This window comes from Nereida sp. MMG025 (assembly GCF_021654165.1).
Taxonomy (GTDB): domain Bacteria; phylum Pseudomonadota; class Alphaproteobacteria; order Rhodobacterales; family Rhodobacteraceae; genus Nereida.
The window spans coordinates 1,079,727-1,188,390 of the sequence record NZ_JAKFZN010000001.1 but is presented as its reverse complement, the minus strand read 5'-3'; the positions used below and the strand labels follow the sequence as shown (position 1 = coordinate 1,188,390).

The following is a 108,664-nucleotide window of genomic DNA, read 5'->3' as shown; positions in this document are numbered from 1 at the left end:
TCGCAACAAGCGATATTGAACCAGTGCGCGGCAGATGCTTTTGTGTGCAAAAGCGTCGAGAGCGGCACCCGTTTAACCCCGATTAGGCCAAACCGTAAATCAACCCCTAATCCAGCGCGCGCCATACGGGGAGCCATACGTCTGGCCATACGGCCAGCCATGTCTTAACTACAGCTTTATTCTTTAAGAAAACATAGGGGGGTTGCGTGAAAAGCAGAACCCTCCTATACGGCGCACTTCGAACCCACTCCACCAGAATCAGGGTGACCTGACGGGGCCCTCTGGTGATGTTGAAAAGGAGACGTCCGATGGACGCCAAAGAACTGCGTGAAAAGACGCCGGATCAGCTGCGTGAAGAGCTGGCCAACCTGAAAAAAGAAGGCTTCAACCTGCGCTTCCAGCAGGCCACTGGCCAACTTGAAAACACTGCACGTATGCGCGCGGTCAAACGTGACGCAGCCCGTGTGAAAACAATTCTGAACGAAAAAGCAGCAGCCGCTGCGTCGGAGGCTTAATCCTATGCCCAAACGCATCCTCCAAGGGACCGTCACAAGCAACCAAAACGAACAGACTGTCACAGTCTCTGTTGAACGTCGCTTCACACACCCCGTTCTGAAAAAGACCATCCGTAAGTCCAAAAAATACCGGGCCCACGATGATAAGAACGCTTTCAACGTAGGTGATAAAGTTCGCATCATCGAATGCGCACCTAAGTCGAAAACGAAACGTTGGGAGGTGTTGGCTGACTAAGCCAACGCCTTTTGGCATTAATCGAAACCCTGGGGATAAGGCACGCATCGCCCCCCAAAGGTCGGGAGAAACCAAATGATCCAGATGCAAACCAACCTGGATGTTGCTGACAACAGCGGCGCTCGCCGTGTTCAGTGCATCAAGGTCCTGGGTGGGTCCAAGCGGAAATACGCGTCGGTGGGTGACATCATCGTAGTATCCGTGAAGGAAGCCATTCCACGTGGCCGTGTTAAGAAGGGTGATGTCCGCAAGGCCGTCGTCGTTCGCACAGCAAAAGAAGTTCGTCGCGAAGATGGCACAGCCATCCGCTTTGACCGCAATGCAGCAGTTATCCTGAACAACAACGGCGAGCCAATTGGCACACGTATCTTCGGGCCAGTTGTTCGCGAATTGCGCGCCAAGAACTTCATGAAAATCATCTCGCTCGCGCCGGAGGTGCTGTAAGATGGCTGCTAAGTTGAAAAAAGGTGACAAGGTCATCGTTCTGGCTGGCAAGGACAAAGGCAAGTCTGGCACGATCCAGTCGGTCGACCCCAAAGCCGGTAAAGCCATCGTGGAAGGCGTGAACATCGCGATCCGCCACACACGTCAATCGCAGACAAGCCAGGGTGGCCGCATCCCGCAAGCGATGCCCATCGAATTGTCGAACCTTGCGTTTGAAGACAAGAACGGCAAACCAACCCGCGTTGGTTTCAAAATGGACGGCGACAAGAAAGTCCGCTTTGCCAAAACAACGGGAGACGTGATCGATGCTTGATACGAGCAACTACACACCCCGCCTGAAAGCTCTTTACAAAGACAGCATCCGCGCTGCTTTGAAAGAAGAATTCAGCTACAAGAACGACATGCAGATCCCGCGTCTGGACAAAATCGTCCTGAACATCGGCGCAGGCGCTGAAAGCGTGAAAGACAGCAAAAAGGTGAAGGCAGCTCAGGAAGATCTGACAGCCATCGCCGGTCAAAAAGCTGTTGTCACCAAGGCCAAGAAATCCATCGCTGGCTTCCGCGTCCGCGAAGAGATGCCACTTGGTACCAAAGTGACACTGCGCGGCGACCGCATGTATGAATTCCTTGATCGTTTCGTCACGATTGCAATGCCCCGTATCCGCGACTTCCGCGGTATCTCGGGCAAATCTTTCGACGGTCGTGGCAACTACGCCATGGGCATGAAAGAGCACATCGTGTTCCCCGAAATCGACTTCGACAAAGTTGACGAAGTTTGGGGGATGGACATCATCATCTGCACCACCGCGCCAACGGATGCGGAAGCAAAGGCACTGTTGAAAGCCTTCAACATGCCCTTCAATTCGTGATCGCGCGGAGAGGATAAAGATATGGCTAAAAAATCTATGGTAGAGCGCGAGAAAAAGCGTCAGCGTCTGGTGGAAAAATATGCCGCCAAACGTGCTGCTTTGAAAGAAATCGCGCGCGACGAAAGCAAACCAATGGAAGAGCGCTTCAAGGCGCAATTGCAACTGGCAAAACTGCCACGCAACTCTTCCGCAACACGTCTTCACAACCGTTGCCAGCTGACCGGTCGTCCTCATGCTTACTATCGTAAGCTGAAGATCAGCCGGATCGCGCTTCGGGACCTCGGCTCGCAAGGCCAGATCCCAGGCATGGTTAAGTCGAGCTGGTAAGGGAGCGATATTATGAACGATCCTATCGGTGATATGTTGACCCGCATCCGCAATGGTCAGATGCGCGGCAAATCGACGGTTGAAACCCCTGCATCCAAGCTGCGCGCTTGGGTTCTGGATGTGCTGGCCGACGAAGGCTACATCCGCGGGTACGAAAGCAGCACTGGCAAAGATGGCCACCCTGCTTTTGAGATCAGCCTGAAATACTACGAAGGCACACCAGTCATTCGCGAGTTGAAGCGGGTCTCCAAACCCGGTCGCCGCGTTTACATGGGTGTCAATGATGTTCCAACAGTCCGTCAGGGCCTTGGTGTATCGATTGTCAGCACGTCGCACGGCGTGATGTCGGATGCAAACGCTCGCGCCAAAAATGTTGGTGGCGAAGTGCTCTGCACAATCTTCTAAGGGGAAGCAGATGTCTCGTATTGGTAAAAGACCAGTTGCTCTGCCTTCCGGTGTTGAAGCAAAGATTGACGGCCAGACCGTTGAAGTGAAAGGCCCCAAGGGTGTCCGTTCCTTCACCGCGACCGACGATGTGACTTTGGCCGTTGAAGATGGCGCAGTGTCCGTCACACCACGTGGTAAATCCAAGCGCGCACGCCAGCAGTGGGGCATGTCCCGCACGATGGTTGCAAACTTGGTCACAGGTGTAACTGACGGCTTCAAGAAAGAGCTGGAAATCAACGGTGTTGGGTATCGTGCCACCATGGAAGGCAAAAACCTCAAACTCGCTCTGGGCCTGTCCCACGATGTTGTGTTTGAAGTGCCTGATGGGGTTACGGTCACAGCACCCAAGAACACCCAGTTGATTGTGGAAGGTATCGACGAACAGCAGGTTGGTCAGGTCGCGGCAAACATCCGCGCGTGGCGTAAACCTGAGCCTTACAAAGGTAAGGGCATCAAATACGTCGATGAATATATCTTCCGCAAAGAAGGTAAGAAGAAGTAAGGAACCGCAGATATGGCTAATACAAAGAGAACTCTGTTCCTTAAGCGTCGCCTGCGCGTTCGGAACAAACTTCGCAAAGTGAACGCAGGGCGCCCTCGGCTGTCCGTGCATCGCTCCAACAAAAACATCAGCGTGCAACTGATTGATGATGTGAACGGCGTAACTGTCGCTTCGGCTTCCTCGATGGAGAAAGCCTTGGGCGTGGTTGGCAAGAACAACATCGAAGCGGCCACCAAAGTCGGTGCCGCCATCGCAGAACGCGCGAAGAAAGCTGGCTTCGAAGAAGCATACTTCGATCGTGGCGGCTTCCTTTTTCATGGTAAAGTGAAGGCCTTGGCCGACGCTGCCCGTGAAAATGGTCTGAAGATCTAAGGAGACGGATTATGGCAGAACGTGAAAACCGTCGGGGCAAAGGTCGCGATCGCGATGAAACCCCCGAATTCGCCGACCGTCTGGTGGCGATCAACCGTGTATCGAAAACCGTAAAAGGTGGTAAGCGCTTCGGCTTTGCTGCTTTGGTGGTAGTCGGTGACCAAAAGGGCCGTGTTGGCTTTGGCAAGGGTAAAGCGAAAGAGGTCCCAGAGGCCATTCGCAAAGCCACTGAGCAAGCCAAACGCCAGATGATCCGCGTGCCGCTGCGCGAAGGTCGCACATTGCATCACGATATGGCTGGCCGTCACGGCGCAGGCAAAGTGGTGATGCGTACGGCACCAACGGGTACGGGCATCATCGCTGGTGGTCCAATGCGTGCGGTATTTGAAATGTTGGGTGTTCAAGACGTCGTCGCTAAGTCGATCGGCTCGCAAAACCCCTACAACATGATCCGCGCGACATTGAACGGCCTTACCAAGGAAAGCAGCCCCCGTCAGGTGGCACAGCGCCGTGGTAAGAAAGTGGCTGATATCCTTCCAAAAACCGACGCTCCGGCACCTGCCGAAGCCGATGCGTAAGGAGATCTGACCAATGGCTAAAACAATTGTTGTAAAGCAGATTGGCTCGCCAATCCGCCGCCCCGCCAAACAGCGCCAAACGCTGATCGGTCTGGGCCTGAACAAGATGCACAAGACCCGTGAGCTTGAAGACACCCCTTCCGTGCGCGGTATGGTGAATTCAATCTCGCACATGGTCGAGATCATCGAAGAAAAAGGCTAACTGCCTGTCAGGTAAGGTGGATCATGATCCACCTTACGGTTGAAATTCAAAACGCCCTGCCAGTTGGTGGGGCGTTTTTCATTCGGCTGCGTAGACGGTCGTGATCTTGCGCGCACTGCTCAAGTGCATCGCCAAAAGAATACCGCTGTTGAGTGCCAAAAGATAAAGCGGATAGGCGAGCAAAATCCAATCAAGTGCTCCCACTGAAACGATCGCAAAAAGAGATGCCACCAAAGACATGCTCCACGTGGCTTTCGTTTCGCTTTTTGGCGCAGCATAGGCTTTTCGGATTGTAATCAGCCCGCCCAACGAGCTGACGGTGATTGAGATCAGCAATGCATAAACTGCGCTATCGGTTACAAACCAAAGCGCAATCCCTGTCGCAGCTGCAATTAGAACGCCAACATCTTGCAAAGTGAGGTAGGTTCCATAGCCTTTCTTAACGGAAAGGACAAAAACCGCGAGCGTTCCAGCCCATTGCGCCCCTGCAAACCCAAGCGACACTTCTGCCCCTTCCTGGATTTGGGAAGCTAATGAAATCGACGCCAAAACGGTCCAGATCAGCCATGACGCTTTGTGAGGACGTGTGCAGTTGTAAAGTGTGTTCTTAATATAAGGGACAAACGCACAAACGCTAAGCCCCGCGGCGATCAGGCCGCAAAAAAGAGTTGGGTCAAAACCCATTAAACCGTCATTCATCGAACTATCCTTTGGTTGGGGAAAACCCCCCAAAAAAAATGCGGCCAAAAACACTGGCCATTCTTCAAAAAAACTGTCCGCTCAAAATACGTCTGGACGCGCTTACGTTTGCAGAAACACACAAATTGGAAAAGTATGGGAAACCTGACCCGCGGCAGCCACCCTTTGGCAGTTGATCGCCCCAAGGCACTTGCCCCATCCCCCACCGTCGTCTATACGCCGCCAGTGGCCGGCCTTTGGCCGCGTAGAATCAAACCTGTAATGCCGTGTTCGCCCAATTCGCTTCGGGGGCGCTTCCGGCAAAGGAGAAGCGATATGAAACTCAATGAATTGCACGACAACCCAGGTGCCACCAAAAAGCGCAAGCGCATTGGTCGCGGTCCAGGGTCTGGCATGGGTAAAACCGGTGGCCGCGGTATCAAAGGTCAAAAGTCACGCTCGGGTGTGGCGATCAAAGGGTATGAAGGCGGCCAGATGCCCCTCTACCAACGTCTTCCTAAGCGCGGCTTCAACAAGCCGAACCGCAAGGAATTCGCGGTTATCAACCTGATGATCATCCAGAAGTATATCGACGCAGGCAAATTGGACGCAGGTTCGATCACCGAAGACAGCCTTGTGGCGTCGGGTGCTGTGCGCCGCAAATTGGATGGTGTCCGCATCCTTGCCAAAGGCGAGATCACAAGCAAAATCACCGCTGAAGTCACTGGCGCATCCGCAGGCGCGATTGCAGCCGTTGAGAAAGCAGGCGGTAAATTGACCGTGACAGCACCAGCAAAGTCCAAGGCGGACGCTGAATAAGAGGTTGTGAGGGCGCCTTGGCGCCCCTACATTCCCTATAGTTTTCCAAGCGCCGCCAATCGGGAAGACCGATCTGGCGGCGCACGCATAAAAGAGACCAGATCACATGGCATCAGCAGCAGAACAAATGGCATCGAACATGAGTTGGGGTGCGCTTGGCAAAGCGACCGAGCTGCGCCAACGGATTTTCTTCACCATCGGTCTGCTGATCGTTTACCGCATCGGGACATATATCCCTGTTCCCGGGATTGATGCAGACAGCCTGCGCACGTTTATGGATCAAGCGGCCAGCGGCATCGCAGGCGTTTTGGGGATGTTTACGGGTGGCGCGCTAAGCCGCATGGGCATCTTCGCGCTTGGCATCATGCCCTATATCTCGGCATCGATCATTGTGCAGCTTCTGACTGCTATGGTGCCGCATTTTGAGCAGCTGAAGAAAGAAGGTGAGCAAGGACGAAAAAAGATCAACCAATACACCCGTTACGGCACTGTGGTGCTGGCGACGTTCCAAGCCTACGGTCTTGCTGTATCGCTGGAAGCGGGGGATTTGGTAACAGATCCAGGTTGGTTCTTCCGCGCAAGCTGCGTCATCACTTTGGTCGGCGGCACGATGTTCCTGATGTGGCTTGGTGAGCAGATCACCGCACGTGGCATCGGCAACGGTATTTCGCTGATCATCTTCGTGGGCATTATCGCAGAGCTTCCATTGGCCTTTGCGCAGTTCTTTAGCCAAGGTCGGTCGGGCGCGCTGACACCTGCCGTGATCGTCGGTGTGCTGTTTATGATAACGGCGACCCTGACCTTTGTGGTCTTTATGGAACGGGCGCTTCGAAAGATCACCATCCAGTATCCGCGTCGACAGGTGGGGATGAAGGTCTATGATGGCGGCTCCAGCCACCTGCCTGTTAAGGTTAACCCCGCGGGCGTTATTCCCGCAATCTTTGCGTCGTCACTGTTGTTGCTGCCAACCACATTGGCCACGTTCAGCGGCAATCAGACCAGCCCGATCATGTCGACTGTTCTTGCCTACTTTGGCCCCGGTCAGCCGCTCTATCTGATCTTCTTTGCGGCGATGATTATCTTCTTTACGTTCTTTTACACTTTCAACGTGGCGTTCAAGACCGAGGACGTGGCGGACAATCTGAAAAACCAAAATGGCTTTGTCCCCGGTATTCGCCCCGGCAAGAAAACGGCTGAGTATCTGGACTACGTCGTGACGCGGCTGTTGGTTCTGGGGGCGGGGTATCTGGCATTGGTGTGTTTGTTGCCAGAGATGATCCGATCCAACCTGCAGATCACCGCCTATTTCGGTGGCACATCGATCCTGATTATCGTGAGCGTCGGGATGGACACAGTCCAACAAATCCAGTCCCATTTGCTGGCGCACCAATACGAAGGGCTGATCGAAAAATCGCAGCTCAGTGGCAAAGGCGGTAAGGGCAAACGCAAACGCCGCAGTCCGGTTCGCAAATAACAAAAAAGATAAACGCTCCTGCGACCAAAAGGGCAGGGGCGTTTTTGTGTCCGATTCAATAGGACCGATGCCATATCTGGGAGGACTTCGCATCATGACCAACATCATTCTTCTTGGGCCTCCGGGTGCCGGCAAAGGAACACAGGCCCAAAGGCTTGTTGATGAACGCGACATGATCCAGTTGTCGACAGGTGACATGCTGCGCGAGGCCAAGACCTCTGGCACAGAAATGGGAAAGAAAGTCGCCGCGATCATGGATGCGGGTGAACTTGTGACCGATGAAATCGTAATTGGTCTGATCTCGGAAAAGCTGGATGGCGCGCAGGGTGGTGGTTTCATCTTTGATGGGTTCCCACGCACGCTTCCGCAGGCCGATGCCTTGGGTCAGCTACTGGCGTCGAAGGGACTGACGCTGGATTACGTGATTGAGTTGAAAGTGAACGACGAGGTGCTTGTAGACCGTATCGTTGGTCGCGCGGCCGAAGCTGTCGCCGCTGGCGGAACAGCACGTGCCGATGACAATGCCGAAAGCCTCAAGGTTCGCCTGATGGAATACTATAAAAAGACCTCGCCGCTGATCGGGTATTACTACGCCAAAGGCGCGCTTTCCTCGGTTGATGGACTTGGCGCAATTGAGGACGTCGCAGCGGATATTTCTGCGGTTATGGGCAAAGCCTGAAACCCCTCTTGACGCTTGCCTTAAATCCACCTAGCTAACGCCATCTCTGCCCAACACTGAGTCGGGCCGAGTCGCTGTGCGTTTGCATAGTATCACCTCGAATATGACATAAGACGCCCCTCTATTGGTTCTGTCTGATGTTGTGAAAAAAGGGTCTGGAACTACGGACCCGCAACGTAAAAGGAAGACAAACATTGGCACGTATTGCCGGCGTTAACATCCCGACGAACAAGCGCGTCGTGATCGCCCTTACCTACGTTACCGGCATCGGTAACACATCCGCTCAAGAAATCTGTGAAGCCAACAACATCGAAGCCGCACGTCGCGTCAACGAGTTGTCGGACGCCGAAGTTCTGGCCCTGCGTGAATACGTTGACGCCAACTACACCGTTGAAGGTGACCTGCGTCGTGAGCGTCAGATGAACATCAAGCGCCTGATGGACCTTGGTTGCTACCGTGGCCTGCGCCACCGTCGTAACCTGCCCGTCCGCGGTCAGCGCACCCACACAAATGCTCGCACTCGCAAAGGCCCTGCGAAGGCCATTGCTGGTAAGAAGAAATAAGGGGGGTCTGATCAATGGCACGTGATAAGACACGCACTAAGAAAAAAGAGCGCAAGAATATTGCAGCGGGCGTTGCCCACGTAAATTCCTCGTTCAACAACACAAAAATCCTGATCTCGGACGTTCAAGGCAATGCAATTGCATGGTCGTCGGCAGGCACCATGGGCTTTAAAGGGTCGCGTAAATCGACACCTTACGCGGCTCAGATGGCTGCAGAAGATGCTGGCAAAAAAGCACAAGAACACGGCGTGAAAACGCTTGAGGTTGAAGTGCAGGGACCAGGGTCGGGGCGTGAAAGCGCATTGCGCGCATTGGCTGCTGTTGGTTTCAACATCACATCGATCCGTGACGTGACACCAATGGCGCACAACGGCTGCCGCCCACCAAAGCGCCGCCGCGTTTAACAAATCGTTTTCTCGGTGGGGCCGTTCGTTTGGGCGGCCCTGCCTTTCGTCATTTTAATCCTCGAGAGCGCGCTCTTTTTCGGAACATGGAGAGCACGCAAGAATGGAGGGACGCATGATCCATAAAAATTGGCAAGAGCTGATCAAACCCACACAGCTGGACGTAAAGCCCGGCAACGATCCGTCGCGTCAGGCGACTGTTGTTGCGGAACCGCTTGAGCGTGGTTTCGGCCTGACACTTGGCAACGCGCTGCGCCGCGTTCTGATGTCGTCGTTGCAAGGTGCTGCAATCACAGCCGTTCAGATTGATAACGTGCTGCATGAGTTTTCGAGTGTGGCTGGTGTGCGTGAAGACGTCACTGACATCATTCTGAACCTCAAAGGCGTTGCGATCCGCATGGACGTCGAAGGGCCCAAGCGCGTTTCGATCCAGGCCAAAGGCCCCGGTGTTGTCAAAGCTGGCGACATTTCGGAAAGCGCCGGCATCGAAGTTCTGAACAAAGACCACATCATCTGTCACCTCGACGATGGTGCTGATGTGTTCATGGAATTGACCGTGAACACTGGCAAAGGCTACGTGTCTGCTGACAAGAACAAGCCAGAAGATGCACCTATCGGCATGATGGCGATTGATGCGATCTACTCGCCTGTCAAGAAAGTCAGCTATGACGTCCAGCCGACCCGCGAAGGTCAGGTTCTGGATTATGACAAGCTGACCTTGAAGCTGGAAACAGACGGTTCGATCACACCAGACGACGCGGTCGCTTTTGCAGCCCGTATTCTGCAGGATCAACTGTCGATCTTCGTGAACTTCGATGAGCCTGAAAGCGCATCGGCGGCACAAGAAGATGACGGTCTTGAGTTCAACCCGCTGCTTCTCAAGAAAGTGGACGAGTTGGAATTGTCGGTTCGTTCGGCAAACTGCCTGAAGAACGACAACATCGTCTACATCGGTGATCTGATCCAGAAAACCGAAGCAGAAATGCTGCGCACGCCAAACTTTGGCCGCAAGTCTTTGAACGAGATCAAAGAAGTGTTGTCGGGCATGGGGCTGCACCTCGGCATGGACGTCGAGGACTGGCCACCAGACAACATCGAAGATCTGGCCAAGAAGTTCGAAGATAACTTCTAAATCAAACAGGTAAGGTGGATCATGATCCACCTTACTTTAACCCCCTGGGCAATCCCGCCCCAATTTGAAGGGCTGACACGCATCAGACCCTCGCTACAAAGCATAATTAGGAGATACGAAAATGCGTCACGCTAAAGGTTACCGCCGCCTCAATCGCACACACGAGCACCGCAAGGCGCTGTTCGCGAACATGGCAGGCTCGCTCATCGAACATGAGCAAATCAAAACAACATTGCCAAAGGCCAAAGAATTGCGCCGCACCATCGAAAAGCTGGTGACACTTGGCAAAAAAGGCGATCTGCACAGCCGCCGTTTGGCGGCCAGCCGTCTCAAGCAAGACCAATACGTCGCAAAACTCTTTGACGTTCTGGGTCCACGCTACAAAGACCGCCAAGGTGGGTATGTGCGCGTGCTGAAGGCAGGCTTCCGTTACGGTGACATGGCGCCAATGGCGATCATCGAATTCGTTGATCGTGACCGCGACGCCAAAGGTGCGGCAGACCGTGCACGTCTCGAAGCAGAAGAAGCTGCTGCTGAATAAGCAAGGCGTCTTGTCGAATTTGAAAACCCCGTCTGTTGCAGGCGGGGTTTTCGCGTCTCAAGGGGCAGGGTAGGGTGTGGCATGGCTGATCTTTTTGATACATCTGACAGCGCTGTGGATACTGCGCCGCGCCCCTTGGCAGATCGCTTGCGGCCACAAAAGTTGTCTGATGTGATCGGTCAGGACCAGGTCCTGGGCCCCGATGCGCCGCTTTCAACTATGTTGGCCTCTGGCAGCTTATCGTCGATCATTTTCTGGGGGCCGCCCGGTGTTGGAAAAACGACAATCGCGCGCCTTCTTGCTGATGAAACCGATCTGCATTTTGTTCAGATCAGTGCGATTTTTACCGGTGTGCCTGACCTGCGCAAGGTGTTTGAGGCCGCAAAGCTGCGTCGTCAAAACGGCAAAGGCACGTTGCTGTTTGTTGATGAAATCCACCGTTTCAACAAAGCACAGCAAGACGGGTTCCTGCCGCATATGGAAGACGGGACCATTTTGTTGGTGGGGGCAGCCACGGAAAACCCGTCTTTCGAGTTGAATGCAGCGGTTATGAGCCGCGCGCAAGTTTTGGTGCTGGAGCGCCTGTCGCTGGCCGATCTGGAATTGCTGACACAACGCGCAGAAGCCGAACTTGGCAAACAGCTGCCCCTGACCGCCGAAGCGCGTGAAGCGATGCTGGAAATGGCGGATGGTGATGGGCGCGCAGCCCTGAACCTGATTGAGCAGGTGGCCGCTTGGCAAACCGAAACCAAGCTGACGCCAGAGCAACTTGGCAAACGCTTGATGCGCCGTGCGGCCCAATACGACAAGTCGGGTGATGCGCATTATAATTTGATAAGCGCCTTGCATAAATCTGTGCGCGGGTCTGATCCCGATGCGGCGCTGTATTGGTTTGCGCGTATGCTCGAAGGGGGCGAGGACCCCCGCTTTTTGGCCCGTCGCCTGACGCGTATGGCTGTGGAAGATATAGGGTTGGCAGACCCTCAGGCACAGGCCGTTTGCTTGCAGTCATGGGACACGTTTGAACGCCTTGGCAGTCCCGAAGGTGAATTGGCGCTGGCACAGGCGGTGATCTACATTGCCTTGGCCCCTAAATCGAACGCGAATTACGTGGCATATAAAGCGGCCCGCAAAAGCGCCAAACAAACAGGGTCCAATCTACCACCCAAACACATCCTGAATGCGCCAACGTCTTTGATGAAAGATCAGGGATATGGGGATGGTTACGCCTACGACCATGATGCGCCAGACGGCTTTTCAGGCCAGAATTATTTTCCCGATGAGATGAAACGTCCGGTCTTTTACCAGCCTGTCGAACGTGGGTTTGAACGCGAACTCAAAAAGCGCGTGGATTATTTTGTAAAGCTGCGGACCAAGCGTGACAGTTGACAACGACAGGCAACAGCCGCATGACGCAGCGATGTTTCAAACGACTCTTCTTGTTGCGCTTGGCGGCGCGATTGGCGCAGCCCTCCGCTTTGTCATATCGGCACAGCTTGTGCGGGCGGGTGATGCCTTTCCGGTCGCAATTCTGGCGGTGAATGTCATTGGATCGTTTCTTATGGGCCTGTTTGTCGTGTGGTCGTTTCATAAGGGATTTGAGCATATCAATCCCTTTGTGATGACAGGGATCTTAGGGGGGTTCACCACCTTTTCGGCCTTTTCGCTGGAAGCGTTCACACTGTTTGAACGCGGCCAGACAGGCGCAGCAATCACCTATGTTGGCGCCTCGGTTATTCTGTCGATTGCGGGTCTTGCAGGTGGGGTATTTTTAGCACGAGGGCTTTGGGCATGAGTGGCGTTCAGAAGATTACAGTTGGACCGGATGAGGGTGATCAGCGTGTGGATCGCTGGCTGCGCAAGCGCTTCCCGTATCTTGCACAGGGGCGCATTGAGAAGATGTGTCGCAAGGGTGAGTTGCGTGTGGATGGTGGCCGCGTGAAATCATCAAGCCGCGTGATGAGCGGCCAAGAGGTGCGTATCCCGCCGCTTCCCGATAGCGACAGCCAGCCTGTCGTCAACGTGCCCAAACCGAAGGTCAGTGCAGATGATGAGAAGCTGATCCAGTCCTGCGTGATCTACCGCGATGATCATATCATCGCTTTGAACAAACCTGCGGGCCTTGCCACCCAAGGTGGTAGTAAACAGACACGTCACGTGGACGGGCTTTCAGAAGCGCTCAAATTCGGTTTTCTTGAAAAGCCCCGTTTGATCCACCGACTGGACAAAGACACTTCTGGCATATTGCTATTGGCACGCAGCCGTGATGCCGCGCAGGCCTTCACAAGCGCTTTTAGAAGCCGGGAAACCCGCAAGATTTATTGGGCGATTGTCGCGGGCGTGCCTTATCCTTCGATGGGTTCGATCAAATACGGTTTGAAAAAGGCTGGTGGTCACGGGCGCAGCGGTGAAGGTGAGAAGATGATCTGTCTGCACCCCGATGACGTGCAGCATGATACAGATGCCAAACGCGCGCATACTGATTATGCGGTTTTAACCCGTTTGGGTGGCCGTGCCGCGTGGTGTGCTTTGGTCCCGATTACAGGGCGCACCCACCAGTTGCGGGCGCATATGGCAGAGTTGGGCCACCCCATTGTGGGCGATGGCAAATACGGCGGCAGCGGGCAGGAAAACCTAGGCGATGGGTGGGGCGCGCAGCTTGGTGGTGAGATCAGCAAAAAGCTGCACTTGCACGCACGCTCGCTGACCTTGACCCATCCGATGACCGGCGCACGTCTGAACCTGACCGCACCGTTGCCAGATCATATGGCCCGCACATGGGATACATTTGGTTGGGATGCCCGCGATGTCCCTGCCGACCCTTTTGAGGATCAGTGATGAGTGAATGGGCACAAAAACGGTTCTGGACGGAAACCCAAGTTGTAAAAGCCGATGGTGGCTACAGCGTAGCGCTGGACGGTCGTGCGATTAAGACGCCATGGAAGTCGGCCCTTGTCATGCCGTCCAAAGACTTGGCAACAGCGGTTGCGCAGGAGTGGGATGCGCAAGACGGGGTTATTGACCCTCTGACAATGCCCGCGACGCGCTATGCGAATTCGGCCATCGATAAAGTGGCAAGCCAGCACAAAGACGTCGCCGATATGCTTTGTGCATATGGTGAAACTGACTTGCTGTGCTACCGTGCTGAACAGCCCACTGGCCTTATTGCACGCCAGAAAGATGCTTGGGACCCGTTGCTCGACTGGGCGCATTCCACCTTTGGGGCGCGGTTGGCGACGGGGCAGGGCGTTATGTATGTCGCTCAAGAGGCTGAAGCGTTGACGCGACTTGCGCACCCCGTGCATAAAATGACGGCGTTTGAGTTGGCAGCGTTTCATGACCTTGTCACGCTATCGGGCTCGCTTGTGATTGGATTGGCCGCGTCGCACCAACATAGACCGATTGAGGATCTGTGGCACATTTCGAGAATCGATGAAGATTGGCAAATAGAACAATGGGGCGCAGATGAAGAAGCGGCCGAATTTGCGGAAACAAAGCGAATTGCCTTTGAGAATGCGCATCGGTTCTACCATTGGGTGAAAAAAACAGACGCTTAGCCTAAATCCTGTGCATGCCCCTAGGTAAACTTTGGTTTTCCTTTGCAAATTTGATCTGCCCTGCGACCGATTGCCCTTGACGTTCCCCACGGATTTTGGCCACCTTACCCCACTGCGGGGGGAACTCACCTTCCCAGACATTTACCAAGCTCTAAATTGACTTGGACTAAGCTGCCTTTCGGGGCGGAAAATCAGGAAGAGGTAAAAATGAAAAAAACCGTATTTCTTGGCGCGCTGACAATTGCGGGTCTGGCTGCTGGCGCTGCCGCAGCTGCAACCCTTGACGATGTCAAAGCACGCGGCAAGCTGAACTGCGGCGTAACCACCGGTCTGGTCGGTTTCGCAGCACCAAACGCAAATGGCGAATGGGAAGGCTTTGACGTTGCGGTTTGCCGCGCTGTTGCAGCTGCCACACTTGGTGACCCAACAGCCGTAGAATTCGTTCCAACAACAGGCAAGACACGCTTCACAGCACTTGCTTCGGGCGAAATCGACATGCTGGCACGTAACACCACGTGGACATTCTCGCGCGACAACGATCTGAAGTTCGAATTTGTTGGCGTGAACTACTACGACGGCCAAGGCTTCATGGTTCCAAAAGAACTGGGCGTTTCGTCGGCAAAAGAGCTGGATGGCGCAACAGTCTGCATCCAGACGGGTACAACAACCGAGCTGAACCTGGCGGACTTCTTCCGCAGCAACAACATCAGCTACGAGCCTGTGCCAATCGAAACCAACGCCGAAGCACAACAGCAGTATCTTGCTGGCGCATGTGACGTCTACACAACAGACGCCTCGGGCCTTGCTGCGACACGTGCAACATTCGAAGATCCATCGGCACACGCGTTGCTGCCAGAGATCATTTCGAAAGAGCCACTTGGTCCACTGGTCCGTCATGGCGACAACGAGTGGGGCGACATCGTGCGCTGGACTCTGAACGCTATGATCACGGCTGAAGAGTTGGGTGTCACATCGGCAAACGTTGCTGACATGGCTGCAAACGGCACAGACAACCCAGAAATCAACCGTCTGCTCGGTACCGAAGGTACACTGGGCGAGATGATTGGTCTGGAAGCTGACTGGGCGAAAAACGCAATCATGGCTGTCGGTAACTACGGCGAAGTCTTTGAAGGCAACATTGGTGAAAGCACACCAATCGGTCTGGCGCGCGGCCTGAACGCGCAGTGGACTGAAGGCGGCCTCATGTACTCGCCACCTTTCCGCTAAACACTTCGGAAAAGGGCGCAGGTTCTCTGCGCCCTTTTTCTTTTTGCTTATTCACCTGATTTAGAGAGCCGCAAATGGCTCCGATATGAATATCAGGGCAAGCGCAGGGAACATCTTATGACCACAATGACTGATCCTCCGCGGCAGTCGTTCCGGCTTTCCATGCTGTTGAACGATACGCGCTATCGATCCTATACTTTTCAATTCATCGCGTTGGTTGTGCTCGCGGGTATTGTCGCAGTTCTGGCCAATAATCTTGTCGTAAACCTTGCCGCGGCTGGTTTGAATATCAGCTACGAGTTCCTGGCAAACCCCGCAGGATACGACATCAACCAAACGCTTATTCCGTATACCAGTCAGTCGTCGAACCTTCAGGCGGCTTGGGTTGGTATCCTCAATACGCTTTTGGTCGCTTTCCTCGGGTGCTTGTTTGCCACCATTTTGGGGGTGATTGCAGGGGTTTTGCGCCTGTCAAAGAACTGGCTGGTCGCGAAACTGATGTCGCTTTACGTCGAAGCCTTTCGCAACGTGCCGGTCCTGATCTGGATCCTGATCATCAATACGATCGTGGTGACCATGCCAAGTCCGCGAGCCTATCGCGGTGATGCCGCGACCCACGAGATGCTGTTTGGTGTGATTGCCTATACGAACCGTGGTGTCTATATCCCCGCGCCGACCTTCGGGCCGGGAAGCATGATTGTGGTTGCGACGTTCATCGCGTCGATTATCGGTATTTTTGCCTATCGTCGTTATGCCAAAAACCTGCTGTTTAACACAGGCAAGCTGCTTCCCACCCTTTGGCCATCGATTGCGCTTTTCTTCGTCCCGACCCTATTGATGTATTTTATCATGGGTATGCCAATCGGCGCAGATATCCCTGCACTCACCGGCTTTAACTTCCAAGGTGGTATCCAAATCCAACGCCCCTTGATTGCGCTTTGGCTGGCACTGTCGATCTATACTGGTGCCTTCATCGCCGAAAACGTGCGCGCCGGTATTCTGGCGATCAATAAGGGCCAGACCGAAGCTGCCGCCTCGCTTGGGTTGCGTCCCGGTCGGATTATGAACCTTGTGGTGCTACCACAAGCGTTGCGCGTGATCATTCCGCCGCTGATTTCGAACTATCTCAACATCACCAAGAACTCGTCGCTGGCCATTGCTGTTGGGTATGCTGACATCACGGCGACACTTGGTGGCATCACCCTTAATCAAACAGGCCGCGCGATCGAGTGTGTGCTGTTGCTGATGCTGTTTTACCTGATCATCTCGCTGCTGATTTCGTTCTTTATGAACATCTATAACCGCAGCGTTAGCCTGAAGGAGCGTTAAGATGTCTGACACACATTCAGAATCCATCGCCTTCGTGCGCGATACGGAAATCCCACCTGCTCCGCCGCCCATGGCCGAAGCAGGTGCCGTAAAGTGGTTGCGCGAAAACCTTTTCGCGGGGGTCTTCAATTCAATCCTGACCGTTTTGGCATTCATTGCGTTGTTCTACCTTATGTCGGGCTTTCTGCCTTGGTTGTTCGGCGGCGCTTGGAACACGGCCAATATCCGTGAATGTCGTGAAGTGATCCAAGGATCGGGCGGCTGCTTTTCGGTCCTAACAGACCGTTGGAACCAACTGCTGTTTGGCATCGCCTATCCGTCAGAGGCCTATTGGCGTCCGACGCTGGCCTTTGTCATGCTGTTCGTCGCCATCGCGCCGGTGTTGTTTAACAATCTGCCGCGTCAGATGCTGATCTTCACGGGACTTTATCCGTTTATCGCGTTCTGGCTTATCTGGGGCGGCACGATCCTTATTCCGCTGGTTGCACTTGCTGGTTTTGTTGTTGGGTATTTCATCTTCAGCGCCCTGACCAAGCAAAGCTTCGCAATGGCCCTTGGCGGCGCCGTTGTTGGTGCACTTGTGACGTGGTGGCTTGGCGGGTTTGTGTCGCAGGCCATGGCGGATGTTCTTGCGTTAGAGCAGGTTCCATCGCGCAACATGGGCGGCTTTATGTTGAACATGATCCTCGGTGTGGTCTGCGTTTCGCTTTCGCTGCCGATCGGGATTGTATTGGCGCTTGGGCGTCAGTCCTCGATGCCGATCATCAAATGGATCTGTGTGGTGTTCATCGAGTTCGTGCGCGGCGTGCCGCTGATCACGTTGCTCTTCGTGGCAAACGTGGTTTTGGCCTACTTCCTGCCGCCTGGCACAAACTTTGACCTGATCTTGCGGGTGATTATCATGATCACGCTTTTTGCATCGGCCTATATCGCCGAGGTGATCCGTGGCGGTCTGGCCGCACTTCCGCGCGGGCAATACGAGGCGGCCGATAGTCTGGGTCTGGACTATGCCCAAGCGATGCAGCTGATCATTTTGCCGCAAGCGTTGAAAATCTCGATCCCTGGTATCGTGAACGTGGCCGTTGGCCTGTTCAAAGATACGACGCTGGTGTCGATCATTTCGATGTTCGATCTGGTTGGTATGATCCGCGGTCCGATCTTGTCGTCCACCGATTGGAACGGCGTCTACTGGGAGCTTTGGGGCTTTGCAGCCCTGCTGTTCTTCGTGGTCTGCTACGCAATCTCGCAATACTCACAATGGCTGGAGCGCAAGCTTCAAACCGGCCACCGTTAAGAAAGGGCACTGACAATGGCTCAACAACAAATGCAAGTGTCGGACGAAGTCGCAATTTCGATCCAGAACATGAACAAATGGTACGGCTCGTTTCACGTGCTGCGTGATATTGACCTGACCGTAAATCGCGGCGAACGGATCGTGATTTGCGGGCCTTCGGGTTCGGGAAAATCAACGCTGATCCGCTGTATCAATGCGCTGGAAGAACATCAGCAAGGCTCGATCACGGTGGATGGCACATTGCTGTCCTCGGACCTCAAGAACATTGATACGATCCGCTCTGAGGTCGGCATGTGCTTTCAGCACTTCAACCTGTTCCCGCATCTCACAATCCTTGAAAACTGCACCTTGGCCCCGATCTGGGTGCGCAAGACACCCAAAAAGGAAGCCGAAGCAACTGCGATGCACTTCCTTGAAAAGGTGAAAATCCCCGATCAGGCAAACAAATATCCAGGTCAGCTTTCGGGCGGTCAGCAGCAGCGTGTTGCTATTGCAAGATCGCTTTGCATGAAGCCACGGATCATGTTGTTCGATGAACCGACCTCAGCACTTGACCCCGAGATGATCGCAGAGGTTTTGGACACAATGATCGAACTTGCCGAAGAAGGTATGACGATGCTGTGTGTGACCCACGAGATGGGCTTTGCGCGCAAGGTTGCAAACCGCGTGATCTTTATGGACGCGGGCCAGATCGTCGAACAGAACGAGCCTGAGGCCTTCTTCGACAATCCGCAATCGGACCGAACCAAATTGTTCCTGAGCCAGATCCTCGGGCACTAAGTCCTAGCGGGCAAGCAATTCACGGGGGATCGCGAAATCAATCGCGGTCCCCTTTTTCGTGCCAAGCGCAGACCAGTCATCAACATCAAAATCAATGACAGTGGTTGCACCCGTGGGGTAGTCCCCAAATCGGCTATGTGCGGGGGCCGTTTTTACGGCCTGCCATGCGAAATGGCCGATGCCGGGGTTGTGTCCCGCCATCAAGACCACCTCGCCTTGTGCACCTGCCAGCGTCATTGACAGTGTTTGGGCATCAGCAAGATAAAGCTCGGGATACAGATCGATCTGCGGGGATAGGCCAAGTGCGTGGCATGTCTCATACGTTCTGGTCGACGAACTGCACATGATCTCGTCAGGCAGGTGGCTGTGAATGCGCAACCAATCCCCAAGGGCGCGCGCAGATTTACGGCCCCGTCCATTCAGGGGCCGCTCTATATCAGGCAGGTTGTGCGCCCAATCCGACTTGCAATGACGCATCAAAATCAACCGCTTCATCCGACAAACGCTTTCATATGAAACGCGGATTGCGCCATGGATCGATCAAACTTCTGGCTAACGGGACAGGCGCGGCGCACCTTGCATCCCGCGCTTAGACAGTCGTCTGTGCCGGTGATGTAGCTTTTGCAATTTGGGACATCATAGCCATCTGCAGAAAGCGCGCCGATGGGACAAGCCGACAAACAAGGTTGATCACAGCTGTCGCACGGGCGGCTGTTTGTTTGTCCGATCTCTAGCCGATCTCTGAGCCCCAATGCCCCGCGATAGGACACAAACAGCCCGCTTGTATCGTGCACCAACAGGCCAACGGGGCTTTGCCATGTGCGCCCCGTCCGTTGTGCCCATGCGATAAACGGCTGGAAGGGCGGTCCACCAAAAGGAAAATAAGCCTTGCCCCCAAGATCACAGGCCAATGTGCCGATGACACGGCGCGACCAGCGGTCCATCGGATCGGCTATGCCATCACGGTATTCATCGCTTTGTTTGAAAACTGCCCAAAAACCCGTTGTAGGGCCGATCATCACAAGGGTCTGTATGTCAGATGGAAGGGTATCACCGCGCGCGGGGTGGAACGCCCCGAGCGCTGCCATCCCAAAGGATCCCAACCTGTCATCAATGCTGGCGAGAGTCATTTGCGCATGAAGGGCAAAGCCAAGGACCATCCAAGGCGGGACGGGCGGTCATCTTGCCATTCCAGTCCGATATCCATGTTATCATGGCCATCTTTGGGTTGCGCGACATATGTGCCAAACATGCGGTCCCAAATCGACAGCGCAAAGCCGTAATTGCTATCGTGTTCTGCGCGGTCCACGGAATGGTGAACGCGGTGCATATCAGGGGTGACCAGAACACGGCGCACGATTGCATCTAACCACAGCGGCAGCTTGATATTGGCGTGGTTGAACATCGCTGTCCCGTTCAGGATGATTTCGAACGCGATCATGGCGATGGCCGCAGGCCCAAGCAAATACACCAGCCCGATCTTCAGGATCATGGACAGGGCAATCTCTACAGGGTGAAACCGGATCGCGGTTGTCACGTCGATATCGACATCCGCGTGATGGACACGGTGGATACGCCATAAGAACGGCACTTTATGTGTGATTAAATGCTGCGCCCAAATCGCTAGATCGAATATCAAGATGACCACGATCAGCTCAAGCGCGAAGGGCAACTCAAAGATATTGAACAGCCCCCACCCAAGGCGTTCCGCGTCTATGGCGGCGCCCACCGCCAACAAGGGCAGGATAACCGATAGCAGCCGAAGGGTGATGGTATCGAGCACAACAACAGCCCAATTCGTCATCCAGCGTTTGCTTTGTGATTGCCGCCGCGCACGGCGGGGCATTAACGCTTCAAGCGCTGCAAACAAAAGGAACAGTCCTGCAAAAAAAGCAAGGCGGATAAGGGCTTCGTTTTCCATGCTCTAGATGTGGGGCAAAACCCACGGTCAGGCAAGGCACAGAGCTGTGAAGTCATCGACGAATGATAGAGCCTGCGCCGTGATCGGTGAAAAGCTCAAGCAAACAGGCATTTGGCGCGCGCCCATCCAAAATGACCACAGCCCGCACACCACCATCAATAGCATCGAGGGCTGTTTCTGTTTTCGGAATCATGCCGCCAGCAATGACGCCCGATGCCGTCAGTTCGCGAATTTGATCGGCCCGCAGGTCCGTGACAACTTCACCAGTGGCATCTTTCACGCCTGCGACGTCCGTCAAAAGCAACAAGCGATCCGCCTTAAGCGCAGCCGCGATTGCACCCGCAGCCGTATCGCCATTGATGTTGAATGTTTCGCCGTTTTCGCCCGCACCCAAAGGCGCGATAACGGGAATAGTGTCTGAGGCGGCAAGCGTATGGAGAACCGTCGGATCAATGTGATCTGGCGTTCCCACAAACCCAAGGGCGGGATCGGTCTGTGTGCAGGTGATAAGACCTGCGTCCTTGCCAGACAGGCCAACAGCCTTGCCGCCCTGTGCGTTGATCGCTTGCACGATTTTTTTGTTCACAAGCCCTGACAACACCATTTCAACAACGCGCACGGTCTCAGCATCGGTGACGCGTTTGCCGTTCACGAATTCGGACTGCACGCCAAGACGATCTAGCATCTCGTTGATCATGGGGCCGCCGCCGTGGACGATTACGGGGTTCACCCCCACTTGGCGCAGCAAAACAACGTCACGCGCAAAGCTTTCCATGGCCTCATCTGTGCTCATGGCGTGGCCGCCGAATTTGATGACGACAATCGCATCATCGTAGCGTTGCAGATAGGGCAACGCTTGGCTGAGGGTGCGGGCGGTGGCGATCCAATCGCTTTTCATGGCAGTTTGCTTTTTCATTGTGACGGTTCCTCTTGGGGCGCTGGCTTACGCTGATCTGTCAGGACTGCCAAGGGGCGCGTTGCGTTGGCGTTTGTGCGTGATACGGTAAGTCCAACAGCGCAAAGGGTGAATGGCGATGACAAAGCGGCAAAAAACAATGGTGTTGACTGGGGCAAGCCGTGGTATCGGACACGCAACTGTCCAGCGGTTTAATGCTGCAGGCTGGCGGGTCATTACCTGTTCACGCCATCCGTTTCCTGCCGAATGTCCGTGGGGTGGGGGAGAGGAAAACCACATTCAGATTGATCTGGCCGATCCCAAGGCGACCATTGCTGCCATTGAGGTGATCCGCGAAAGACTGGGCGGCCAGTTGGAAGCCTTGGTGAACAACGCGGGTATTTCGCCCAAAGGCCCCGACGGTGAGCGCCTGAACACCCTGGACACCGATTTACGCACGTGGGGTCACGTTTTCCATGTAAACTTCTTTGCCTCTATCGTATTGGCCCGCGGCCTGAAGGAGGAATTGGCGGCGTCCAAAGGGTCCGTCGTCAATGTCACATCGATTGCCGGAACGCGTGTGCACCCGTTCGCGGGGGCGGCCTATGCGACATCAAAAGCCGCGCTTGGCGCTTTGACCCGCGAGATGGCGCACGATTTCGGCCCGCTTGGTGTGCGCGTCAATGCCATCGCGCCGGGTGAAGTGGAAACCTCGATCCTGTCACCGGGCACCGAGAAAATCGTCGAGACCTTGCCGTTACGCCGTTTGGGGCAACCAGAGGAGGTCGCGGATGTTATCCATTTTCTTTGTACGGATGCATCAAGCTATGTCACGGGCACCGAGATCGAAGTGAACGCAGGCCAACACGTTTAACGTTATTCCAACGTATGGATGATGTGGCGCAGCGTGGCGATACCGTCGCCTTTTTCCGAACTGGTCATGATAATCTCAGGATAAGCGGCGGGGTGTTTGGCCAGCGCGCTTTTTACCTGTTCAAGCATTTTGTCTTTGGCGCCGCCTTTGACCTTGTCAGTTTTGGTCAGAACGCACTGGAACGTCACGGCCGAGCGATCAAGCAATTTCATAATGTCTTGGTCCACCTCTTTCACGCCATGACGCGCATCAATCAGTACAAACGCCCGCCGCAGGCTGGCGCGGCCAGACAGATACGCCTTGAGCAACCGTTGCCATTTTGCAACCACGGGGAGCGGTGCATTTGCAAAGCCGTAGCCCGGAACATCGACAAGGTAGTGGCTCTCGTTCAGCGTGAAAAAGTTGATCTCTTGCGTGCGCCCGGGTGTGTTTGAGGTGCGGGCGAGACCCTTGCGACCCGTCAGTGCATTGATCAAGCTGGACTTGCCCACGTTTGACCGGCCGGCAAAACATACCTCCATACGATCAGCAGCTGGCATGCCATCCATCGCCACCACGCCTTTCAGGAAATCCGTTGGTCCTGCGAAAAACTTGCGGGCGGCCTCTGCGCTTGCCGCGTCAGGTGTTTCAGCAAGGGTGAATTGTAAGTCCATCAGAGCACCTTAATTTTGTCGCCACAGGCAATCTGGCCCGTTTTTGTTACGATGGCATAGACCCCGAAATCGCGGTGCCCCCAACCATCTTCCAATGCGCCAAGCGTATCTACGTCGCGCGCGCCCGTGGCCGGATTTGCTGTTGTGGCCATGCAGCGTTCGATGCGCTCGGTCACTTCCACTTCGGCCGATCCAATCGCAAGTCGCTTGCCGATCCATTCAAACTCTTCCCAAGGGCCTAAACCCTCCATCACAATGTTGGTGCGAAAGCGCGTGGCTTGCAGTGGGGCACCAGCTTTTTGGCTCAGCGCACGAAGGGACGATACATTCAAAAGACTGATGGATGGATAGTCGGTGTCTGTCATGCCGCGATCTGGCACACGAACCAGACGTGTGGATTGCGCACGATTGCTTGGCATCAGCGGGCGGACCCACTGAAGAAAATCATCTGCACTTTGGTCAGGATCAAATGCCAAGTCAGGCCGTTTTGGATGGCTGAGCGTTACAAGTCCCGAATCCACATCGGTCTGCGCATGAATTGCCATGAGTTCGGCTGCTTTTGATCCCCGAGAGAAATTTGCACAAGACGCCCACGAGGCACCATCGGTTCGCGCGCCTTCATGGGCCACAGCCCAACGTCTGTCCCAAGGCATTGTTTTGCCTTCGGTCAGTGTGACACGGTCCAATTCTTCCCGTCCGTGCGATTTGATAGGGTGTCGCCAGAGTGTCTGGACAACGCCCGCCATCAGGAATCGCCAGACTTGGCGCTACGTTTGAAGCTGCTTTTGATATTGCCAAACACGTCTGGTTTGATGCCCTGGCTGCGCATGATCAAATATTGCTGCGTGAATGTGATCAGGTTGTTCGCGATCCAGTACAGCACAAGCCCACTGGCAAAGCTGCCCAACATGAACATAAAGACCCATGGCATCCAAGCAAAAATCATCGCCTGAGTTTTGTCCGTTGGCGCGGGATTGAGCTTTTGTTGAAGCCACATCGAAATGCCCAGAATGATCGGAAGAACACCCAAGCTGAAGATAAAGAAGAGCGAGGTGGGTTCTGGCGTGCCCCAGGGCAACAAGCCAAACAGGTTCAAAATAGACGAGGGATCAGGGGCAGAAAGATCGCGGATCCAACCAAGCCACTCTGCGTGGCGCAGTTCGATCGTAACGAAGATCACCTTGTAAAGCGAGAAGAAGATCGGGATTTGCATCAAGATCGGAAGGCAACCAGATGCAGGGTTTACCTTGTTCTTTTTGTAGAGCTCGATCATGCCCTTTTGCATTTTTTCCTTGTCGTCGCCAGCCGCTTCTTTGAGCTTTTCCATCTCGGGCTGCAGCTCTTTCATCTTCGCCATCGAAACGTAGGATTTGTAAGCAAGTGGCAGCAAAAGCGCCTTGATCAGTAGGGTCAGTGCGATGATAGACCAGCCCATATTGCCGATGAAAAGGTTGAGCCAGTGCAGCGCCGCGAAGATTGGTTTTGTCAGGAAAAAGAACCAACCCCAGTCAATACTATCGATAAAGTTATAGATGCCGCCGTCATTTTCATAGTTGCGGATCGTTTCCCATTCCTTCGCGCCGGCAAAAAGCTGCATTTCGACAGTTGCTGTTTCGCCAGCTGCGACATCCAGCGTGGGCAGGCGTGCCTCGGACCGGTAGGTGTCACGTTGCGGGTTGTACTGAAGGACCGATGTGAAGGGCTGCGTCCCTTGGGGAACCAGCATGGCCATCCAATAGTGGTCGGTAAACCCAAGCCATCCGTTTTCTGTGACCTCGGTGACACTTGCATTCGCGCCCCAACGCGGATCGGCGTTGAAGTCTTGCAGGTCGTCGTAATCGTATTCGTTCAACTCTTCACCCGTCTGACGCATTGCGCCTTCGTGGATGATGAAGAAGTTTTTCAGCGTTGTCGGCTCGCCGTGACGCATCAGAGCACTGTAGGGGGCTAGACGCGCGGTGCTATCGGCTGTGTTGGTGACGGATTGGGCAACCGTGAACATGAAGTTTTCATCAATCGAGATCACACGATTGAAAACCAAGCCGTTCCCATTTTCCCAAGTGAGGGTAACAGGTGTATCTGGCGTCAATGTTGCGTCTGTCTCGGCGCTCCACAATGTGTCGGGTGTGGGCACATCATCGAACGTCAGATTTCCCCCGGGCGCCCATCCGAAATCCGCGTAGAAGGCATTGAGTTCGGAGGTGCTTTTCAGAAGTTTGACGATTTCTGCGCCCTCATCAAGCTCGGTCCGGTAGGATTTGAGCGATAGGTCATCAATTCGGCCGCCCAAAAGAGAGAGGCTCCCCTTCAACTCGGGGGTTTCGATGGCGATGCGTGCGGCCTCGGTGCGTTGATCTACAACTGGTGCAGCGGTTGCACTTTCTGCACCTGACGTAACCACGGCAGGCGCTGTTGCCGGCGCTGTTACCTCGCCTTGTGTTTGCTGTGTTTGAACAGGTTGCTCGGGCGGAGGCACCAAAAATGGCCATACAATGATAACCAACAAGCACAGCACACTTGCCAAAATCAGATTTCTGTTCTGCTCGTCCATCACCGACCGCCATTCATTGAATAATCTGCGTGGTTTGAACCTATCTAGGCACGAAAGGTCAAGAGGTGAAGGCGTGACAAACCCGCCTCAATCAGGATTCGTGCTGCGATTATCCGAAACGATGGCGCAGGGCCTTTGAGTTTTCGATTTTCGCAGTATGTTTTTTTATCCAATCAAGGGTTTCCTCAAAAGGCATGGGCTTTGCCAAGCCAAATCCTTGGACGTGATGGCACCCGAGTTGGCATAGCATGGCATGTTCGCCAAGGGTTTCGACCCCCTCGGCCAGCGTATCCAACCCCAACTCCTCTGCCATGGACAAGATCGCTGATAACATCCTTTGCTGGGGTTTGTCGGTATCTACTTTGGCCACAAATGACCGGTCGATTTTTATGCGATCGATAGAAAATCGTTTGATGGCCGCGATGGAGGCATGGCCCGTTCCAAAGTCGTCAAGGTCGATCTGGCACCCCAGTTCACTAAGTTTGCGGATATTCGAGACGATCACATCGTCATTCGCGCCTGCGATCACGGTTTCTAATATTTCAATGCTCAATCGCGAAGGGGCAAGATTAAACCTGTCCAGCTCCCATGCAATGCGTGTCACAAGGTCGGGGTTGCGTAATTCTTGTGTGGAAAAGTTAACGCCAACGCTTGGCACCACAGTGCCTTGGCTGTCCCAGGTGCTCAGGGCCTCCAATGCGCCTGCAAGCATGGTTTCGCTCAGTGTTTCAAGCAAGCCTGCGTCTTGCATAGCTGGTAAAAACTCGGATGGTGGGATTAACCCTTTTTCAGGATGCCGCCACCGCGCAAGGGCCTCAAACCCGCTTATTTGGCCTGTGTCCGTGCTAATTTGCGGTTGGAACCACGGTGAAATCTGACCGTTTTCAAACGCGGTTTGAACTTCAATGCCAAGTGACTTTTCGACCAGCACTGTCGCGGCAATCTGATCCGAATAGGCGCGCAAACCTGCTGGCGACTGCCGCCTTGCATCTTTCAACGCAATTTCCGAACATTCCAGAAAAGCTGTGGCCGTGTCGTCCGGCAACCTGTCTTGCAGGGTAAATCCGATGCTTGCTGAACAATAGATCGTGGTGCCGTCAATCACGAAAGGCTCTTCGATGGCTTTTTGTAGCCGCGCGGCAAGCTGTAACCCCGTTTCAAGGGTCATGCGGTGTTTGGGTGACAATAAAACGGCAAATCGCGCTGTGTCGATCTGTGTCATAATATCGGTATGCCGCAAGACGGAACGCACCCTCGGGATTAGATCGCGGATGACTTGATCTGCGGCGATACTGCCGTGGCTTTCAACCAAACCCGTGTAGTCATCCAACTGAAAAGCAAGGCAAATCGAAGTGCGCCCTGTATCAGCCCGCACTTCGAATGTGCGCTCCAGCTGGTCCATGAAAAAACTGCGATTGACCGTGCCCAAAGGCGAAATTTCGGCATCGCGCGGTTCAGGCGCGCGTGCAATATTATAGGTTGTGATCGCGATACACCCGAGCGCAACAGCCGTCATCGCCGCGGGTCCAGCAAGAAAAAACGCAGCGATTGTCAGCGCGGGACCGAGGCAAAGGAACGCTGTTGCGACAGCATTCAACCGAAAGGATTTCACGATTCTAAGGTGCATGGCAGATGTCTCGCATGGCGCGGCTGTGCGGATGCAGCAGCCTTCATACAAGCACCTTAGAAAAGCAGCATGACTGGTTTATTAACGCAGCTTGGGGACTTGATTAGACTTTGAGTCAACTTCTGTCATTTCCCGCATAAGCCCCTGAAAATCAAAGAGGTTTGCATCCAGAAGATGCGATGGGCGCGCATTTGTCAGTGCGCGGAACATGACCTGTCTGCGGCCGGGGCTGTTTTTCTCCCAACCATCCAGGATCGCTTTGACTTGCTGACGTTGCAGCCCGTCCTGACTTCCGCACAGGTCGCACGGGATGATCGGATAGTCCATCGCGCGCGCAAAGGCGTCGCAGTCGGTTTCAGCCACATGCGCAAGCGGGCGGTAGACAAACAGGTCACCTTCCTCGTTCACCAGTTTGGGCGGCATTGTTGCAAGGCGCCCGCCATGGAACAGGTTCATGAAGAACGTCTCAAGGATATCATCACGGTGGTGTCCAAGCACAACGGCAGAGCAGCCTTCTTCACGGGCGATGCGGTAAAGGTTGCCGCGGCGCAGGCGCGAACACAATGCGCAAAACGTCCGACCTTCGGGGACCTTGTCCATCACAATTGAATAGGTGTCTTGATACTCAATCCGATGCGGCACATCCATTTTTTCCAAAAACGCAGGCAGCACAGTGGCGGGAAAACCCGGTTGGCCCTGGTCCAGATTGCACGCCAGAATGTCGACAGGTAGCAGGCCGCGCCATTGCAATTCATGTAGCACAGCCAGCAAAGTGTAGCTGTCTTTGCCGCCAGACAGACAAACAAGCCAACGGGCATCGCGTTCGATCATACCGTATTGGTCAATCGCTTCGCGGGTTTGGCGCACAATCCGTTTGCGCAGCTTCTTGAATTCTGTAGTGCGCGGCGCGCCGTAAAATAGTGGGTGAATGTCGTCGTTGTCGTCCAGCATGGCAAAGCGTCCGTCTTTCATTTGCGCCGTTTTACGCTAGCTGTCGTTCAAAGGGGAGACGTATTCATGCGCTATCTTTGGATTTTTGCAGTGCTTTTTGTGGCGGCCTGCACGCCCAAGCCGTCTTTGGATGATGCCAAGCTGAGTGATCGGACTTTGAACTTGGAAGAGTTCTTTGAGGGAGATTTGATTGCCTACGGCCAATTTCAGGATGTTCTTGGCACTGTTCGCCGCCGTTTCGAGGTGCAGATAGATGGCGAATGGGACGGTCAGACACTGACCCTGACCGAGGATTTTATGTACGAGGACGGTTCAACCGAGCAGCGCATTTGGTCGCTTCAAAAAACTTCGGATACTACGTGGAAAGGCACGGCGCCTGGCGTCATTGGCATCGCGACAGGTGAAGAACGTGGCGATACGTTTAATTGGACCTACACGATCGACCTGCCTGTTCCGGCGGCTGACGGCACCGTGGATACGCTTCGCGTCACATTTGACGATTGGATGTGGCTTTTGTCAGAAGATCGCCTGCTCAACATTGCCTATATAAAGCGGTTTGGTGTGGATATCGGCAAGGTGATTATCACTTTTGGAAAAAGTTAATCCAGCCGCGGCAGTGTGATCTGGCCGATCACCTGTGCGGGGGCGGTCGTTGCGCTTGATAACGTCAGGCCGTTTTGCCCTACGGCTATGAAGTCAAAGGTTGTGGGGTCTAAAACGTTTACCGAATGAACATCACGTAGGTCCGTGGCCAAAACATCGGCTTGCATCCATTCGGGATCGACCAAGTAGAGTGTTGCACCATCATTCCCGCTCAACTGGCCATTTCCATTTGTATCCGCTTCCACGATCAAAAGGAGCGTGCCGATACGTTGGGTCTTGTTCAATGTGCGATGCACCAAGGGCGTGGTCTGCAAAATAACGCGCGTGCCATTGCCAAACAGTCTTTTGGCGCTCCCGTCGCGTTTATCCACCACGGCGTAGTCCAAAAGCGTACCGCGTGCGTCCTTGGAAATATCGCGATTGCGATAGGTTTGCGCAACGAAGATTGGCACCACATAGAGCCATTCGCGTCCGGTTTCCTCGGCAATGCCATAACTCAGCTCGGTGCGCAGGTGCTGGCTTGCCTCATCGGTGTCGCCTGATGCGACGACAACATCCGTGGTGGCCGTTGGAAACGCGTCACGCCGAAAATCGCGCGTGATTTCCCACAACAGCACCCCGATGACGAGAGAGGCCGCAGTCGCAATGGCCACGCCGTTGAACCGCCACAGCCATTTCCAAAACCCGTGCTCCATCAGTCGTTGTCCCGGTTTCTTTTGGGCACGGGATCATACCCGTCACGCCCCCAAGGATGACAACGACCGATCCGACGGATTGTTAGCCATGCGCCCTTGATTGCGCCGTGTTGCTCAAGCGCCTCCAAAGCATAGGCACTGCAGGTTGGTTGGTAGCGGCAGTTATGTCCGACCCAAGGGCTGAAAACCGCGCGGTACGCGCGCACAGGCAGTGCAAAGACGAATGCCAAAGGGGTCATGACGCGTGAACTTTTTTCAAAGCATATCGCAAGTCATTTTGCAGATCTTTGAAATCGCGTGTTGCAGTCGCCTCGCGCCGTCCGATCAAAACATAGTCCCAACCAGCGATGCCCTTGAACGGAAGGACAAGGCGCGCGGCCTCACGTAGGCGCCGCTTGGCGCGGTTGCGGGCCACGGCATTCCCGACCTTCTTTGAACATGTAAAGCCCACACGTGGCGGCATATCATCACCGCGATAGCGGGCTTGCAGGTGCACACCAACAGTGCCTTGCCGCTTGGCGCGAGACGCTTTGAGAAAGTCGCTGCGCTGCACTAACGTATCCATAACAGGAAAAACCGCCTGCGACGAGGTCGCGGCGGTTTGATCTTTTATATCCGAACGCGAAGTCATAAGACCCCGCCGGCGCTTATGCGCTCAGCGATTTACGGCCACGTGCGCGGCGTGCGTTCAGGATTTTACGGCCAGCTTTGGTGGCCATGCGCGCGCGGAAACCGTGGCGGCGTTTGCGAACAAGGTTCGATGGTTGGTAGGTGCGTTTCATATCGCAGTCCTCTTACGTTTCGTGACCCAAACCACCCACAACAGGGATTCGAAGGCCAATGTCATTCGAAGCCCGTGCAATAGAGGGGCCCGCGCCACCTGTCAATTCGGTTTGCCGCGTCAGATGTGCGAATTGTTGCAATAATCCGCGCTACAAGCTGTCACATATGCCTGAAACTGTAACATTTACCGTGATCATATCAATGGGACGTTACCCGACCGTTCGCACCCTATCGAATTTATCAACCATCCGCCATTTAAGGTGCAACTTCACATTCAAAGAGACCCTGACCCCATGACTGACATGACTGAAAATTCGCAAAAAGGTGGCATTGGCCGCCTTCTTCCTATCCTTGGTATCGGCGCAATCGCTGTGATTGGTGCCTTCACCCTTAAAGACTATCTGACGTTTCAAGCCTTGGCCGATAACCGCGAAGCCCTCTTGGCATTTCGGGATGCCAATTATGTGGCCGCTGTATTGGGATTTATCGCAATCTACACCTTGATTGTGGCCTTCAGCCTGCCTGGCGCGACCATCGCGACCCTGACAGGCGGCTTTTTGTTCGCCACGTTTCCGGGTGCGTTGTTCAATATGACAGCGGCCACATTGGGTGCCACGGCGATCTTTCTGGCAGCGCGTTGGGGCTTTGGCGAAAAGCTGGCCGCCAAGATGGAAACCAGCGACGGGATCGTCAAAAAGATCAAAGACGGGATCGACGAAAACCAATGGTCGATGCTTTTCCTGATCCGCCTTGTGCCCGCCGTGCCGTTTTTCGTGGCCAACCTTGTGCCATCCTTCGTCGGTGTGCCGCTGCGCCGTTTCGTGATTTCGACCTTCTTCGGGATCATCCCAGGATCGGTCGTTTATACATCCGTGGGCGCAGGCCTTGGCGCCGTGTTCGAGCGTGGCGAAACCCCGAACCTCGGCATCATTTTTGAGCCTCAAATTCTGTTCCCCATTCTTGGCCTCTGTGTTCTTGCAGCCCTGCCAATCGTGATCAAAGCCGTGCGCGGCAAGCAAGGACTGTAACAATGACAAAGATTAAAACAGATATCCTCATCATCGGCGCAGGCTCTGGTGGTCTTTCGATTGCCGCAGGTGCCAGCCAGATGGGCGCTGATGTGACATTGCTGGAAGGTCACCTGATGGGCGGCGATTGCCTGAACTTCGGCTGTGTTCCTTCCAAGGCGCTGATCGCCGCAGGCAAGCAGGCGCATGCGATGGAAACGGGTAATACCTTTGGGGTGACGCCCGTTGTGCCGCAGGTAAACTATGCGGCGGCCAAGGACCATGTGCGCGCCACGATTGACACGATTGCGCCCGTCGACAGCCAAGAGCGTTTCGAAGGCTTCGGTGTGCGCGTGATCCGCGAGTTCGGCGAGTTCATCAGCCCGACCGAGGTGAAAGCGGGCGAGCATATCATCACCGCCCGCCGCATCGTGATTGCCACAGGTTCTGGCCCCTTTGTGCCGCCCATCGATGGCATCGATGGTGTGCCGTATTTCACCAACGAAAATATCTTTGATCTGCGCGACCAGCCAGAGCATTTGATTGTCATCGGCGGTGGCCCCATCGGTCTTGAGATGGCCCAAGCTCACCGTCGTCTTGGCAGCAAGGTGACCGTGATCGAAGGCGCAAAAGCCATGGGCAAAGACGATCCGGAAATGGCCGCGGTCGTGCTGGACAACCTGAAAGCCGAGGGCATTGAGATTGTCGAAGGCGCGCAGGCCGAACGTATCAGCGGCACAGACGGAAGCGTCACAGTGCATACGCCGAAGGGCGATTTCACAGGCTCCCATCTGCTGGTGGCGGTGGGCCGTAAAGTCAACATCGACAAGCTGAACCTTGAAGCGGCGGGCGTTGAATACACACGTGGCGGCGTCACAGTGGATGCCTCCCTGCGCTCGACCAACAAGAAGGTTTATGCAGTGGGCGACGCCGCGGGTGGTCTGCAGTTTACCCATGTCGCAGGCTATCACGCGGGCATTTTGGTGCGCAGCCTTGTTCTGGGCCTGCCTGCCAAGGCCAAGACCGATCACATCCCATGGGCCACTTATACCGATCCTGAATTGGCCCAGGTTGGCCTTACAGAAGCGCAAGCCCAAGAAAAGCATGGCGATCAGCTGACTGTTGTGCGCTTCCCCTATCACGAAAATGACCGCGCGATTGCCGAAGGCAAAACCAAAGGGTTGATCAAAGTGATGGTGGTCAAGGGCAAACCTGTTGGCGCGTCAATCGCAGGGGCCATGGCGGGTGAGCTGATCGGCATGTGGGCGATGGCAATTGCCAATGGCCTCAAGATGTCGGCGATTGCCAATACGGTGCTGCCATACCCCACGATTGCCGAGATCAACAAACGCGCGGCGGGGCAGTATTTTAGCCCCAAACTGTTTGACAGTGCGATGGTCAAACGGGTCGTGCGTTTCGTGCAGCGTGTGATACCATAAACTACTGACCCGCGCGGCGGAGGACCGATGTTCAATACCCTATCAGGCCGATTTCTGATCCTGACGATTATCTTTGTGATGATCGCTGAGGTGTTGATCTTTGTCCCCTCAGTCGCGCGGTTCCGCGAGGACTATCTTCTGGCGCGGCTGGAACGCGCGCAGATCGCATCGTTGGCCACATTGGAAAACGATATGATCTCTGCCGAGACCGAGGCCGAACTTTTGCGCAACGCAGGTGTCTTTAACGTTGTCCTTCGCCGAAATGATGTGCGCCGTTTGGCGCTGTCCTCCCCGATCCCGCAGGAAATTCACGCAACATTCGATTTACGTGACCCTTCGGCACTGGTTCTGCTGCGGGATGCCCTCGCGCGTCTGATCGATACCGAGCAACGGGTGATCAGGGTGGTTGGCAACCCGGTCAATGATGCAGGCACGTTGATCGAAGTCACGATGGATACCAAAACGCTACGTGAAGCCATGCTCGACTACGGCGTGAACATTCTTTGGATTTCGCTTTTGATTTCGGTGGTGACAGCGGGGCTGCTTTTCTTGGCTGTTCGGATCGTTCTGGTCCGTCCGATCAAGGATGTGATCCATTCGATGAAAAGTTACCAGAAAGCCCCGGAGGACGCCCGCCGCATCATTGCTCCGACCTCAAGCACGCGCGAGTTGCGCGATGCACAAGAAGCACTGGCCGAACTGCAAGCGCAGCTGACGGCATCGCTTAAGCAAAAGGACCGTTTGGCGCAACTGGGCGGCGCGGTCAGCAAGATCAGCCATGATTTGCGTAACATCCTGACTTCGGCACAGCTGTTCACCGACCGCATTGAAAGCAGCGAAGACCCGATGGTGGCGCGCCTTGCGCCCAAACTGGTGAACTCGATCACCCGCGCGGTGAACCTGTGTGAAAGCACGCTGGCCTTTGGCAAAGCCGAAGAGCCGGCCCCGACCCTTAATCGCTTTGCGCTGATCGATGTGGTCGAAGATGTGATCGCCTCCGAGCGTCTGGCCGTTGGTGAATTTGATCTCAGCTTTGCCGAAGATGTACCAAGCCACTTGATGGTGCGGGCCGACAGCGAACAGCTTTACCGCGTTCTGGGCAACTTGGTGCGCAACGCGCGGCAAGCCATCATCGCGAATGGAGAGGCGGGCGAAATTGCGATTTCGGCCGAAGAAACGACCGAAGCGTGGTGGATACGTGTCCGCGATACAGGGCCGGGCCTGCCGATGAAAGCGCAAGAGAACCTGTTTACTGCCTTCCAAGGCAATGCGCGAAAGGGCGGCACTGGCCTTGGCCTGCTGATCAGCCAGGAATTGATACGCGGCCACGGCGGGTCTTTGGAGCTTTCATTTTCCGACGCGACGGGCACCTGTTTCGAGATTTGCTTGCCCAAGTCTGACCTGACGATCGCGAATGCTGCGGAATAGCAGACAAGGAAATTCAAGTCATAACAAGATTTGGCCTTGCAACAGTTTTGCAGCGGCGTTAGATCAGCCGCCAGTGGACCGATAGCTCAGCTGGATAGAGTACCTGACTACGAATCAGGGGGTCGGGGGTTCGAATCCTCCTCGGTCCGCCACTTCCAACTTTTTTGATACACGCGACGCATCTTTCTGGCGTATAACGCAGTCATTTGCTGCGCGGACGGGGGCGGCGGGTTAAAGCGGCTTGTGTCGATATTTCGGGCCAAAGGCGTTTGCCTATATTGCCTTTCGCAGTTTGACGGCCAAAGGTGACGCGGAACCTGACCTTCTTTTGATGTTACAAAAGCGGAGAGAGCATGCCCCTCACAAAGCCATTGTCGGAAAATTATGACGTCATCATCATAGGCGGTGCAATCATGGGCGCATCAACCGCTTGGTTTTTGACCGAACAGCCGGATTTTGACGGCCGCGTTTTGGTTGTTGATCGCGATATGAGCTATGAGAACACCTCAACCATGCACGCCAATTCGTGTATGCGTCAGCAGTTTTCGACCGAGTTGAATGTGCGGATCAGCCAGTTTGCTGCGGATTTTGTAAAGAATTTGCGCAACTATATGGGAGGGGACAGCCGGGTTCCTGACCTGTCGATCCAATCGTTTGGCTATATGTATCTGGCCGATACGCAGGCGTTCGCGGATGTGCTGCGCGCCTGTCAAACTGTGCAACATCGGGCGGGAGCGGCGACGCAGCTGATGTCGGCCGAAGAGATCAAAGCGGCCTATCCGTTTTACAACGTCGACGACATCTTGCTTGGGTCGATCAATCACGTCGATGAAGGGTATTGGGACGCTATTGCCGTGTTTGATTGGTGGCGCAGATCGGCGCGAGAGCGCGGTGTAGAGTTCATCGAGAACGAAGCGGTTGCCATGACAAAGACTGCGGCAGGCGATCGGGTGCAAAGCGTCACGCTGGCATCGGGTGACGTGGTTTCATGTGGTCAGGTGGTCAATGCGTCGGGGCCACGCGCGACGCGCACATCGCAGATGGCGGGCATTGTTTTGCCCGTTGAACCACGCAAGCGCTATTCATGGGTGTTTTCAGCCCAAACGCCACTGGATCGCCCCTTACCGCTTACCATTGATCCGTCTGGCGTGCATGTGCGCGAAAACGGCGGTGGCACGTATCAGGCCGGGGCGCATTCAGATGTGGACCCCGCGGTGGATTACGATGACTTTACGATGGATCATGCGATTTGGCAGGATCACGTCTGGCCCGTCCTGGCTACACGCATTCCACAGTTTGAAGCCATCAAGGTGCAAACCGAATGGGCAGGGCACTATGCGATGAATACCTTTGACCATAACGCGATCATGGGTGCGCACACAGAAGTCGAGAACTTCTTTTTTCTGAATGGGTTTTCAGGACATGGCTTACAGCAATCTCCTGCGATGGGGCGTGGCACGGCCGAGCTTTTGGTGCATGGTGCCTACCAAACCCTTGATATGTCCGAATTCAACTATGACCGCATACCGGCGGGACGAAAGATTGTAGAAACGGCCGTCATCTAGGCACAAAGGGGGCTGGTATCGCGGTGCGAAACCGCGCATTTTGCCGACAGCCAACACCACGACACGGGAATTCAAAAGGAGGCCTGCTATCGTCGATCTTTGGGACGGATTGCGTCAGGCCTTTTGGTTGGTCGTCACTCTGGATGCGGAACTTTTGGACATTGCGCTGCGTTCGCTGCGGGTGACGCTGACGGCGCTGGTGATTGCATGTGCGATTGCGCTGCCTTTGGCTGCAATGCTGGCAGTGCGTCGGTATCGGTGGCGGCGGGCCACCATCGCGGTGTTAAACGCGCTGATGGGGCTGCCACCTGTGGTGGTGGGTTTGATCGTTTACATCCTTTTGTCGCGCTCTGGCCCGTTGGGTGCGCTTGGACTTCTGTTCACGCCAACGGCAATGATCATCGCACAGGTGATCATTATCGTCCCGCTGATCGCGTCGATCGCGCATCAATCATTGCGCGATCTTTGGGCCGAATACCATGATCTGTTGATTTCCATGAATGTCACCCAGTCGCAAAAGGTGCGCACCCTGTTGTGGGACGCGCGCCGCGCATTGCTGACCGCGGCGCTTGCGGGGTTCGGGCGCGGTATTGGCGAGGTGGGTGCCATCATGATTGTGGGCGGCAACATTGATAATGTGACCCGCGTGTTAACCACGGCGATTGCGCTTGAAACAGGCAAGGGCCAGTTCGCGCTTGCGCTTGCCTTGGGCTTCATTCTGATTGCTTTGGCCATCAGCGTTAACCTGATTATTCACTGGATGGGCCAGACAGAGCAGGAGAGCCGGTGGTGAGCGTTATGTTTCCACTTGTTTTGCAAGCGGCCGAAACATCGCGGCGCGGCAAACGATTGATTGGTCCGATTGATCTGTCTTTGGAAGGCCATGGGGTTACGGTTGTCATCGGGCCGAATGGCGCTGGCAAAACGACCCTTCTTCGCCTGATGCACGGCACGGCACGTTTGAACAAAGGGTCTGTGCAGTGGGCCTGCGACACCGCAAAAGCGCGTGAGGCACAGGCCTTTGTTTTTCAACGGCCCGTCATGTTGCGCCGCACTGTGCGCGAGAACCTGATGTATCCCTTGCGGTTGAAAGGCGCGCGCAAAACGGATGCACATGCGCGCGCTGAGACAGCTGCACGCGCCGTGGGTCTTGAGGATTTTCTGGAACGTAGTGCCGTTGTTCTTTCGGGGGGCGAGCAGCAAAAGCTGGCCATCGCGCGTGCGCTCATTACCAAACCTGCACTTGTCTTTCTGGACGAACCGACATCTTCGCTGGATGGTCGCGCAACGCGGGACATCGAGGGGATTTTGCAAGAGGCCAAAGCAGCAGGCACGCGCCTGATTATGTCGACCCATGATATGGGGCAAGCGCGGCGCATTGCGGATGACGTGGTGTTCTTGGTAAACGGATCTGTGGGCGAGCAAGATGCCGCGTCAACCTTTTTTGACAGCCCCAAAACGGAACAGGCGCGTGCGTTTTTAAGAGGAGATATCATCGCATGATACGGTTTTTGAGTGTGTGGGCCTTTGCCCTTTTGGTCGGCAGTGCTGCAATGGCGGACAGCCAGATGCGCATGGCGGTAACAACGTCCTTTCATAACTCGGGTCTTGCCGATGTCCTGTTGCCCGAAATCCAAGCGGACACGGGCATTGAGGTGCAATTGCTGATCGTGGGCACGGGACAGGCGCTCAAACTGGGGGAGGCGGGCGATGTAGACGCGATTTTGGTTCACTCCCGCACCGCCGAGGATGCGTTTATCGCAGCGGGATTTGGCACGCACCGCCGCGAAATCATGTATAATGACTTTGTTTTTATTGGACCCTCGAGCGATCCTGCGGGCATCGCGCAGGCGCAGACCGCCACGGCTGCTTTGGAAGGCATTGCGCAAAGCGGGGCAACATTTGTCAGCCGCGGCGATGACAGCGGCACCCATAAAAAAGAGCTGAGCCTTTGGGCACAAACAGACGTGTCCGCGTTTGGACCGTGGTATAATGCGGCGGGCGCGGGCATGGGTGCGGCGTTGAACATCGCATCAGGGCTTGATGCCTATATTATGTCGGACCGTGCAAGCTGGCTGAACTTCGGGAACAAGGGCAATCTGGACCTTTTGTTTGCTGGCGATCCCGTTTTGTTCAACCAATACGCCTATCTGCCCGTGAACCCCGCGCTGCATGATCACGTCAAAGCGGATCTTACAGCGCAGCTGGAAACCTGGCTAACCTCGCAAAAGGCTGCTGATTTGATCAACGGCTATACCATCGACGGTGAAGGACTGTTCGTTTTTAACGCGCAGTAGCGATTAGTGATCCATGTCACCGTGGATCGCAAATTGATCCAACCCCGCATCCTGTGGCGCTATGGTGCGATAGCTTTCGCGGACACCTGCTTCGGTTAATTCACGCGCAACCGTCAAAAGGGTGTTGGCGTCGTGATCTTCACAAAGCTCGATCATCTGGGCGATTTCTTCTGCTGCGACTGGTTTGGCAGCCTCGACAGACGGGGCGCCGTAGTAGGTTACGAAATGCTGCGCCAAAAGCGATGTCAGCGTTTCGCGCTCTGTCTCTTCCAACTGGGTGACCGCGACGAATGTGACGCGGCCCCCTGTTTCCAGCCCGAACCAACCGTTTGCAAACGCTTGGCGCGCTTTGCCGGCCAAATCGGCTTCTGTCCAATTGGAAAACTCAAAACCACCAGAGATGCACCATTCGCCGGTACGCGCAGGGCTGGCAAAGACATTCATATCGCTTTCGTCGAAATGGATGGCGCGGGCAAGCTTCATATCAAGTCTCCAAAACAGCTGTGAGCGGGATCAGATGCGTGGTCTCGCTATCGCGCAAAAGCATCCCGAAGTCTTCATCGACACCCAGAAAGGTGCCAGTGTGCGACTGGTTTTCAACGGGTTCGCCGATGCCATAGGCAATGCCGCGCCAGTCGCTATGCAAGGCTGCCGATCCATCATCTTCCCAACGGTTGAGCCAGTTCAGCGTGTGCCGCGCCCACGCCTCAAGCAGGTGAGGGGGCGAGACATCCGCGCAGCCTTCTGCAAAAAGCGCGGTTTGATCAGGCGTGAGGCCCGTTTCCTCGTTCGGGGGCAATAATGGCAGGGTAAAGCCAATCACCAACCAGTCGGGAATTGCGTCTGCATCGGTATCAGAGGCCATCGCCCGAAAGCCGCCGCACCGTGCGCCATTGATCCGGATTTGACCCCACCAATCAAGATGGACAGCTACCTCTGGTGGTGCCAGCGCACCCAGAGCGTTTTGAAACCCCACACCACAAAGCGGAAGCATCGACATCGCGCGTTTAAGCGGCACTTCGGGCGCAAAGACCAATGCCCCCTCCATCGACATGGCGCCAAGAAGATAGCTCACCAAACCCGCATCACAGCCCAATGTCGCGCGGCGAACGGCATGATCAAACGCGTTGTCTGTTGCTTGCTCTCCCCACATCAGCGGGGGAAAGTTGATCTGTTCGGGCGTCATGCAGCACCCTTTGCAACGAGATCTTTTGCGATGTCCTGAAACGCTTTGGCCTGCGTGCTGTCCGGTTGGCTGACCACGATGGGCGCACCACCATCTGCAGCAAGGCGGATTTGCAGATCAAGCGGCACTTCAGCAAGCAGCGGCACGTTGAGTTTTTCAGCTTCGGCTGCAACACCGCCGTGTCCGAACACATGCTCTTCATGACCACAGGCAGAACAGATATGCGTGCTCATATTTTCGATCATGCCAACAATTGGAACCTTCAATTGCTGGAACATATCTATGCCTTTGCGTGCATCCAAAAGGGCCACGTCTTGGGGCGTAGAGACAATCACTGCACCTGTGACTTCCGCCTTTTGCGCCAGCGTCATCTGCACATCACCCGTCCCTGGTGGCAAATCCACGATCAGCACATCCAAAGCGCCCCATTGCACTTGGGTCAACATCTGCTGAAGCGCGCCCATAAGCATTGGCCCGCGCCAGACAACAGCTTGGTCTTCGTTCATCATCAGACCAATCGACATCATGGTGACACCATGGTTGCGCATCGGCAGGATCGTTTTTCCATCAGGCGATGCAGGACGACCCGACACACCCAACATACGAGGTTGCGAGGGGCCGTACACATCAGCATCCAGCAAGCCAACACGGCGGCCCTGTTGGGCCAAAGCGCAGGCAAGGTTGGCTGAAACGGTTGACTTGCCAACGCCGCCCTTGCCCGAAGCAATCGCCAGAATGCGGTCGATCCCCGGCACCTTTTGGGGGCCTTTGGGTTCGGCTGGTTTGCTTGGACGCAGTTCTGGCGGAGCGGTTTCGGTGTGGCCCGTCAACACGATTGACACCGCATCAACACCGTCCAACGCGCCGACGGCGCTTTCGGCACTGGCCTTGACCGCTTCATAGATTTTGGCCTCGCGTGGATTGATCTCCATGACAAAGCGCACTGTGCCGCCGTCCACGTTCAGCGCGCGCATCACGCCACTGGCGACGATATCGCCGCCTGGTGCTTCGATTGCCTTGAGGGTTTCGAGCACTTGTTCTCTGGTCACAGCCACGTGTTTAGTCCTGTCCTTTGATTTGGCCGTCGACCGTATGTGTCATGCCAAGCTCTTCAATGGTTATCACTGCTTTGACAGCATAGTTTTTGCCCGATGTGCCTGCATCACGCACGGCATCTTCTATGGCCTTTTGCGATGTCACGCCCACTTGCTTGAGAAACTTGCGCATCGACATGTTGAAGTCGTCATCCATCTGAACTCTCCCCGATTGAAAATTGGTTTTGTTGACCGATCGCACATGAACGGCCTAGGCTTGGATCATGCGCGTGCTGTTGCTGATCTTGTCTTTTCTTGCCACCCAGGTCCATGCCGATGATCGGCTGGTCCGCGTTTATGCAGCGCCCGAGTTGGTGCAAAGCGGTGTGATGCAGCATCTTGCTCCGCGCTTTTCGCTCAAAACGCAGGTGCGGATCGAATTTGTGGCGCAGCCAACGGCAGCTGAATTGGTTCTGGACCGCGATGGGCATGCGTTGTTCGACGGATTTGGCACAACCTGGGGTGTGTCTGTCAGCACTGAAACGGATGCGGCGCTGCGGCTCAAAACGTGGCTGCAGTCTGGTGTGGGCACGGATACCGTTCTGAGTTTTGCGCCAGATGGCCAAGCGCTTTTTGCCGAACCCACGTTGCAAACCGTTGTGGCAAAGGTGCGTGAAATGGACAGCACCGCCATCTTGGGCCAAGAGATTTCGCACGTTAAATGTGCGCGCTGTCACGTGACCCAAGCGGGACGTGGACAAATTGATATTGGCTCGACACCCAGTTTTGCGGTGTTGCGCAGTTTGAGTGACTGGGAGAGCCGCTTCAGTGCGTTTTACGTTCTCAAACCCCATCCTGCCTTCACGCAGATCGATGGGGTGACGCCCCCTTTTGCAAATGATCGTCCCTCTCCGATCGCGCCGATTACACTCTCGCTGGAGGATTTGGACGCCATCATGGCCTATGTTGATGCCATGGACGCTGCTGATCTGGGCCAGCCCTTGCAACATCAGTGATCGCGCCGTTTTGACAGATAGTCGTCTGTTGTGCGTACACGGGGCCGGTCGGCACCCTGAAATGGATTGTCTGTGGAATGATATTGGGCATTGATCCTGCAAGTATCACACATCTGGATCATCCGCAGCTTGTCGCCAGCGAACATCGCGTGATCGCTCAGCTTTTCGGTGATGCGATCAATGGCGGACTTCGAGCCGAACAAGGCGCCGCATTCGACACAAGGAAAGGGCTCTTCCTCATTCAGAACGTCTTGGCGCAACGCGGCATCAGTCAGGTCCAATCGTGGTTCATACGTGATTGCATCTTCAGGGCAGACATTGGCACAAAGCCCGCATTGCAGGCAGGCATCTTCCTGAAACCGTAGCTGCGGCTTGTCTTCATTATCGCCAAGCGCCCCTGACGGACAAAGCGACACGCACGACAGGCACAAGGTGCAGGCATCCGTATCGACCAGAACCGCGCCATAAGGCGCGCCATCGGGCAGCGCGATCTGATCGGTCTGCGGGTGCAAGGCACGTGCGGCTTGTCGTGTGATCTGGCGGCGGGTTCCCATTGGGCGCACGGGGGTGGCAACGGGGCTTGGCGCGGACAGAGTGTAGAGCGCATCGCTCATTGCATCGGGATCAGGTGTATCAATCAAGCCGATTTTCCCTTCGCCTGCAATCGCGGTAGCGTAGGCAATCTCGGTGTTCAGTGCCGCGCGATCCGCGCCAGGACCGGGAAGAAGCGAAACATGGGCAAACCCTGCGGCCAGCCCTGCAATGATTTCGGCATGCCCAAAGGCGCCAATCGCAGACATTTCCATCGGGATGACATCTGCGGGCAAGCCGCGTCCAAACCGTGCGGACAGGCGGACCATCTCACCGCCATGGGCGTCATGCACCAGCAATTTCGGGGCCGACCCACCTGCGTCCAGATACGCTTTGGCCAAAGTCTGCACCCGCATCATGGTGGCATCCACAGGCGGGGCATCGTAAGAAATCGCGCCAGACGGGCAAGCAGCGGAACACGCGCCGCACCCTGCGCAAACCATTGGATCAATCTCGACATGATCGCCAGCTGATACGATGGCCCCTGTCGGGCAGAGGTCAAGACAGCGTGTGCAGCCTGTCTGTTCGGCACGCGAATGGGCGCACAGCAAAGGCTCTGTCTTTACAAAAAGCGTTTTTTCGAATGTGCCAAGCATATGCGATGCTGCCATTACAGCCGCGGCGACGGAGGGCGGATGTGCAGGATCCGCCCGCAGATACCCTTCGCGTTTTTCGGGTGCGGGAAACAACGGTGTGGTGCCACGCAAATCCAAAATGATGTCACACTGTGAAACGGCGCCATCGCGCGGTTCGCTCAGCGTGAAGGCGCCGCGCCCTGTTGGGTCGGGTTGTTGAAGCGCATCAATCACAAGATCAAATCCCGCAAACGCCCCTTTGGCGCGGCGCAACTTGCCGACGATTGCATCGAACTCCCGCGTGTCGGGTACGTCGTCTGCGTTGTCCAAAAGCACTGTGACGCCAAGATGGTCTTTGAGCTGTTCAGCGGCTGGCAGGGTCACATCCGCTGGCCCGAGGATCAGACACAGGCCTTCGCTTATCACATCGACGGTTTTGTCGGGTGTTGGGGGCAGCATGGCCTCTGCAATGAGTGCTGCCATTTTCGGGGTCTTGGGTGCGCTGTCATCACTCCACCCCGCGCGGTCCCTCAGATCAAGTGTGGGCGGCGCAGCCAGAGAAAGGCTTTCGGCCAATTCCTCAAATGTGCGGGTTTCTTGGGTGCAGCAAAAGACGGCATCCCCTGTTTCAAGGGCGGCTTGCGCCTTATCGAGTTGGGCGGTGCACAAAGCGGTGCAGGGCTTTCGAACCTCAAGCCCACTTGCCTGCGAGAGAGCCTCTGCATCAATAGATTGCGTGCCTGCGCAATCGCAGGTGATCAACGTCTTGGCCATGAAATCTCCCGTAGCGGCGTTAGGTTTTTCACGTTTTGCCGCATAATCCTTGACTCACGTTATCCTCAAAGGTTTGAATATAACAATCGAATTTTCATAGAACGCCTCGCCAGCGTTCAGCCAGATGAATTTGTATGCATTGCGACAGATTGGCAATTATCCATGTCTGTTTAAATTGCATACAGTCGTAGACAGTGGAGGAGCCGGTCCTGATTCATAATCCTGATCAATTCGACACAATGCCGATTGGTGTTGTTGTCAGGCGTCTGCCTGGGGTTACGCGTTGGGCCAAGCACAGCTGGAAAGCTGTTGCTGTGTTGCCGGGTGCTTCGGATGCGCATTGGCAAGAGCTGCGTCGGGATGGCGACGCTGTGGAATACCATGCGGCAACCTTGTCTTTGGATCTTCATGGGGCCGAAACAGAGGCCTACCTTCACGGCCTATCTGCGAAAGACCCGTCAATTTACGTGATCATGCGCGAAGGCGAGAGCGCGGACCCGCTGGATGTGGTGCTTGTCACAGCCTCTCCTTACGAGGCGCAGGACTACACCGACAGCGGTGAAGAGTTGGTTGAAAAAGTTCCAATGACCGAGGGCCTTCTGGCGTGGGTGCAGCGATTTGTAACCGCCCATCACCACGAAGAGGCCTTTGTAAAACGCAAACGGGACAAAAAGCGCATCGATATTACGCAAGATGGCAAAGGTGATCCGCGCATTGCCAGCGCGGCTGATATCTTTGCATCGCCTGCCAGACAACGAAAGCGTGTGCATTGAGCCGCGGTCGTGATTTCTGGTCCCGCAGGCGTGCAGGGGTAGAGGCCGAGACGCAGGCCGAACAGCTTGCTGTGGCCGAGGCGGAGCTTGCGCAGCTGGAAGACCGCCCTGATGAAGAATTGTTGGCCGAGGCAAACCAACCCGACCCCGATACGCTTGATAGTCCCGAAGCCGTTCAGGAGTTTTTGCGCGCCCAGTTGCCACAACGTCTCAAGACACGTGCGCTGCGTCGGCTGTGGCGATTGAACCCGATGCTGGCGAATTTGGATGGCTTGGTAGATTACGGCGAGGATTTCACGGATTCCGCCACCGTTTTGGAAAATATGCAGACCGTCTATCAAGTGGGCAAAGGCATGCTGACGGCTTTTGCGGATGACGATGAGGCGGACGAAGCGGATATTGCGGAAGATGAGATGACGCAGGACGTCGCGCAAGCATCTGACACACTCAATGATGACCCGCAGCGAGCCCAAGCAGACGATGCAGCGGATGACCCTAACCCAGAAGATGAGATGGCAGAGGCTGCGCCGTTTGTTACGCCCGCCGAACCAGACGCAATTGCCCAACCACAGCGCCGCATGCGCTTTGCCTATGTTGACGCATAAGAGATGGATGATGATCAGATGACAGCCGCTACAGACATTCAAATCTCTGATATGGATCGCGCCCGTGCCGATCTTTACAACTTTTTGGGTGCATTGCTGGCCCGTCCGCCAGAAGAGATGCTGCTTACTCAAACGGCTGGTTTGCAAGGCGATGATACGGAGCTTGGCAAGGCCATTGCGACCCTTGCAAAGCTTGCAAAAGTGACCAAGCCCAAAGCCGCAGTTTCGGAATTCAACAAGCTGTTTGTCGGGTTGGGGCGCGGGGAATTGCTGCCCTTTGCGAGTTATTACCTGACTGGGTTTTTGAACGAAAAGCCACTTGCGTTGCTGCGCCAAGATATGATGGCGCGCGGCATGCAGCGGTCGGATACCGTGTTCGAGCCAGAGGACAGCATTGCTAGCCTGATGGAGATGATGGCGGCAATGATCGTGGGCCGTTTCGGGCCGCCCGCGGATTTGACGGCCCAGAAGGATTTTTTCAACCGGCACATCGGCCCTTGGGCGGGGCATTTCTTTACCGATCTGGAAGAAGCCAAAACCTCGGTTTTCTATTCGCCGGTTGGAACGGTCGGTAAAATTTTCATGTCTGTAGAGGCGGAAGCCTTTCGGATGAGCGGCGCCAGCTAAGGCGTCATTAAGGGGCGGGTAACCGTCCAAACCAGCGAGAAGGAGACTGATCGCATGAGCAAGAAAGAAGAAGGTGCTACGCGCCGCGACTTTCTGAAAGTGGCAGTAACTGCCGCACCCTTGGGTGCTGTAGCCGTTGCCACAGGGACAACAGCACAGGCCGCCGAGCCTGATCTGACGTCCGAAAAGATGCAAGATACCGCACATACCCGTGCGTATTTTGAAAGCGCACGCTTCTAGCGTGCTGCATACGGGAGGATCTCGTGCGGGAATAAGCTCGGACGGGATAGATCATCAGCGACTGGTTGCGTGACGCCCGACTGCTGAAGGTCAACGAAAGCCAAGCAAGTGTCCGTTCGTCGGATGCTAGCAAGGAGGGAAAAATGCTTAGGAAAAAGACCAACGGGGTTGCGCGACGCCCCCAGAGGACAAGTATCCTGTCGGACGCTGCAAATGCGTCTGTTGACCGCCGCGCTTTCCTGCGTGGATCAGGTCTGGTCATTGGCGGCCTGTCAGCGATTGCTGCGACGGGTGGCACGGTAACACAAGCCAATGCAGCATCGGCTGCAGCGGCAGGATCAGTTGAATTGAAAAAGACGGTGTGTACGCACTGCTCGGTCGGTTGTACCGTTGTGGCAGAGGTGCAAGATGGTGTCTGGACAGGTCAGGAACCTGGTTGGGACAGCCCGTTCAACCTTGGTGCGCACTGCGCCAAAGGGGCATCCGTGCGCGAACACGCCCACGGTGAACGCCGCCTGAAATACCCCATGAAAAAAGAGAACGGCGAATGGGTTCGCATCTCATGGGAACAAGCCATCGATGAAATCGGCGGCGGCATGATGAAGATCCGTGACGAAAGCGGCCCTGATAGTGTCTATTGGTTGGGATCAGCCAAGCATAGCAACGAGCAGGCTTATCTGTTCCGCAAGTTTGCCGCCTATTGGGGCACAAACAATGTGGATCACCAAGCACGGATCTGCCACTCGACGACTGTGGCCGGTGTGGCAAACACATGGGGCTACGGCGCCATGACCAACAGCTACAATGACATTCACAAGTCCAAAGCGATCTTCATGATCGGCTCGAACGCGGCAGAGGCGCACCCCGTTTCGCTGCTGCACATTCTGCGTGCAAAAGAGCAGAATAACGCGCCAATCATTGTTTGCGACCCGCGTTTTACGCGCACAGCGGCACATGCAGATGAATACGTGCGTTTCCGTCCCGGTTCGGACGTTGCTCTGGTTTGGGGCATCCTGTGGCACATCTTCGATAACGGATGGGAGGACAAAGAGTTTATTCGCACCCGTGTTTGGGGCATGGACCAGATCAGGGAAGAAGTTGCAAGATGGACGCCCGAAGAAGTTGAACGCGTGACAGGTGCGCCCGGATCGCAGCTCAAGCGCGTTGCACGCACGTTGGCCAACAACCGTCCCGGCACCGTGATTTGGTGCATGGGCGGCACGCAACACACCAACGGCAACAACAACACCCGTGCATACTGCATTCTGCAGCTTGCGCTTGGCAACATGGGTACCGAAGGCGGCGGAACAAACATCTTCCGTGGCCACGACAACGTGCAAGGTGCAACTGACCTTGGCGTGCTGTCCCATACGCTTCCAGGCTACTACGGCCTGTCGGCGGGTGCATGGGCGCATTGGGCACGTGTTTGGGAAGAAGATGCGGACTGGCTTGCCAGCCGCTTTGACAAAACCACAGGTGCAGACGGCAAAGAAAAGTCGCTTCAGAACCTGACGGGGATACCCGTGTCGCGCTGGATCGACGGCGTTCTCGAAGACCCTGCGAACACCGACAACCCGAATGCTGTGCGTGCCATGGTGCTTTGGGGCCACGCGCCGAACTCTCAAACCCGTATGGTTGAGATGAAGAAAGCGATGGAACAGCTGGATATGCTGGTCGTCATTGACCCGTTCCCAACTGTGTCGGCCGTTTTGCATGATCGCGAAGATGGTGTGTATCTGTTGCCCGCAACCACGCAATTTGAAACACGTGGGTCTGCCACGGCCTCGAACCGCTCTGTCCAGTGGCGCGAGCAGGTCATCGAACCTTTGTTTGAATCAAAACCTGATCACGAGATCATCGCTTTGTTTTCAAAGAAGTTTGGGTTCCACGACCGTATCTTCCGCAACATCAAGTTGGAGGAAGATGGCCTGACGCCCGAGCCAGAGGATACATTGCGCGAGATCAATCGCGGCATGTGGACTGTTGGCTACACTGGCCAGTCGCCCGAGCGGATCAAGACCCATATGGAAAACCAGCACACGTTCGACCGAACAACGCTGCAAGCCATTGGGGGGCCTGCTGACGGTGACTATTATGGTCTGCCGTGGCCGTCGTGGGGCACGCCCGAAATGAAGCACCCGGGCACGCCGAACCTTTATGACATGTCCAAGCCTGTGGCTGAGGGTGGTCTGACATTCCGTGCACGCTTTGGCGTTGAGCGGGATGGCGATAACCTGCTGGCCGATGGGGTCTATAGCGTCGGGTCGGAAATCAAGGATGGTTATCCTGAATTTACGATGCAGATGCTGATGGATCTTGGATGGGACGGTGATCTGACCGCAGAAGAACGCGCGTCGATTGATGTGGTTGCCGGACCAAAGACCAACTGGAAAACCGACTTGTCTGGCGGTATCCAGCGGGTTGCGATCAAGCATGGTTGTGCGCCCTTCGGGAACGCTAAAGCCCGTGCTGTCGTGTGGACCTTCCCCGATCCCGTGCCTGTGCACCGCGAGCCGCTGTATACCAACCGGCGCGATCTTGTTGAGGATTATCCAACCTATGAGGACCGTCATGCGTATCGCTTGCCGACCCTCTATGCGTCGATCCAAAAGCAGGACTTCTCGAAGGACTATCCGATCATCCTCACATCAGGCCGCTTGGTTGAATATGAGGGCGGCGGTGACGAAACACGGTCGAACCCATGGCTTGCCGAATTGCAGCAAGACATGTTCGTCGAGATCAACACCCGCGACGCCAACAACCTTGGCGTGCGTGACGGAAGCCAAGTTTGGGTCGAAGGCCCCGAAGGCGGCAAGGTGAAGGTCATGGCGATGGTCACCAACCGTGTTGGCGAAGGTGTGGCCTTTATGCCCTTCCACTTTGGTGGGCATTTCCAGGGCGAGGACCAGCGGTCGAAATACCCAGAAGGGGCTGACCCCTATGTTTTGGGTGAATCGACCAACACGGCCCAGACCTATGGCTACGATTCAGTAACCCAGATGCAGGAGACGAAAGCGACCCTGTGTAAAATCTGGACAGCGTAAGGAGAACTAGAGAATGGCAAGAGCAAAATTCCTATGTGACGCCGAGCGCTGCATTGAATGTAACGCCTGTGTCACAGCTTGTAAGAACGAGCACGAAGTGCCGTGGGGCATCAACCGCCGCCGCGTGGTCACCATCAATGATGGTGATCCCGGTGAACGGTCGATTTCCGTGGCCTGTATGCACTGTTCGGATGCACCGTGTATGGCAGTCTGCCCCGTAGACTGTTTTTACCAGAACGAGGAAGGGGTGGTCTTGCACTCCAAAGACCTCTGCATCGGGTGTGGTTACTGTTTCTACGCGTGTCCGTTTGGCGCGCCGCAGTTCCCGCAGGCAGGCAACTTCGGCTCACGCGGCAAGATGGACAAATGTACCTTCTGTGCTGGTGGTCCCGAAGAAACACACTCAACAGCCGAGTTCGCCAAATACGGGCGCAACCGGATCGCAGAAGGCAAACTGCCCATCTGTGCCGAGATGTGTTCAACCAAAGCCCTTCTGGCAGGTGACGGCGATGTCGTCTCGGCCATCTACCGTGAACGCGTCGTCGCACGCGGCTTCGGGTCGGGTGCTTGGGGGTGGGGTTCCGCCTACGGCCAACAAGACGGTTGATAGCAATCAAGTCGGCGCGCCTGAATTGTCGGGCGCGCCGATTTTTCACTAAGCAAATCTCATTTTGACGAGGGTTCCAGATGCGCGCGTTTCTGACCATGATCTTCCTTACCTTGGCCCTGCCAGTGATGGCGCAAGAGGCCAGCAGCCCCACTGGCGCTGAACAGATTGATCGTTCGGCGACAGGGGGGGCGCAAACCCTAGAAGATATCCTTGCCCGTCAGCGCGGCGAGGTTGTTGCGCCCAAAACGGGCGATGCCGCAAGTGCGGCGCAGGAATTGTCAGGCCAGTTGGGTGTCTTGGGCGGATCATCCGACCCAGAACTTTGGCGCGCGATGCGCTACGGCACAACGGATGTGTCAGTCTCGGCTGGCGGTGATGTGGCCAAAGTGCTGATCCAGGACGGCGGCATGGCATGGTATGAATTCCGCAAAGGCCCACTGGCCACATACGGCGGCTATCTTTTGCTTGGCACCATCGCGGCGCTCATTCTTTTCTATGTCCTTCGTGGCCGCATCCCGCTGGATTACGACAGAACGGGTCGCACCGTGACGCGTTTCAAATTTGCCGAACGTATGGCGCATTGGGTGATGGCAGGATCGTTCGTTCTGCTTGGCTTCACGGGGCTTTTCGTAAAATACGGACGCGATTTTATTGCGCCGTATCTGGGCAAGGACTTCAACTCGACCTTGCTGATCGGGTCCAAATTTATTCACAACAACGTCGCTTGGGCGTTTATGATTTCTTTGGTCGTCGTATTTTTCATGTGGGTTTGGCATAACATTCCGAACCGCACAGACATCAAATGGTTCGCCCAAGCGGGAGGAATTGTCGGATCAAATCACCCGCCAGCCAAGAAATTCAATGGGGGCCAAAAGATCATCTTCTGGTCGTGTATTTTGCTTGGTGGCTCGATTTCCATGTCTGGCCTGTCACTGCTTTTCCCGTTTGAGTTGCCGCTATTTGCAAAGACATTTGGTGTGCTGAACGACCTTGGCATTCCAGGTGTGCTTGGCATGGCTGAATTACCAACCACACTTGCCCCCCAAGAAGAGATGCAACTGGCCCAAGCATGGCATGCGATCGTCAGCTTTGTTCTGATGGCCATCATCATCGCGCATATCTACATCGGCTCAATCGGTATGGAGGGCGCCTATGATGCGATGGGATCGGGCGAGGTGGATGAGGCATGGGCCCGTCAGCACCACTCGATCTGGTTGGAAGAAATCAAAGGTGAAGACAGCACGGCGCCCAAAAATGCGACGCCTGCTGAGTAGCCTTTTTCTATGTGTCCCGCTTATGGCAGGGGCGCAGGATTTTACGACCTTCAAGGGGCATGGTGGTCCGATCATGTCTCTTGATGTCACGCAGCAAGGCACATTGGTTTCGGGCAGCTTTGACAATACAGTTGCGACATGGACCGATGGCACAGCGCACTGGTTAGACGGGCATGATGCAGCAGTCACAGCGATCACCACTTCGCCGTCCTTGGGCATTTTGTCTGGCGGGGATGATTTCAGGGTGCTGCACTGGCGAGATGATGGGCAGCCCCCGATCGTTCTTGCGACGCATCAAGGCAAGATCAGTGCAATAGCGGTCGCACCACAGGGCGCCCTGGTTGCCACAGCCAGTTGGGACGGCTCGATCCAGCTTCACTCGTTCGGCGATGCCCAAGCGAAGGAGCCGCAAACGCTTGTGGGGCATCGATCCAACGTGACGGATGTGGCCTTTGCGCCCAACGGCACGCTGTTCTCTGCGTCTTCGGATGGCACTGTGCGCATTTGGGAGCAGGGCGCAGACGGGCTTTCTTCGCGGGTCATTGCCAATCAAGGGTTTGGCATCAACCGTATTGTGGTGACTGATACGTGGCTGGCCTATGGTGCGCTGGATGGTGCGACCCGCGTCATTCATCCCGTGACAGGTGAAGATATTGCTGACTTCACGTTGGACCGCCGCCCCATACTTTCGATGGCGCACCACCCTCAAACCGCGCAGCTGGCCATTGGCGACGGAGAGGGCTACCTGATGATGATCGATACGGCGCGGTGGCAGATCGCCCGCGATTTCCGCGCCATGCGCCAAGGCCCTGTTTGGGCGCTGGCCTTTTCAACGGACGGCGCGATTATCCATGCTGGCGGGATTGATGATGTGATCTACGCATGGCCTGTCGCATTGCTCAATACCTATGATCCTGCGGGCGGGGACACACGCAGCTTTCTGCGAGACGCGGAAACCATGAGCAATGGTGAACGCCAATTTATGCGCAAATGCTCCATCTGTCATAGCCTTGAGCCTGGCCCCTCGCGGCGTGCGGGCCCAACTTTGCATGGGGTGTTTGGCCGAAAGGCCGGAACTGTCCCAGACTATCGCTACTCTGCCCTGCTGTCTGGCGCGCCCATCATCTGGGACGAGGATACCATCGACGCCCTGTTCAAGCAGGGACCGGACAATTATATACCCGGATCAAAGATGCCAATGCAGGTGATTGCCAAAGCATCGGACAGACGTGACCTTATCAATTTCATGCGCAATGCGCCCAAGAAGGACTGAAGCAATGAAAGCAATGTTAACTGGGTTTGCCACTATCGCGGTCATTTCGATCGGGGCTTATTTTGTCCTGCATGAAATCGGCTTCTCGGCGGCCGAGCAAAACAGCAGCCAAGGGGTTCGTCTGGACTAGCCACCACGATAGATTGCGCGCTGAGTTTAGTCGTCTGGTGCATCGGCGATGATGCCGCCGACAAGGTTCTCCCGCATCAGGCGTTGTTCAAGGCTACCTTTAGGAATGGCGATCGCCTCCAGATAGCGGGCCTGCTGCAAAGTTGCTTTTCGCCTTAGGGCCAATGCATCCTGCGGTGTGATCGCCGCAAAGCTGATTGGGTCGCCCGCCCGCATCTGCGCCAGCCGATCTTGATCAACCGAAACTACGGTGGCGATTTTCGGATAACCACCCGTTGTCTGATGATCCGCCAAGAGGACCGTCGCAATACCATCACCATTCACTTGGATCGAACCGCGGCAAACAGGTTCTGACGGGATGGACAACGCCCCCTTCGGCGGGATCTTCGGCCCCGTCAACTGCATGCCCATCCGGTCGTATGCGTCTGATACATTGAACGCCGATGACATGAGCGCTGAAATCGCGGCATCGTCGAAATGGTGATCTTGTGGACCCATCACAACCCGAATTGGCCCATCGTCCCCGATTGGCCGTTCGATCTGCCCAAGGCGATCTTCATGCGCGACGGGGTGGGTGATGCGCAAGCTGTCGCCTGCTTGAATGACACCGCCGCCAAACCCCGACAACGTATGTGTGGCGGCGCTTCCGAGCCACATGCGCGATTGAAGTGCACCAGCGAAAGCGATGTAGGCCCAACTGCCTGATCCTCCCGCACGCACCGACAGCGTTTGACCTGTTTCGATGGTCAGAACTGTCCAATTGCTTGATGTCGCGCCTGCATGTGCAACACTGAAATCGCCGCCCGCAATGGCCAAGGTGACTGCACCTTTGATGCATTTCAGGATGATCCCGCCCAGAGATACTTCGATCGCGCTGCCTGTGTGGTCTTGCCCCAATGCGGCATGTGCAGCGCGAAACGACAGGCGGTCCATCGGCCCTGATTGTGGAACACCAAACCGCATGTGGCCTGCGCGCCCCTCATCCTGAATGCTCACAAGTGGGCCTGCATATTGAACTGCCAGAACCGCATCAGTCATTCAGGGTCACCACCTTGGCGTATGTCGAATGTTTCGCGATCAATCTGTGTAAAGCGGATGGTGTCCCCGACGTCGAACAAAAATGGTCTCGCCGCATTCCCGGTTAAAATCTTGGTGGGAGAACGCCCCAAGATGGACCAGCCTGTTGGCATGGTCAGTGTGGTTATCAGACACTGTTGGCCTGCAATGATAACGCTGCCCGCAGGCACACCGCGCACAGGCGCGGATTTGCGGGGGATCTGTATCGGCTTGGCCACGCCGCCCAAGTAAGCATAGCCCGGGCTAAACCCATACATCAAAGCGGTGTATTCCCCTGTCAGATGCGTTTTGATGACTCCATCACGTGTCAGGTTGGTCGCCTGGGCAACAGCGTCAAGATCGGGTCCGAAGGACGGATCATAACATACCTCAATGATATGGGTTTTGCCCTTGGTTGCCTTTGGTTCCAAATCGACAAGCAAATCAGACAGTGCCGCTTGGATGGCCTCATGTTCCGTTGCCAAAGGGTCAAACACGACCAACACATTCACAAGTGCTGGCACCGCTTCGACCATGCCATGCGGCGGGGTTTGCGATAAGGCGCGGTCCAATGCAAGCACTTGGTCATGCGCCTGTTGGGATTGTTCATCCGCGAAAGAAACCAATACGGCATTGTCGGACACGGGTTTAAGTCGTGGTTCCATCAAATCAGTTAGGCACAAGAAACGGGGCTATGGTCACGCCTGCTGCGGTCAGTCGGTCTTTGATCTCTTGGGCCATCGCAACAGCGCCAGGGCTATCGCCGTGCACGCAGATAGAATGTGCAGCCAGCCTAATCGGCGCACCGTCGACGACAGGCATCTTACCCGTTTCCAGATAGCCCAATAGCCGGTCAGCGGCCGCGGCGGCGTCGTGGATCATTGCCCCGTCTTGGCCGCGTGGCACCAGTTGGCCCGAAGATAGATACCCGCGGTCTGCGAAAATCTCTGAATACACAGGCTGCCCTATCGCCCGTGCGGCCTGTTCGCTGTGGGTGCCCGAAATGGCCAGTATTGCAAGGCTCGTGTCCACAGTTTGCACGGCTTTGGCGATTGCTTCGGCGACAGACGGGTCCTGCGCCGCAAGGTTCCCCAGGGCGCCATGCGGTTTGACATAAGCCACATGGGTTCCCGCCAGTGCGGCAATCCCCTGCAACGCACCAATTTGGGCCACACACATCCGCGCAATTTCAGCAGGTGACATCGCGATCACACGGCGCCCGAACCCTTCACGATCATTAAACCCCGGATGCGCGCCCACGGTCACACCGTTTTCCTTGGCCAGTGTCAGCGTTTTGAACATGGTTTCGGGGTCACTGGCATGACCACCGCAGGCGATATTCGCCGAAGTCACCAAGGAAAGCATGGCTGCGTCATCCCCCATGGACCAAGGGCCAAAACCTTCTCCGAGGTCGGAATTAAGATCGATGTGCACGCGCGCTTCTTTCGGATCGGGAACCATGTCAGGATATGCAGCAAACCTATGCCATCCACGTCACATATCGCAACCATGTCCCCTTGCACGATTGCGGCAGTCTGGATAATCGCAAGGGAAATAGGGCCGATCGTCAGAAGGATGGCAAAATGAAAGTTCTCGTCACAGGTGCCGCAGGGTTTATCGGATTTCATTTAAGCAAGTTACTGCTTGCTGAAGGCATGCAGGTGCATGGGTTCGATGCGATGACCGACTATTATGATGTGAACCTGAAAAAAAGGCGCGTCCAGGCCTTGATGCAGAACGAAGGGTTTTCGATTACCGAAGCTTATCTGGAGCAAGACGGCGCTTTTGACAAAGCCGCAAAAGACTTTGAACCGGATATTATCGTGCATTTGGCGGGGCAGGCGGGCGTGCGCTATTCGCTTGAAAATCCGCGCGCGTATCTGGACAGCAACATCACTGGCACCTTCAACGTGATGGAAGCCGCACGCGAGCTTGAGGTGAAGCATCTATTGATGGCCTCCACCTCTTCGGTTTACGGCGCAAACGAAGAAATGCCTTTCACAGAAACCGAAAAAGCCGACACGCCGATGACCTTTTACGCGGCCACCAAAAAGGCGAACGAGGCGATGGGCCATTCCTATGCGCACCTGTGGAATTTACCGACAACCATGTTTCGCTTTTTCACGGTTTACGGCCCTTGGGGCCGCCCTGATATGGCGCTTTTCAAATTTGTGGACGCGGTTTTGGATGGCCGTCCGATTGATATCTACAACCACGGCGACATGTATCGTGACTTCACCTATGTCGAAGACCTTGTGCGCGGCATTCGCCTTTTGATGGATGCCGTGCCGATACGTCCCGCGACGCCTGCCGATATTCCAGACGGCGACAGCCTGTCCCCTGTCGCGCCCTATCGCGTCGTCAATATCGGCAACTCGGACAAAGTGCGCCTATTGGACTTTGTGGATGCCATTGAAGCGGAACTGGGTGTGCCTGCCATTCGCAATTATATGGATATGCAAAAGGGTGACGTGCCAGCCACTTGGGCAGATGCCGATCTTTTGAAGGCTTTGACAGGCTATCAACCGGCTACAGACGTGAAAGACGGCATTGCGCAGTTTGTGCGCTGGTTCCGCGACTACTACGGAAAATGATACGGGCTAGTCCTGAACCTTCAAAATACGACTGTGTTTGCGCATCTCCATCTTGATGGCATTAAACGTGGTCAGTCCCTTGGCTTCAAGGATGGGCAGCAGTTGAACCAACACCTCTGCCGTTGCCATCGCATCGCCCAACGCGGTGTGGCGCAGCTGTGGTGGGATGTCGATGTCCATGCGCTTGCAGAGCGCGTCCAGCGTGTGTTCTTCGGATCCACCGAACACGATTGCCGACAGATGCACCGTGTCCAAAACGGGATGATCAAAGCTCAGATCAGGGGCATCATGCAAAAACGCCATGTCAAAAGGCGCGTTGTGCGCCACCAGGATCGCGCCGCTGGAGAACTGGTGAAATTCCTTGCTGATTTGGGCAAACGTCGGCGCGTCGGCGACCATCTGATCATCAATGCCGTGCACTTTGGTCGAATGTGACGGGATGGGGCACATTGGATTAACCAATCGGTCAAAGACCTCGCCTTGAACAATCTTGCCATTCAGAACACGGGCCGCACCCAGTTGCACAACGCGGTCAGTCTTTGGATTAAGCCCAGTTGTTTCGCTATCAAACACCACAAAACACAGATCGCGCAGGGGCGCATCGCCGATATGATTGGGCACTGATTTGTCCAAAAGATCAAAGTCGTAAACCAAAGGGCGGGCCGCTTCTGTTGAAAGCGGCTCCAGCATCAAAGTGTAGCCCAAGCCCTGCTCAAAAACACGAATGTGCCCTTCGTAGGAAAATCCCGAATGACCCTGAACAGTGATTGGCATCCGCTTGGTTTGCGTCTTGGCCAGATGCACCAGCGCATCGGCAATCGCTTTGGCATCAAGGTAATCCATCACCGAGCCGTTGAGTAATGCAGGGGCTTCGCGCTCAAGCATTTCGGCGGCTTGCCCATCGTAAAGAACGATCTGGTGCTGTGCGTTGGCGACCAGCACAGCGACGGGGATATCTGACAGGATACGAAGCAGCTGATGACGTTGGCGCCGCAGGCGTTCAATCTGTTGTGCAACCGTCTCGTCGTCGGCTGCGGCATGCAGTTTGTTTTGCAAAGCACGCGCTGCGGGGCCCAGATCACCAAGGTATTTCGTCGCGTCATCATCAAGTTCTGAGGTGACATCTGTATGCGCACCCACGCGAAACCGTGCGGCAAGCTTTTCAATCGGTTTGCTGACGTTCTCATCAAACAGAAGCCAGATAAAAACGGAGAGTGCCAGAAACCCAAAGCTTGAAACCACGGCACTGGTGACAAAAGCTGATAGGGCGCCCGCATCGCCAAGCTGCCGGTATCCCAACCAAAGCCCCGCCAAATCGATTGCGATGCCCCCCAGTCCAATCAGGACGAAGAACAAAAACACACGCAATCTGAGGCTAAGGCTACGCATCTACGCAGCCTCGCATGCAGCTTCTAGGACAGGATCATCGGCGCCCACGTTCAGCCATTGGGCGTTCACCACCTCACCATTTGCGCCAAATTCTACGCCGTCCACAATGTCCGCACGTGCGCCGGATGCACAATCAAATAGAACGGGGATTTTCGCAGTGCGCTGCCAGCGGCCATAGAACACAAGATCCATGATCCGCTGATCGGGTTGATCAGGATGCGTGCGCTTGGACAGCTGATCGACCGCGACGAAACGGCTGACAAAGGGGCGCGCATAGGTCCAGGGGCGATAGAACGCGGTCTCTTCAATGGCTTCTGCCACCACGAACCCTTCGGGCATGTTGGCTTGGGTGCGGGCATACCAACCGTATTCGCTTGAAACCGTCGCAATCAACATCGCGGCACCGGCTGACACAGGCACCAACCAGCTTGGCAGGCGGCCCTTCAAAGTCCGGTTTGCGGCCCAAACGATAAGGCCCGTGGCGACCCCTGCAACGATCGTTCCGATCAATTCAAAAAACATCTTTTCCTCCCTCAGGTGGATGCCGCTATGACATCACACCGCGCCCCTGCATAAGTGCGGATTGCATTGTTTTGATCACCACAAAGGCATCCCGCAGGTGACTACGTTCAAATCCTGACAACTGATCTGGTGCCAGAAAGTTATCCGGTGGCGTGCCGCGTTTGATCTGATTGGCTTGGTGTTCGAGCCGTGTCTGTGCAACCAGATCATAAGCATCCAACAAATCGCGCCCACCGCTTTCACTGACAAATGCAGTGCTGATCGCGGCTTCCACACGTGCGCGGGTGTTGGCCACGCTCAACTGTCCTTGAAGCGCATACATGCGCCCCAGATCCACCACAGGGACGACGCCGTTTAATTTCATATCGATTGTGTTGCGATGTTCGCCTGAACGGATCGTCGCAAAGCCGCGCAACATGCCAAGTGGTGTCGCATGGGTCAACGCGTTGCTGGCCATATGCGCGGTAAAAATAGAATTGCTGGAGGCGGCTTTCAGCGTGTCTTGCTGTAGCCCGTCAAATAGCGACATGTCCCCACCAATCGGGCGCAAGTCAAACATGACCGAGGCCAGCATTTGCGCTTCCTTACTTGGGGCGGCGATCCAGTGTTGGAAGTATTCGCGCCATACGGAAACGGGTTGGCACCACCGCGGCGTGGTCGCCATCATATCGCCCGGACAATAGACGTAGCCACATGCGTTCAAACCATCGCAGACAAATTGCGCAAAGCGTTGGAAATACGCCAATCCGCGTTCATCTACGTCGTCATCAAGGATCAGGCAATTATCCTGATCCGAAACGCCCGTCTGTTCCTGCCGTCCCTGCGATCCGCAGGCCAGCCAAAGATATCGCACAGGCGGTGGGCCAAATTCATCTTCTGCCATAGCCAGCAAACGGCGTGTGACAACATCGGCGATGTCGGTGATCATACGGGTCACCACGTCATGCCTGTTGCCCGCAGCCACCAGTTGCGCCAGCAAATTCGGGATGCGTTTTGTAATTGCAGCCAGTGCGTCGATGCTGGTTGCGCGGGCGGCTTCGCCAACAAACCCCGCCGTGTTCGAGGCCTGAAATTTGGTCAGATCTGTTTGGGTGACGATGCCAACCAGATCATTGCCCGATACGATAGGCAGGTGTCCAAGACGGTATTCCATCATCAAATGCAATACATCCGAGCCGATGGCCGAGGGGGGCAGGGTGCGCGGGCTATGCGTCATCACCTGCGCTACCGGTGTGTCCAAGGCCAGGCCATCTGCCACCACTTTGTTCGAGATATCGCGCAGGGTAACGATGCCTGTCAGGGTGTCGGCATCTGTCACACACAGGCACGAGATCCGCTTGTCACGCATCATTTGTGCGGCATGGGTCACGCTATCGGTTGCGCGACACGTCAGCGGTGGCGCAACCATCAGGCTTTCCACGCGGACACTGGTAAGGTCAAATGCCTTCGCGCCATCATTCTGGCTGTCGCTGCGCGTGCGGTCGAAGAAGCGTTTGAAAGCGGGAAACTGGCTGTTCAGCGTATGGAACAAATGGGCAGGCAGGCAAATCAATGCGCTGTCGACAGTCGCGATTGCAGATGTAACGGCGATGCCGTCTTTCAGCAGTCCGCGTTCCCCGAACGAGTTTTCGCGCCCCAAAAGGGAGATGGGGGCATTCAGCCTGTCTTTGACCGCGATCTGCCCATCCAGAATAATGTAGAGCCCTTCAAGCTGCTCGCCGTGTGCATAGACGAACCCATCGCGCGGGACAGACACACGCTCGACCGTTCGGGCAATCGTGGCGCGGGTTGCTTGGGGCAGCACATCATAAGGGTGAAGGTTTTGAAGAAGGCTCAGGATATCTTGGGTCATACCTGATGGTCCTATCAGAGGGCGTATCATTTAGGGATGCGGCTGATACGTCACCGCAAAAAGAAAACGGCTGGCGGGAATATGGCCCGCCAGCCGCGTGTTTGTTTAGTGGTCGACCGCGTCGCCTGCACCTGCAGGGATACGCACGCTTTCCACCAGATCCTTGATCTCTTGTGGTGTGTCTTCTGTCATCAGCGAGACGCCGTAAGCGACCGCAAAGTTCAAAAGCGCACCGATCGAGCCGATCGCTGTCGACTGGATCCCAAAGAGCGAGCCACTGACGGTGTCAGGGAAGCTGTTGGTGCCAGCGACAAAGAACCAGCCTTTGTGCAAGAAGATGTAGACCAGCGTAAAGATCAGACCTGCCAGCATCCCTGCAACCGCGCCTTTGTTGTTCACGCGCTTGGAGAAGATACCCATCATAAGAGCAGGGAAGATCGATGCCGCTGCCAGACCAAAGGCCAAGGCCACGGTTTGCGCGGCAAAGCCAGGAGGGTTCAGACCCAGATAGGTCGCAACCGCAATGGCCACGGCCATGGCAATCCGCGCCGAAAGCAACTCGTTCTTTTCCGAGATGTTCGGGTTGATCGCCCCTTTGACAAGGTCATGGCTGACCGCTGACGAAATCGCCAGAAGCAGACCCGCCGCCGTTGACAGAGCCGCCGCAAGGCCACCTGCTGCCACCAGACCGATGACCCAACCTGGAAGGTTCGCAATCTCGGGGTTTGCCAGAACAAGGATGTCACGGTTGAATTTGGTCAACTCGTTACCAGCCCAACCGTTTGCAGCAGCTTTCTCGGCCATCGCATCCGACCCGTCGTTATAGTACTGGATCATGCCGTCGCCGTTTTTGTCTTCCCAATCAAGAAGACCGGTTTTCTGCCATGTCAGCATCCAGTCGTAACGCTCGTCACTGTTGATTGTTTCAACTGAAACCGCCGCAGCATCTGTTCCGTTTGGCCACATCAGCTCTGTGATGTTCAGACGTGCCATCGCACCAACCGCAGGGGCGGTGAGGTAAAGCAGAGCAATGAACACAAGTGTCCAACCCGCCGACCAACGTGCGTCCGATACCTTTGGAACGGTGAAGAAGCGCATGATCACGTGGGGCAAACCCGCGGTACCGATCATCAGCGACAGTGTGAACAAAACCATGTTCAGCGTGTCTTTATGTGCTTCTGTGTAGCTCGCAAACCCAAGGTCGGTCACGATCTGGTCCAGCTTTTGCAGCAGGTAAACACTGCTTTCGCCACCGGTCGATACTTCGCTAAACAGACCAAGCGCTGGAATTGGCGTGCCTGTCAGTTGCAGCGAAATGAACACCGCGGGGATCGTATAGGCAAGGATCAGAACGCAATACTGCGCGACCTGCGTGTATGTCACACCTTTCATGCCACCGAAAACAGCGTATGCGAAAACCACACAAGCGCCGATCAACAGACCAGATGTGTTGCTGATTTCAAGGAAACGACCGAACGCAACACCAACACCTGTCATCTGACCGATCACATAGGTGGTCGAGGCCACGATCAGACAGATCACAGCCACCATGCGGGCTGTTGGGCTGTAGAAACGATCACCGATAAATTCCGAAACCGTGAACTTGCCGAACTTACGCAGGTAAGGTGCAAGAAGCAGAGCCAACAGCACATAGCCGCCCGTCCAACCCATCAGGAACGAAGAGTTGTCGTAACCTGTAAAGGCGATCAGACCCGCCATCGAAATGAACGACGCCGCCGACATCCAGTCAGCCGCCGTCGCCATACCGTTCGTGACAGGGTGAACACCGCGCCCCGCAGCATAGAATTCTGAAGTGGATCCCGCACGGGCCCAAATCGCGATGCCGATGTAAAGCGCAAAAGACGCGCCCACAAACAGCAGGTTAAGGGTAAACTGGTCCATGGGTTATTCCTCCACGCCGTATTCTTTGTCGAGCTTGTTCATGCGCCAGGCGTAGAAAAAGATCAGTGCGAGAAACACAAGGATCGAGCCTTGCTGCGCAAACCAAAAGCCAAGGTCGGTGCCGCCAACTTCAATGCCAGACAGCATCGGACGCAGCAGAATGCCAAAGCCAAACGAGACAACAGCCCAGATAACCAGACTGATTTGGATCATTCGGATGTTTGCTTTCCAATAGCCCGCCCCATCCTCGGCGGCCTTTGTATTTGTTGTTTGATCCGCCATGTGGCGCTCCTCCTCTAAGTGTCAGATGTGTTAAAGACCCTGCGCAATTCCTCCACGCGCAAGGTCAGTTCTTCAAACGGTCACAGGCGCAACGATTTCGGCCAAAGCTTTGGCGATGTCGTTGATGTCTCCCATGGCGTCGATCTTTTTCAGAACACCTTTCTGATCGTAGTATGTGATCAATGGGGCGGTCTGCGTATGATATGCATCAAGGCGCGATATCACGGTTTCTGCGTTGTCATCGGCGCGACGTTTCATGTCAGTGCCACCGCAATTATCGCAAATTCCCAATGTTTTCGGGGCCTTAAAGGTGTCGTGATAGCCTTCACCGCAAGATCCGCAGGTAAAGCGACCAGAGATTCGCGTCACCATCTGCGCATCAACCACCTCCAGCGAGATCGCTGCGTCAATTTGCTGCTGTGACGCCTTCAACAGGGCGTCCAACGCTTCGGCCTGCACGGTCGTGCGCGGAAAACCATCAAGCACGACGCCTTTGGCACAGTCTGGTTCGGCCAAGCGGTCCTTTAGGATGGCCAGAACAATCCCGTCACTGACCAGACCGCCGCTTTCCATAACGGATTTCGCCTCTTTGCCCGCGTCCGTGCCCGCAGCAACCGCTGCGCGCAGCAGATCACCCGTTGAAAGCTGGACCAGACCAAAGCGCTCTTCCAGCATGCGTGCTTGCGTGCCTTTGCCTGCACCGGGAGGGCCGAGCAAAATTAAAACAGGGGCCGTTTTCGTAAGTGTTGCGCCGTCCATGATTACGCCTCCCTATTCATTCTATTTTCTATGAGGTCATCGACGACGGCGGGTTCGGCGAGTGTTGATGTGTCGCCGAGTGCGCCGAAGTCGTTTTCGGCGATTTTGCGCAGGATGCGGCGCATGATTTTGCCGGAGCGTGTTTTGGGCAGGCCGGGGGCCCATTGGATCAGGTCGGGTTTGGCGATGGGTCCGATCTCTGAGCGGACCCATGTTTCCAGCTCTTTGCGCAGCTCTGGCGTGGGCTCGACCCCGTTCATCAGCGTGACATAGGCGTAGATGCCCTGGCCCTTGATGTCGTGCGGGTAGCCGACCACAGCGGCCTCGGCCACTTTGGCGTGGGCGACCAGCGCGCTTTCGACTTCGGCCGTGCCCATGCGGTGGCCCGACACGTTGATCACATCGTCCACGCGGCCGGTGATCCAGTAGTCGCCATCGGCGTCGCGGCGGCAGCCGTCACCTGTGAAGTAATAGCCCGGGTAGTCGGCGAAGTAGGTCTTCTCGAAGCGTTCGTGATCGCCCCAGACGGTGCGCATCTGACCGGGCCAGCTGTCTTTGATGACCAGCACGCCTTCAACGTCATTGCCGTGGATTTCTTCGGCCGATTGTGGGTCCAGCACCGCAGGCTGGATGCCAAAGAACGGCTGTTGGGCCGATCCGGGCTTGAGCGTTGTGGCACCGGGCAGCGGCGTCATCAGGTGGCCGCCTGTCTCGGTCTGCCACCACGTGTCGACGATGGGGCAGCGGCCCTTGCCGACCACGTCGTTGTACCAGTTCCAGGCCTCTGGGTTGATTGGCTCGCCGACGGTGCCCAGAACGCGCAGATCCGACAGATCGCAGCCTTCCACAAAGGAATTGCCCTGACCCATCAGCGCGCGCAGGGCGGTGGGGGCGGTGTAGAACTGGGTGACCTTATGCTTCTCGCAGACCTGCCAGAAGCGGCTGGCGTCGGGGTAGGTGGGCACGCCTTCGAACATGATCGTGGTCGCGCCATTGGCCAGCGGACCGTAGACGATATAGCTGTGGCCCGTGACCCAACCGACGTCTGCGGTGCACCAGAAGATATCGCCTTCGTGGTAGTCAAAGACCAGCTCCTGGGTCATCGCCGCATAGGTCAGATAGCCGCCCGATGTGTGGACAACGCCCTTGGGCTGGCCTGTCGAGCCTGAGGTATACAGAATGAAGAGCGGGTCTTCGGCGCCCATCTCGGCGGGGTGGCTGACGTCCGAGGCCTCAAGGGCCATCTCGTTGTAATCATAGTCGCGGTCTGTCCATGTGGTCTGCCCGCCGGTGCGCTTGACGACCAGACATTTGACGCTGTCCTTGCAGTGCAGCAGGGCCTGATCGGCGTTGGACTTGAGTGGGGTGACGCGGCCGCCGCGCGGGGCCTCGTCGGCGGTGATGACCACCTTGGCGTCACAGCCGTTGATCCGCGCCCCCAAAGCGTCGGGGCTGAAGCCCGCGAACACGATGGAATGGATCGCGCCGATGCGCGCGCAGGCCAGCATGGCATAGGCGGCCTCGGGGATCATCGGCAGATAGATCACCACACGGTCGCCGCGACGCACGCCAAGCTCTTCAAGGATGTTGGCCATCTTGCAAACCGACGTGTGCAGCTGCTTGTAGGTGATGTGCTTGGCAGGCGTGTCGGGGCTGTCAGGCTCCCAGATGATGGCCGTCTGATCACCGCGCGTGGCCAGATGGCGGTCAATACAGTTGGCCGCAACGTTCAGCGTGCCATCAGCATACCAGTTGATCTTGACCGACCCGAGCGTGTAATCCACGTCCTTGACCTGGCTATACGGCTTAATCCAATCCAACCGCTTACCCGCATCCCCCCAAAAACCGTCAGGATCACTGATAGAACGGTGGTATTCGGACGCATATTGATCGGCTGTCACGTGCCATTTGCGGTTGGTATCGGCTTCGGGGCGGTTCAGAACAGGGTCCACGCTTTCCTCCTAGAGAATGCTTCGGAGGGGGCATACAAATGAAAACAACTATACCAATCAACATGCCCCCGCTTGTAAAGTGTTCTACGGTATACTGACGCGCCTGTTTAGTAACCGCATGTTAACAAACAAGTTTTCAGTAAAATAATTTTCAGTTGGCTTTGAAAATGTAAAGATAGGCTGCGTCAAACTGCCAAACCCCTGTAACTTCAACGCGTTGCAGGTTTACTAGGATTTTTGAATATATCGCCCAAAGATTGATATGCGGCCGTTTTCCGCAGGGTTCTAATATGTGGCAAATTGACCACGTAACGAAATAACCTGTCGCGGCCGTTGAAAACATCAAAGTTCACGCAGTCGAGTCGCCTCATCGCAAACGGTAGTAAACGCGCTTGGAACCTTCGGATTCTGCACGTCTGGCCGATGGGTCATCAAATCCCCGCAGGACAGCGCAAGACATGGGTGTGGCGTTCAGAAAAGCGGAAGCTGTAATTGGATTTTTCTGAAGATGTGTCTTCGTGCTTGAATGGGCTGGCCCTCGAACGGCACAAAGACCCCGCAGGTGGTAGAAGGAAGCTCACATGAAAACGCGGGCCAAAGTTGTTGTGATTGGCGGCGGCATTGCAGGCTGCTCGACGCTCTATCATTTGACGCAAGAGGGCTGGAGCGATGTCATGCTGCTTGAGCGTGATGAGCTGACCTCGGGCACCACGTGGCATTCGGCGGCGCAGGTGACAAACTTCGGCGCGAACCAGACGATGGTTGGGCTCAAAACCCATTCGATCAACCTGTACCAAGAGCTGCGAGACGACCCCGATTATCCCGTCAGCTACAACCATGGCGATGGTGGCATCAGATTGGCCAACACCGAAGCGCAGATGGACGGGTATCGCCACTTTGCCAGCATGGCACGCGGCATGGATGTGCATTTCGAAGTGATTGATGCGGCGGAATGTGAGCGTCGCCATCCCCTGATTTCGACCGATAATCTGATTGGCGGTCTTTGGGATCCGATGGATGGCGATATTGATCCTGCAAGCCTGTGTCAGGCTTTGGCGCGTCGTGCGCGCAAGGCAGGTGCCGAGGTGCATCGCAACACACCCGTCACGGGCCTGCGTCAGTTGGCGGACGACACATGGATCGTCACCACGCCCAAGGGCGAAATAGCGGCTGACATCGTGGTCAATGCCTGTGGATACCGTGTGAACGAGGTCGGCGCCATGATGGGTGTGCATCACCCCGTAGCGTCGATGGAACACCAGTATTTTGTGACAGAAGATATTCCTGCGATTGCTGACGCAGGCCACCGCATGCCGCTGCTTCGCTGCCCCATCAGTGACTACTATTGCCGTCAGGAAAAAAACGGGCTCCTGCTTGGATTTTACGAACAGGACTGCCGCACCTGGGGGATGGACGGGATTGACCCGAAATTCACCAACGCTCTTTGCCCCGACGATCTGGACCGCGTGACAGATGTGCTGGAAGGTGCGTTTGAACGGATGCCTGCATTGATGGACGCAGGTATCAAGACCATCGTCAACGGCCCCATCACCTATACCATTGATGGGGCACCGTTGGTTGGGCCAATCCCTGGCAAGCGCAATGCGTTTTGCATCATTGGTCTGCGCGCGGGTCTTGGTGAAGGGGGAGGGCACGGTTGGCTTTTGGCCCAACAAATCGTTCATGGCGAGGCGTGCTACGATACATGGCCCCTTGATCCACGCCGCTTTACAGGACACGCCAACGTCGAACTGACGGCGCTAAAAGCGATTGAAGATTATCAAAACGAATTCCGTTTTCACTTCCCCCACGAACATCGCCCCGCAGGACGGCCCGCCAAAACCACGCCCCTTACACCCGTTCTGGCGGCCGAAGGCGCAGAATTTGCGGTCGTGAACGGGTGGGAGCGCGCGGATTATTTCCGACCCTCCCCTGATTTCACCGAGACACATAGCTTCAGGTTCAATGAGGTGCATGATGTGGTCGCCGCAGAAGTCGCTGCCGTGCAAACACGTGTTGGCCTGACCGAGGTGAACGGATTTAACAGGTTGGAGATTACGGGCGCAGATGCACACGCGTTCCTTGACCGCATGTGCTGTGGAACGGTGCCCGAAAAGTCGGGGCGCGTTGGCTTGGGGTATCTTTTGAACCACCATGGTATGGTTAAGGCTGAGGCGACATTTGCCAACCTGCCTGCCAGCGATCGCGGCCCGGATCGCATTTGGTATGGATCAGCCGCGGCCTCGGAATGTCATGATATGGACTGGCTGCAATCCAATGTCACATCGGACGATGACGTCCAGATCACATCGCTGACCAATGACCACACTATTTTGGTTCTTGCTGGCCCCAAAGCCCGCGATGTCTTGTCGGCTGTGTCCCGCGGCGATTGGTCGGCGTCCGCGTTTCCATGGCTGTCGGTGCGCGAATGTTTCATCGGGATCTCCCCCGCGGTGGTCATGGCTGTCAGCTTTTCGGGTGAATTGGCCTATGAAATCCATATCCCGAATGCGCAGCTTTACGCCGCCTACCTTGCCATTCGCACCGCAGGGCAACCCCACGGCTTGACGCTCTTTGGCAGCCGCGCGGTTGACTCCATGCGGATGGAAAAGGGGTTCCTGCACTGGAAAGCCGATATCCTGACCGAATTTGACCCTTTCGAGACAGGGCTGGACCGATTTGTAAAACTGGACCAACCCGCCTTTGTCGGCAAGTCCGCATTGGAGAAACGCCATGCCGCGGGGCCGTCCAAACGGCGCGTCGCCTTGCATCTTGCCAATACCGACCGGCCCGCCCACGGTGGTGCTTCGGTGATGATGGGCGACACAGTGGTTGGCACGGTCTCATCGGGCGATTGGGGGCATCGGACAGGGTTAAATATCGCTTACGCCTTCATCGATCCTCAGCTGGCCGAAAAGGGCAATGCTGTCACCCTTGATCTGTTAGGCGATAAGATAGAGGCGGTTGTCGCCGACGATTGCGCCTATGACCCGCAGATGACGCTGCCGCGCGGATAACATCAGGCGAGGGTGGCCTCTGCCTCCATCGCCAGAACACCATCATCGCGCGTGATCCATAGGTCCGCGTTATCGCCATTGCCGCGCAGGCAGACGTCAAAACCCATTGTGTCAAAGACAGGTGCTTTCGCTTTGAATGCAAATCGCGCCAGCTGTTTGGTGGGCCATTTCTGTGCAATGGCGCCGCACAGATAGCTGGCTAGCAAAGGGCCATGCACAATCAACCCACCGTATCCTTCGCGTGTCGTTGCAAAAGGGTGATCATAATGAATGCGGTGCCCGTTGAAGGTAAGGGCGGAATAGCGAAACAACAAAACGGGGTCGGGGTTAACGTGCCTGATAAGTTCGCCATCTGTCGGGGCCAACGGCGGCTGTGCGGCCGATATCTCTTGCGCGCGGTAGACGATGTCATGCTCTTCGCTCAGGCAGCGTTCATCGCCTGAATATATCTGATGGCGTACCGTCACGAAAACCAGATCGCCACTGCGCCCCTGTTTGTGTTCGACCGACAGCACCTTTGATATTTTTCGGTGGACCTGCCCGATATGAATAGGACGATGCCACGACAATCGCCCGCCCGCCCACATGCGCCGCGGCAACGGAACAGGCGGTAAGAAGCCGCCCAACGCCGCATGCCCATCATGGCCTGCGTCTTTAAGGGTAAAGACAGGTAGGAAATGCAACCAATGCCAAAGCGGCGGCAGCGGGTCGCCATTTTCAAACTGCCGCTCACGGTCCAATGTCGCCGCCATGGCGTTTGCGGGGAACGGGTGGATCAGATCATCGCGTGTTTCGGTCTTGCCGACCCATGTGCGTAGATGATCCAGATCGATAGACATGGCTTAGAAGTTGATTTCAACGTCTGGCAAATTGAGCGCCTTTATCAATTCACGCAGCTCGTTGCGCGCCGCCACGTTTGAAATGTTCATGCCCTTTACGCCAATGTCGCGCAGATCAAGCAGGGTCAGACCGCGTGGAAACAACTCGCGGAAAATGACACGCTCATTAAAGCCCGAAGCCGTGCGAAAGCCGATGCGTTTGGCAAGCATCTCGATCGCGGCCTGCATCTTCTTTTTGTTCACCATGTTTTGCGCGCCCATGCGGTTGCGCACCACAATCCAATCAATCGGGCTTAGACCCGCCTGTGCACGCAGCTGCCGCGCCTGCCATACCATTTCTGAATAGACTGATGGCCCCAGGATGCGCGTGCCGTCGCTGTCCACATGGGCCAGCAGGTCGAAATCGATGAAGCTGTCGTTCAAAGGGGTGATCAACGTGTCTGCCAGCGAATGGGCCACCTGGCTCAGCCGCGTGTGTGAACCGGGACAGTCAATCAAGATAAAATCGCTCTTGCTTTCAACCGCAGCAATCGCCGCCGACAGGCGCAAGTCATAGATATTCTCGCCTTGCTTGACATCTGCCGCGTCGATCTCGGGCAATTCGTGATATTGCGGCGACGGCAGGTCAATGCCTTCCTTTTTCAAAAAAGTCGCGCGGTTTGATGTATACCGCCCAAGCGTTTTTTGACGCAAATCCAGATCAAGGCAAGCCACCGTCTTGCCCATGCGCGCCAAAGCTGTGGCGACATGCATTGAAACGGTAGATTTTCCCGCACCGCCTTTTTCGTTTCCAACGACAATAATATGCGCCATCGACTGCCCCTTTGGTCCCTCGTCACCGTCCTGCGGCGTTGTCGCAACTATATGTGGGGGCGCGCAAGATGGGAAGCGCAACTCACGCGGAAAGCCGGTTTTCTGGGCCGCGACCAGCGCAAAGAAAAAGCCGCCCCACATTCGGGACGGCTTTTGGAATACCTAAGGTCGGGTGCTTTAGAAGCCCAGACCTGCGTATTTGTTTTTGAACTTCGAAACACGGCCGCCAGTATCCATCAGCTTGGTGTTACCGCCGGTCCACGCAGGGTGCGCGGATGGGTCGATATCCAGCGACAGCTGATCGCCTTCGGCGCCATATGTCGATTTCATTTCCACGATGTCACCATTGGTCATTTTGACGTTGATGATGTGGTAATCAGGGTGCGTATCTTTTTTCATGTCATCCGCTCCTTACGATTTCTTTGGACGGTAGTTTGTCTGCTCGGCGATACGGGCCGATTTACCGCGACGCTCGCGCAGGTAATACAGCTTGGCGCGACGGACACGACCGCGGCGGACAACAGTGATGCTGTCGATGTTTGTCGAATGCAGCGGGAACACACGCTCCACACCTTCGCCAAACGAAATTTTACGAACAGTGAACGAACCGGCGATACCTTCGCCGTTTTTGCGCGCGATGCAGACGCCTTCGTAGTTCTGCACACGGCTGCGCGAGCCTTCGGTCACTTTATAACCAACGCGGATGGTATCACCCGCCTTGAAGTCGGGAAGCTCTTTCCCAAGCGAAGCGATCTGTTCCGCTTCCAATTCTGCGATCAGGTTCATCTGATGCGTCTCCTATGATTGCTCACGGTTGTCCCGCGATGGTCTGTCGTATCCGTCAGAGCTCTTGGTCTTTTACCGGGTCCGCAGATGCGCCCGCCAGAGATCACGCCACTATTCCTTGTTCGCTGCTTTCTTGATTTTGATGTCCCCATGATCCAAAGCAAATCACAGGTGTAAGTATCAATCCTCAAAACACAGCGTGCCCGAATCCATTCGCATGGTCAGACCTGCGCCGTATAGTCCCAACACCCCCCAAAAACAAGCCCTTTCCCCTTCATTGTTGGCAAAAATACCTCGGGGAGTTTGAGGGGCAGCGCCCCTCATTAGAGGGCTTGGAGTTTGAGGGGCAGCGCCCCTCATCAAACCCATGTCTGGCGGCGTCAGCCGCTCATTTGGATCGCGATGTGTAGGCCTGCCACAAATCGGGGCGCCGCTCTTGGGTGATCTGCTCTGATTGCGCTTGGCGCCACGCGGCTACTTTGCCGTGGTCGCCGCTGGTCAAAACCTCGGGAATGGCCATGCCCTCCCATTCGGCGGGGCGGGTGTATTGTGGATGTTCCAGCAAACCGTTGGAAAAGCTTTCTTCAATGGCGCTTTCCGAATTGCCCAAAACGCCAGGCAACAAACGGACCGTTGCATCCAGCAACATTTGGGCGGCCAGTTCTCCGCCTGTCAGGACAAAATCCCCAAGGCTTACCTCGACGATGCCGAAACGTTCGATCACGCGTTCGTCCACACCTTCAAAACGACCACATAACAAGGTCACGCCGCGTTCGCTTGCCAGTGCCCGCGCCATGCCCTGATCAAAGCGGCGCCCCCGCGGGCTGAGGTAGATAAGCGGATGGGCCGCGCCGCGATGCGCCGTGGCCAGCGCATTGCCCACGACGTCAGCCCGCATGACCATGCCCGCGCCGCCGCCCGACGGTGTATCATCCACGTTTTTATGCTTGCCTATCCCGAAGCTGCGCAAATCTGTCGTTTCAAGCTGCCAGATCCCGTCTTTGAGCGCTTTGCCCGTCAGGCTTTCTCCCAAAACACCGGGGAAGGCCTGTGGAAAAAGGGTAACGACCCGCGCATCCCATGCTTTTGCCAGTCGCGGACGATCCGTCATCAACTCGCGTGGTTTGAGCGTTGGGGCGATGCTTTTGCGTCCAATGCTTTTCATCGGCCGATCTGAGGGATCCTCTGACATCGCTTTCTCCTTGCAGCGGTCGTGACTTGCGCGTCATCCTATAGCGGGCTGTATGGATGACGACAATGAATGAACGCCAGATGACCAAAGCCGCATTGGCCGCATGGCCAGATGTGCTATGCGCTTCGGGGCGTTCAGCCGAAGGCATCTCGGCAGAGGTATTTCACGTCAAAACAGCTGCGCGCGAACGGCATGTGATGTTGCGATTGCAAGGGGCGGGGCTGATCTACAAGCAAGGGTTCGGACCGCATGCCGATCTGGTGCTGACCGCTGCACAGGCCGTTCAGGATGCGGGCGTGCGGCTGAAGGGATCACCTGAATTCCAGACGCCCGACATTCCCTATATCGACGCGGCGCGTCATGCGATCGTGATGCGGGATGTCGCGGCCCCCCATGCCGAGGACTGGTTGCTGGATCGCGACCTGTCCCAAGCAGCTCGGCTGGAGCTGCTCTCACGCCTCGGGGGCTGGATCGCGGCGCACGCCGCAGCGCAGGATCCACAGGTCGTTCCCATGCGCAAAGGCTTCATTCTGGGCAAGTTGGGCGAACTGGCTACCAAACCTGCACCTGCCGCGGATGACCTGCATCACTACGCGTTCAAGGCGAGCCGCCTGATCCAGCAACGCCCGTCTGTCCAAATGGCGCGCAGGCAACCGCATGGTGATTTGATCCTGCACAACATGCTGATTGCGCCAGACACAACCGTTGCCATTGATCTTCGCGCGCGGGCGGCGGCGCCCATCGGACTGGATATCGCGAATATTCTGGTGGATTACGCCAGTCTCTATGGGACAGATCAGCCCAAGGTGGGCTCGGTTCTCTCGGCCTCTGAACACGCCGCTTTCTTTGCGCATCTCGACGATCAGGACCCGTCAATCCTTCCGCATATCTTGCTAAAAGCGCTTACACGATGGGGCCGCATCGACCCCTCTGCCATCACCCGCAGCCCGCGCCAATCGCGGCGTTTGACGGGGCTACAACGCATTGCAGCCCATCTGTTGGGCTAGTCGAACAAACCCTCTGGCGGATCAACGACCAAGCGCCCACCCGCCAAATCAACAGTGGGCACCACCGCCTTGGTGAAAGGCACCAGCACGGTGTCGCGCAATGCAGGGCCTTGCACTTCAAGCAAATCGCCCGCGCCGTGGTCCATCACCTGCTTGACGGTGCCCAAAACCGTGCCGCCTGTGTCCAGCACCGACAGACCGATCAGATCGGCATAATAATACTCGTCCTCTTCGGCGTCGGGCAGCTGGTCACGGCTGGCATAAAGCTCGGTCCCGCGCAGTGCATCGGCCTCTTCTTTGGTGGCGACGCCGCCGATTTGGGCGGCAAACCCGTTTTTGATCGGGCGCACCAGAATGGCATCAAAGCTGCGGCTGCCGTCCGCGTTTGTCAGCCGGTAGCCAAATATGTCCGTGGCCTGCGCGCAAAAGCTCTTGATGCGCACGTCACCCTGCACCCCGTACGAGCCCGCGATTGAGCCGACCAAAACCAAATCTGTCATTTCGTACGCTCGCATATTGAATTGCTGATTGTGCCGCCTGCGGTTTCACATGCGGTGTTGTAACTCGACATCTGATAGACGATGCCTGCAACAAACGCAGCACCTGTAAACATCACCAGTCGGATCAATCGAAACATCTCAGGTCACTTTCATGGCTTTGGCGATGCGATCAAATTCGCCGGCCTCAATGTCCATGACAGGCGCGTCATAGTCCAGCGGTTCGTGCAGGGGTGTCGCATCCGCATAGGTGCAAGGCATGACCCAGGCTTTAAAACCGTTTACACCGTCCCAATCAGTCTTGCGCAGGCGCTGACCCGTGATCGTTGCAATGGCCACATAGGCATTCACAGAGGTGCCGTTGGGCTTGTCCGATGGCGCGTAAAAGACCACCCGATCCCCAAGCGACAATCCATCAAGGGCGGCTTCACGCCCGCCGTTCATCAGGCACACACCTTCGCGCATGGCGATATCGACATACATCTGATCGGCAATGGCGAGACGGTAGGTGGTCATCTTAACCCTTTGGTAAGATTGAATTAACCCTCTGGTAAGGATGTCCCCGCGGGGACAGATGTGTCCCCGCCCAAACCCGGGCGGGGGACATCCCGCAAGAGGGTCTTATTCCTCGGCGGCTGCTTCTTCTGCAGGCGCTTCTGCCGGTGCTTCCTCGGCAGGGGCGTTTGCAGCTTCTTCAGCTGCGGCTGCTTTGGCCGCTTTTTCTTCAGCACGTTCCTGGGCTTTCTTGCCTGGAACCGCTTTTTTCATGTTCGCACGCTCTTTTTTCTCCAAAACGCCAGCGGCTTCCAGAAAACGGCTTACGCGGTCGGTTGGCTGTGCACCTTCGCCCAACCAGTATTGCACGCGCTCCATGTCCAGCTTGACGCGCTCTTCACTGTCTTTTGGCAGCAGCGGGTTGTATGTGCCCAGTTTTTCGATGAAACGACCATCGCGCGCCATGCGGCTGTCCGCAGCGACAACACGGTAAAATGGGCGTTTTTTCGAGCCACCACGGGCCAAACGGATTTTCATAGCCATGAGATTTTTCCTTAGATGAAGTTATGATTGGTGTTTTTGGTGATGCTGAATGACTTCAGCGATGATGAAGTTCAGAAACTTCTTGGCGAATTCGGGGTCCAGATCGGCCCGATTTGCCAAATCTTCAAGCCGTGCGATCTGTGCGGCTTCGCGCGTGGGATCAGACGGGGGAAGGTCGTGTTCGGCTTTGAGTTTCCCCACAGCCTGTGTGTGTTTGAACCGCTCGCCCAATGTATAGACAAGGATCGCATCCAGTCGGTCGATGCTGGCGCGGTGATCTGCCAGCACTTCGGCGGCTTTTGTGACGGTATCAGTCAAGAGCCCATCCTTTCGGTGTAAAATCGGGATCACGGTAATGATCGATTTCCATCTCGATCCCGTGCCGCAGCTGGCTGTCTTTCAACGCGGCCGCATCGGGATGGCGGTAGACCACGTCATGTCCATCTACCGTTTGCGCATCGTGATCTTTCTTGGCACCCAAACGTTCGGCCAGTCGGATCGCCTCAAGGTTCTTTGGGTCCAGATAGCTGACGGCGCTTTGCCACCCAAGTGTGTCATAGGCATAATCGCGGACCAGATGGGTCGCTTCCAACGCAATGCCACGGCCTGCGACTTGGGGCCAGATGATCCAGGCCAGCTCAGCTTCGGGCCAGCCTGCGGGCTTCCACATACCTGCCATGCCATAGGTCTCGTCCGTTATGGCGTCATGGATCATCCACATGCCATAGCCACGGATATTCCAATGGCCGATTTCAGCGGCGTAAAGCATCCACGCTTCATACGCATTGAGCGGCCCCCCCATGAAGCGCGCGCGGTAACTGCTGAACGTCGCCTTGAAATCGGGATAGTCCTCAGCCTCTGGTCCCCGCAGGGACAGGCGTTTGGTGGTAAGTGTTGGGATATTGGCCGTGTGCATCAGGCGTAGGCCTCCATCCCGCCGTCATCGTCAATCATATGACGGTAGACCTGATCATCGGGGTGTGGACCGCGTGCTGTATGATCATGTGTCGCACCCAGTCGCTTCGCCAATGCGATCGACGATAGGTTGGCTGCGTCAATATAGCTAACAAGGGTCTGCAGCCCCAAATTGCGCACCGCCCACAGTTTCAGGGCCGCGGCAGCTTCGGTGATAAATCCGCGGCCTTCATGTCCGTCAAAGGCCAGCCAGCCCAGTTCGACTTCGGGGAAATGGGGCGGGTGATTTACGGCCACTTGCCCAACCACATTACCCTCATACTCAATGGCCAAGGCGCCATGCCCAAGCAAGTGCCATTGCGCAATGTCCGAACAGAACATGCCCCAGGCCGCGTCTTGCCCATAGGGCCCGCCCATAAACCGCGCACGATCAGACGCCATCAGCCCTGCAAAAGCGGGCCAATCTGCCATCACATGGGGCCGCAGCGTCAGACGCGCGGTGTGCAGGGTCGGCGCGGTGGTCATCGTGCGCCCACCTCGCGGGGGAAGAGTGTTCCAGAACACTCTTCGGCGCGGCAGATTTTTCCAGAAAAATCTGCTGTGGATGGGATGGCGCGTAAAGCCATTATTTCTTCTTCCCGAAACCGCTGAGCCCCGGTGGCAGGCCGCCACCGCCCAGACCGGGCAGACCGCCGCCCATGCCACCCAGACCGCCGGGCAATTTGCCACCCGCCATTTGCTGTTGTGCCGCTTGCATATCGGCCTCGGATGGGCCGCCTTTGCCGAACATGCCTTTCATGGCTTGTTTCATCATGCCGCCTTTGCCCATCTTGCCCATTTTCTTCATCATGTCGGACATTTGACGGTGCATTTTCATCAGCTTGTTCAGCTCGCTGACTTCCAGCCCCGCGCCTTTGGCGATGCGCTTTTTGCGGCTGGCTTGCAAAAGCTGTGGGTTGGCGCGTTCCTTCTTGGTCATCGAATTGATCAGCGCGATCTGGCGGCGCAGGATGCTATCGTCAAAGCCCGCATCCTCGACCTGTTTGGCCATTTTCTTCATGCCGGGCATCATCCCCATAATGCCTTCCATGCCGCCCATTTTGAGCATTTGTTCCAGCTGCATCTTCAGGTCGTTCATATTGAACTGACCTTTCTGGAAGCGCTTCATCATGCGTTCGGCTTGTTCGGCCTCGATGGTTTCCTGGGCTTTTTCAACAAGGCTGACGATATCGCCCATGCCAAGGATACGGCCCGCGATGCGCTCGGGGTGGAATTCTTCCAGCGCGTCCATCTTTTCGCCAAGGCCCACGAATTTGATGGGTTTGCCCGTCACAGCGCGCATCGACAGAGCCGCACCACCGCGTCCGTCGCCGTCCATCCGTGTGAGAACGACGCCCGAAATGCCAATCTTGCCGTCAAATTCTTCTGCGACCTCAACGGCGACCTGACCTGTCAGGCCGTCGACCACCAGAAGCGTCTCGCGCGGGTTGACCACATCGCGGACGTCTTCAACCTCTTTCATCAGGGTTTCGTCAATCTGCAGACGACCCGCGGTATCGAGCATGTAAACGTCGTAGCCACCCATCGTGGCCTGTTGCTTGGCGCGTTTGGCGATTTGCACAGCACTTTCGCCTGCCACAATCGGCAGTGTATCTACACCAATTTGCTGACCCAGAATTTCAAGCTGGTGCTGCGCAGCGGGGCGGTAAATGTCGAGCGACGCCAACAACACGCGCTTGCCATTCTTTTCTTTCAGGCGCTTGGCCAGCTTGCCCGTCGTCGTCGTTTTACCACCACCTTGCAGGCCGACCATCAGGATCGGGGCGGGGGCGTTGTCAATTTTGAGGCTGCCGATATCGCCATCTTCGCCTTGTAGGAAGTGCACCATCTCATCGTGCACAATTTTGACGACCTGCTGGCCAGGTGTGACCGATTTAGTCACGGCTTGGCCCGTGGCCTTTTCCTGAACGGCTTTAACGAAATCCCGTGCAACAGGCAGCGAGACATCAGCCTCAAGCAAGGCCACGCGCACTTCGCGCAGCGCTGTTTTCACATCATCTTCAGACAGCGCACCCTGCTTGGTCAGCCGATCAAAGACACCTGACAGGCGGTCGGACAGATTTTCAAACATGATGTGCTCCTTTGCACGCTACCTATCGATGGCCCCAACATAAGGACCGATCCCGAAAACCCCAAACACCCCCGTGGGCGCAACGCGCTGACGGAGGGCGATCTTTGGCCAAGCCATAAGACCCGAAGTTCAGGACTTCCGTGATTTGATTGACCGTTTAGGCGTGGCCCGCGTTTGAGTCAAGAGAGCCTGTGGCGCGCAAGATATCGGCCTGTGCCAGCCAGCTGTTCACCCGGTCGGCAATGCGGCGGGCTGAATGATCTGACATGTAGGTGGGATGCAGCGGAACCGTGCAGGGCGCGCCATCAACGTCAATATAGAGCACGGGCCGTTCAAACGGGCGTCGGCTGTTAATCACGGTTTGTGTATCTGCGTGCAGGATGGTCCCCACGGGGACACGGTGCTGGACATACCCCCAGACCGAACGCCAGCGCAAAAGCGCATCCTTGCGGTCAATGGCGAAAATCGCCTGCGTGCGGTGCATACGGGTCGTGGCCATTGCCGTAAGGTGCAGGGCGGCGAAAAAGAACAGGATGGCGAAAAGGTTGGGCATCACGTTCCAGCTGATCAGCGTCATCGCGAACATCGCGATTGCGCCAAGCGTGAGTGCCGCGCAGGTTTTCCATGGGCGGCCTTCGATTATCAGTTGGTCTGTGGTGTCTACCGTAATGTCCATCGTCTTATCCCCTCTGGGTAAAACATGGCACGCAGGTGTTAACGGTCAATGAATTGACTGACAGAATGTCGCAGATGGGTGGGATGGGCCCGCAAGGCCCACCCCATTTGCTTGTATTTTAGGCAGCAATGCTGGCGATGCTGTCATGTGCGGCGCTGATCTTGTCTTCGGCCCCTTGTCCAAGTTGATCGGCGGCGATGATCTGAACATCAGTAACCCCGATAAACCCAAGGAAAAAGCGCAGCCAAGGCGTCGCAAAGTCGATTTCGGACCCAACCTTTGTGCCGCCCGAGGCAACCGCAATGATGGCGCGTTTCCCTTCAAGCAGGCCTTTGGGGCCTTCCGCCGAGTAGGCAAAGGTGCGGCCAGGGATGGCGACCTGATCCGCCCATGCTTTGAGGGCGGCAGGCACCCCGAAGTTGTAGATCGGCAGGCCGATCACGATTGTATCGGCGGCTTCCAATTCGGCCACCAACGCATCGGGCTGGACCATGTCGGCGCGTTGTGCGGTGTCACGTTCATCGGGGGCAAGGGTGCGCCCGCTGATATATCCCGCTGTGGCAAATTGCGGGGCGGTGGCGGCCAAATCCCGATGCGTGACATCGCCTTGCAGCTGTTCGACGATTGCTTGGGTCAGGTTGCGGGTCACGCTGTCGGCGCCATTGGCAGAGGCATCGATACGCAAAATTGAATGTGTCATGGTAACTTTCCTATTGGTGTGTTGCCGCTTAATATGCGGATTGCAAAAATAAACACAATCTGCTGTAAATGCGGTAAGTATGTGAAATTACGCACAGGCAGAACATGGACAACTGGGATGAAATCCGCACCGCCTATCAGGTTGCGCGTATGGGAACGGTCAGCGGCGCGGCAGAGGTTTTGGGCGTTCACCATGCTACCGTGATCCGCCACATTGATGCGCTTGAAGGGCGATTGGGGCTGAAATTGTTCCAACGGCACGCGCGGGGCTATACGGCGACAGAGGCTGGTGAAGATCTGCTGACCGTGGCCAAGACAACGGACGAGCAGTTTACCCAACTTGTCGGTCGCCTAAAGGGGCGCGGCGAGGATGTGACCGGCGAATTGGTGATTACCTCTTTGGCGTCTCTCTCGCCGCTGCTTGCACCGTCGATTGCGCGGTTTCAGGCTGCCAATCCGGGATTGATCGTTCGTTATCTAACGGGCGAGCGCATTTTCCGCCTTGAATACGGTGAGGCACATGTTGCGTTTCGGGCGGGTGCCGCGCCTGAACAACTCGACAATGTGGTGCAACCTTTCTTCCGACAGCGGATGAAACTGGTTGCCCATCAAAGCTATATCGACCGCAAAGGGATGCCCGAAAACGGGGATCTGAGCGAACATGAGTTTGTGGGCCACGATTCCGAGACGTCGCGCGCGCCTTTTATGCGGTGGCTGCGCACTGCGATCAGGCCAGAACAACTGACCTATCGCACGACAGACAATCGCAGCATGGAAGATGCGATCTTTGCAGGAGCGGGTATCGGGTTTGTGCCGTCTTGGGAATTGGCGCGCCACGACAATTTGATCGAAGTGATGCCATCAAGCGATGACTGGTCCGCCCCGCTTTGGCTTGTCACGCATGTGGATTTGCATCGGACGACCAAGGTGCAGGCGTTTTTGAACCACATCAAGACCGAAGCAAAGTCGTGGAGCATCGATTGATCGGACGGGGGTGATGATCTTCGAATAAAGGGTGGGGAAGTGGCCGCATCATTTCCCCTAACCATGCTGTGTAGATCAGGTATTACTTCCTCATGACGGCCCGCAAGTAGTTTGCGTTACGAGTGTCCTTCTTCTTGTTGGGGAAAGGTGTGCGGGTCGTCACCCCTCGCTTGATAGTTCGGCGGATAAAAACGCTTCAAACGCATCCAGATTGATGGCTTCAAACTGGCCAAAACTTTGCATCCAGACGCTTGCGTCTTTCATCGCGTCGGGTTCCAGTTTGCACCATTTCACGCGTCCACGTTTTTCCTGACTGATCAGACCGGCCTTTTGCAAGATCATCAGATGTTTGCTGACCGCGGCCAAAGACATCTCGAACGGCTCTGCCACATCTGTGACAGCCATATCGTCCTCTAGCAGCATCGAAAGGATGGCGCGGCGGGTGGGGTCAGCGAGCGCGGCAAATGTGGTGTCCAGAGTGTCCATCAGCTGTGATTGCGCCCAAAAATGGCAATGGTCAACCAATTGGTTGAATATGGGAACGCCTGCGACAGGCTGTCTTGCACAATTATCGGTCCCAAAAAATGTTTTAAAACAACGTTTTGACGGATTTCTGCGCTGCGTTGACTCTGATGGGGCTTCGACATACCACTGCCGCAACTTGACCGAGGTAATTTTGATGGCGCAACAGCCTGAAAAAGACCGGCTCGCGGAACTGGATGCGCGTATCGATGCGCTGAAAGAAACGCAAAAGCCAGAACCTCGGATCGACGAGCATTATTCGGGGGCGCAGCTTGCATGGCGAATGGTGATCGAATTGGTTTCCGGTCTGTTGATCGGGTTTGGCATAGGATACGGCCTTGACTGGCTGTTCGGAACACTTCCGATTTTCCTTGTCATATTTATATTTCTGGGCTTCGCGGCTGGCGTCAATGTGATGCTGCGCACCGCAAAGGAAGTGCAGGCAGAAAACGAAGCGGCGCAGGCTGCAAACGATAAAGAGGGCTTATAGATGGCTGAGACGAAACAAACAGGTAGCACCAAAGGTATTGGTATCGCGCTTTTTGCGATTGCGGCGATTTTGTTTGTGATTGGTCTGGTCGGAACGCAAGACCCCGGTCTGCAAATTCACCCGATGGACCAGTTTGAGATCAAGCCCCAGTTCGGCGGTGGCGAGATTGGTCTGTTCACGATCACAAACTCGACCATTTGGACGTTCTTGTGCATCGCAGCGATTTTCGCATTGATGGTTTTGGGCACGCGTGGCCGTGCAATCATCCCAAGTCGCGTTCAGTCGATTGCTGAAATGATCTATGGCTTCGTTCACAAGATGGTCGAAGACGTCGCTGGCAAAGACGCGTTGGTGTTCTTTCCCTATATCTTCACAGTGTTCCTGTTCATCTTGTTCACCAACTTCCTCGGCCTGATCCCGACTGCTTTTACACCAACTGCGCAAATCGCGGTAACGGCCGTGCTGGCGATGGCAGTGTTCCTGACCGTGACCATCGTCGGTTTCGTCAAAAACGGCGCAGGCTTCCTGAGCTTGTTCTGGGTCAGCTCGGCACCTCTGCCGCTGCGCCCTGTCCTGGCCCTGATCGAAGTTATTTCGTATTTCGTGCGTCCCGTCAGCCACTCCATTCGTTTGGCTGGTAACGTCATGGCGGGTCACGCGGTTCTTAAAGTGTTCGCAGGTTTTGCGGGTGCACTCGGCGTGTTTGCCGTGTTCCCCGTGCTTGGTGTTGTCGCCATCTACGCCCTTGAGGTGCTGGTATCGGCCATCCAAGCCTATGTGTTCACAATTCTGACGTGCGTCTATTTGAAAGACGCGCTTCATCCTCACCACTAATCACTAATTGCAAATTCCAACCTAAGGAGAGACGGATATGGAAGGCGATATCGCACAAATGGGTCAATTCATCGGCGCAGGCCTGGCAGCCATCGGTTCGGGTGCCGCTGCTATCGGTGTGGGCCACGTGGCTGGTAACTTCTTGGCCGGCGCACTGCGCAACCCATCGGCTGCTGCTGGTCAAACAGCGACATTGTTCATCGGCATCGCGTTTGCGGAAGCTCTGGGGATCTTCTCGTTCCTCGTTGCTCTGCTGCTGATGTTCGCTGTCTAATCTTTGAACCCACCGTTTCTTGAAGCCGATCTGCCCCATAGGGCGGGTCGGCATCAAACCAAGGTTCAAGGAGGCCAACATGGCAACGGAAACAAAAGGCGCTGAATCTGCGGGCATGCCGCAGCTTGAGTTCTCGACCTTTCCAAACCAGATCTTCTGGTTGGTCGTGGCACTTATTGTCATTTACTTCATCCTCAGCCGCGTGGTTATTCCACGCATCAGTGCTGTTCTGGCCGAACGCTCTGGCGCGATCACCAACGATCTTGCCGCGGCGGAAGACCTGAAACAGAAAGCTGTCGAGGCCGAACAGGCGTATAACCAAGCGCTGGCCGATGCACGCGCCGAAGCCCAGAAAATCTCTGCCGAAACACGCGCTGAGATCCAAAAGGATTTGGACAAAGCCATCGCCAAAGCGGATGCGGAAATTGCGGCCAAGGCTGCTGAATCGGAAGCCGCCATCACGGAAATTCGTGCAGGGGCCACCGACAGCATCAAGCAAGTCGCCAAAGACACAGCCAAGGAATTGGTCGCGGCCTTGGGTGGCAAAGCAGATGCCAAATCAGTGACAGCTGCGATCAACGCACGGATGAAAGGGTAAGACATGAAATATTTACTCGCCCCTACATTCGCGCTGATGGCGACACCTGCGCTGGCAGCAAAAGGTCCGTTCTTTTCGCTGACCAACACGGACTTTATTGTTCTGGTCGGCTTCATCACCTTTATCGGTATTCTGTTTTTCTTCAATGTGCCCGGCATGTTGATGGGGATGCTGGACAAACGCGCCACCGATATCCAATCGGAACTGAATGAAGCAAAAGCCCTGCGTGAAGAAGCACAAACGCTTCTGGCGTCTTTTGAGCGTAAGCAGAAAGAAGTGCAGGAACAGGCTGACCGTATCGTGGCAAAAGCCAAAGAAGATGCCGAAGCTGCTGCTGTTCAGGCGAAGGCCGATTTGAAAACGTCGATCACCCGTCGTCTGGCGGCTGCGGAAGATCAAATCGCGTCGGCGCAAAACGCTGCAGTCAAGGAAGTGCGTGACAGCGCGATTGCAGTTGCGATTGGTGCCGCCACGGATGTGATTGCCAAGCAATCCACTGCCGCAAGCGCAAATAAGTCGATTGACGATGGTATCGCAGAGGTTGCTGCCAAGCTTCACTAAGCTTGCACAAGCCCTAACACATTTAACCCCCGCATCTGCATTGGTGCGGGGGTTTTATTATGTTCGGGTTTCTTCCTGGGTCAGACGTTTGAGCGCAATCTGTTCATGCGCTTCGCTTTTGTGTTGGCTGGCCAGAGAGCCTTCGACATAGGACAGATGATCATTGACCGCTTTTCGTGCGGCCTCAGGGTTGCGCGCCTGAAGCGCGTCGTTGATTGCGCGATGCTGGTCCAACAATGTATCGCGGCGTGTGCGCTGTTTGAACATGACCGAGCGGTTGTAGAACACGCCTTCTTTCAGCAGATCGAACATCGACCGCATCATATGCAACATGATGATGTTGTGACTGGCCTCGATGATTGCCATGTGGAAATCGGCATCAAGTGCGGCCTCATCCGCAGGATTGCGTTTGGTATGGGCGGCTTCCATCTTTTTGAAGATCGTATCAACAATCCGAAGATCGGTATCTGAGCCGTGGGTGCAGGCGCGTGCAGCGGCCAGACCCTCCATGTCGCGGCGAAAGGCGATGTAGTCAAAAACCGCCTCTTCGTGGGTTGCAAAGAGTTGCACAAGGCTTTCGTTGAAAGCAGATCCCAAAACGTCGGCCACATAAACGCCAGCCCCTGCGCGGGTGTCCAGCAGCCCTTTGACTTGCAGCTCTGAGATGGCTTCGCGCAAAGACGGCCGCGATACTCCAAGCTGATCCGAAAGCTCGCGCTCGGATGGCAGACGCTCGCCCGGGCGCAGAACACCGCGCAGGATCAAAAGCTCGATCTGACGTACGACGGCGCTGGATAATTTTTCGGCTTGGATACGATCAAAAGTCATGGCGCCCCCCTTATTGGTCAAAGAATATGACCAAACAAAGCGGGGCGCCACTGGTTTTTCAGGCGCGGACCTGCGCCTTAGTTGGGGCGAATGATGAATTCGACGCGACGGTTTTTTGCGCGGCCTTCAGGGCTGAGGTTGGTTGCGATTGGCACGCTTTCGCCGCGCCCGATAGAGCGCAGGCGGAAACTTTCGACACCCGCGTTGATCAGCACATCGGCGACGGCTTGGGCGCGTCGGGTCGACAGGTTCTGGTTATAGCCCGCATCGCCTGTGTCATCGGTGTGGCCCAGAACATCGATCGTGCTGTCAGGGTAGCGCCGCAGGTTGTTGGCCAATGCGCGCAGATCGTTCTGCAAATCAGGTCGGACCGCGGCGCTGTCCACAGCAAAAAGGATGTCCTGAGGCATCGTTACAATCAGTTCAGAGCCCGTGTTGACGATGCGGATGTCACCGTTCGAGAAGTCCTGTTCAAGTTCTGCAGCCTGCTTGTCCAGTTGGTTGCCGACCAGTGCACCTGCACCTGCCCCAAGCAGGCCACCGATTACGGCCTGTTCGCGGCGCTGGCTTGAGGTGTCACCATTGGCCAAGCCAGCTGCAACGCCGGCCAGCCCACCGATGATGGCGCCGTCTTTGGTACGGCGGTTTGGATCATCAGGGTCTGTGATGGTCAACTCGCTACACGCGCTAAGGGAAAGCGCAGCGATGCTGCTAAGAATAAGAGTGCGGTTCAGGATCATGTCTGCCTCGTGGTTTATTGGTTTTGTCCTGTGCAACATATGGGTGAAGCGGCTGTGTTATCCAATATCAGCGGCGTATTCCTTTGCCTGCAGGCGAAAACCGGCGCATCAGCTGTTGGTTTCATACTGCGCTGTTTCATAGGCCAGCATGGCGCGTTTGACATGCAGACCCCAGTGGTAGCCGCCCAAGCCGCCGGTTTTGCGCAAGGCGCGGTGGCAGGGGATTAACCAACCTATGGGGTTGCGGCCAACGGCGGTGCCAACGGCCCGCACGGCCTTTGGGCTTCCGATAGACTGTGCGATTTCGCCGTATGTGGTGACACGCCCTTCTGGAATGCTCAGAAGGGCCTCCCATACTTTAATCTGGAACGGAGCGCCCATGAGATGCAGGCGGGTTTCACCAGATCGACCCAAAGCTGCGTCCACCCAAGGCGCGATAGTCGCCGCGTCTTTCAAATACTGGGCTTCGGGCCAGCGGCGCGCCATGTCATCAAAGGCATCCGCTGCGCTGTTGTCGCCTTGAAACGCCAAGCCGCACAGCCCCCGATCTGTCCCCATCGCAAGGGTGGGGCCAAAGGGGCCGTCAAACCATCCCCAACGTATGATCAAGCCAGCCCCTTTGCGTGCATAGTCCCCCGGGCTCATGGCTTCCCACCGCAAGAATAAGTCATGCAAACGGCTGGTGCCTGACAATCCGACGGATGATGCTGTCTCAAGGGTCGTAAAGCGTTCCGACAGCAATGATTTTGCATGTCCAAGCGTGAGGTATTGTTGAAACCGCTTTGGTGAAACGCCTGCCCATTGGCTGAATGTCCGCTGGAAATGTGCAGGGCTTAATCCCATTTGCGCCGCAAGCTCTTCAAGGGCAAGCGGCTGATCGCTATTTTGGTCGATCAAATCAATCGCCCGTCGCATCACTTGGTAATGATAGCTGCGATTTGTGTCAGTGGGGATTTGGTCATTGGGCACGGGTGCGGCATCCTTTGGAAGTCTTGCTCACCTTACCTGCGTGATCGCTGCCAAGCGACCCGCATCTTGCGGTTTAAGCTGCCTGCAACAAGTCGCGAATATTAACCTCGGGTGCTGCCAAAACCCGGATCAGGCGGGCTTCCCAAGGACAGAGCACCATACGGGGAGCACGGGTTTGGGTGGCCTGCGCACGTAACACGGCAGGAATATCAAGGCGTTCACAATCAGTGGCATTGATGGTTTCGACCCATAGCCCGTTGACCAGAATAAGGGATGCAACAGGTAACAACAGGTGGTGATATATCAGCCGTGTGCTAACGGATTGGAACCTGACCCGATTGCGCCGGGAGACATCGACGATACGGCACATCGCTTCGGTGGTACCAAAGTGTTTGGCCACCAATGGCGATTGCAGCAAAACACGGTGCCCCGGTGACAGATAAAGCGGATCGGTTTGCCGCGATGTGCCATCGTTTGGAACAGGAAGCTTTACTGGGTTTGGCAGGTCCACCCCTAGCTGGTTGTCTGCGCGTAAACGGCCAATCCACTGAATAGGTTGTGCCCCATGATCGCGGGTGATCAGCCGGTCGCCCACCTCAAGCCACTCAACAGGTAATTCGCCCTGCGTGGTCATGACATATGAGCCAGGCCCAAGACCGCCCATCGCATCGGGCAAATTGAAAAATTCCGTTCCATCCATGGGTGTAGGTCATCGCGCAAAACCCCTAATGATTTCTGAACGCCTATCGCCGACTTCTGTCCATTTTTAATGATCCGTGGCCTTGCCCGCGTGGATGGCGTCAGGCATAGGCTTGCATCATGGTTAAGCAACTTGATTATCACACCATGCGCGAGGTGTTCTCGCGCTTTCAGGCCGCCGATCCCGAACCCAAAGGCGAGTTGGATCATACCAATGCCTATACCCTTGTGGTTGCTGTGGCACTGTCTGCGCAAGCCACAGATGTTGGTGTGAACAAGGCGACGGCCGCGCTTTTCAAAGTTGCGGACACGCCCCAGAAAATGCTCGACCTTGGTGAAGAAAAACTGATCGAACACATCAAAACGATCGGCCTGTTTCGCAACAAAGCCAAAAATGTCATTAAGCTGAGCCGTATCCTTGTTGAGGACTTTAACGGCGAAGTCCCCAATTCGCGTGCCGCTTTGGAAAGTCTGCCCGGTGTTGGGCGCAAGACGGCTAATGTGGTTCTGAATATGTGGTGGGGCATGCCCACCCAGGCGGTGGATACCCATATTTTGCGTATCGGGAACCGCACCGGACTTGCTGTTGGCAAAGACGTTGTGGCGATCGAACGTGCGATTGAAGACCACGTTCCCGCCGATTTTCAACATCATGCGCATCACTGGCTGATTTTGCACGGTCGCTATGTTTGTAAAGCGCGTAAACCAATGTGTCGAGCATGCCTGATCCGCGATCTTTGTGCCTTTGAGGAGAAAAACCTGTGAGTAAAACCTATAAAGTCGTCGGCATTGGAAATGCGATTGTGGATGTTCTGAGCCAATCAGATGACAGCTTTCTCGACCACATGGGGATCGAAAAGGGTATCATGCAGCTGGTCGAAAAAGAGCGCGCCGAGGTTTTATATGCTGCAATGCAGACACGGGTGCAGGCACCTGGTGGCTCGGTTGCCAATACGCTGGCGGGGCTTGGCAATCTGGGTTTGAAAACAGGCTTCATCGGACGTGTGCATGACGATGCCTTGGGCAGGTTTTACGCCGATGCGATGGAACGGGATGGAACAGATTTCATCAACCCGCCTGTCGCTGGAGGCGAGCTTCCGACGTCACGGTCTATGATCTTTGTCAGCCCTGATGGCGAGCGGTCGATGAACACATACTTGGGAATTTCGGCGGAGTTGGGCCCGAATGATGTAAGCGAAGAGATTTGCGCCCAATCGGAAATCGTCTTTTTGGAAGGCTACCTCTTTGACAAAGACAAAGGCAAGGAAGCGTTCGGACGCACCGCGCGGGCGTGTCGCGCCGCTGGCGGCCGTGCTGGTATCGCCATCTCCGATCCTTTTTGTGTCGAACGTCACCGTGCCGACTTTCTGACCCTGATTGAACACGAGCTGGATTATGTCATCGGCAACAAAGCCGAGATGTTATCCCTCGCCCAGACGTCGGAGCTCAACGAGGCAATTGATAAAATTGCCAAGATTTGTCCTTTGGTGGTGTGCACACAGTCTGGTGACGGCGTCACTTTGGCTCAAAACGGTGAGCAAGTTCATGTGGATGTCGACCGTGTCGTTCCAGTAGATGCAACAGGCGCAGGGGACCTTTTTGCCGCAGGCTTTCTTTTTGGCCAAGCAACGGGGCGGGATCTGAAGACCAGCGGGGCCATGGGGTGCGTAGCGGCTGGTGAGATTATCAGCCATATGGGCGCACGCCCAGAAACGGACCTCAGCGCGCTATTTCGCGCAAAGGGATTGTTATAAAAAGGAGCGGCTAAAGCCGCCCGACATATTTTGCTTGGGGCGCTGCCCCAAACCCCGAGGTATTTTTCACAACAATGAAGTAGACGCGACCCGACAGCACGTTGCAGGGCCGCGCCTTCATCGTTGGCGGCCATCGGCTCCTCAGCCTGTACCGCCCTCTTTCAGTAGACCAACAAAGTTAAGAAAATCTTTCCTGTTTCATTGTTGTTACAAATACCTCGGGGGTGAATTGAGCTTTGCTCAAGAGGGGGCTGGCCCCCTGCGCTCGCCCGCCGCAGGCGCTATTCCCCGAGTTTTGCGTGCACTTCGTCCAAATCGATCTCTCCCAATGGCATTTTGTTACCAGGGTTTTCAAAATCATATTTGAACAAATTGAAATCGCGTTTGTAGATTTCATAGACCAGATGCATCGAAAGATCGTCGAAATAGTCTTCGACAGGATGTGCGCGCTTCGGTCCGTGGCCTTCGGATTCGTTGAAGCGTGGGATTTTTGCGAGGTCTAACGGGTGTTTGGTATCGATCGCATCCAAAACCGATTGCATGCCTTCATTGAATTTTTCAGTAAAAAAGATGTTATCGTACGTGCCGCCATTGACGATGAAAGTGGACACGTGACCCGACATGGCCGACCAATGAATGTCCGGATCCATAGGGCGTTTCCAGCGGATTGTATCGCGTGCAAATAGCAAAAAGCGGCGGAACGATTTGATCTGGTCAAATTCAAATCCATCCTCGGGACTGCCAACTTCGATACCATATTTTTGGATCAGCAAGGGAACGAGGTTGCCGCGATACCGTTTTCCGTTGCGCTGAATGCCGCAGATCTTATCGAAAAACGAAGACAAGATGCGGGTGTAAGGATTGCGCACACAGGTGAACGCATAGCTGGCATGATTTTTTACGTTTTGCTCGATCAGAGGTTGGCTGACATCCTGAGACCATTTGTGCAGGCGGTCTTTGCTGTCGTGGATGTCACCGTCGAAAAATTCGCCGTGATCGGAATAAAACATGATCTGGCCGATCGAAGAGCACGCGCATTTGGGCACCACACGATACACAACGCTTTCGCTTTCGGTCATCCAAGTTCCTGGAAAGCCCATAATACTACTACCTCTTTAGGGTGCTTACGTTTGCGTAACACCATCTTTGCGCACAAAAAAGCAAAGAAACCCTGTTTATTCAATGTCTGTTCACGTTATCTAGGCTAAGCAATCCATCTAATTTGAGGATTATTGGTTCGAATATGGCAAAAATCGCCTTCATTCTGTTGTGTCACAAAGATCCTGACGCGATTATCGCGCAGGCCAAGCAATTAACGGCCGTTGGCGACTATATCGCGATTCATTTTGATGCGAGTGCCAAACGCGAGCATTTTGCCAAAATCACAGCGGCTTTGGCAGACAATCCCAATGTGACATTTGCCCGAAAACGCATCCGCTGCGGGTGGGGGGAATGGTCGTTGGTCCAGGCCACGCTTTATGCGATTGAAGCGGCAGTGAACGCCTTTCCCCGTGCCACGCATTTCTACATGGTGTCCGGCGATTGCATGGTGATCAAATCCGCCAAATACATCCATGAATTTCTTGATACGCATGACAAAGATTACATCGAGTCTTTTGACTATTTCGAAAGCGACTGGATCAAGACGGGCTGGAAAGAAGAACGGCTGATTTACCGACACTATTTCAATGAACGCACTCAGAAAAAACTATTTTACGGCAGCTTTGCGTTGCAAGAAAAATTTGGGCTGACGCGTGAAGTGCCGAGCGACATTCAGGTGCAGATCGGGTCGCAGTGGTGGTGTCTGCGGCGCAGGACGATCGAATGGATTTTGGATTTCACGCGTGAACGTAAAGACGTGATGCGATTCTTTTCCACGACCTGGATCCCTGACGAGACCTTTTTTCAGACGTTGGTCCGTCATGTTGTGCCAGAGGATGAAATTGAATGTCGGACGCTGACGTTTCTGATGTTCACCGACTACGGAATGCCTGTGACTTTTTACAACGACCACTATGATCTTTTGCTCAGTCAGGACTTCCTGTTTGCCCGTAAGATCAGCCCTGAAGCGAAGGACCTTAAGAAGCGGTTGGGCGAGGTCTATGCCAATGAGAGTGCCGAATTCCAGATTTCGGGCGAGGGGCGCAGTTTGTTCAAGTTTCTATCTGGACGGGGACGTATCGGACGGCGGTTTGCGCCGCGGTTCTGGGAGACGGAAAGCACCCTTGGACGGGACCGTGAATTGATGATCATTGCATGCAAGAAATGGCATGTGGCCAAGCGGCTTTTGCACCGCATACGCCAAGAGACCAATGTTCCTGCGATTGAATATCTGTTTTCTGAGGAGAATACCGAGCTTCCTGATTTGGGGGGCATACAAAGCACGCTTGGCAAGCGGACACGTCACCGCCGTGCTTTGATGCGCATGCTGTTTGATTACCATGAAACGGACCGCATGATCATTTGTCTTGATACCGCCAATATCGATTTGTTGCAGGATTTTTATTCCGACCGCTCCAAAACAAAACTGTTGGAGATCGAATGTGAATTCTCGGATGCCTATCTCATTGGGCATGCCACACGGGTCGGACTGGCGGGGGAGGATACACCCGAGGAGACGATCAAGTCATTGCTGCCCACAATTCGATATGACGTGACGTTTGAGAGTGATCGTATTCGCGACAATGATTTTCCCAATCACTACCGCTTGCGTGAACGCGTCTCGCCCGAGGAGAACGCAGAGCCGCTTTCGGAATTTCTTGACATCTCCGTGGAAAAAGCGCGCGATATTGCGGCGATGGAATATCTATTTGTAGACTGATGAAAGATGAGCACGCCCATGGCTTATGCCTATGACGACCAGAATATTTTTGCCAAAATCCTGCGCGGTGAAATCCCCAATAATACGGTAATGGAAACCGACCATGCGCTGGCATTTGCAGATCTATATCCGCAAGCGCCCCATCATGTGCTGGTTATTCCAAAGGGGCCATATGTGTGTTTTGATCACTTTGCCCTTGAAGCGTCAGATGCCGAGATAGCCGACTTCACCCGAACGATTGGCAAGGTCTGCGCACAGCTTGGAGTGCAGCCGGGTGAAGGGGGAAATGGCTATCGTTTGTTGTCGAATGCGGGTGAGGATGGTGTTCAGGAAGTGCCACATTTGCATGTGCATATTGTAGCGGGTCGTCGATTGGGTCGGATGTTGCAGCCTGCCAGCTAAATTAGCGCTGCGCCTGCGGCGGGCGGGCAAAGGGGGCCAGCCCCCTCTTGAGCAAAGCTCAATTCACCCCCGAGGTATTTGAGGCAACAATGAAGGCTCAGGTTTTGGTGAGGGTTAAAAACACGTCTTCCAGATCGGCTTCTTCCGTTTTGACATCTTCAATCGAAATGCCTGCCTTATGCACGGCTGAGAGGATATCTTCGGCCTTGGTGCGTTTGCGGTCGTAGGCAAAGGCGAGTGTGCCTGTTTCGCGGCGGGTCAGTTCGACACCTTGGGGCAAAGCGATCGTCCCCTGCGCGGCGTCGGAGGGTGTGATGACCATCGTTTTTGCATCAATCTGGCCAAGCAGGTTCGCGGTGCTGTCCTGAGCTACTTTTTCACCGTGGTTGATGATGGCGATTTCGTCGCACATCTGTTCGGCTTCTTCAAGATAATGGGTGGTGAGGATAATTGTCATGCCTTGGGCGTTTAGCTTGCGGACATTGTCCCATAGCATGTTGCGCAATTCGATATCCACGCCTGCGGTCGGCTCGTCCAGTACCAGCACATGTGGCGTGTGGACCAATGCTTTGCCCAACAGTAGGCGCCGTCGCATGCCGCCAGACAGTGACCGCGCATAGGCATCCGCCTTATCGCTTAGCCCGATGATATCGAGGATTTGATCTGTGCGGCGCTCTGACTTGGGCACGCCGTACAGGCCTGCTTGCACATCAAGGGCCCCGCGTGCGGTAAAGAAGGGATCGAGGTTGAGTTCTTGTGGCATCACGCCGATGGATGCGCGCGACTGGCGCGGGTTGAGATCCTGATCAAAGCCCCAGATTTTGACGTTGCCCGATGTTTTGACAACCAATCCCGCAAGGATGTTGATCAAGGTCGACTTGCCCGCACCGTTGGGCCCGAGCAGTCCGAAGATTGATCCGCGCGGAATGGTCAGGTCCACGCCCTTGAGCGCCTCATGACCGCCGGAATACGTCTTGCGAAGCCCTGTGATTTCGATTGCGGCTTGTGTCATGTCGTCCCTTGCTCCTGCGCGTGGAATGGCTATCTTAGCGGCTGATCTAAAGCGGGGCGATGCCCGCGGCAAGCAAGGACGAATACCTATGGCAACTGAAGCCCCCGAAACCCGTATTGTTGACCAATATCGCGTGGCTTGTGACGGTGGCGAAGGGGCGCTTGGCCATCCGCGTGTCTGGCTGCAGATCCCGACCGACACAGGCTTTGTTGAATGTCCGTATTGCGATGCAAAGCTGATCCATCGCGATTTCGAAGGCAAAGTCTGATTTAACCCGCTTTCCGACTGGGCTAGGGTGCGGCTGAATCATCAGGAGCACGCGATATGACCTTCGGAAAAGGCTGCCATCTTCATCTGATCGACGGTTCGGCGTTTATCTTTCGCGCGTATCACGCATTGCCACCTTTGACGCGCAAGTCCGATGGTTTGCCCATCGGGGCGGTGTCTGGCTTTTGCAACATGCTGCAACGCTATGTCGAAGGGAACGCGGGCGGTGATGTGACCCATGTTGCGGTCATCTTTGACAAGGGCAGCCATACGTTTCGCAACGACATGTATGACCTTTACAAGGCCAATCGCGATGCGATGCCCGAAGACCTGCGCCCGCAAATCCCTTTGACGCGCCAAGCGACGGAAGCCTTCAACATCGCGTGCAAGGAACAAGAGGGCTATGAGGCCGATGATATCATCGCCACGCTGGCCCGTATGGCGCGTGAAGCGGGCGGGCGGTGCACGATCATCTCAAGCGACAAAGACCTGATGCAGCTGGTGGGCGGCGGCGTCGAGATGTTCGACGCGATGAAAAACAACCGCATCGACAGCGAAGGGGTGGAAGCCAAGTTTGGTGTCGGTCCTGACCGTGTGGTTGATGTGCAAGCCCTTGCCGGCGACAGCGTTGACAACGTGCCAGGCGCGCCCGGGATCGGTGTGAAAACAGCCGCTTTGCTGATCAACGAATACGGCGATCTGGAAACGCTGCTGGACCGCGCGGAAGAGATTAAGCAGCCCAAGCGCCGCGAAACACTGATCAACCACCGCGAACAGATTGAGCTGTCCAAACGCCTTGTCACCTTGGACGACCAGACGCCACTGGACTATGGGCTTGATGATCTTGAGGTGCGCGACCCCGACCCCGACAAGCTGCTTGGCTTTTTGGCAGAGATGGAGTTTCGCACACTGACCAAGCGTATCTCCGAAACTTTGGGGGCCGAAGCCCCTGTGATCGAGGATACACCAGCGGCCAGTGCGGATGCGCCCGATGTTGTCGACCTGCCCTTTGATGCAGAAAAATACGAGTGGGTCAAAGACGCCGCGGCTTTGCAGGTCTGGATCGACCGCATTTATGCGCGCGGCTATGTGGCGGTGGATACAGAGACCACCGCCTTGAACGAGATGATCGCCGAGCTGGTGGGGATCAGCCTGTGCGTGGAGGCAGGGCAGGCCTGTTACATTCCGTTGACCCACAAAGGCGGCGCTGCGGATGATCTGTTTGGCGATGATGCGCTGGCCGACGGGCAGATGGATAAAGCCGAATGTCTGGCAATGCTCAAACCCGTTCTGGAAGACCCGAGCATCATCAAAATCGGGCAAAACATGAAGTATGACGCCAAGATTTTTGCCAATGACGGCATTGCTGTCGCACCGATTGATGACACTATGCTGCTGAGCTATGCGCTGCATGCTGGCCTTCATAATCATGCGATGGACGCTTTGTCCGAGCGGTATTTGGGGCATACGCCGATCCCGATCAAACCGCTATTGGGGACGGGCAAATCCGCGAAAACCTTTGACCGTGTGCCGGTTGAGGATGCTGTTGCTTATGCCGCCGAGGATGCGGATATCACGTTGCGTTTGTGGCAGACGTTCAAGCCGCGATTGCACGGGGCCAAGGTCACCACTGTCTATGAGACGCTGGAACGGCCGCTTGTGCCGGTGCTGGCCGCGATGGAGCGGACAGGCGTCAAAGTTGACCGCGATACGCTGAGCCGCATGTCCAATGCGTTTGCGCAAAAAATGGCAGGGCTTGAGGCGGAAATCCACGAGCTTGCGGGGCGGTCATTCAATGTGGGATCGCCCAAGCAACTGGGTGAAATCCTGTTCGACGAGATGGGCATTGAAGGCGGCAAAAAAGGTAAAACGGGTGCCTATGCCACGGGTGCAGATGTGCTTGAGGATCTTGCGACCGAACACGAACTGCCCGCGCGGGTGCTGGATTGGCGGCAGCTCAGCAAGCTGAAATCCACCTACACCGATGCGCTGCAGGACCATATAAACAAGGACACAGGGCGCGTTCATACCTCATATTCCATCGCGGGTGCCAACACGGGGCGGTTGGCGTCGACGGATCCGAATTTGCAAAACATTCCGATCCGAAGTGAAGAAGGCCGCCGCATTCGGGAGGCTTTTGTGGCCGAAGAAGGCAAGGTTCTGGTGGCGTTGGACTATAGCCAGATCGAGCTGCGGATTTTGGCCCACATCGCGGATATTCCAGAGCTGAAGCAGGCCTTCAAGGATGGCCATGATATTCACGCAATGACCGCATCCGAGATGTTCAATGTGCCGATGGATGAAATGACGCCGGATGTGCGCCGTCAGGCCAAAGCGATCAACTTTGGGGTCATCTACGGGATCAGCGGGTTCGGTCTGGCCCGTAACCTGCGCATCCCGCGCGCAGAGGCGCAAGGGTTTATTGACCGATACTTTGAGCGGTTCCCGGGGATCAAAGATTATATGAATGAAACCAAGGGCTTCGCCAAAGAAAACCTGTATGTTCAAACCCTGTTTGGACGCAAAATCCATACGCCTGAAATCGCGGCCAAAGGGCCGCGAGCGGGCTTTGCGCAACGCGCTGCGATCAACGCGCCCATTCAGGGAACGGCGGCTGATGTGATCCGTCGCGCGATGATCAGGATGCCTGATGCGATCAAGGATTTGCCTGCGAAAATGCTGCTTCAAGTCCATGACGAATTGCTTTTCGAGGTGGCCGAGGACGCGGTTGATACCCTGACAGAACGTGCCCGCGATGTGATGGAAAATGCGGCGATGCCGGCGGTGAAATTTGACGTGCCATTGGTGGTGGACGCAGGTCAGGGCGCGAACTGGGCGCAGGCGCATTAGGGCCCGAAAACCGTCGGACAGGGCGTATGGCCTAGCGTCTGCTCACGGTATGGCAATGCGTCAGACACTTTCGTTAACGTCCCGTTTCCTTGCGTGCGATCCGAAAAGGTATTTGGGGCAACAATGAAGGGACAGGGCGGGCGCGTTAAGGTTAATGCGGAGCAGGTCCTTACGGGAGAGCAACTGGATGACCACGGCGGATTTGCAACTGCGTTACCCCGATGCCGAGACATTCCGGTTTGGCGATGGTCCAGAGCTGTGCGCGCAGCTTTTGCGCCTTGTGCGATCTGGTAAGAAACGCGCGACCTGTTCGTCTTTGGCCACCCTTGAGGCGCCGCCCGTCATCGGGCGATGCGATATTGCGCTGACATGGGACGGCACGCCTGCTGTTGTGATCAGAACGCTGGAGCTTGTGACCTGCACCTTTGAGACGCTGACCGAAGAGATGGCGTTGATGGAAGGTGAGAACGATGATCTTGCGGGGTGGCGTCGCGATCATGAGGCCTTTTTTCGAAGAGCAGGCGTTTTCGCCCCTGACATGCCCGTGTTATGGGAGCGGTTCGAAATGGTCGAGGATCTGGCGTCTGAGCAAATGTGAGATGGACGGTTGATGGCAAAAGAAGCGGCCGTGAAGCGCGGCACATTGGAGTGGATCAAAACGGCCAAGCAGCCACGGACCCGCGCGGCGCGTATTGCCGATGTTGCAAGTAGTGCGGCGGCGGGCAGGAGGCCCAAACCCTACCGGCGTTGAAGTGACGGGTTAATACCCCGCACCGCGATCCACCACGCCGATCATGTCATTGCCAGCTTCGTTGCGCGCGATATTGGCAGCGATGGCGGCGGCGGCGGTTTTGGGCCGTGTGACGCTTGCGATATGGGGCGTGACAGTGACCTGCGGGTGCGTCCAGAAGCGATGCGCGGGCGGCAAGGGTTCGGTGCGAAAGACATCGAGTGTGGCATGGGCAAGGTGGCCGCTGTCGAGCGCCCCGAGCAGAGCGTCATCGTCGATCACGGGACCACGGGCCGGGTTGATCACGATCGCGCCCTTGGGCAGCAGGGCGATACGGTCGTCGTTCAGCAGGTTCATGGTTGCGGTTGTTTGCGGGACCAGAAGGATGACGATATCGGCGCTGCTGAGCGCCTCGCGCAGGCCATCGCCCCCTGCCAGACAGCGGATGCCGTGGATGTGTTTTTGGCTGCGGCTCCATCCTGTGACGGGAAAGCCGAGGGCGCAAAGGGCCTGTGCGCAGGCCGTCCCGAGTGTGCCGAGGCCAAGGATGGTGACGCGTCTGTCTTCGGCCAGAGGAGGCACAGTGCTGCGCCACTGCCCGTCCTGGCCCAGGATATGCGCATCCATCCCGAGGTGGTGGCGCAGGGTGTGGCCTGTGACCCATTCGACCATCCCTTGGGTCAGCCCATGATCCACCATCCGCACAAGCGGGATGGTGAGGCTTTGATTGTGGGTGACTTCTTCGACGCCTGCCCACAGGTTCAGCACGGCTTTGGCGCGGGTATAGGGCGTGAAATCCTGAAGCGGGCTATTGGGGGCGTAGACGATATAATCGGTCTGATCGGGTGCATGGTTGCGCGACAATTCCGTTTTCAGCCCCGCATGCGCGAAGGCCTGTGGCAACACATCCTTGTATTCGTCCCACCGTGCATCGGTTGCGGCAAACAGGATATTGAGGGTCATGTCGTGTCCTACCTTGCGCGATGGATATGTGCGCTTTGAACCACGCCAAAGGCCACCAGCAGAACCAGCATTGCCGACCCGCCGTAACTGACCAGCGGCAAAGGCACCCCCACGACGGGCAGCAGCCCCATCACCATGCCCATATTCACTGCGAAATAGAGAAAGAAAGTGGCCGCGATGCCAAGTGTGACCAGAGAGGCAAAACGGTCGCGCATCCGCATGGCAGAGACCACGCAGAAGGCGATGATAAGCCCGTAAAGCGCCAGCAGAGAGATCGCGCCGACAAAGCCGAATTCTTCGGCCAGGGTGGTGAAAATAAAGTCGGTGTGTTTTTCGGGCAGGAAATTCAGTTGGCTTTGGGTGCCTTGCATATAGCCGCGTCCCGTCCAGCCGCCAGAGCCAAGGGCAATTTTGGATTGGGTGATGTGATAGCCATCGCCAAGCGGATCAGCGGAGGGATCAAGGAAGGTGTCGATGCGGTCCATCTGATAATCAGACAGGATTTGACGGGGCGTGCCGCGGGTGGCGAACACTGCGTAGATCGTGGCGCAGCCCGTGGCGATGACACCTGCGAAATAAGCCCAATGGACGCCCGCGAACCACAGCATGATACCACCGCCCATGATGATCAAAAGCGACGTGCCCAGATCAGGTTGGCGCAGCACCAAAAGGACGGGCAGAAGAATGAAGACCAGCGGAACAATGATCCAGAAGGGGCGCGAGACTTTTTCGGGGGGCAGCCAATCGTAGTAGGCCGCCAGCAGCATCACGACCGTTATTTTGGCCATCTCTGAGGGTTGCAACCGCATGAAGCCCAGATCGATCCAACGCTGAGACCCGCCGCCCACATCACCGATGATTTCAACCACCACAAGCAGGATAAGCGAGGCCAGATAGGCCACACCTGCGGTATTGCGCCAGAACCAGATGGGGGTCAGGGCCACGATGAACATCAAGGTCATGCCAAGCGCAAAACGTTGCATCTGTGCGATGGCCCAAGGTGTCCATGATCCGCCTGCAACAGAGTAAAGCATCAAAAACCCCACGCAGCCGACGGCAACAATCAACACGATCAGCGGCCAGTTGAAGTAAAGCAGCTTGCGCGCCCCTGTGGGGGTTTGGCGGACGGTATATTCGAGATAACTCATCAGCTGCGCCTGTCAGGTTTTATCGGCATCAAGGGCGGCTTGGGTATCGAAGTCGCGCAACAGCGGCTCCATCCGACGCAGGGTTGCGCGGGCACTGGCCTGGGCGCGAGAGGGATAGGCCTCAAGCGGTGGGGTGCGCCCGTAAAGGGCGCGCAGGGTGATGTCGCGGCCGATGGGGGCGGCGGCTTTGGAGCCACCGCCGCCGTGTTCCACGATCACAGCCACCGCATATTTGGGATTATCATAGGGCGCGTAATTGACCCAAAGCGCATGATCGCGTCTTTCCCATGGCAGGTCTTCGTTACGGGTCACGCCGCGTGCACGTTCGGCGGCGGTGATACGGCGCACCTGGCTGGTGCCAGTTTTGCCTGCCATGCGAAAGTCTTGCACGGTTGTGCGGCTGGCGTAAGCGGTGCCGCCGCGGGTGTTGCAGACGGCATACATGCTTTTGCGGATCGCTTCGAGCGTGTTGGGATTGACGTCTATGGGTGCATTGCCCGCGATGGGGACTTCAACACCATTGCGCGATTTTACCAAGCGCGGCTCAACAGCGCGGCCAGAGGCCAACCGCGCCGTCATCACAGCCAGATGAAGCGGCGAGGACAGAACATATCCTTGCCCGATCGAGGCGTTTACCGTGTCACCGATGCGCCAGTCTTCTTCGCGCACCTCGCGTTTCCATGCTTTGTCAGGCGCCAAGCCGCGGGCGACGGCGGACATGGGGATATCGTGGCGCACGCCAATGCCGAATTTGCGGGCCATTTCCGCGATTTTGTCGATGCCAACGCGCAGCGCGAGATCGTAATAATAGACGTCACAGCTTTCTTTGAGGGACTTGTGCAGATTGACATTGCCATGCCCCGCGCGTTTCCAGCAGTGAAAGCGCACGTCGGCGACTTCTTTGTGGCCAACGCAGCGGACGGTTTCGTTCAGATCCACTTGCCCGTCTTCAAAGGCGGCAAGCGCGGTGATCATTTTGAAAGTTGAGCCTGGGGGGTAGATGTCTTGAATGGCTTTTGAGCGGAAGGGGCGATATTTATCGTTCAACAGTGCGTTGTAGTCACTGGTCGAAATCCCGCGCACAAACAGGTTTGGATCAAATGTTGGTGCAGACCCCACGGCCAGCAAATCGCCTGTTTCCACGTCCATGACGATGGCGCTTGCGGCTTCGCCTGCCAGACGTGCCTGCACAAAATTCTGAAGTCCTGTGTCGACGGTCAGTTGAATATCGTCGCCTTTAATCGCTTCAACGCGGTCCAGCTCGCGCATCATACGGCCACGCGCGTTCACTTCGATGCGGCGGGTGCCTGCTTTGCCGCGCAGGGGCTTTTCCTCTTTCACCTCGACGCCGGTCAGTCCGATTTGGAAATCGGGAATACGCAGCACAGGATCATTATCGTCGATGCGGCTAAGGTGATACGAGGTGACGCGCCCGACATATCCCACGACATGCGCAAAATCATTACCCACTGGGTAATAGCGGCTGAGCCCCAGATCGGCGGTGATCCCGGGCAGCGCAGGCGCGTTGGCCGAAACCTCGGCAATGTCATCCCATGTCAGACGGTCAAGGATCGTCACAGGCACGAAGGGCGACGAGGTTTGGACCGTTTCAAGCGCTTCGCTGATCTGTTCGGGGGTCAGCGTGACAATCCGCGACAAACGGTGCAGCACTTCTTCAACATCGCCGGCATTGTCGCGCACAATCGTGATGCGGTAGTTGGGTTCGTTATCGGCAAGCGTCAGGCCGTTGCGATCAAAAATACGGCCCCGCGCGGGCGGGATGAGGCGGATATTGATGCGGTTTTCATCGGCCAACAGGCGGTATTGGTCGGCCTGTTTGATCTGCAGTTCGCGCATGCGATAGCCAAGCACGCCCAGAATGCCCAGTTGCGCCGCGCCAAAGACAAAGGCGCGTCTGCCAATTTTGCGTTCGTTCACATGGGGGTCCGTTGTTGGGCGTTTCATTAAGTGAGTGCCCTGTCTGATATATCATTGGCCGCAGGATAGCGCACTTTGAACAGGACGCTGGAGAGCCCCGCAATGAACGGGTAGCACGCCGCCGTGATGACAAACTGGATCAATGTCAGCCGCAGGCTTGGGGGATCGAGCAGTGCAATGGCGCTGACGAACCGTGTAAAGATCAATATGCCGACCATGGTGACGACGACCATAAACCATTCTGTTGGAAAGGTCGCTGCCCGCACATCGCCGCGCCGCGTGCGCAGGAATTCAAGGCCCAAGATGATGGCTGCGGATTGCAAACCTGGCGGGCGTTGGAACAGCATATCCCCAAGAAAAAACAGCGCCGCAACCAGTGTGAGGGGCACATATTCAGGGCGGCGCAAGGCCCAGGCAAACGTCAGGCACAGCAAAATATCAGGCAGACCCCATCCACGCGGAATGGTCTGGAGCGGCAAAAGGTGGATGTAATAAGTGACCAGCGCGATGACGATATAAAGCCCGCGGTAGAGCCACTTGTGCGAAACGGAGGTATCAGCCATCTGCGTCCTCCTCTATCGGGGCGGAGGACACCATCTCGGGGCTGGCCAGCAACGCACCTGGATCGTTGATCAATTCCCCTTCATGGGTGCGAAGAACGCGCAAAAATTCAAGGCGTTCGTAGTCGGCGGCCAGCCGTGCGCGCAGGCGGCGATCGGGGCTTTGCGCCACTTGGCCGACCAGCAGCCCTGCCGGGAACACCTTGCCGTCACCGCTGGTCACAACGCGGTCGCCCGGGCGCACGCGGTCGCGGTCTTCGATCAGTTCCAAGGTTGGTGCGGATTTGTTGTCGCCTACCAGAATTGCGCGTTGACCCGATGGCTGGATTGTCACGGGGATGCGACTGTTGCTGTCGGTCAGAAGGATAACGCGGCTGGCATTTTGGCCCACGCCGCTGATGCGCCCGACAAGGCCGATGCCGTCCATCGTGGCCCAACCGTCCATGATCCCGTCGCGCGCGCCCACGTTCAACAGGACCGATTGCCGAAACGGAGAGCCGCTGTCGGCCAGCACCACACCTGTCACATGGGTCAGTTGCGGATCAATCCGAACCTTGTTCAGATCCAAAAGCCGCGCGTTTTCCTGCTCAAGCTGGAGGGCGGCTTCCTTCCATGCTTTCATCTGCTGGAGTTCGCGGCGAAGGTCTTGGTTTTGCTCGTAAATTCGCGTGTAGCTTTGAAAGTCACGTGCGATATTGGCAAGGCCCGTCACGGGCGCCATCGCCCAATCCATATTCGGCACGAAGCGGTCAATCATGGCCATGCGCAGGCGTTCGACGCGCGGGCTATCAATACGCCAGACCAGAAAAACCGACAAAAGCACAACGACCAAAATCCCCACCAACAGCCGTCGGAGGGGGCGCACATAGGCGTCTGAAGTTGTGGTCTCGCGTGCCAAGGGTTTCCCCCTTCAAGCGGTGGGTTGAAGCGTGTGTTACGCCTTAACTATCATAATCGATGACGTGGCGCAGCTTATGTTCGTACTCAAGCGCCTTGCCTGTGCCAAGGGCCACACAGTTCAAGCTTTCGTCAGCAACCGAAATTGCCAAACCAGTCTGCTCGCGTAGGGCCAGATCAAGTTCGCCCAAAAGCGCGCCGCCGCCTGTCAGCATCACGCCGCGGTCAACGATATCGGCGGCCAGATCGGGGGGCGTGGCTTCCAGCGCGGTCATCACGGCTTCGCAGATTTGTTGCACAGGTTCGGACAGGGCTTCTGCCACTTGAGCCTGGCTGATCTCGATCTCTTTGGGCACACCATTGAGAAGATCGCGCCCGCGGATCGGGATCGACTGCCCCCGCCCGTCATCTGGCATGCGGGCTGTGCCGATCGTGGTTTTGATCCGTTCGGCTGTGGCTTCACCGATCAACAGGTTTTGTTGGCGACGCAAGTAGCTGATGATTGCCTCGTCCATACGGTCGCCACCCACGCGGACAGACCGCGCATAAACAATATCGCCAAGCGACAGAACGGCCACTTCGGTGGTTCCGCCGCCAATGTCCACAACCATGTTGCCCGTAGGATCGGTGATGGGCATGCCCGCGCCAATCGCGGCAGCAATCGGTTCGGCAATCAGGCCCGCGCGACGCGCCCCTGCGGACAGGACCGACTGGCGGATAGCGCGTTTTTCAACAGGTGTCGCGCCATGGGGCACACAGACGATAATCTTTGGTTTGGACAGGGTGGAGCGTTTGTGAACCTTGCGAATGAACGCTTTGATCATCTCTTCGGCCACATCAAAGTCGGCAATGACACCATCGCGCATGGGGCGGATGGCTTCAATGCTGCCGGGCGTGCGGCCAAGCATCAGTTTTGCATCTTCGCCAGTGGCCAGCACCTTTTTCACGCCGTCCTTGACCTGGTAAGCAACCACTGAGGGTTCAGACAGGATCACGCCCTTGCCCTTTACGTAGACCAGCGTATTGGCTGTGCCCAAATCAATCGCCATGTCTGACGAAAAAACACCAAGTCCGAACATTTTTGCAATTCCCTATGTCGCAGCCATCAACAGTGCGCGACTCGTCTGCCCCAAGCTATCAGCCTTATATGCAAGGGCGCGTCTCTGCGAAAGGGGGTTGGCAACACCCGCGCGCGACAAATGCGCAGGATGCCGCCGCTTTGAAAGCTGAGCGGCCAAGCCACGATCTCGCCGCCGGATATGGGGCATGCATGCGCGGGGCAGCTGTGCAAGGAAGGCCCGACCTAGGCCCGTCCGAAAGCGAGAGAGTGGGCGACACCCTATGCAAACATCTGATCGGCATCACATGACGATTGGCGAGCGGCTGGATCGGGAAAAAATTGATCTGGAATGCCCGGAGATCGTTTGGATCGGTGACGATTTCGCAGTTTAGATTGAGGGATGTTTGATTTGGCGCCTTGCCCCAACCATCACGAAAGAAGGTTGGGGCGGCTGTTATTTAGCTGACGTCCTTATAGCTTACGCCTTTGGTGTCGTAGCCTGGTTGCTGTTCGTCGCGTCGCGCGATCAACCGATTGAGCGCTGCGATATAGGCTTTGGCTGAGGCCACAACCGTGTCCGTGTCGGCGGATTGGCCTGTAGCGATTTTGCCGTCTTCTTCCATGCGCACATTCACGGTGGCCTGCGCATCGGTGCCTTGGGTGACAGCCTGCACCTGATAAAGCTGCAGGCGTGCGCCGTGAGGGGACAGCTGTTTGACAGCGTTAAACGTCGCATCCACGGGGCCATCGCCCGTGGCCGTGACGGATTTTTCGGTGCCATTAACGTTCAGAACCATGCTGGCTTCTTGTGGGCCATCGGTGCCGCAGACGACTTTCAGCGAGACCAGCCTGAGTGCCGCATCGTTTGCGACATTGGCTTGCATCAACGCGATAAGATCGTCGTCGTAGATTTCTTTTTTGCGATCGGCCAGTTCCTTGAAGCGCACAAAGACATCCTTGAGTTCATTGTCGCCCAACTCAAACCCCAGATCGGCCAGCTTGGAGCGCAGCGCCGCACGGCCCGAATGTTTGCCCATCACGATATTTGTCTCAGACAGGCCCACGTCTTCGGGGCGCATGATTTCGAATGTTTCCGCGTTTTTCAGCATGCCGTCCTGATGGATGCCGCTTTCGTGGGCAAAGGCATTTTTGCCGACGATGGCCTTGTTGGGCTGGACCAAAAAGCCCGACACCGATGCCACGCGGCGCGAGATGTTCATGATCTTGGTGCTGTCGATGCCTGTGGTGAAGGGCATGATGTCGTTTCGCACCTTCAGCGCCATAACGACTTCTTCCAAAGCGGTGTTGCCCGCGCGTTCGCCCAAGCCATTGATCGTGCATTCGATTTGGCGCGCGCCGCCTTCGACGGCGGCCAAGGCATTGGCCGTCGCCATGCCAAGATCGTTGTGGCAGTGCGTGGCAAAGATCACCTCATCTGCGCCAGGCACAGTCGCAATCAGCCGTTTGATCAGATCGGCGCTTTCGCGCGGCGCTGTATAGCCAACGGTGTCGGGAATGTTGATGGTGGTGGCGCCTGCCTTGATCGCAATTTCCACCACGCGGCACAGGTAATCCCATTCCGTGCGGGTTGCATCCATTGGCGACCATTGCACATTATCGGTCAGGTTGCGGGCGTGGGTCACGGTGTCGTGGATACGCTCGGCCATTTCGTCTTTGGTCAGGTTCGGGATAGCGCGGTGCAAGGGTGATGTGCCGATAAAGGTGTGAATCCTTGGCTTTGCGGCGTGTTTTACAGCGTCCGCACAGCGATCGATATCCTTGAAGTTCGCCCGCGCCAGCCCGCAGATCACGGACGTCTTGCTGCGCTTGGCAATTTCGGAAACGGCGGCAAAGTCGCCTTCGGATGCAATGGGAAAACCAGCTTCGATGATATCGACGCCCATATCATCCAGCAATTCGGCGATTTCGAGTTTTTCTTCGTGGGTCATAGTGGCGCCCGGAGATTGTTCTCCGTCGCGCAAAGTTGTGTCAAAAATGACAACGCGGTCCTGCGACATGGTCTGTATTCCTTATGGGTATTTGGGGGTATCGGCGCTTGGACCTACTGAGCGGGCGCGCCGATGGACACGCTCAGCGCAGGCTAAGACGTAGGAGCAGGGCGATATGTGCAACCATGTTCATACCTGTCTTTATACAGGTGCGTTTTGGTTTGTGAAGAGCGTTTGCGCCGTGATTTATTATGCTTTTGCCAAACCAAGCGCGCCCTGATCGCAAATGAAGCTTTTGATGGCGTCGACGCCATCGGCTTGCTTGAGGTTGCAAAAGACATGCGGGCGCCCGCCGCGCACGCGGGTTGCATCGCGGTCCATTACCTCAAGCGATGCACCCACATGCGGCGCAAGATCGGTCTTGTTGATGATGAGCAGGTCCGAGCGGGTCAGCGCAGGTCCCCCTTTGCGCGGGATTTCTTCGCCAGCGGCCACATCGATCACATAGATCGTCAGATCCGCCAATTCGGGGCTGAATGTGGCCGACAGGTTGTCGCCGCCACTTTCGATGAGAACCAGATCAAGATCGTCGTGTCGTTCATTCATCTGCTCGATCGCAGCAAGGTTTATCGACGCATCTTCGCGGATTGCGGTATGCGGACAGCCCCCTGTTTCAACACCGATGATACGGTCCTGGGGCAGCACCTGCATACGCATCAGTGCCTCGGCATCTTCTTGGGTGTAGATATCATTGGTGATGACGCCGATGGAAAAATCGGGATGAAAAACGCGGGCAAGTGCGGCGGTTAATGTGGTTTTACCAGCCCCAACTGGGCCGCCGATCCCGACGCGCAAGGGGCCGTTCAATTTGGTCATGTCTGGAAAATCCTTGGGGTTTGGGTCTCGTGTCGCATGGCTGCGATATCTGACAGAAAGGCACAGGACGCCATATTATCCAGCGTGGCAGCATGCGTGTCCTGAGCCATTTTTTGGCACGCTGGCGTGAGGTCTTTCACAATGGCTTGCCCTTGGGTCTGGCCCAAGGCCATCAACCGTTGGGCGGCCTGAACCAGATTGGATAACGTGGCTTGCAAAAACATCGCGCAGGCAAGGGTCGGGTCAATACCAAGGCGGCCCGCCGCAGCACCCACAGCAACGGGGTAGATCAGCGGCGCATCGTCCATATTCCAAAGGTGGGCTGTGGTTTTCACAAAGGCTGCACCTTGCCGCAGTGTTTCGCGCTGACGTTCGGCGGAGGCCGCAAAGGCAAGGCCCATGCTATTTACATCGCCGACAGGAACATCACCCGCGTGCGCGGCGCGCAGCAAGATGCAATCGTTGCGGCCACTTCCATGAACAAGGATATCGCTGAGCCAGTCTTGCAAATCGGCAGCGTCTTTGATCCAACCGGCGCTTATTGCGGCCTCAAGCCCGTGCGAATAGGCGAAGGCCCCGATGGGATAGGCCGGTGACAGCCATTGGGACAATGTCAGGATTTCAGTGTTCATGGCTATGGTCGTGCGAATGGGCGTGGCCTTGCGTGCGCCCGCGGCCGTAAGCCCCGCCTTCAGGGGTGAAAGGCTCAAACACATCCGCGACACTCGCGCCGCGCCGTTCCATCAAATCACGGATCACGTGGTCGGGCTGAATGAGGACGCGTGAGCGCTCAAGCTGAGCAGGGCAGTGGCGGTTGCCGATATGCCAGACCAGCGGCAACAGGTTGTCGGCGGTGATTTGCAACAGGGCTTCATCGGCTGCGGCGACCTCGATCAGGCGGCCATCGGTCAGCACAAAAGCGTCGCCGTGATCTATGTTTGTTGCCTTTTGCAAATCGACAAGCAGCTTGGCGCCTGCCTGTGTTGTCAGGACCTTGCGGCGCAAAAGGCGTTCTTCATAGGTCAGCACACAGCGATCCACCGCCGTGTCCCAATGGCCAGTACGCTGGATGGATTGGCAAACAAAGTCCACCATCAGAACAGGAAATACCGTTGGGCCATTGGCAGCGTTTCGGCAGGCTGACAGGTAAGCAACTCGCCATCCGCGCGGACTTCGTATGTTTCGGGATGCACCTCGATTGCCGGCAAGGCATCGTTCAAAAGCATGTCGGTTTTGCCGATGTTGCGCGTATTTTCCACCGCGACGGTCTGCTTGGCCAACCCGAGCGTATCCCGCAAACCTTGTGATTGCGCGGCCTGAGAAATGAACGACACAGATGAGTTTTTGCGCGCGCCGCCCAAGGCGCCGAACATGGGACGCGTGTAGACTGGCTGTGGCGTGGGGATCGAGGCATTGGGGTCGCCCATCTGGGCAACTGCGATGGAGCCGCCCAAGAGCACCATCTCTGGCTTCACCCCGAAAAAAGCAGGCGACCAAAGCGCCAGATCTGCGCGTTTACCCACCGAAATATCGCCCAGAACATGCGATACGCCCTGCGCGATTGCAGGGTTGATCGTGTATTTGGCGATGTAGCGGCGCACGCGCAAGTTGTCGTTTTCGCCCGTTTCATCGGGCAGACGGCCCCTTTGTTTTTTCATTTTATCGGCGGTTTGCCATGTGCGGATTAGAACCTCGCCCACGCGCCCCATCGCTTGGCTGTCGCTGGCAATGATCGAAAATGCACCAATGTCGTGCAAAATATCTTCGGCTGCGATGGTTTCACGGCGGATGCGGCTTTCGGCAAATGCGATGTCCTCGGGGATGGATTTGTCGAGGTGATGGCACACCATCAACATATCCAGATGTTCTTCCAGCGTGTTAATTGTGAAAGGCCGCGTGGGGTTGGTCGAAGAAGGCAGAACGTTGGCATCGCCACAAATCTTGATAATATCGGGCGCATGTCCACCCCCGGCGCCTTCGGTGTGAAACGCGTGGATTGTGCGGCCCTTCAACGCGCCAACAGTGTGTTCAACAAAGCCAGATTCATTCAGCGTGTCTGTGTGGATCATCACTTGCACATCCATATCGTCGGCCACGCCAAGACAGCAGTCGATTGCGGCCGGGGTGGTGCCCCAGTCTTCATGGAGTTTGAGTGCGCAGGCCCCGCCATTGACCATTTCCACCAAAGCGTCGGGCTGACTGGCATTGCCTTTTCCTGACAAGCCGATGTTCATCGGGATATCATCAAAGGATTGTAACATGCGTCCGATGTGCCAAGGGCCGGGCGTGCAGGTGGTGGCCAATGTGCCATGTGCAGGCCCTGTTCCGCCGCCAAAACATGTTGTCACTCCGGAGTGCAGGCTATCTTCCATCTGTTGCGGGCAGATAAAGTGGATGTGACTGTCCATACCGCCAGCGGTCAGGATGCGCCCTTCGCCTGCGATGATCTCGGTGCCCGGACCGATGATGATATCAATGTTGGGCTGCGTATCTGGGTTGCCCGCTTTTCCGATGGCGTGGATAAGCCCGTCTTTCAGCGCGACATCTGCTTTGTAGATGCCCGCGTGATCGACGATCAGCGCATTGGTGATGACCGTGTCAACGGCACCTGCCGCGCGGGTGATCTGGCTTTGCCCCATACCGTCACGAATGGTTTTGCCGCCGCCGAATTTTACCTCTTCGCCGTATGTTGTCAGATCGCGTTCGACCTCGATGATCAAATCGGTATCGGCCAGACGCAGCCTGTCGCCTGTGGTGGGGCCAAACATGGCAGCGTAGGTGGAGCGCGAGATTTCGGTGGCCATTTACAGATCCCCCATAACGTCTTGGTTAAAGCCGATAATCCGCCGTGCACCGCTGATTGTGATCAGCCGCACTTCGCGGCGCTGCCCCGGCTCAAAACGGACGGCGGTGCCCGACGCGATATCAAGCCGCATGCCACGCGCCGCCGCGCGGTCAAAGTCGAGCGCAGGGTTGGCTTCGGCAAAATGATAGTGGCTTCCAACTTGCACGGGCCTGTCACCTGTATTGGCCACGATCAGCGTCATCGCCGCGCGCCCTTCATTCAGGGTCAGCGTGCCTTCGGCGGGGAACAATTCTCCGGGGATCATCGCAAAACTCCTTACCTGATTGGGTTGTGAACGGTAACAAGTTTTGTGCCATCGGGAAATGTCGCTTCGACCTGCACGTCGTGGATCATATCGGCAACGCCGTCCATGCATTGTGCGCGGGTGACCACATGGCCGCCAGCTTCCATCATATCCGCGACCGACCTGCCGTCGCGGGCCCCTTCGACCACTGCTTCGGTGATCAGGGCTATGGCTTCGGGGTGGTTCAGCTTTACACCGCGTGCAAGCCGCTTGCGCGCAACCTCGGCTGCCATTGCGATCAGCAATTTGTCTTTTTCACGTGGGGTCAATTGCATGGGTCATAGTCTCCATGAGGTTGGAAGGGGGCGATTGGACATCGCCTCAAGGGTCGGCACCAGATCACGGCGCAACAGAAAACTGTCTTGCGCCAGATGACGCACGACGAGTGTATCTTCCGCCAACAGGCTTGCGCCCGCAGTCGGTGGTAAAAGGCTGCGTATCTTGGCAAGCCGTGTGGCTGCATCGGGGCAAACCAGAACCACACTGGCCATTGCACTGCAGCCCTTGGCGAGCGCAGACCGTGCCATCAAACTGGCAGCATCGCCACAGATATGAACCGCATCCAGATAGAGCGGCTTGCCCTCGCGGTTGATGGTGATGCGGTCGCGAAAGGTGATGTCATGCAGTGTTTCGCCCATTGCGGCACGGCCAAAGACGACGGGTTCGACCATCAAAAGCTCGGCATCAGAAGCCAGCTCGATGTCAAGCGTGCGGGTAAGCGCGGATCCTTCAAAAAGGATCATTTCTTGTGGGAGCCAGTTCAAACGTGCGCGGCGTTCAACACATAGCCTTGTTGTGATGCGGCCAACTTCGTCTGATTGCGCCCGATACGCGCGTTCGGCCGCCTGTGTTGTGATCGAGAG

At 56.0% G+C, this 108,664-nt stretch carries 127 protein-coding genes and 1 tRNA gene (1 of these 128 running past the window's edge); 63 read left to right on the top strand and 65 right to left on the bottom strand.

Annotated elements, in window-relative coordinates; translation table 11 throughout:
- The first annotated feature begins 308 nt into the window (after positions 1–308).
- From rpmC to rpmD, 11 genes are all read left to right on the top strand, one after another.
- A complete protein-coding gene (gene rpmC, locus L1065_RS05965) occupies positions 309–515 on the top strand; it encodes a 50S ribosomal protein L29 (RefSeq protein ID WP_237094505.1) in 207 nt (68 codons plus the stop codon).
- Positions 516–519: 4 nt separating this feature from the next.
- Positions 520–750 (top strand): 30S ribosomal protein S17, encoded by a 231-nt coding sequence (rpsQ, locus tag L1065_RS05960; RefSeq protein WP_237094504.1) that lies wholly within the window; start codon positions 520–522, stop codon positions 748–750.
- 75 nt (positions 751–825) lie between these two features.
- The gene (gene rplN, locus L1065_RS05955) at positions 826–1,194 is read left to right on the top strand and encodes a 50S ribosomal protein L14 (protein ID WP_237094503.1); all 369 of its coding nucleotides are present in this window, start codon (positions 826–828) and stop codon (positions 1,192–1,194) included.
- 1 nt (position 1,195) lies between these two features.
- Positions 1,196–1,507 carry a 50S ribosomal protein L24 gene (rplX, locus tag L1065_RS05950; RefSeq protein WP_237094502.1) on the top strand — a complete coding sequence of 104 codons (312 nt, stop codon included), beginning with the start codon at positions 1,196–1,198 and terminating at the stop codon, positions 1,505–1,507.
- Entirely contained in the window at positions 1,500–2,063 is a 564-nt protein-coding gene (gene rplE, locus L1065_RS05945) for a 50S ribosomal protein L5 (RefSeq protein ID WP_237094501.1), read from the top strand. Before rplX ends, rplE begins: the two co-directional genes overlap by 8 nt.
- 21 nt (positions 2,064–2,084) lie before the next feature.
- Positions 2,085–2,390, top strand: coding sequence for a 30S ribosomal protein S14 (rpsN, locus tag L1065_RS05940; RefSeq protein WP_237094500.1), 306 nt, complete (start codon positions 2,085–2,087; stop codon positions 2,388–2,390).
- A 12-nt stretch (positions 2,391–2,402) separates the two neighbouring features.
- Positions 2,403–2,795, top strand: a complete 393-nt coding sequence (gene rpsH / locus L1065_RS05935) for a 30S ribosomal protein S8 (RefSeq protein ID WP_237094499.1) — start codon at positions 2,403–2,405, stop codon at positions 2,793–2,795.
- A 10-nt stretch (positions 2,796–2,805) separates the two neighbouring features.
- Complete coding sequence (rplF, locus tag L1065_RS05930; RefSeq protein ID WP_237094498.1) at positions 2,806–3,339, top strand: 50S ribosomal protein L6; 534 nt, start codon at positions 2,806–2,808, stop codon at positions 3,337–3,339.
- A 12-nt stretch (positions 3,340–3,351) separates the two neighbouring features.
- Entirely contained in the window at positions 3,352–3,711 is a 360-nt protein-coding gene (gene rplR, locus L1065_RS05925; protein ID WP_237094497.1) for a 50S ribosomal protein L18, read from the top strand.
- Positions 3,712–3,722: 11 nt separating this feature from the next.
- Complete coding sequence (gene rpsE / locus L1065_RS05920) at positions 3,723–4,289, top strand: 30S ribosomal protein S5 (RefSeq protein WP_237094496.1); 567 nt, start codon at positions 3,723–3,725, stop codon at positions 4,287–4,289.
- Positions 4,290–4,302: 13 nt separating this feature from the next.
- Complete coding sequence (rpmD, locus tag L1065_RS05915; RefSeq protein WP_237094495.1) at positions 4,303–4,491, top strand: 50S ribosomal protein L30; 189 nt, start codon at positions 4,303–4,305, stop codon at positions 4,489–4,491.
- Positions 4,492–4,569: 78 nt separating this feature from the next.
- On the opposite strand, the gene L1065_RS05910 is transcribed toward rpmD, so the two are convergent.
- Complete coding sequence (locus L1065_RS05910; protein ID WP_237094494.1) at positions 4,570–5,190, bottom strand: hypothetical protein; 621 nt, start codon at positions 5,188–5,190, stop codon at positions 4,570–4,572.
- A gap of 315 nt (positions 5,191–5,505) precedes the next feature.
- Between L1065_RS05910 and rplO the strand changes: the two genes are divergently transcribed.
- The 15 genes from rplO (at position 5,506) to L1065_RS05835 (ending at position 18,968) form a co-directional block, all read left to right on the top strand.
- Complete coding sequence (gene rplO, locus L1065_RS05905; RefSeq protein WP_237094493.1) at positions 5,506–5,988, top strand: 50S ribosomal protein L15; 483 nt, start codon at positions 5,506–5,508, stop codon at positions 5,986–5,988.
- A gap of 106 nt (positions 5,989–6,094) precedes the next feature.
- On the top strand, positions 6,095–7,462 hold the full coding sequence (gene secY / locus L1065_RS05900) for a preprotein translocase subunit SecY (RefSeq protein ID WP_237094492.1): 1,368 nt from the start codon (positions 6,095–6,097) through the stop codon (positions 7,460–7,462).
- Between the two features lie 94 nt (positions 7,463–7,556).
- Positions 7,557–8,141: an adenylate kinase gene (locus tag L1065_RS05895; RefSeq protein ID WP_237094491.1), complete on the top strand. Its 585-nt coding sequence runs from the start codon at positions 7,557–7,559 to the stop codon at positions 8,139–8,141.
- Positions 8,142–8,335: 194 nt separating this feature from the next.
- Entirely contained in the window at positions 8,336–8,704 is a 369-nt protein-coding gene (gene rpsM, locus L1065_RS05890; protein WP_237094490.1) for a 30S ribosomal protein S13, read from the top strand.
- 14 nt (positions 8,705–8,718) lie between these two features.
- Positions 8,719–9,108, top strand: a complete 390-nt coding sequence (gene rpsK / locus L1065_RS05885) for a 30S ribosomal protein S11 (protein ID WP_237094489.1) — start codon at positions 8,719–8,721, stop codon at positions 9,106–9,108.
- A gap of 115 nt (positions 9,109–9,223) precedes the next feature.
- Positions 9,224–10,240, top strand: a complete 1,017-nt coding sequence (locus L1065_RS05880) for a DNA-directed RNA polymerase subunit alpha (protein WP_237094488.1) — start codon at positions 9,224–9,226, stop codon at positions 10,238–10,240.
- Positions 10,241–10,361: 121 nt separating this feature from the next.
- Positions 10,362–10,781: a 50S ribosomal protein L17 gene (rplQ, locus tag L1065_RS05875; RefSeq protein WP_237094487.1), complete on the top strand. Its 420-nt coding sequence runs from the start codon at positions 10,362–10,364 to the stop codon at positions 10,779–10,781.
- A gap of 81 nt (positions 10,782–10,862) precedes the next feature.
- Positions 10,863–12,170, top strand: a complete 1,308-nt coding sequence (locus L1065_RS05870; RefSeq protein ID WP_237094486.1) for a replication-associated recombination protein A — start codon at positions 10,863–10,865, stop codon at positions 12,168–12,170.
- A 31-nt stretch (positions 12,171–12,201) separates the two neighbouring features.
- A complete protein-coding gene (crcB, locus tag L1065_RS05865; RefSeq protein ID WP_237094563.1) occupies positions 12,202–12,576 on the top strand; it encodes a fluoride efflux transporter CrcB in 375 nt (124 codons plus the stop codon).
- Positions 12,573–13,619 carry an RluA family pseudouridine synthase gene (locus L1065_RS05860; protein WP_237094485.1) on the top strand — a complete coding sequence of 349 codons (1,047 nt, stop codon included), beginning with the start codon at positions 12,573–12,575 and terminating at the stop codon, positions 13,617–13,619. Before crcB ends, L1065_RS05860 begins: the two co-directional genes overlap by 4 nt.
- Positions 13,619–14,338 carry an ATP12 family chaperone protein gene (locus L1065_RS05855; protein ID WP_237094484.1) on the top strand — a complete coding sequence of 240 codons (720 nt, stop codon included), beginning with the start codon at positions 13,619–13,621 and terminating at the stop codon, positions 14,336–14,338. Before L1065_RS05860 ends, L1065_RS05855 begins: the two co-directional genes overlap by 1 nt.
- A gap of 207 nt (positions 14,339–14,545) precedes the next feature.
- Positions 14,546–15,565 (top strand): amino acid ABC transporter substrate-binding protein, encoded by a 1,020-nt coding sequence (locus L1065_RS05850; protein WP_237094483.1) that lies wholly within the window; start codon positions 14,546–14,548, stop codon positions 15,563–15,565.
- Positions 15,566–15,682: 117 nt separating this feature from the next.
- The gene (locus L1065_RS05845) at positions 15,683–16,894 is read left to right on the top strand and encodes an amino acid ABC transporter permease (protein WP_237094482.1); all 1,212 of its coding nucleotides are present in this window, start codon (positions 15,683–15,685) and stop codon (positions 16,892–16,894) included.
- 1 nt (position 16,895) lies between these two features.
- Positions 16,896–18,188, top strand: a complete 1,293-nt coding sequence (locus L1065_RS05840) for an amino acid ABC transporter permease (protein ID WP_237094481.1) — start codon at positions 16,896–16,898, stop codon at positions 18,186–18,188.
- Positions 18,189–18,203: 15 nt separating this feature from the next.
- On the top strand, positions 18,204–18,968 hold the full coding sequence (locus L1065_RS05835; RefSeq protein WP_237094480.1) for an amino acid ABC transporter ATP-binding protein: 765 nt from the start codon (positions 18,204–18,206) through the stop codon (positions 18,966–18,968).
- A 3-nt stretch (positions 18,969–18,971) separates the two neighbouring features.
- Here the strand turns inward: L1065_RS05835 and L1065_RS05830 are convergent, their stop codons facing one another.
- From L1065_RS05830 to argB, 4 genes are read right to left on the bottom strand one after another with little or no spacing between them, the layout of a single operon-like run.
- Complete coding sequence (locus tag L1065_RS05830; RefSeq protein WP_237094479.1) at positions 18,972–19,463, bottom strand: histidine phosphatase family protein; 492 nt, start codon at positions 19,461–19,463, stop codon at positions 18,972–18,974.
- On the bottom strand, positions 19,460–20,098 hold the full coding sequence (locus L1065_RS05825) for a ferredoxin (RefSeq protein ID WP_237094478.1): 639 nt from the start codon (positions 20,096–20,098) through the stop codon (positions 19,460–19,462). The genes L1065_RS05830 and L1065_RS05825 overlap by 4 nt, the downstream gene beginning before the upstream one ends.
- The gene (locus L1065_RS05820) at positions 20,095–20,889 is read right to left on the bottom strand and encodes a sterol desaturase family protein (RefSeq protein WP_237094477.1); all 795 of its coding nucleotides are present in this window, start codon (positions 20,887–20,889) and stop codon (positions 20,095–20,097) included. Before L1065_RS05820 ends, L1065_RS05825 begins: the two co-directional genes overlap by 4 nt.
- A 52-nt stretch (positions 20,890–20,941) precedes the next feature.
- Complete coding sequence (argB, locus tag L1065_RS05815) at positions 20,942–21,805, bottom strand: acetylglutamate kinase (RefSeq protein WP_237094476.1); 864 nt, start codon at positions 21,803–21,805, stop codon at positions 20,942–20,944.
- A gap of 118 nt (positions 21,806–21,923) precedes the next feature.
- On the opposite strand from argB, the gene L1065_RS05810 reads away from it, so the two are divergent.
- Positions 21,924–22,658, top strand: coding sequence for an SDR family NAD(P)-dependent oxidoreductase (locus tag L1065_RS05810; RefSeq protein WP_237094475.1), 735 nt, complete (start codon positions 21,924–21,926; stop codon positions 22,656–22,658).
- A 2-nt stretch (positions 22,659–22,660) separates the two neighbouring features.
- On the opposite strand, the gene yihA is transcribed toward L1065_RS05810, so the two are convergent.
- The 5 genes from yihA to ttcA form a co-directional block, all read right to left on the bottom strand.
- The gene (gene yihA / locus L1065_RS05805) at positions 22,661–23,311 is read right to left on the bottom strand and encodes a ribosome biogenesis GTP-binding protein YihA/YsxC (protein WP_237094474.1); all 651 of its coding nucleotides are present in this window, start codon (positions 23,309–23,311) and stop codon (positions 22,661–22,663) included.
- Positions 23,311–24,057, bottom strand: coding sequence for an MOSC domain-containing protein (locus L1065_RS05800; RefSeq protein WP_237094473.1), 747 nt, complete (start codon positions 24,055–24,057; stop codon positions 23,311–23,313). The genes yihA and L1065_RS05800 overlap by 1 nt, the downstream gene beginning before the upstream one ends.
- Positions 24,057–25,862: a membrane protein insertase YidC gene (yidC, locus tag L1065_RS05795; protein ID WP_237094472.1), complete on the bottom strand. Its 1,806-nt coding sequence runs from the start codon at positions 25,860–25,862 to the stop codon at positions 24,057–24,059. Before yidC ends, L1065_RS05800 begins: the two co-directional genes overlap by 1 nt.
- A 109-nt stretch (positions 25,863–25,971) precedes the next feature.
- Complete coding sequence (locus L1065_RS05790; protein WP_237094471.1) at positions 25,972–27,378, bottom strand: bifunctional diguanylate cyclase/phosphodiesterase; 1,407 nt, start codon at positions 27,376–27,378, stop codon at positions 25,972–25,974.
- A gap of 192 nt (positions 27,379–27,570) precedes the next feature.
- Positions 27,571–28,440, bottom strand: coding sequence for a tRNA 2-thiocytidine(32) synthetase TtcA (ttcA, locus tag L1065_RS05785; protein ID WP_237094562.1), 870 nt, complete (start codon positions 28,438–28,440; stop codon positions 27,571–27,573).
- A gap of 66 nt (positions 28,441–28,506) precedes the next feature.
- Between ttcA and L1065_RS05780 the strand changes: the two genes are divergently transcribed.
- Positions 28,507–29,043 carry a DUF3833 domain-containing protein gene (locus L1065_RS05780; protein WP_237094470.1) on the top strand — a complete coding sequence of 179 codons (537 nt, stop codon included), beginning with the start codon at positions 28,507–28,509 and terminating at the stop codon, positions 29,041–29,043.
- Here L1065_RS05780 and L1065_RS05775 read toward each other — a convergent pair.
- The 4 genes from L1065_RS05775 to rpmH are packed head-to-tail and all read right to left on the bottom strand — an operon-like array spanning position 29,040 to position 30,520.
- Positions 29,040–29,738, bottom strand: a complete 699-nt coding sequence (locus tag L1065_RS05775; RefSeq protein WP_237094469.1) for a hypothetical protein — start codon at positions 29,736–29,738, stop codon at positions 29,040–29,042. The two genes, L1065_RS05780 and L1065_RS05775, sit on opposite strands and share 4 nt — an antisense overlap.
- Positions 29,738–29,977 (bottom strand): membrane protein insertion efficiency factor YidD, encoded by a 240-nt coding sequence (yidD, locus tag L1065_RS05770; RefSeq protein WP_237094468.1) that lies wholly within the window; start codon positions 29,975–29,977, stop codon positions 29,738–29,740. Before yidD ends, L1065_RS05775 begins: the two co-directional genes overlap by 1 nt.
- Complete coding sequence (gene rnpA, locus L1065_RS05765; RefSeq protein ID WP_370641143.1) at positions 29,974–30,369, bottom strand: ribonuclease P protein component; 396 nt, start codon at positions 30,367–30,369, stop codon at positions 29,974–29,976. The genes yidD and rnpA overlap by 4 nt, the downstream gene beginning before the upstream one ends.
- Positions 30,370–30,385: 16 nt before the next feature.
- On the bottom strand, positions 30,386–30,520 hold the full coding sequence (gene rpmH / locus L1065_RS05760) for a 50S ribosomal protein L34 (RefSeq protein WP_005980833.1): 135 nt from the start codon (positions 30,518–30,520) through the stop codon (positions 30,386–30,388).
- A gap of 294 nt (positions 30,521–30,814) precedes the next feature.
- Between rpmH and L1065_RS05755 the strand changes: the two genes are divergently transcribed.
- The 8 genes from L1065_RS05755 to L1065_RS05720 all read left to right on the top strand — a co-directional run bounded on the left by L1065_RS05755 (position 30,815) and on the right by L1065_RS05720 (position 38,257).
- Positions 30,815–31,549 (top strand): TVP38/TMEM64 family protein, encoded by a 735-nt coding sequence (locus L1065_RS05755; protein ID WP_237094467.1) that lies wholly within the window; start codon positions 30,815–30,817, stop codon positions 31,547–31,549.
- A gap of 2 nt (positions 31,550–31,551) precedes the next feature.
- Entirely contained in the window at positions 31,552–32,967 is a 1,416-nt protein-coding gene (locus tag L1065_RS05750; RefSeq protein WP_237094466.1) for an NAD(P)/FAD-dependent oxidoreductase, read from the top strand.
- A 27-nt stretch (positions 32,968–32,994) separates the two neighbouring features.
- Complete coding sequence (locus L1065_RS05745; RefSeq protein WP_237094465.1) at positions 32,995–34,395, top strand: sensor histidine kinase KdpD; 1,401 nt, start codon at positions 32,995–32,997, stop codon at positions 34,393–34,395.
- 75 nt (positions 34,396–34,470) lie between these two features.
- Positions 34,471–34,547 (top strand) — tRNA-Arg (locus tag L1065_RS05740).
- A gap of 201 nt (positions 34,548–34,748) precedes the next feature.
- The gene (locus L1065_RS05735) at positions 34,749–35,960 is read left to right on the top strand and encodes an FAD-binding oxidoreductase (protein ID WP_237094464.1); all 1,212 of its coding nucleotides are present in this window, start codon (positions 34,749–34,751) and stop codon (positions 35,958–35,960) included.
- 88 nt (positions 35,961–36,048) lie between these two features.
- Positions 36,049–36,753: an ABC transporter permease gene (locus L1065_RS05730; RefSeq protein ID WP_237094560.1), complete on the top strand. Its 705-nt coding sequence runs from the start codon at positions 36,049–36,051 to the stop codon at positions 36,751–36,753.
- Positions 36,754–36,758: 5 nt separating this feature from the next.
- Positions 36,759–37,463 (top strand): ATP-binding cassette domain-containing protein, encoded by a 705-nt coding sequence (locus L1065_RS05725; RefSeq protein ID WP_237094559.1) that lies wholly within the window; start codon positions 36,759–36,761, stop codon positions 37,461–37,463.
- Positions 37,460–38,257, top strand: coding sequence for a substrate-binding domain-containing protein (locus L1065_RS05720; RefSeq protein WP_237094463.1), 798 nt, complete (start codon positions 37,460–37,462; stop codon positions 38,255–38,257). Before L1065_RS05725 ends, L1065_RS05720 begins: the two co-directional genes overlap by 4 nt.
- A gap of 3 nt (positions 38,258–38,260) precedes the next feature.
- Here the strand turns inward: L1065_RS05720 and L1065_RS05715 are convergent, their stop codons facing one another.
- The 4 genes from L1065_RS05715 to L1065_RS05700 are packed head-to-tail and all read right to left on the bottom strand — an operon-like array spanning position 38,261 to position 40,694.
- Positions 38,261–38,740, bottom strand: coding sequence for a DUF6505 family protein (locus L1065_RS05715; protein ID WP_237094462.1), 480 nt, complete (start codon positions 38,738–38,740; stop codon positions 38,261–38,263).
- A 1-nt stretch (position 38,741) separates the two neighbouring features.
- Positions 38,742–39,443: a biotin/lipoate--protein ligase family protein gene (locus L1065_RS05710; RefSeq protein ID WP_237094461.1), complete on the bottom strand. Its 702-nt coding sequence runs from the start codon at positions 39,441–39,443 to the stop codon at positions 38,742–38,744.
- A complete protein-coding gene (locus tag L1065_RS05705; protein ID WP_237094460.1) occupies positions 39,440–40,498 on the bottom strand; it encodes a P-loop NTPase in 1,059 nt (352 codons plus the stop codon). The genes L1065_RS05710 and L1065_RS05705 overlap by 4 nt, the downstream gene beginning before the upstream one ends.
- Positions 40,499–40,502: 4 nt before the next feature.
- Positions 40,503–40,694 (bottom strand): DUF6494 family protein, encoded by a 192-nt coding sequence (locus L1065_RS05700; RefSeq protein ID WP_237094459.1) that lies wholly within the window; start codon positions 40,692–40,694, stop codon positions 40,503–40,505.
- A gap of 67 nt (positions 40,695–40,761) precedes the next feature.
- Here L1065_RS05700 and L1065_RS05695 point away from each other — a divergent pair, with 67 nt between their 5' ends.
- Positions 40,762–41,493 (top strand): hypothetical protein, encoded by a 732-nt coding sequence (locus L1065_RS05695; RefSeq protein ID WP_237094458.1) that lies wholly within the window; start codon positions 40,762–40,764, stop codon positions 41,491–41,493.
- Here L1065_RS05695 and L1065_RS05690 read toward each other — a convergent pair.
- Positions 41,487–43,433: a 4Fe-4S binding protein gene (locus L1065_RS05690; protein ID WP_237094457.1), complete on the bottom strand. Its 1,947-nt coding sequence runs from the start codon at positions 43,431–43,433 to the stop codon at positions 41,487–41,489. The genes L1065_RS05695 and L1065_RS05690 overlap by 7 nt on opposite strands.
- A 239-nt stretch (positions 43,434–43,672) precedes the next feature.
- On the opposite strand from L1065_RS05690, the gene L1065_RS05685 reads away from it, so the two are divergent.
- From L1065_RS05685 to L1065_RS15815, 9 genes are all read left to right on the top strand, one after another.
- Complete coding sequence (locus L1065_RS05685; protein WP_237094558.1) at positions 43,673–44,206, top strand: DUF3305 domain-containing protein; 534 nt, start codon at positions 43,673–43,675, stop codon at positions 44,204–44,206.
- The gene (locus L1065_RS05680; RefSeq protein WP_237094456.1) at positions 44,203–44,811 is read left to right on the top strand and encodes a DUF3306 domain-containing protein; all 609 of its coding nucleotides are present in this window, start codon (positions 44,203–44,205) and stop codon (positions 44,809–44,811) included. Before L1065_RS05685 ends, L1065_RS05680 begins: the two co-directional genes overlap by 4 nt.
- Before the next feature lie 18 nt (positions 44,812–44,829).
- Positions 44,830–45,438, top strand: coding sequence for a molecular chaperone (locus L1065_RS05675; RefSeq protein ID WP_237094455.1), 609 nt, complete (start codon positions 44,830–44,832; stop codon positions 45,436–45,438).
- A gap of 54 nt (positions 45,439–45,492) precedes the next feature.
- Positions 45,493–45,678 carry a twin-arginine translocation pathway signal protein gene (locus L1065_RS05670; protein ID WP_237094454.1) on the top strand — a complete coding sequence of 62 codons (186 nt, stop codon included), beginning with the start codon at positions 45,493–45,495 and terminating at the stop codon, positions 45,676–45,678.
- Positions 45,679–45,821: 143 nt separating this feature from the next.
- Positions 45,822–48,722 (top strand): formate dehydrogenase subunit alpha, encoded by a 2,901-nt coding sequence (locus L1065_RS05665; protein ID WP_237094453.1) that lies wholly within the window; start codon positions 45,822–45,824, stop codon positions 48,720–48,722.
- Positions 48,723–48,735: 13 nt separating this feature from the next.
- A complete protein-coding gene (fdh3B, locus tag L1065_RS05660; RefSeq protein WP_237094452.1) occupies positions 48,736–49,329 on the top strand; it encodes a formate dehydrogenase FDH3 subunit beta in 594 nt (197 codons plus the stop codon).
- An 80-nt stretch (positions 49,330–49,409) separates the two neighbouring features.
- Complete coding sequence (locus tag L1065_RS05655; protein WP_370641142.1) at positions 49,410–50,606, top strand: formate dehydrogenase subunit gamma; 1,197 nt, start codon at positions 49,410–49,412, stop codon at positions 50,604–50,606.
- On the top strand, positions 50,587–51,879 hold the full coding sequence (locus L1065_RS05650) for a c-type cytochrome (protein ID WP_237094451.1): 1,293 nt from the start codon (positions 50,587–50,589) through the stop codon (positions 51,877–51,879). The genes L1065_RS05655 and L1065_RS05650 overlap by 20 nt, the downstream gene beginning before the upstream one ends.
- Positions 51,880–51,883: 4 nt before the next feature.
- Positions 51,884–52,009, top strand: coding sequence for a hypothetical protein (locus tag L1065_RS15815; protein WP_255766077.1), 126 nt, complete (start codon positions 51,884–51,886; stop codon positions 52,007–52,009).
- Positions 52,010–52,035: 26 nt separating this feature from the next.
- On the opposite strand, the gene L1065_RS05645 is transcribed toward L1065_RS15815, so the two are convergent.
- The 3 genes from L1065_RS05645 to L1065_RS05635 are packed head-to-tail and all read right to left on the bottom strand — an operon-like array spanning position 52,036 to position 54,498.
- A complete protein-coding gene (locus L1065_RS05645) occupies positions 52,036–53,046 on the bottom strand; it encodes a biotin-dependent carboxyltransferase family protein (RefSeq protein WP_237094450.1) in 1,011 nt (336 codons plus the stop codon).
- Entirely contained in the window at positions 53,043–53,729 is a 687-nt protein-coding gene (pxpB, locus tag L1065_RS05640) for a 5-oxoprolinase subunit PxpB (protein WP_237094449.1), read from the bottom strand. The genes L1065_RS05645 and pxpB overlap by 4 nt, the downstream gene beginning before the upstream one ends.
- A gap of 4 nt (positions 53,730–53,733) precedes the next feature.
- Positions 53,734–54,498, bottom strand: coding sequence for a 5-oxoprolinase subunit PxpA (locus L1065_RS05635; RefSeq protein WP_237094448.1), 765 nt, complete (start codon positions 54,496–54,498; stop codon positions 53,734–53,736).
- Between the two features lie 149 nt (positions 54,499–54,647).
- On the opposite strand from L1065_RS05635, the gene L1065_RS05630 reads away from it, so the two are divergent.
- A complete protein-coding gene (locus L1065_RS05630) occupies positions 54,648–55,658 on the top strand; it encodes an NAD-dependent epimerase/dehydratase family protein (RefSeq protein WP_237094447.1) in 1,011 nt (336 codons plus the stop codon).
- Between the two features lie 6 nt (positions 55,659–55,664).
- Here the strand turns inward: L1065_RS05630 and L1065_RS05625 are convergent, their stop codons facing one another.
- From L1065_RS05625 to acs, 7 genes are all read right to left on the bottom strand, one after another.
- On the bottom strand, positions 55,665–57,047 hold the full coding sequence (locus L1065_RS05625) for an exonuclease domain-containing protein (protein WP_237094446.1): 1,383 nt from the start codon (positions 57,045–57,047) through the stop codon (positions 55,665–55,667).
- Positions 57,048–57,569, bottom strand: coding sequence for a hypothetical protein (locus tag L1065_RS05620; RefSeq protein ID WP_237094445.1), 522 nt, complete (start codon positions 57,567–57,569; stop codon positions 57,048–57,050).
- Positions 57,570–57,594: 25 nt separating this feature from the next.
- A complete protein-coding gene (locus L1065_RS05615; RefSeq protein WP_237094444.1) occupies positions 57,595–59,421 on the bottom strand; it encodes a DUF294 nucleotidyltransferase-like domain-containing protein in 1,827 nt (608 codons plus the stop codon).
- 105 nt (positions 59,422–59,526) lie between these two features.
- Positions 59,527–61,323, bottom strand: coding sequence for a sodium:solute symporter family protein (locus L1065_RS05610; protein ID WP_237094443.1), 1,797 nt, complete (start codon positions 61,321–61,323; stop codon positions 59,527–59,529).
- A 3-nt stretch (positions 61,324–61,326) separates the two neighbouring features.
- Entirely contained in the window at positions 61,327–61,605 is a 279-nt protein-coding gene (locus L1065_RS05605) for a DUF4212 domain-containing protein (protein WP_237094442.1), read from the bottom strand.
- A 72-nt stretch (positions 61,606–61,677) separates the two neighbouring features.
- Positions 61,678–62,364: an adenylate kinase gene (locus tag L1065_RS05600; RefSeq protein ID WP_237094441.1), complete on the bottom strand. Its 687-nt coding sequence runs from the start codon at positions 62,362–62,364 to the stop codon at positions 61,678–61,680.
- A gap of 2 nt (positions 62,365–62,366) precedes the next feature.
- Positions 62,367–64,316, bottom strand: coding sequence for an acetate--CoA ligase (acs, locus tag L1065_RS05595; RefSeq protein WP_370641141.1), 1,950 nt, complete (start codon positions 64,314–64,316; stop codon positions 62,367–62,369).
- A 581-nt stretch (positions 64,317–64,897) separates the two neighbouring features.
- On the opposite strand from acs, the gene L1065_RS05590 reads away from it, so the two are divergent.
- A complete protein-coding gene (locus L1065_RS05590) occupies positions 64,898–67,333 on the top strand; it encodes an FAD-dependent oxidoreductase (protein ID WP_237094440.1) in 2,436 nt (811 codons plus the stop codon).
- A 2-nt stretch (positions 67,334–67,335) separates the two neighbouring features.
- On the opposite strand, the gene L1065_RS05585 is transcribed toward L1065_RS05590, so the two are convergent.
- From L1065_RS05585 to trmD, 5 genes are all read right to left on the bottom strand, one after another.
- Positions 67,336–68,172 (bottom strand): MaoC family dehydratase N-terminal domain-containing protein, encoded by an 837-nt coding sequence (locus tag L1065_RS05585; protein ID WP_237094439.1) that lies wholly within the window; start codon positions 68,170–68,172, stop codon positions 67,336–67,338.
- Between the two features lie 3 nt (positions 68,173–68,175).
- Positions 68,176–68,985, bottom strand: coding sequence for a division plane positioning ATPase MipZ (locus L1065_RS05580; RefSeq protein ID WP_237094438.1), 810 nt, complete (start codon positions 68,983–68,985; stop codon positions 68,176–68,178).
- A 177-nt stretch (positions 68,986–69,162) separates the two neighbouring features.
- Entirely contained in the window at positions 69,163–69,384 is a 222-nt protein-coding gene (gene rpmE, locus L1065_RS05575; RefSeq protein WP_237094437.1) for a 50S ribosomal protein L31, read from the bottom strand.
- Between the two features lie 12 nt (positions 69,385–69,396).
- Positions 69,397–69,771 (bottom strand): 50S ribosomal protein L19, encoded by a 375-nt coding sequence (rplS, locus tag L1065_RS05570; protein ID WP_237094436.1) that lies wholly within the window; start codon positions 69,769–69,771, stop codon positions 69,397–69,399.
- 388 nt (positions 69,772–70,159) lie between these two features.
- The gene (gene trmD / locus L1065_RS05565; RefSeq protein ID WP_237094435.1) at positions 70,160–70,963 is read right to left on the bottom strand and encodes a tRNA (guanosine(37)-N1)-methyltransferase TrmD; all 804 of its coding nucleotides are present in this window, start codon (positions 70,961–70,963) and stop codon (positions 70,160–70,162) included.
- Between the two features lie 56 nt (positions 70,964–71,019).
- Here trmD and L1065_RS05560 point away from each other — a divergent pair, with 56 nt between their 5' ends.
- The gene (locus L1065_RS05560) at positions 71,020–71,970 is read left to right on the top strand and encodes a hypothetical protein (protein WP_237094434.1); all 951 of its coding nucleotides are present in this window, start codon (positions 71,020–71,022) and stop codon (positions 71,968–71,970) included.
- Here L1065_RS05560 and rimM read toward each other — a convergent pair.
- From rimM to L1065_RS05510, 10 genes are all read right to left on the bottom strand, one after another.
- A complete protein-coding gene (gene rimM / locus L1065_RS05555) occupies positions 71,967–72,470 on the bottom strand; it encodes a ribosome maturation factor RimM (protein WP_237094433.1) in 504 nt (167 codons plus the stop codon). The genes L1065_RS05560 and rimM overlap by 4 nt on opposite strands.
- A complete protein-coding gene (locus tag L1065_RS05550) occupies positions 72,467–72,607 on the bottom strand; it encodes a hypothetical protein (RefSeq protein ID WP_237094432.1) in 141 nt (46 codons plus the stop codon). The genes rimM and L1065_RS05550 overlap by 4 nt, the downstream gene beginning before the upstream one ends.
- 1 nt (position 72,608) lies before the next feature.
- Complete coding sequence (locus tag L1065_RS05545; protein ID WP_237094431.1) at positions 72,609–72,983, bottom strand: hypothetical protein; 375 nt, start codon at positions 72,981–72,983, stop codon at positions 72,609–72,611.
- A gap of 105 nt (positions 72,984–73,088) precedes the next feature.
- Positions 73,089–73,505 carry a 30S ribosomal protein S16 gene (gene rpsP, locus L1065_RS05540; RefSeq protein ID WP_237094430.1) on the bottom strand — a complete coding sequence of 139 codons (417 nt, stop codon included), beginning with the start codon at positions 73,503–73,505 and terminating at the stop codon, positions 73,089–73,091.
- Positions 73,506–73,526: 21 nt separating this feature from the next.
- The gene (locus tag L1065_RS05535; RefSeq protein ID WP_237094429.1) at positions 73,527–73,823 is read right to left on the bottom strand and encodes a chorismate mutase; all 297 of its coding nucleotides are present in this window, start codon (positions 73,821–73,823) and stop codon (positions 73,527–73,529) included.
- Positions 73,816–74,421, bottom strand: coding sequence for a GNAT family N-acetyltransferase (locus L1065_RS05530; RefSeq protein ID WP_237094428.1), 606 nt, complete (start codon positions 74,419–74,421; stop codon positions 73,816–73,818). The genes L1065_RS05535 and L1065_RS05530 overlap by 8 nt, the downstream gene beginning before the upstream one ends.
- Positions 74,421–74,945: a GNAT family N-acetyltransferase gene (locus L1065_RS05525; RefSeq protein WP_237094427.1), complete on the bottom strand. Its 525-nt coding sequence runs from the start codon at positions 74,943–74,945 to the stop codon at positions 74,421–74,423. The genes L1065_RS05530 and L1065_RS05525 overlap by 1 nt, the downstream gene beginning before the upstream one ends.
- A 100-nt stretch (positions 74,946–75,045) precedes the next feature.
- On the bottom strand, positions 75,046–76,551 hold the full coding sequence (gene ffh, locus L1065_RS05520; RefSeq protein WP_237094426.1) for a signal recognition particle protein: 1,506 nt from the start codon (positions 76,549–76,551) through the stop codon (positions 75,046–75,048).
- A 157-nt stretch (positions 76,552–76,708) separates the two neighbouring features.
- Complete coding sequence (locus L1065_RS05515) at positions 76,709–77,227, bottom strand: hypothetical protein (RefSeq protein ID WP_237094425.1); 519 nt, start codon at positions 77,225–77,227, stop codon at positions 76,709–76,711.
- Positions 77,228–77,345: 118 nt separating this feature from the next.
- Positions 77,346–77,927, bottom strand: coding sequence for an FMN-dependent NADH-azoreductase (locus L1065_RS05510; RefSeq protein ID WP_237094424.1), 582 nt, complete (start codon positions 77,925–77,927; stop codon positions 77,346–77,348).
- 104 nt (positions 77,928–78,031) lie between these two features.
- On the opposite strand from L1065_RS05510, the gene L1065_RS05505 reads away from it, so the two are divergent.
- Positions 78,032–78,910, top strand: a complete 879-nt coding sequence (locus L1065_RS05505) for a LysR family transcriptional regulator (protein ID WP_237094423.1) — start codon at positions 78,032–78,034, stop codon at positions 78,908–78,910.
- Between the two features lie 159 nt (positions 78,911–79,069).
- On the opposite strand, the gene L1065_RS05500 is transcribed toward L1065_RS05505, so the two are convergent.
- Positions 79,070–79,399 (bottom strand): metalloregulator ArsR/SmtB family transcription factor, encoded by a 330-nt coding sequence (locus L1065_RS05500; RefSeq protein ID WP_237094555.1) that lies wholly within the window; start codon positions 79,397–79,399, stop codon positions 79,070–79,072.
- A gap of 190 nt (positions 79,400–79,589) precedes the next feature.
- On the opposite strand from L1065_RS05500, the gene L1065_RS05495 reads away from it, so the two are divergent.
- The 5 genes from L1065_RS05495 (at position 79,590) to L1065_RS05475 (ending at position 82,189) form a co-directional block, all read left to right on the top strand.
- Entirely contained in the window at positions 79,590–79,922 is a 333-nt protein-coding gene (locus tag L1065_RS05495; protein WP_237094554.1) for an AtpZ/AtpI family protein, read from the top strand.
- Positions 79,923–80,756: a F0F1 ATP synthase subunit A gene (locus L1065_RS05490; protein WP_239029951.1), complete on the top strand. Its 834-nt coding sequence runs from the start codon at positions 79,923–79,925 to the stop codon at positions 80,754–80,756.
- A 37-nt stretch (positions 80,757–80,793) separates the two neighbouring features.
- Positions 80,794–81,030 carry a F0F1 ATP synthase subunit C gene (locus L1065_RS05485; RefSeq protein ID WP_048599181.1) on the top strand — a complete coding sequence of 79 codons (237 nt, stop codon included), beginning with the start codon at positions 80,794–80,796 and terminating at the stop codon, positions 81,028–81,030.
- A gap of 79 nt (positions 81,031–81,109) precedes the next feature.
- A complete protein-coding gene (locus L1065_RS05480) occupies positions 81,110–81,628 on the top strand; it encodes a F0F1 ATP synthase subunit B' (RefSeq protein ID WP_237094422.1) in 519 nt (172 codons plus the stop codon).
- Positions 81,629–81,631: 3 nt separating this feature from the next.
- Positions 81,632–82,189, top strand: coding sequence for a F0F1 ATP synthase subunit B (locus L1065_RS05475; protein WP_237094421.1), 558 nt, complete (start codon positions 81,632–81,634; stop codon positions 82,187–82,189).
- A gap of 57 nt (positions 82,190–82,246) precedes the next feature.
- Here L1065_RS05475 and L1065_RS05470 read toward each other — a convergent pair whose 3' ends face one another.
- From L1065_RS05470 to L1065_RS05455, 4 genes are all read right to left on the bottom strand, one after another.
- A complete protein-coding gene (locus L1065_RS05470) occupies positions 82,247–83,017 on the bottom strand; it encodes a FadR/GntR family transcriptional regulator (RefSeq protein WP_237094420.1) in 771 nt (256 codons plus the stop codon).
- A 77-nt stretch (positions 83,018–83,094) separates the two neighbouring features.
- On the bottom strand, positions 83,095–83,757 hold the full coding sequence (locus L1065_RS05465; RefSeq protein ID WP_237094419.1) for an OmpA family protein: 663 nt from the start codon (positions 83,755–83,757) through the stop codon (positions 83,095–83,097).
- A 108-nt stretch (positions 83,758–83,865) separates the two neighbouring features.
- Complete coding sequence (locus tag L1065_RS05460; protein ID WP_237094552.1) at positions 83,866–84,672, bottom strand: bifunctional helix-turn-helix domain-containing protein/methylated-DNA--[protein]-cysteine S-methyltransferase; 807 nt, start codon at positions 84,670–84,672, stop codon at positions 83,866–83,868.
- Between the two features lie 127 nt (positions 84,673–84,799).
- Complete coding sequence (locus L1065_RS05455; protein WP_237094418.1) at positions 84,800–85,426, bottom strand: Hint domain-containing protein; 627 nt, start codon at positions 85,424–85,426, stop codon at positions 84,800–84,802.
- Between the two features lie 119 nt (positions 85,427–85,545).
- Between L1065_RS05455 and nth the strand changes: the two genes are divergently transcribed.
- On the top strand, positions 85,546–86,190 hold the full coding sequence (nth, locus tag L1065_RS05450) for an endonuclease III (protein ID WP_237094417.1): 645 nt from the start codon (positions 85,546–85,548) through the stop codon (positions 86,188–86,190).
- A complete protein-coding gene (locus tag L1065_RS05445) occupies positions 86,187–87,179 on the top strand; it encodes a PfkB family carbohydrate kinase (RefSeq protein WP_237094416.1) in 993 nt (330 codons plus the stop codon). Before nth ends, L1065_RS05445 begins: the two co-directional genes overlap by 4 nt.
- A gap of 281 nt (positions 87,180–87,460) precedes the next feature.
- Here the strand turns inward: L1065_RS05445 and L1065_RS05440 are convergent, their stop codons facing one another.
- The gene (locus tag L1065_RS05440) at positions 87,461–88,279 is read right to left on the bottom strand and encodes a sulfotransferase family protein (protein ID WP_237094415.1); all 819 of its coding nucleotides are present in this window, start codon (positions 88,277–88,279) and stop codon (positions 87,461–87,463) included.
- Between the two features lie 143 nt (positions 88,280–88,422).
- On the opposite strand from L1065_RS05440, the gene L1065_RS05435 reads away from it, so the two are divergent.
- On the top strand, positions 88,423–90,000 hold the full coding sequence (locus L1065_RS05435) for a DUF5928 domain-containing protein (protein WP_237094414.1): 1,578 nt from the start codon (positions 88,423–88,425) through the stop codon (positions 89,998–90,000).
- Positions 90,001–90,018: 18 nt separating this feature from the next.
- A complete protein-coding gene (locus L1065_RS05430) occupies positions 90,019–90,402 on the top strand; it encodes an HIT domain-containing protein (RefSeq protein WP_237094551.1) in 384 nt (127 codons plus the stop codon).
- Between the two features lie 97 nt (positions 90,403–90,499).
- On the opposite strand, the gene L1065_RS05425 is transcribed toward L1065_RS05430, so the two are convergent.
- Complete coding sequence (locus L1065_RS05425) at positions 90,500–91,414, bottom strand: ABC transporter ATP-binding protein (protein WP_237094413.1); 915 nt, start codon at positions 91,412–91,414, stop codon at positions 90,500–90,502.
- 88 nt (positions 91,415–91,502) lie between these two features.
- Here L1065_RS05425 and L1065_RS05420 point away from each other — a divergent pair, with 88 nt between their 5' ends.
- The 4 genes from L1065_RS05420 to L1065_RS05405 all read left to right on the top strand — a co-directional run bounded on the left by L1065_RS05420 (position 91,503) and on the right by L1065_RS05405 (position 95,282).
- Entirely contained in the window at positions 91,503–91,682 is a 180-nt protein-coding gene (locus L1065_RS05420; RefSeq protein ID WP_237094412.1) for a zinc-finger domain-containing protein, read from the top strand.
- A 56-nt stretch (positions 91,683–91,738) separates the two neighbouring features.
- Positions 91,739–94,531 (top strand): DNA polymerase I, encoded by a 2,793-nt coding sequence (gene polA / locus L1065_RS05415; RefSeq protein ID WP_237094411.1) that lies wholly within the window; start codon positions 91,739–91,741, stop codon positions 94,529–94,531.
- Positions 94,532–94,718: 187 nt separating this feature from the next.
- Positions 94,719–95,129 (top strand): ASCH domain-containing protein, encoded by a 411-nt coding sequence (locus tag L1065_RS05410; RefSeq protein ID WP_237094410.1) that lies wholly within the window; start codon positions 94,719–94,721, stop codon positions 95,127–95,129.
- 12 nt (positions 95,130–95,141) lie between these two features.
- Complete coding sequence (locus L1065_RS05405) at positions 95,142–95,282, top strand: YdeI/OmpD-associated family protein (RefSeq protein WP_237094409.1); 141 nt, start codon at positions 95,142–95,144, stop codon at positions 95,280–95,282.
- Between the two features lie 9 nt (positions 95,283–95,291).
- On the opposite strand, the gene L1065_RS05400 is transcribed toward L1065_RS05405, so the two are convergent.
- From L1065_RS05400 to L1065_RS05335, 14 genes are all read right to left on the bottom strand, one after another.
- Positions 95,292–96,224 (bottom strand): glyoxylate/hydroxypyruvate reductase A, encoded by a 933-nt coding sequence (locus L1065_RS05400; RefSeq protein WP_237094408.1) that lies wholly within the window; start codon positions 96,222–96,224, stop codon positions 95,292–95,294.
- A gap of 8 nt (positions 96,225–96,232) precedes the next feature.
- On the bottom strand, positions 96,233–97,372 hold the full coding sequence (gene rodA / locus L1065_RS05395; protein ID WP_237094407.1) for a rod shape-determining protein RodA: 1,140 nt from the start codon (positions 97,370–97,372) through the stop codon (positions 96,233–96,235).
- Positions 97,373–97,384: 12 nt separating this feature from the next.
- Positions 97,385–99,337 carry a penicillin-binding protein 2 gene (mrdA, locus tag L1065_RS05390; protein ID WP_237094406.1) on the bottom strand — a complete coding sequence of 651 codons (1,953 nt, stop codon included), beginning with the start codon at positions 99,335–99,337 and terminating at the stop codon, positions 97,385–97,387.
- Positions 99,337–99,873 (bottom strand): rod shape-determining protein MreD, encoded by a 537-nt coding sequence (locus L1065_RS05385; protein ID WP_237094405.1) that lies wholly within the window; start codon positions 99,871–99,873, stop codon positions 99,337–99,339. The genes mrdA and L1065_RS05385 overlap by 1 nt, the downstream gene beginning before the upstream one ends.
- A complete protein-coding gene (mreC, locus tag L1065_RS05380; protein ID WP_237094404.1) occupies positions 99,866–100,768 on the bottom strand; it encodes a rod shape-determining protein MreC in 903 nt (300 codons plus the stop codon). Before mreC ends, L1065_RS05385 begins: the two co-directional genes overlap by 8 nt.
- Positions 100,769–100,811: 43 nt before the next feature.
- Positions 100,812–101,846 (bottom strand): rod shape-determining protein, encoded by a 1,035-nt coding sequence (locus tag L1065_RS05375; RefSeq protein ID WP_237094403.1) that lies wholly within the window; start codon positions 101,844–101,846, stop codon positions 100,812–100,814.
- A 439-nt stretch (positions 101,847–102,285) separates the two neighbouring features.
- Positions 102,286–103,845 (bottom strand): 2-isopropylmalate synthase, encoded by a 1,560-nt coding sequence (locus L1065_RS05370; RefSeq protein WP_237094402.1) that lies wholly within the window; start codon positions 103,843–103,845, stop codon positions 102,286–102,288.
- A gap of 180 nt (positions 103,846–104,025) precedes the next feature.
- Positions 104,026–104,652 (bottom strand): urease accessory protein UreG, encoded by a 627-nt coding sequence (ureG, locus tag L1065_RS05365; RefSeq protein ID WP_237094401.1) that lies wholly within the window; start codon positions 104,650–104,652, stop codon positions 104,026–104,028.
- Complete coding sequence (locus L1065_RS05360; protein WP_237094400.1) at positions 104,649–105,284, bottom strand: urease accessory protein UreF; 636 nt, start codon at positions 105,282–105,284, stop codon at positions 104,649–104,651. Before L1065_RS05360 ends, ureG begins: the two co-directional genes overlap by 4 nt.
- The gene (locus tag L1065_RS05355; protein ID WP_237094399.1) at positions 105,274–105,747 is read right to left on the bottom strand and encodes an urease accessory protein UreE; all 474 of its coding nucleotides are present in this window, start codon (positions 105,745–105,747) and stop codon (positions 105,274–105,276) included. Before L1065_RS05355 ends, L1065_RS05360 begins: the two co-directional genes overlap by 11 nt.
- Positions 105,747–107,456, bottom strand: coding sequence for an urease subunit alpha (gene ureC, locus L1065_RS05350; protein WP_237094398.1), 1,710 nt, complete (start codon positions 107,454–107,456; stop codon positions 105,747–105,749). The genes L1065_RS05355 and ureC overlap by 1 nt, the downstream gene beginning before the upstream one ends.
- Positions 107,457–107,762 carry an urease subunit beta gene (locus tag L1065_RS05345; protein ID WP_237094397.1) on the bottom strand — a complete coding sequence of 102 codons (306 nt, stop codon included), beginning with the start codon at positions 107,760–107,762 and terminating at the stop codon, positions 107,457–107,459.
- 11 nt (positions 107,763–107,773) lie between these two features.
- The gene (locus L1065_RS05340; protein ID WP_237094396.1) at positions 107,774–108,076 is read right to left on the bottom strand and encodes an urease subunit gamma; all 303 of its coding nucleotides are present in this window, start codon (positions 108,074–108,076) and stop codon (positions 107,774–107,776) included.
- A 3-nt stretch (positions 108,077–108,079) separates the two neighbouring features.
- On the bottom strand, positions 108,080–108,664 hold the 3' portion of the coding sequence (locus L1065_RS05335) for an urease accessory protein UreD (RefSeq protein WP_237094395.1). Its footprint extends 201 nt past the window's final position; the window shows 585 of its 786 coding nt (coding positions 202–786); its start codon lies off the right edge, out of view — the gene reads right to left on this strand; it ends in the stop codon at positions 108,080–108,082.

What these genes read in the sequence shown, in the direction of transcription:
- rpmC (WP_237094505.1), top strand. Translation starts at nt 309, where the DNA reads ATGGACGCCAAAGAACTGCGTGAAAAGACGCCGGATCAGCTGCGTGAA.
- rpsQ (WP_237094504.1), top strand. Translation starts at nt 520, where the DNA reads ATGCCCAAACGCATCCTCCAAGGGACCGTCACAAGCAACCAAAACGAA.
- rplN (WP_237094503.1), top strand. Translation starts at nt 826, where the DNA reads ATGATCCAGATGCAAACCAACCTGGATGTTGCTGACAACAGCGGCGCT.
- rplX (WP_237094502.1), top strand. Translation starts at nt 1,196, where the DNA reads ATGGCTGCTAAGTTGAAAAAAGGTGACAAGGTCATCGTTCTGGCTGGC.
- rplE (WP_237094501.1), top strand. Translation starts at nt 1,500, where the DNA reads ATGCTTGATACGAGCAACTACACACCCCGCCTGAAAGCTCTTTACAAA.
- rpsN (WP_237094500.1), top strand. Translation starts at nt 2,085, where the DNA reads ATGGCTAAAAAATCTATGGTAGAGCGCGAGAAAAAGCGTCAGCGTCTG.
- rpsH (WP_237094499.1), top strand. Translation starts at nt 2,403, where the DNA reads ATGAACGATCCTATCGGTGATATGTTGACCCGCATCCGCAATGGTCAG.
- rplF (WP_237094498.1), top strand. Translation starts at nt 2,806, where the DNA reads ATGTCTCGTATTGGTAAAAGACCAGTTGCTCTGCCTTCCGGTGTTGAA.
- rplR (WP_237094497.1), top strand. Translation starts at nt 3,352, where the DNA reads ATGGCTAATACAAAGAGAACTCTGTTCCTTAAGCGTCGCCTGCGCGTT.
- rpsE (WP_237094496.1), top strand. Translation starts at nt 3,723, where the DNA reads ATGGCAGAACGTGAAAACCGTCGGGGCAAAGGTCGCGATCGCGATGAA.
- rpmD (WP_237094495.1), top strand. Translation starts at nt 4,303, where the DNA reads ATGGCTAAAACAATTGTTGTAAAGCAGATTGGCTCGCCAATCCGCCGC.
- L1065_RS05910 (WP_237094494.1), bottom strand. Translation starts at nt 5,190, where the DNA reads ATGAATGACGGTTTAATGGGTTTTGACCCAACTCTTTTTTGCGGCCTG.
- rplO (WP_237094493.1), top strand. Translation starts at nt 5,506, where the DNA reads ATGAAACTCAATGAATTGCACGACAACCCAGGTGCCACCAAAAAGCGC.
- secY (WP_237094492.1), top strand. Translation starts at nt 6,095, where the DNA reads ATGGCATCAGCAGCAGAACAAATGGCATCGAACATGAGTTGGGGTGCG.
- L1065_RS05895 (WP_237094491.1), top strand. Translation starts at nt 7,557, where the DNA reads ATGACCAACATCATTCTTCTTGGGCCTCCGGGTGCCGGCAAAGGAACA.
- rpsK (WP_237094489.1), top strand. Translation starts at nt 8,719, where the DNA reads ATGGCACGTGATAAGACACGCACTAAGAAAAAAGAGCGCAAGAATATT.
- L1065_RS05880 (WP_237094488.1), top strand. Translation starts at nt 9,224, where the DNA reads ATGATCCATAAAAATTGGCAAGAGCTGATCAAACCCACACAGCTGGAC.
- rplQ (WP_237094487.1), top strand. Translation starts at nt 10,362, where the DNA reads ATGCGTCACGCTAAAGGTTACCGCCGCCTCAATCGCACACACGAGCAC.
- L1065_RS05870 (WP_237094486.1), top strand. Translation starts at nt 10,863, where the DNA reads ATGGCTGATCTTTTTGATACATCTGACAGCGCTGTGGATACTGCGCCG.
- crcB (WP_237094563.1), top strand. Translation starts at nt 12,202, where the DNA reads ATGTTTCAAACGACTCTTCTTGTTGCGCTTGGCGGCGCGATTGGCGCA.
- L1065_RS05860 (WP_237094485.1), top strand. Translation starts at nt 12,573, where the DNA reads ATGAGTGGCGTTCAGAAGATTACAGTTGGACCGGATGAGGGTGATCAG.
- L1065_RS05855 (WP_237094484.1), top strand. Translation starts at nt 13,619, where the DNA reads ATGAGTGAATGGGCACAAAAACGGTTCTGGACGGAAACCCAAGTTGTA.
- L1065_RS05850 (WP_237094483.1), top strand. Translation starts at nt 14,546, where the DNA reads ATGAAAAAAACCGTATTTCTTGGCGCGCTGACAATTGCGGGTCTGGCT.
- L1065_RS05845 (WP_237094482.1), top strand. Translation starts at nt 15,683, where the DNA reads ATGACCACAATGACTGATCCTCCGCGGCAGTCGTTCCGGCTTTCCATG.
- L1065_RS05840 (WP_237094481.1), top strand. Translation starts at nt 16,896, where the DNA reads ATGTCTGACACACATTCAGAATCCATCGCCTTCGTGCGCGATACGGAA.
- L1065_RS05835 (WP_237094480.1), top strand. Translation starts at nt 18,204, where the DNA reads ATGGCTCAACAACAAATGCAAGTGTCGGACGAAGTCGCAATTTCGATC.
- L1065_RS05830 (WP_237094479.1), bottom strand. Translation starts at nt 19,463, where the DNA reads ATGAAGCGGTTGATTTTGATGCGTCATTGCAAGTCGGATTGGGCGCAC.
- L1065_RS05825 (WP_237094478.1), bottom strand. Translation starts at nt 20,098, where the DNA reads ATGACTCTCGCCAGCATTGATGACAGGTTGGGATCCTTTGGGATGGCA.
- L1065_RS05820 (WP_237094477.1), bottom strand. Translation starts at nt 20,889, where the DNA reads ATGGAAAACGAAGCCCTTATCCGCCTTGCTTTTTTTGCAGGACTGTTC.
- argB (WP_237094476.1), bottom strand. Translation starts at nt 21,805, where the DNA reads ATGAAAAAGCAAACTGCCATGAAAAGCGATTGGATCGCCACCGCCCGC.
- L1065_RS05810 (WP_237094475.1), top strand. Translation starts at nt 21,924, where the DNA reads ATGACAAAGCGGCAAAAAACAATGGTGTTGACTGGGGCAAGCCGTGGT.
- yihA (WP_237094474.1), bottom strand. Translation starts at nt 23,311, where the DNA reads ATGGACTTACAATTCACCCTTGCTGAAACACCTGACGCGGCAAGCGCA.
- L1065_RS05800 (WP_237094473.1), bottom strand. Translation starts at nt 24,057, where the DNA reads ATGGCGGGCGTTGTCCAGACACTCTGGCGACACCCTATCAAATCGCAC.
- yidC (WP_237094472.1), bottom strand. Translation starts at nt 25,862, where the DNA reads ATGGACGAGCAGAACAGAAATCTGATTTTGGCAAGTGTGCTGTGCTTG.
- L1065_RS05790 (WP_237094471.1), bottom strand. Translation starts at nt 27,378, where the DNA reads ATGACGGCTGTTGCGCTCGGGTGTATCGCGATCACAACCTATAATATT.
- ttcA (WP_237094562.1), bottom strand. Translation starts at nt 28,440, where the DNA reads ATGCTGGACGACAACGACGACATTCACCCACTATTTTACGGCGCGCCG.
- L1065_RS05780 (WP_237094470.1), top strand. Translation starts at nt 28,507, where the DNA reads ATGCGCTATCTTTGGATTTTTGCAGTGCTTTTTGTGGCGGCCTGCACG.
- L1065_RS05775 (WP_237094469.1), bottom strand. Translation starts at nt 29,738, where the DNA reads ATGGAGCACGGGTTTTGGAAATGGCTGTGGCGGTTCAACGGCGTGGCC.
- yidD (WP_237094468.1), bottom strand. Translation starts at nt 29,977, where the DNA reads ATGACCCCTTTGGCATTCGTCTTTGCACTGCCTGTGCGCGCGTACCGC.
- rnpA (WP_370641143.1), bottom strand. Translation starts at nt 30,369, where the DNA reads ATGACTTCGCGTTCGGATATAAAAGATCAAACCGCCGCGACCTCGTCG.
- rpmH (WP_005980833.1), bottom strand. Translation starts at nt 30,520, where the DNA reads ATGAAACGCACCTACCAACCATCGAACCTTGTTCGCAAACGCCGCCAC.
- L1065_RS05755 (WP_237094467.1), top strand. Translation starts at nt 30,815, where the DNA reads ATGACTGACATGACTGAAAATTCGCAAAAAGGTGGCATTGGCCGCCTT.
- L1065_RS05750 (WP_237094466.1), top strand. Translation starts at nt 31,552, where the DNA reads ATGACAAAGATTAAAACAGATATCCTCATCATCGGCGCAGGCTCTGGT.
- L1065_RS05745 (WP_237094465.1), top strand. Translation starts at nt 32,995, where the DNA reads ATGTTCAATACCCTATCAGGCCGATTTCTGATCCTGACGATTATCTTT.
- L1065_RS05735 (WP_237094464.1), top strand. Translation starts at nt 34,749, where the DNA reads ATGCCCCTCACAAAGCCATTGTCGGAAAATTATGACGTCATCATCATA.
- L1065_RS05725 (WP_237094559.1), top strand. Translation starts at nt 36,759, where the DNA reads ATGTTTCCACTTGTTTTGCAAGCGGCCGAAACATCGCGGCGCGGCAAA.
- L1065_RS05720 (WP_237094463.1), top strand. Translation starts at nt 37,460, where the DNA reads ATGATACGGTTTTTGAGTGTGTGGGCCTTTGCCCTTTTGGTCGGCAGT.
- L1065_RS05715 (WP_237094462.1), bottom strand. Translation starts at nt 38,740, where the DNA reads ATGAAGCTTGCCCGCGCCATCCATTTCGACGAAAGCGATATGAATGTC.
- L1065_RS05710 (WP_237094461.1), bottom strand. Translation starts at nt 39,443, where the DNA reads ATGACGCCCGAACAGATCAACTTTCCCCCGCTGATGTGGGGAGAGCAA.
- L1065_RS05700 (WP_237094459.1), bottom strand. Translation starts at nt 40,694, where the DNA reads ATGGATGACGACTTCAACATGTCGATGCGCAAGTTTCTCAAGCAAGTG.
- L1065_RS05695 (WP_237094458.1), top strand. Translation starts at nt 40,762, where the DNA reads ATGCGCGTGCTGTTGCTGATCTTGTCTTTTCTTGCCACCCAGGTCCAT.
- L1065_RS05690 (WP_237094457.1), bottom strand. Translation starts at nt 43,433, where the DNA reads ATGGCCAAGACGTTGATCACCTGCGATTGCGCAGGCACGCAATCTATT.
- L1065_RS05685 (WP_237094558.1), top strand. Translation starts at nt 43,673, where the DNA reads ATGCCGATTGGTGTTGTTGTCAGGCGTCTGCCTGGGGTTACGCGTTGG.
- L1065_RS05675 (WP_237094455.1), top strand. Translation starts at nt 44,830, where the DNA reads ATGACAGCCGCTACAGACATTCAAATCTCTGATATGGATCGCGCCCGT.
- L1065_RS05670 (WP_237094454.1), top strand. Translation starts at nt 45,493, where the DNA reads ATGAGCAAGAAAGAAGAAGGTGCTACGCGCCGCGACTTTCTGAAAGTG.
- L1065_RS05665 (WP_237094453.1), top strand. Translation starts at nt 45,822, where the DNA reads ATGCTTAGGAAAAAGACCAACGGGGTTGCGCGACGCCCCCAGAGGACA.
- fdh3B (WP_237094452.1), top strand. Translation starts at nt 48,736, where the DNA reads ATGGCAAGAGCAAAATTCCTATGTGACGCCGAGCGCTGCATTGAATGT.
- L1065_RS05655 (WP_370641142.1), top strand. Translation starts at nt 49,410, where the DNA reads ATGCGCGCGTTTCTGACCATGATCTTCCTTACCTTGGCCCTGCCAGTG.
- L1065_RS05650 (WP_237094451.1), top strand. Translation starts at nt 50,587, where the DNA reads ATGCGACGCCTGCTGAGTAGCCTTTTTCTATGTGTCCCGCTTATGGCA.
- L1065_RS15815 (WP_255766077.1), top strand. Translation starts at nt 51,884, where the DNA reads ATGAAAGCAATGTTAACTGGGTTTGCCACTATCGCGGTCATTTCGATC.
- L1065_RS05645 (WP_237094450.1), bottom strand. Translation starts at nt 53,046, where the DNA reads ATGACTGATGCGGTTCTGGCAGTTCAATATGCAGGCCCACTTGTGAGC.
- pxpB (WP_237094449.1), bottom strand. Translation starts at nt 53,729, where the DNA reads ATGGAACCACGACTTAAACCCGTGTCCGACAATGCCGTATTGGTTTCT.
- L1065_RS05630 (WP_237094447.1), top strand. Translation starts at nt 54,648, where the DNA reads ATGAAAGTTCTCGTCACAGGTGCCGCAGGGTTTATCGGATTTCATTTA.
- L1065_RS05625 (WP_237094446.1), bottom strand. Translation starts at nt 57,047, where the DNA reads ATGCGTAGCCTTAGCCTCAGATTGCGTGTGTTTTTGTTCTTCGTCCTG.
- L1065_RS05620 (WP_237094445.1), bottom strand. Translation starts at nt 57,569, where the DNA reads ATGTTTTTTGAATTGATCGGAACGATCGTTGCAGGGGTCGCCACGGGC.
- L1065_RS05615 (WP_237094444.1), bottom strand. Translation starts at nt 59,421, where the DNA reads ATGACCCAAGATATCCTGAGCCTTCTTCAAAACCTTCACCCTTATGAT.
- L1065_RS05610 (WP_237094443.1), bottom strand. Translation starts at nt 61,323, where the DNA reads ATGGACCAGTTTACCCTTAACCTGCTGTTTGTGGGCGCGTCTTTTGCG.
- L1065_RS05605 (WP_237094442.1), bottom strand. Translation starts at nt 61,605, where the DNA reads ATGGCGGATCAAACAACAAATACAAAGGCCGCCGAGGATGGGGCGGGC.
- L1065_RS05600 (WP_237094441.1), bottom strand. Translation starts at nt 62,364, where the DNA reads ATGGACGGCGCAACACTTACGAAAACGGCCCCTGTTTTAATTTTGCTC.
- L1065_RS05590 (WP_237094440.1), top strand. Translation starts at nt 64,898, where the DNA reads ATGAAAACGCGGGCCAAAGTTGTTGTGATTGGCGGCGGCATTGCAGGC.
- L1065_RS05585 (WP_237094439.1), bottom strand. Translation starts at nt 68,172, where the DNA reads ATGTCTATCGATCTGGATCATCTACGCACATGGGTCGGCAAGACCGAA.
- L1065_RS05580 (WP_237094438.1), bottom strand. Translation starts at nt 68,985, where the DNA reads ATGGCGCATATTATTGTCGTTGGAAACGAAAAAGGCGGTGCGGGAAAA.
- rpmE (WP_237094437.1), bottom strand. Translation starts at nt 69,384, where the DNA reads ATGAAAAAAGATACGCACCCTGATTACCACATCATCAACGTCAAAATG.
- rplS (WP_237094436.1), bottom strand. Translation starts at nt 69,771, where the DNA reads ATGAACCTGATCGCAGAATTGGAAGCGGAACAGATCGCTTCGCTTGGG.
- trmD (WP_237094435.1), bottom strand. Translation starts at nt 70,963, where the DNA reads ATGTCAGAGGATCCCTCAGATCGGCCGATGAAAAGCATTGGACGCAAA.
- L1065_RS05560 (WP_237094434.1), top strand. Translation starts at nt 71,020, where the DNA reads ATGACGACAATGAATGAACGCCAGATGACCAAAGCCGCATTGGCCGCA.
- rimM (WP_237094433.1), bottom strand. Translation starts at nt 72,470, where the DNA reads ATGACAGATTTGGTTTTGGTCGGCTCAATCGCGGGCTCGTACGGGGTG.
- L1065_RS05550 (WP_237094432.1), bottom strand. Translation starts at nt 72,607, where the DNA reads ATGTTTCGATTGATCCGACTGGTGATGTTTACAGGTGCTGCGTTTGTT.
- L1065_RS05545 (WP_237094431.1), bottom strand. Translation starts at nt 72,983, where the DNA reads ATGACCACCTACCGTCTCGCCATTGCCGATCAGATGTATGTCGATATC.
- rpsP (WP_237094430.1), bottom strand. Translation starts at nt 73,505, where the DNA reads ATGGCTATGAAAATCCGTTTGGCCCGTGGTGGCTCGAAAAAACGCCCA.
- L1065_RS05530 (WP_237094428.1), bottom strand. Translation starts at nt 74,421, where the DNA reads ATGCACACGGCCAATATCCCAACACTTACCACCAAACGCCTGTCCCTG.
- L1065_RS05525 (WP_237094427.1), bottom strand. Translation starts at nt 74,945, where the DNA reads ATGACCACCGCGCCGACCCTGCACACCGCGCGTCTGACGCTGCGGCCC.
- ffh (WP_237094426.1), bottom strand. Translation starts at nt 76,551, where the DNA reads ATGTTTGAAAATCTGTCCGACCGCCTGTCAGGTGTCTTTGATCGGCTG.
- L1065_RS05515 (WP_237094425.1), bottom strand. Translation starts at nt 77,227, where the DNA reads ATGGACATTACGGTAGACACCACAGACCAACTGATAATCGAAGGCCGC.
- L1065_RS05510 (WP_237094424.1), bottom strand. Translation starts at nt 77,927, where the DNA reads ATGACACATTCAATTTTGCGTATCGATGCCTCTGCCAATGGCGCCGAC.
- L1065_RS05505 (WP_237094423.1), top strand. Translation starts at nt 78,032, where the DNA reads ATGGACAACTGGGATGAAATCCGCACCGCCTATCAGGTTGCGCGTATG.
- L1065_RS05495 (WP_237094554.1), top strand. Translation starts at nt 79,590, where the DNA reads ATGGCGCAACAGCCTGAAAAAGACCGGCTCGCGGAACTGGATGCGCGT.
- L1065_RS05490 (WP_239029951.1), top strand. Translation starts at nt 79,923, where the DNA reads ATGGCTGAGACGAAACAAACAGGTAGCACCAAAGGTATTGGTATCGCG.
- L1065_RS05485 (WP_048599181.1), top strand. Translation starts at nt 80,794, where the DNA reads ATGGAAGGCGATATCGCACAAATGGGTCAATTCATCGGCGCAGGCCTG.
- L1065_RS05480 (WP_237094422.1), top strand. Translation starts at nt 81,110, where the DNA reads ATGGCAACGGAAACAAAAGGCGCTGAATCTGCGGGCATGCCGCAGCTT.
- L1065_RS05475 (WP_237094421.1), top strand. Translation starts at nt 81,632, where the DNA reads ATGAAATATTTACTCGCCCCTACATTCGCGCTGATGGCGACACCTGCG.
- L1065_RS05470 (WP_237094420.1), bottom strand. Translation starts at nt 83,017, where the DNA reads ATGACTTTTGATCGTATCCAAGCCGAAAAATTATCCAGCGCCGTCGTA.
- L1065_RS05465 (WP_237094419.1), bottom strand. Translation starts at nt 83,757, where the DNA reads ATGATCCTGAACCGCACTCTTATTCTTAGCAGCATCGCTGCGCTTTCC.
- L1065_RS05460 (WP_237094552.1), bottom strand. Translation starts at nt 84,672, where the DNA reads ATGCGACGGGCGATTGATTTGATCGACCAAAATAGCGATCAGCCGCTT.
- L1065_RS05455 (WP_237094418.1), bottom strand. Translation starts at nt 85,426, where the DNA reads ATGGATGGAACGGAATTTTTCAATTTGCCCGATGCGATGGGCGGTCTT.
- nth (WP_237094417.1), top strand. Translation starts at nt 85,546, where the DNA reads ATGGTTAAGCAACTTGATTATCACACCATGCGCGAGGTGTTCTCGCGC.
- L1065_RS05440 (WP_237094415.1), bottom strand. Translation starts at nt 88,279, where the DNA reads ATGGGCTTTCCAGGAACTTGGATGACCGAAAGCGAAAGCGTTGTGTAT.
- L1065_RS05435 (WP_237094414.1), top strand. Translation starts at nt 88,423, where the DNA reads ATGGCAAAAATCGCCTTCATTCTGTTGTGTCACAAAGATCCTGACGCG.
- L1065_RS05430 (WP_237094551.1), top strand. Translation starts at nt 90,019, where the DNA reads ATGGCTTATGCCTATGACGACCAGAATATTTTTGCCAAAATCCTGCGC.
- L1065_RS05425 (WP_237094413.1), bottom strand. Translation starts at nt 91,414, where the DNA reads ATGACACAAGCCGCAATCGAAATCACAGGGCTTCGCAAGACGTATTCC.
- L1065_RS05420 (WP_237094412.1), top strand. Translation starts at nt 91,503, where the DNA reads ATGGCAACTGAAGCCCCCGAAACCCGTATTGTTGACCAATATCGCGTG.
- polA (WP_237094411.1), top strand. Translation starts at nt 91,739, where the DNA reads ATGACCTTCGGAAAAGGCTGCCATCTTCATCTGATCGACGGTTCGGCG.
- L1065_RS05410 (WP_237094410.1), top strand. Translation starts at nt 94,719, where the DNA reads ATGACCACGGCGGATTTGCAACTGCGTTACCCCGATGCCGAGACATTC.
- L1065_RS05405 (WP_237094409.1), top strand. Translation starts at nt 95,142, where the DNA reads ATGGCAAAAGAAGCGGCCGTGAAGCGCGGCACATTGGAGTGGATCAAA.
- L1065_RS05400 (WP_237094408.1), bottom strand. Translation starts at nt 96,224, where the DNA reads ATGACCCTCAATATCCTGTTTGCCGCAACCGATGCACGGTGGGACGAA.
- rodA (WP_237094407.1), bottom strand. Translation starts at nt 97,372, where the DNA reads ATGAGTTATCTCGAATATACCGTCCGCCAAACCCCCACAGGGGCGCGC.
- mrdA (WP_237094406.1), bottom strand. Translation starts at nt 99,337, where the DNA reads ATGAAACGCCCAACAACGGACCCCCATGTGAACGAACGCAAAATTGGC.
- L1065_RS05385 (WP_237094405.1), bottom strand. Translation starts at nt 99,873, where the DNA reads ATGGCTGATACCTCCGTTTCGCACAAGTGGCTCTACCGCGGGCTTTAT.
- L1065_RS05375 (WP_237094403.1), bottom strand. Translation starts at nt 101,846, where the DNA reads ATGTTCGGACTTGGTGTTTTTTCGTCAGACATGGCGATTGATTTGGGC.
- L1065_RS05370 (WP_237094402.1), bottom strand. Translation starts at nt 103,845, where the DNA reads ATGTCGCAGGACCGCGTTGTCATTTTTGACACAACTTTGCGCGACGGA.
- ureG (WP_237094401.1), bottom strand. Translation starts at nt 104,652, where the DNA reads ATGACCAAATTGAACGGCCCCTTGCGCGTCGGGATCGGCGGCCCAGTT.
- L1065_RS05360 (WP_237094400.1), bottom strand. Translation starts at nt 105,284, where the DNA reads ATGAACACTGAAATCCTGACATTGTCCCAATGGCTGTCACCGGCCTAT.
- L1065_RS05355 (WP_237094399.1), bottom strand. Translation starts at nt 105,747, where the DNA reads ATGGTGGACTTTGTTTGCCAATCCATCCAGCGTACTGGCCATTGGGAC.
- ureC (WP_237094398.1), bottom strand. Translation starts at nt 107,456, where the DNA reads ATGGCCACCGAAATCTCGCGCTCCACCTACGCTGCCATGTTTGGCCCC.
- L1065_RS05345 (WP_237094397.1), bottom strand. Translation starts at nt 107,762, where the DNA reads ATGATCCCCGGAGAATTGTTCCCCGCCGAAGGCACGCTGACCCTGAAT.
- L1065_RS05340 (WP_237094396.1), bottom strand. Translation starts at nt 108,076, where the DNA reads ATGCAATTGACCCCACGTGAAAAAGACAAATTGCTGATCGCAATGGCA.